Origin of the sequence: Paenibacillus sp. HW567 (genome assembly GCF_000374185.1) — a bacterium.
GTDB lineage: Bacteria > Bacillota > Bacilli > Paenibacillales > Paenibacillaceae > Paenibacillus_AQ.
Genome location: NZ_KB910518.1, coordinates 5,025,759 through 5,141,101, shown reverse-complemented (window position 1 = coordinate 5,141,101; position 115,343 = coordinate 5,025,759). Strand labels below are relative to the sequence as shown.

The following is a 115,343-nucleotide window of genomic DNA, read 5'->3' as shown; positions in this document are numbered from 1 at the left end:
GGCTGAGCAGAGGGCAATACAGGGACAAGGAACGGCCTATCCTGGTGAACAACTGGGAAGCGACCTATTTCAATTTCAACACCGAGAAGCTGGAGGCGATTGCCGCCGAAGGCGCAAAGCTCGGCATCGAGCTGTTCGTGCTGGACGATGGCTGGTTCGGCAAACGGGATGCAGATAACTCCTCGCTCGGCGACTGGACCGAGGATCTGCGTAAGCTGCCCGGCGGCCTGTCCGATCTGGCACAGCGGGTGAACGGCCACGGCCTGAAGTTCGGCCTGTGGGTCGAGCCGGAGATGATCTCGCCGGACAGCGACCTGTACCGCAGCCATCCGGACTGGTGTCTGCATGTTCCGGGCCGCCGCCGCAGCGAGTTTCGCTGGCAACTGGTGCTGGACTACACCAGGGAAGAGGTGCGGCAGTATATTTTTGAATCGCTCAGCCGCATTTTCTCTACCGTTCCGGTAGCCTATATCAAATGGGATATGAACCGCTGCCTGACAGAGATCGGTTCGGCGCAGCTTCCGGCAGAACGCCAGAGTGAAACGGCACACCGATATGTGCTGGGGCTGTACGAGCTGCTGGAGCGTCTGACCTCTGCGTTCCCGCATATTCTGTTCGAGAGCTGCTGCAGCGGCGGCGGGCGTTTCGATCCCGGCATGCTCTACTATATGCCGCAGACCTGGACCAGCGATGACACCGATGCGGTAGAGCGGTTGAAAATTCAGTACGGCACAAGTCTGGTCTATCCGGTTAGCGCGATGGGCGCGCATGTCTCCGCTGTGCCGAATCATCAGGTCGGGCGGATTACGCCGCTCTCCTTCCGCGGCGATGTCGCCATGTCCGGTAATTTCGGCTACGAGCTGGATCTGACCAAATTCACCCCGGAGGAGAAAGAGCTGGCCAAGGCGCAGGTGGCGAACTACAAGGAGATCCGCAGCCTGGTGCAGCAGGGCAATCTGTACCGTCTGCAAAGTCCGTTCGAAGGCAATGAGACGGCCTGGATGTTCGTCTCGGATGATCAGCGTGAGGCGCTGGTCTACTATTTCCGGGTGATGGCGGTGCCGCACCCGGCGCACCGTACGCTGCTGCTCAGCGGACTGAACCCGGATTTCGACTACCGCCTCGCGGATAGCGGCGAAGTCTACGGCGGCGACCGCCTGATGCAGGCGGGGCTGACGCTGCCGGACATCCAGCGGGATTATGTAAGCGGATGTTACCGGCTGGCGGCGCAAGGTTAAACAGCAGTCTGAAAAAAAGGGAGGCCGGGGCGACTTGGCTTCCTTTTTTTTGTAAGGGTGATTGCCCCCACGGTAATTGTATTTGCTACAGTTAAAAGGCTGCGTTACCGCCTGTTTTTAGAGATAATTGTATTTCGTACATTTAAAAGAGGCGTTTGGCCTTCCTTTGCCGAAAAGCGCTATATTTAGCTGTATGAAGTGCAATTAACTCCGTTTTAGCGTCAATTTCAGCCTTTTTAGTTGTACGAACTACAGTTACGCTTGGACCGGGTTTTGACACTCTATCACCTGGCAAGCAGAAACGCGGCGGGGGTGAAAGTTTTTTTGACAAACTATATTGTATATAATGGAAGTGTTGCTTGATTTCGGAGGAGGGGGGAAGGGCGGCTATGGTGGATCAGGGGAACGAAGCAGAGCAGACGGAAAATCGGGGTGAGCGGAAGAGGGTTGGGACATGGGGGAATCCGAGAATGTGGAAGAAGCCGACGCTGACGCAGATATTTCTGACGATTTTCCTGCTTGGAATGGTCGTGTACTGGGTGGGGACGCTCGTGCAGATGTTCAGCTCCTTTGAGGACCGGGTATCCGGGCGCATCCACTTGCAGGATATTACCTCTATTGCAGTTACCCGAACCGCGAAGGGGGCGGCCGATGGAGTCAAAGTCACTGTAACCGATAAAGCGAAAATCGCAGAAATCATGAGCGCTTTTGCCGATGTCAAATTAAGAAGCTCCGATGCTTCCCGCAATTATACCAATAGATACTCGATTCAAATTGATGTAAACAATTACTTAAGATTCAGCATTGAACTGGATGATCAAAAGTACATCTACATCTTTGATCATGACAGAAAGGATAAGTACAGCAGCGGGTCCTTTAAAATCATCAATCATTATGATATGCACTCGATCGAGGGCCTGTTCCCATAAGATTTCGGGTTACCGATTGACTTGCGTATGACCCGCCCCTATGATGATAAATAATATAAAGACTATATAAGCTGAACTTTATAATGAAATCAAAAAAAGGGCGAGGTCATGGAGGGGGAGCTTGGATACTTACGGAGCGAACGCGTCCGCCTTTATGTTTGGGTTTCTACCGCAAATAGCGGTTAAAATCAGGAAATCGAAACATAAACATAACAGCGGCCGGAAGTCCAAACATTCCCCGTAATTATGACCAGCCCCAATATGAAAAACCTAAGTTTAGCTTATATCACTGAAACACAGAGGAGAGACACAGCATGGGCATGGAGATTGAACGCAAATTCCTGCTGCCGGAATACCCGGAGGGGCTGATTGCGGAAGGTCAGGTGAAGGTGCTTACCCGGCACAGCATTGACCAGACCTATCTTGCGATGGAGGACGGGCAGGAGCTGAGAGTACGCAAGATCACCGATCTGGATTCGGGCGAGATTACATATACCCATACCTTCAAGGATGGCAAAGGCATCAGCCGCAAGGAGATCGAATATTACATCTCGGAGGGCTTGTACAATCAGATGATTGAGGCGGTAAAAGCGGTGCCGCTGGTGAAGACGCGCATTACAGGCCTATGGAACGGAACTACTATTGAGATTGACCTCTACACCCAGCTTGAGCTTACGGTGCTTGAGGTGGAGTTCGATTCTATGGAGGAAGCTGAGTCCTTCGCGGCCCCGGAATGGTTCGGCAAAGATATCAGCGTGGAGAAGAAGTACAGCAACAAAACCGTATGGAAAGATCTGCAGAACAAATAGTGAGTATGCGTGCTGATGGTGTTCGAGGTCAGTGTACGCCCGGCTGGCGGATGAATGGCGGCATACCCGTTAAAAGACACGCCCTATATTTTCCCGCAAAAGTTGACACAGAAGTAACGGACTTTAACGCTTAAACGTGTTACTATGTAGATTAAGCTTAAGCAGCGTGTATCAGCAGGTTAAATAAAGAGGGGTTCAGGAGGATGAGAGAGGTATGGAGTATATAAGCACAAGAGGCAATGTACAAGCTAAAGGCTTTATTGATACGGTTCTGATGGGGCTGGCGGATGACGGCGGGCTGATGGTGCCGGCTCAGATTCCGGTAATCTCCCCGGAGAAGCTGGAGGAATGGCGGAGCCTTAGCTACCAGGAGCTGTTTCTTGAAATTTTCTCATACTATACTAACGATGAAATTCCCTATGATGATCTCAAAAAAATGGCCGCTACCAGCTACGGCAATTTCCGCACACCGGAAGTAACGCCTCTGCACAAAGTCAATGATTCCTTGTATGTGCTGGAGCTGTTCCACGGGCCAACGTTTGCCTTTAAGGATGTGGCGCTGCAGTTCATGGGCGAGCTGTATTCCTATATTGCCAAGGTGCGGGGCGAAATTATCCATATCCTTGGAGCCACCTCGGGCGATACCGGAGCGGCGGCGATTCAGGGTGTGCGCGGCAAGGAAGGCATCAAAATCTGTATTCTTCACCCGCACGGCAAGGTCAGCAAGGTGCAGGAGCTGCAAATGACAACGGTAGACGACAGCAATGTGCTGAACCTGTCCGTGGAGGGCAACTTTGACGATTGCCAGAAGGTGATCAAGGAGCTGTTCGCCGATCTGGACTTCAAGGGACGGTATCATCTGCGGGCGATCAACTCAATCAACTTCGTGCGCATTTTGGCGCAGACGGTCTATTATTTCTATGCGTATCTGCAAATTGACGGCAGCGCGGAGAAGAAGATTAATTTCAGCGTGCCTTCGGGCAACTTCGGCAATATTTTCTCGGGGTATCTGGCTAAAAAGATGGGCCTGCCGATTAACAAGCTGATCATCGCCACCAACGAAAATAACATTCTCGAACGGTTCGTGCTGACCGGCGAATACAAGCCAGGCAGCTTCACCGGAACCTACAGCCCGTCGATGGATATCCAGGTGGCGAGCAATTTCGAGCGGTATCTCTATTATCTGGTAGACGAGGATGCGGAGAAGCTGTCCGCGTATATGGCTGAGCTGCAGACGGAGGGCAAAATTACGGTGGCCGGGGAAGCTTTTGCCCAGGTACAGCAGGATTTCGCCGCCCTGGGGGTTAAGAATCAGATGTGCCTTGATACTATCGGCAAATACGAGCGGGAATACGGCTATCTGCTTGACCCGCATACGGCCTGCGGTATCGCAGCCTATGAAGCGTTCAGCGGCCCGGACGAAACGGCCATCACTTTCGCGACAGCCCATCCGGCAAAATTCGACGAGGCCATTGCCCTGACCGGCATCAAGCAGGAGTTCCCGGCACCGATATCAGCCCTGTTCTCCATGCCGCAATTCATGACCGTAGTGGAGCATGACAAGGCGGAGATCGTACGCCAGTTGCAGAATTTCTACGAATAAAACATTACAAAGCAGCGCTTGCAGGTATCCCCTGCGGCACCTTAATACAACCTCTTGCGCAAGGCCCTGTTCTGATCGAGGACAGGGCTTTTTAGTGTCAGTTCATACTCCGTTCATATTGCCGTCACGAAGGGGACATCTTGCTTGATTACACTTTACATAGGTCGCCAAGGCGGCTCTACAGATATAAGGACAGGAGAAGATGAACGTGGCAAAAACGGTAGAGATAGAAAAAACGGGGACCAAAAACCGCAAGAAACGGCACTTATGGTTAAAAATCATTGGAGGTATTCTCGGGGCGCTTGTGCTGTTCATGGGCATCACGTTTGTTGTTAATGTCATCAGTAACGGGGTCGAGAAAAAGAAAATCGAATCGTATGGCCAGTATGTCAATGTGGATGGGAAAAAAATGAATGTGCTCATTCAGGGCAGTGGCGAACAGACTATCGTTCTCCTTCCGGGACAAGGAACCCCGTCGCCTGCGCTTGATTTCAAATTGTTGATTGATGAATTGTCTCCAGATTACAAGGTCGTAGCGATCGAGCCTTTCGGTTACGGGCTCAGCGACGAAACCAGGAAAGAAAGAACCACAGAGAATATCGTCAGCGAAGTGCACGAAGCTGTGCAGCAGCTTGGTATTGACCGTTACGTTCTGATGGGACATTCCATCACGGGACTATACGGAGTGTCCTATGTGAACACCTATCCAGATGAAGTAATTGCTTTTGTCGGCATTGATAGCAGCGTTCCTAATCAACCCGGCATGGATGTCAAATTGCCTTTGAAATCCATGCAGTTTCTTCAAGAATCAGGTCTGATGAGATTGATCAAAAAAGTGAGCGGAGATCCATATGAGTCGCTTGCGTTCGATGAGCATACCAAAGAACAGATGAATTTGATTTCGAATCAAGTCACGAGCAACAGAACGATGATAGATGAGCTCAAACACCTCGGTTCCAATTTCAAAAATGCAGAAAAGCTCACCTACCCCCATGATTTGCCGGTGCTTCTCTTCGTTCAATCGAATAACGAGGACAATAAGATGTGGATTCCGCTGCATGAGGAGCAAGTCAAACAATCCGCACAGGGCAAAATGATCCCGATGGAAGGTTCACATTACCTGCATCATACGAAATTCAAGGAAATCGCCGGGGAATTCAAAGCGTATATGAAGCAAATCCAATAGTATGCTCCCCTTGAAGGCCGCTAATTGTAGCGGCTTTTTTGCGCGGCTTCGCAGGTGCTTTTTTTCACATATATAATGTAGCGGAATTTGTCGGAATTTACGGCGGAAAAGTGGACAACCCTATCCCGGAATGAGAAAATAGCAGATAGGGATTAACATGACAGTGTGATATTAGAAAAAGGACGGGATCTTGATGACCATTCGTTTCGGAGTCGTAGGCACCAACTGGATTACAGACCGCTTCATTCAGGCGGGTCTTGAGAACGAGGAATTTATCCTGACTGCCGTATACTCCCGTACAGAGGAGAAGGGGCGCGATTTTGCCGCGAAATACGCAGGTGCTTCCATATATACCGACCTGGAGGAGATGGTTTCCAGCGGTGAGGTCGATGCTGTATATATTGCCAGCCCCAATTCCATGCATGCCGAGCAGGCGCTGGTCTGTCTGAATCACGGGAAGCATGTCATCTGTGAAAAGCCAGCGGCCTCCAACAGCGCAGAGCTGCGGAGGATGATAGAAGCGGCCCGGAGGAATGATGTGGTTTTTATGGAGGCGATGAAATCGACCTTCATGCCCAACTTCGGTGTGATCAAGGATAATCTGTACAAGCTGGGTCAGGTGCGGCGTTATTTCGCCAGCTATTGTCAATACTCTTCCAGATATGATGCTTACAGACAGGGGACGGTGCTGAACGCCTTCAATCCGGTCTACTCCAACGGCTCCCTGATGGATCTCGGCATTTATTGCCTGTACCCGATGGTGGCTTTGTTCGGCAAACCGGAATCCGTGCAGGCGGTGGGCTTGATGCTGGCTTCCGGCGTGGATGGCGAGGGCAGCATGATGATGCGTTATGCGGACATGGGTGCTGTTGTGATGCATTCCAAGATTTCCGACTCCTATCTGCCTGCCGAGATTCAGGGAGAGAACGGCACGATGGTCATCGACAAGATCAACCAGCCCTACCAGGTCAAAATCCAGTACCGCGACGGTACGGTTGAGGAGCTTACCGTGCCGCAGGTGTTCGAGGCGATGTATTATGAAATTGAGGAATTTATCAGCCTGATCCAAAGCGGACAACGCGAGAGCAGCATTAACAGCCACGCCAATTCGCTGGCCGTCGCTGAGCTGATGGAGGATGCCAGAGCACAGATCGGCCTTCGTTACGCCTCGGATCTGTAGCGGAGCCTTGGAATGAATATTTGAAATGGGGAGCGGAACTTGAAAACTTTTAAAAAGGTGTACATCGAGATTACAAGCGTCTGCAACCTGTCCTGCAGCTTCTGTCCGCCCACGGAACGGCAGAAAAATTTCATCAAGCTGGATACCTTTAATAAGATTCTCGACGAGATCAAGCCACACAGCAATCATATCTATTTGCATGTCAAAGGCGAGCCGCTGCTGCATCCGAAGCTTGGAGAGCTGCTGGATGCCGCCGACGCCAAAGGGTTCAAGGTCAACATTACGACCAACGGAACGCTGATTCACAAGGCGGGGCCGAAGCTGCTGGGCAAGCCGGCGCTGCGCCAGATGAACTTCTCCCTGCACAGCTTCGACGGTCACGCCGGGTCGGAGAACCGGGAGGGTTATGTGTCGGAGATTATTTCGTTTGTGCGGGAGGCTTCCGCACAGGGAGTGATTATCTCCTTGCGGCTGTGGAATCTGACCGAGGACAACCGGAGTAATCTGGAGAAGCAGCGCAACCGCGAGACGCTTGCGCTGCTGGAGGAAGCCTTCCATTTGGACTTCAAAATTGAAGAAAAGGTCGTGCCCGGCAGCGGGGTGAAGATCGCGCCAAGGGTATATCTGAACCAGGACCACGAGTTCAGATGGCCGGCCCTAAGCGAGCCGGAAGATGACGGCTCAGGCTTCTGCCACGCCCTGCGCAGCCAGGCGGCGGTGCTGGTGGACGGCACGGTCGTGCCGTGCTGTCTGGATGGCGAGGGCGTGATTAACCTCGGCAATATCCATGAGAAGCCGTTCTCCGAGATTGTCGAGGGCGAACGCGCGAACAATCTGTTCTACGGCTTCTCCCGCCGGGAAGCGGTGGAGGAGCTGTGCCGCAAATGCGGGTACAGACAGCGGTTTGGAACGTAATAAAGGTTAATATAGAAGCAGCGGCTGGTCAGGGAGCGATGAAGGGGGTACAGGCTTTCGGTCCAGAAATTCGTGCTCGTAAATCGTTTTAATGCTTTCCAGCACATTCCGCGCTTGATCTTCAAATTTCAATGCTGCAATCTGACCTTTCAGCAAAAACACGCCTGTCTCCTTCCGATGTTCTCCAAAAGCCCCCTCATACAGTTGGCTTGCGCCGTGGGTAGGGGGAGAGAAAAACAGCTTCATCAACGCTTTCACCACTACGGGCAGACCGGATTTTTTTCCTTTTCTTAACGTATTGTTGCCCCCCGGGTCCACACTGCGGACCTTGATGCCGTCCTTGGCAAGCTCCGGCGCGATGGCCTGAGTCCACAGCGAAAGCGCCAGCTTTGAGGCAGCATAAGGTCCAAGCAGCTTGCGGAAGGTTTTGGGGCGCTCCAGGATTTCGATGTTTAGCTCTTTCGTAAATTTGATCGCTGAAGATGAGGTGTTTATCACCGTTTTTAGGCGGCCCTTTTTTAGGAGCGCCTTCACTTCCATAAGCATGATATACGGCACGACCGTCATCAGCTCATAATGCTTCTCGCGCCCCTGCTTCGAATAGCTCAGCTCGTGAAAGCTCCCGCCGGCATTATTGAACAAAACATCAATCCGCCGCTCCTTGTCCTTGATCTCTTCCAAAGTCTCTCTTAGGCTGGCATAATCAGCGAGATCCGCTATTCTATAAATGCGAAGCCATCCGCGCTTCACAGCTTCCTGCATTGTCACATCGTCCTCCGGAAGGCCGGAACGGTTCACAGCGATTACCTGCCATCCCTCCGACAGCAATTTCCGGGTTAATTCCAGCCCGATGCCGGCGCTTGCCCCTGTAATAAGTGCGATATTGTCGCGTTGCTTCGTGTCCATCGTATCGTCTCCTCCAGATAAGATTTCTTTGATGCGCACATCGTATAACTTGGAGCCGGCTCCAAGTCAAGACGTGATAACCAAGCTTTTTCTGAAGGATAAGAGACTTGACTTGGAGTCAGCTCTAAGATATAAAATAGGCAAAAAGGCAATCCCCGGGAGGGAACCGCATGAAGGCAGAGCAAACCTTTACGATAAAGCAGACCGCAGAGCAAACTGGAATTTCCCAGGACACCATCCGTTATTACGAAAAGATCGCGCTGCTGCAACGGGCAGACCGGAAGGACAACGGGCACCGCGTCTACCGGCAGGAGGACGTCGATAGAATCCAACTGATATCCTGTCTGAAAAAAACAGGGATGCCGCTGGAGGAGATGCGGCCATTTTTAGCTGTCTCCGCTGACACCGATCCTGCGGAATTTCCCGAGCTGGTGGAGCTCTTAAGAAGCCACCGGGAAAATATCCTCAGCCAGATCGCCTCGCTGCAGCAGGTCGTCGATTTTATCGACATGAAATTGGAAGAGGGGAGCTACCGCCGGGACTGCTCGGATGAACGTCAGGACGGTGGCGTAGAGCAAACGATGGGAGAACCGAAACCCATGTCACCTATTGAGATGAGTTATTTTTCCGTATCCGCCAAAGCGGGCAAGTCACTGGCTCCGGAGAAACAATAGCAGAGCAAAACAGCGGCAATCCTGGACTTAATACTCTCGTCCATGACTGCCGCTGCTCTATAATATTCTGTCAGCGGGATATAACCTGGCCTTCCTTCATGACAAATTTAACCCTTGGCTTCTTCCGCACTTCCAACACCAACTCTTGCCCTCCATATCCCCCGGGGGTCGTAAATACTTTACCTGACGTGATCATTCTGGGAAAAGACAAACGATCCAGCCCATTCATATGTACTATAACATCGTCAATGGTTGCTGTTGCAGACACTCCTTCGTCGCGTATCGTGGTAATTCCCTCCCGAAGACATGCATTCAAATACTCTTTATGGTACCCGTGCAGAGGCTTATTCTGCAAAAATTTAAAACTGGTATGCGCATGAAATTAATCCCGGCAGGATGAAAAGCCCGTTCAGGTCTATTTCCTGTGCTTCTTCATTCTTTGTCGGGTTATCCCGATATTGTGTAATAGTACCAAAGCGGCCGTTAATAACTTCAATTGCTGCTTTTCTCATGGCAGAGCTACCCCTCCAGCAAAGATTGTATTGTCCAGGAGAAAGTATATTCCACATTAGTTACTGAACGAAGATATTCTTTCGTTTATAGAACCAGGAAAATTTAGGAGGCGAACCGCATGCTGAAATCCCTGCAAGCCATTGAAGCGTATCGTATGACGGGGATCGTACACGAAGAAAGCTGCTCTTGGCTACACTATATTGTTCAGGCCGAAGAAACGATTGTAAATCTTGAGCGCGTAGAGTCGCTTCAAGAGCTGGAGTACATAAATCCGGTACTGGATTACGTAGAGCGCAGTCTGCGCCTGCTGGATAGTCTATCGCTGTCCTATTGGATTAAAGAGCTGGTCGAAGAGACACTGGTCTGGTCGGAAACGGCAAAGGGCGGAACACGGCGCCAGCGGCGGCTGTGGGAGGCGGAAGGGATCAACATTTTTGTCCACAATATGGGTTCGGCCCAGTTGTACTGGCGTCAGGCGGGTGGAATCTCTACTGTTGATGAGGTAATACGGCTGCAGGCTGACCGGGGGACAGAAGCGGGGGAAGCCGAAGCGGAGAGAAAAGTGATCGTACACCGGCTGATCGAGACGCATGGTCTGATCGGGCAGCAGATTCGCGGTGAGGTTCCGCCATTTGTTCATCGTCCGCTGTCAGCGATGGTGGAGGAAGGGCTGCTGACCGCCGATGAGCTGGAGCGGCTGCTGTTCGCGCTGAATCACTGCATTATTTCTGCTGTGTCCCCTGAGCTGTGGCAAGAGGTGCGGACCGAGGTAATGAAGCTGATTGCAGCAATTTCTTCAGGGAATCTGAACGCCGGGGTACCGATGAAGGAGCGCTTGCGGAGAATGCGTGCAGGAGCGATTGCCGGGGGAGAGGACTTCGATGCAGAATGGGACAGTCTGGAGCAGGCAGGCTGGAGTGCCGCTGTACTGGAGCCTATGCAGCATATTACTTTCTGGTATGTGGAATCCGCACTGCAGACGTTTTCGCTGGAGCAATTCCTTAAGATCATGACTCTGGCGGCCTGCGGCGGCAAGCTGTCCACGCTGAACCACATCAGTTATGAGATGGTCATGAACGGCATCTATTATGACTACAAAGGCGCGAAGAAAATCAATGTGTACAAGAAACGGATCATTGAAAAGTATCTGTCCGGGCTGACATGGGAGAATATCCTGAACGGAGTGGAGCCTTCCGGCAACCCCCATTTGGTTCACCGGCTGCGGCGGGAGGAGCATCTGCCTGACACGTTGTTTGTTGATTTCGGATTCTCTCCGGCGGCTGAGAAGCTGATTGAATTCTGCATAGAGGCTGAAAAGTCTGCACTGTATGAGCGGGCGGTGCTGCTGCTGTTCGATTTGTTCGAGCTGCGCCGGGATGCCTTTGACCGGTTCCATAATGAGGATACCTATTTGAGCCAAATGAATGAGACAGCAGACTATAAATCGGTCATTCTGGAGTATGTCACTGGCCGGAAGGTACTGGACATTGGCCCCGGCGGCGGCGTGCTGCTGGATCTGATCGAAGAGCGGATGCCGGGAGTGGTTCCGGTTGGCATAGATATTTCCAGCAATGTTGTGGAAGCGCTGCGCCAGAAGAAGCAGCGGGAGGGCCGCCGCTGGGAGGTGCTGCAGGGCGATGCGCTGAACCTCAAGGATTTTGTCGAGGCAGGCACGGTGGACACAGTGATTTTCTCCTCAATTCTGCATGAGCTGTATTCGTACGTGCCGCTGAACGGCGCGAAGTTCAATCATGAGACGGTGGCTGCGGCACTGGTTAGCAGCTTTGAGGTGCTGGCAGACGGAGGGGTTATTATTATCCGTGACGGGATTATGAGCGAGCCGCTGGAAGAACGGCGCCGTGTACGTTTTTTGGAGGCGGACGGGATGGCTTCGCTGGAGCGCTATGCCAAGGATTTTGCCGGGAGAGTAATTCAGTACGAGCCGGTGGCTGAGCAGGAGGTGCTCATGCCGATGAACGATGCCATGGAGTTTCTGTACACCTACACGTGGGGAGAAGAAGCCTATATTCATGAGGTGCAGGAGCAGTTTGGTTACTTCACTCCTACACAGTATGAGGCTTTCATCCGGCAGACCCTGGGCGAGCGGGCGAAGCTTGAAGTCCTGCGCCACTATTTGCAGGAGGGCTATACGGAGGCGCTCCAGGGCCGGGTGGTTATCATGGACGAGAGCGGCCAGGACGTTCCGCTGCCGGACAGCACATGCTTTATTGTGATTCGGAAGGAAGCGTGACCGGCGGAGAGGCTGGGAGTCGGACTTGAATTAGACAGAACCCCGGCAATCTGTCATGAAATAAATGTAGCCGTCCTCCCCTTCTGTCATGGATACAACTGCGCCTGACCCGCCCCTAATCCCGCCCCTTTGCGGAACTCCGAGGGCGAGCATTTCATCGCCTTGCGGAACACCTTGATGAAATAGCTGACGTTGTCGAAGCCGACCTCCAGCGCGATGTCCGAGATTTTGCGTTCGCTCTGCTGCAGCAGGTCAGCGGCCTGGCGGATGCGGTACGAGTTGATGTAATCGACCGGCGTTTTGCGGGTCATTGCCTTGAAGAAGCGGCAGAACTGGCCTTCACTCATCGGAATCAGCTCGGACAGGTCGCGGGTGCGGATCGGTTCCTGATAGTTGTCCTGAATATAGAGAATGACCTTTTTGAGCCGGTTGATCTTGGTGGTATCGGCACCCTCGGACTGGCTGCGGTTCACCGCACGGTCTCCAATGGCGATCTCCGAGAGCATAATCAGCAAGGTTCCTTTCATAAACGCTTCAAAACCGGGCAACTTATGATCATATGTCTCCATGAGACGCTCCAGGTGGTGCAGCAGCTCTAGCTGCCAGGGAATTTCCGGCGACAGATGTCTGGGAAAGCTCTGGCGTTTCTCCTGCAGCGGCAGAATCACCGTCTGCTGGATGGCGTCATATTGGGCGCTGGCCAAGAGATCGGGGTGAAAGACCAGGGCGCAGAACCGGCAAGGGCCTTCCTTCAGCACGTAGGCGGCGTGGATATCCCCGGAGTCGATGAACACAGCTTCCCCTGCCCGGAGCGGAAAATAATCGGTGTCCACCTGAAACAGAATTTCGCCTTCCAGCAGCAAAAAAAACTCCGCTTCCTCATGCCAGTGTGTATCCAGGACATGGGTTCCGGCTGGTAGCTCGACCCAGTAGGCCGCCAGCGGGAACATAATGTCGCCATGTACACGGTCTTCTTTGAGCAATCGCTGCGATGTGCGGTCCATGTTCGCCCTCCTTTTCAATAAACATCAGGATAGTGTTATAAATAAGCTATATTTTATTAGTTTTGTATATTTATTATCGTTATAATGCAACTATAAACACCAAATTGAAGGGTGGCAAGTGCACACATGAAATTTACCGACGGTCTATGGCTGGTTCGCGACGGCATTACCATTAACGGCGCTGTCCAAAACTATGTAGTGGAAAAAACTCCAGAAGGATTGACAGCAGTTACCCAAACTACTCCAATTACAGGTCGTGCAGCAACGCTGAACTCGACACTGTTGACTGTGAAATTCCATTCCCCGCTTCCGGGCGTGGTTGGCATCAAAATTGTTCATCATGACGGTGTGCAGGAACGCGGTCCGGTTTTCGAGTTGACTAAGGGAACTGGCGATCATGTGCAAATTGAAGAAAACGAAACACAAACCGTGCTGATCAGCGGCGGACTCCGTGTAGTCATCAACAAAGGAACCCAGTGGTCTGTAGATTTCTACCGCGGCAATGAGCGCATTACCGGCAGCGGTTTCAAATCCATGGCTTACATCACCGATCAGGACGGCAACACGTTCATGCGTGAAGAGCTGGATATCGGCGTAGGGGAATTCGTCTATGGTCTGGGCGAGCGCTTCACCGCTTTTGTTAAGAATGGACAGGTAGTGGATCTCTGGAATAAAGACGGCGGTACAAGCTCTGAGCAGGCATACAAGAACATTCCGTTCTATGTAACCAGCAAAGGCTACGGCGTATTCGTGAACCATCCTGAGCTGGTTTCGTATGAAATCGCTTCGGAAAAAGTAAAGAAAGCCCAATTCAGCGTAGCTGGAGAGAGCCTGGAATATTTCGTAATTGAAGGACCTACGATCAAAGAGGTTATCAGCAAATACACATCGCTTACCGGCAAGCCTGCACTTCCACCGGCATGGACCTTCGGTCTGTGGCTGACTACTTCGTTCACTACCGACTACGATGAAGCAACGGTGAATTCCTTCGTAGAAGGCATGGCAGAGCGGGACCTGCCGCTGCATGTGTTCCATTTCGACTGCTTCTGGATGCGTGAATACCAATGGACCGATTTCCAGTGGGATGAGCGCGTATTCCCGGACCCGGTTGGCATGCTGAAACGTCTGAAGGCAAAAGGCCTCAAAATCTGCGTATGGATTAACTCCTATATCGGGCAGCGTTCACCGTTGTTTGAAGAAGGCAAGAAGAATGGCTATCTGATTAAAAAAGCAAACGGCGACGTTTACCAAACGGATCTGTGGCAAGCGGGCATGGGACTCGTGGACTTCACGAACCCTGCGGCTTGTGAATGGTATGCCGGTTATCTCCGCAAGCTGGTGGATATGGGCGTAGACAGCTTCAAGACCGACTTCGGCGAACGCATTCCAACCGATGTGGTGTACTTCGACGGCTCTGACCCGCAGAAAATGCACAATTACTATACTCAAATGTACAACAAGGTTGTTTTTGAAGTGCTGGAAGAGAAGCTTGGCAAAAATGAAGCGGCGGTATTCGCACGTTCAGCAACGGCTGGCGGACAGCAGTTCCCGGTTCACTGGGGCGGCGACTGCTATGCGGATTATGAGTCGATGGCAGAAAGCCTGCGCGGCGGCCTGTCCCTCGGTCTGTCCGGCTTCGGCTTCTGGAGCCATGATATCGGCGGCTTTGAAAATACGGCTCCGGCGCACGTCTTCAAACGCTGGCTGGCCTTCGGCCTGCTCTCCAGCCACAGCCGTCTGCACGGCAGCACCTCGTACCGGGTGCCTTGGGCGTACGACGATGAAGCTGTGGATGTTACCCGCTTCTTCACCAAGCTTAAATGCAGCCTGATGCCTTACCTGTATGATGTGGCGGGACAGGCGCATGAGCAGGGCTGGGCTTCGATGCGGGCGATGGTGATGGAATTCCCGGAAGATCCTACTTGCGAAGTGCTGGACCGTCAGTACATGCTGGGTGACTCCCTGCTGGTAGCTCCAATCTTCCAGGAAAACGGCGAAGTGAAATACTATCTGCCGGCTGGCCGCTGGACACATCTGCTTAGCGGTGAAACCGTACAGGGCGGATCATGGCGCAAAGAAACGCATGATTTCTTCAGCCTGCCGCTGTTCGTACGCCAGAACTCCCTGCTTGCCACAGGCAGCGTAGATAACCGTCCGGATTATGACTTTGCGGACGGCGTGAAGTTTGGCCTGTATTCGCTTGAAGACGGCGCAGCAACTGCTGCAACCGTACGCGATATCAAAGGCGCTCCTGAGCTGACCGTGAAGGCTGAACGCAAAGGCAATACCGTAACTGTTGCTGCAGAAGGCAGCGGCAAAGCCTTCACCCTGGCTGTGAAGGATCTGGGCGCTATCGCTTCTGTAGAAGGCGCTGAACTGGTAGATGAAACTACAGTGAAAGTGAACGCCGGAGCCAAATCGGCAGCGATCACGATTACGCTAAAGTAAGAACGGGAATTCTGCTGACATCCCGAATGAATAACCTCTCTGAACGGCAGGGCTGCGAAGGCATCCTTGCTCCAGGAGAGGTTTTTTGTTGTTTTGGAAATTATGATCTTCCTTCATTGTAGCCAAGTTGAAAAAATGGAAAATAAATCCGATATAAAATAGGTACTTATACATAATGCTCTATCGTTTGACTGCAGGTACTGTAACGCAAACGAATATGCTGAAAAGTCGGAGGGAATCAATGCCATTAAAAAAACTGGTGTTCAAAGAAGATGAAGCCCGGCGCCTCCAAACGAAAATAGGACAGGTGAGCCAGGATACCAACCAGCTATATCTACAGCTTAAAGGCCAGGCCAACAATTGGGACGGAATCCCGCTGGGACAAGATGTGGTACAGGCTCAGGTGCTTATTAACGAGTTGACGGCAGAAGCAGAAAAACTGGAGGATATCATTCGGGCCGCGATTAAGGGCGTTCAGGGGGTTCAAGACGAGAACAAGCGGCAGGCAGACAAGTTAGCTCAGCAGTTCAGCCTCCTTGCGGGCATGTTCGGAAGCTTTGGGGGGAGCGGTGGAACGGGGAGGTTCTCGATTCCGGCCTTTGCCCAGAAGGCGGCTACGAATCTGATCCGTTCAGTAATGACCTTGACAGGCCGCGATGAGCTGGATAGTGATCCCGTGGTTCAGAAGCTTCGGAATATCGTCCAAAAGTCAGGTTTTGGGTCAGTGGAGAGTATTGCAGCACAAAGCAAGCTCCAGGATATCCATGAAGCGCGGGATCAGATCGCGAAGGCGCAGACGGCTTATGGTGTATATCAGGCGTTTGGCAATAATGCTCAAATGAACGCTGTACACAAGTTGGCGGAAGAGGCACGCAAGAAAATGGAATCCCTGGGGGTAGATAAAGTACAGTACCAGGCAGGGAAGGATTTGAGCGCGTATTTCAGACAGCCCGCAGTTAAAGCGTGTGACTACGATCCGTCGATTACAACCAGCAGCGTACCAATGGTACAGGATGAATCGTATCATTTGCTACTGCGAATGGCGATAGAGCCGGGAGATAAAGGCAAGTGGGCCAAGAGCCAGCTAGACATAATTCATCAGGGAGGCCAGGGAATACTCCTTACGAATCCCAATTCAGAAGCCTGGCGGGAAATCGTGAATCAGGCGATGATGCGGGATATCAAAGACGGCCCCAGGGTGGAGAAGGTCACAGGAGATCAGGGCGATTGGCAAAGGCGACCGGCCAAGAAGGATTTTATCGACAAATATTTGGTGGACCCGCTCGATGAACTGATTACAGGTAAAAAACCAGGAATCAAGACACAGGGACAGCAAGCGATGGAAGCCCAGTTTTTTGCAATGCAAATGGAGCAGCAATCCGTGCTCAGCGAGTTCACAAGCGATTTCCAGGCCACATTGCGTGGTGCAGCGAGCGCAGACCGGATCACTGAAACATTGGGAATGGGGACCGTCAATCTGAAGAGTGGAACCAATAAGAATGGGCAAATTCAGGCCTCAAGTGGAATGGCAGGAAGTGGATTTGGTAAAATAAAAGAGTTGAATGACGTAGAGGCCATTGAAACGAAGTCCATAACTAAAACAAGTAATCTGGAGAGCTTGCAGGAACTGGATGATTTAGACCTTACGATTAAGGGGACGGGTAATCTTCATCCAAATGGGACGCCCAACCCAACACATAATGCTAAAGGTGAACGGATTGATAATGTAGATGTACCTAAAGTGACATTCACTTCTATACCTGAATATATGAAACAGGAAGATATGGCAATTAATATGTACACAAACTTTAGAACTATAAATAATGATATTAGTGATATTGCAAAGAATACAGGTTGGAAAGAAGCTGATATTCAGCAGATTAAGAATCATTTGTTCATAGAGAAACATAAATTTGACAATAGACAGGTAAAATCGTTTGACCCAAACTATCAACAAGCAACGGCATGGGATCGAATGATGCAAGGAAACTACAATAAGAATGACATCTTATTGCTCAATCACGAATTGTTTGAATCTAATTACATGAAAAAGCATGGGGCTACCTATGAACAAGGACATGCAGAAGCTCAAAAGTATTATAATTGGTCAGATAGCGTATTTGAAGATTGAGGAGGAGATAGGTTTGGCTACGTACGTTTTGCTGGTGAAAGAAGAAGAAACTGAAGAGTTTGTAGTGTATAAATTTGGCCCTGATAAAGATAAATTGGGGAGATTACGGCTAAACAAAATTAGTGCAGAACCTGAGGAGATTGAAAAAGTGCCGGGCACGACTAGTAATTTCTATTATTTTACTGCAGCATCAAAACTAATTAGAATACTCAAAGAAGGAGATGGAGTTTTTCCTGACACAACGTCATACGCTTCTTAAGCCGTTACATCAAACAGGTCGATTACGGTCAGATACTACCATAGTTGGCCTGTTGTTCGCTGAAATAGTAGTGAGATTTAGGTAAAGGAAAGGCTAAGCGCCTAGCCCAAGATCAGAATTGTGTTATATGTTAGCGGTTTCGTATTAGTTTTATACTAATATTGCCCTTATACTTTGGTTGTTTACAGATTCGATTTGTATGAAGGAGCACTGAACTTATGCGTAGTCCAAAAGACCAAGCCGGAGTGTTCAGCCAGTCTGAGTATTCTTCGGCCACGGCGGTGTCAACGGCCGCCAATTATATTATGAATTCGCCGGAGCCGTTCACCCATACCTACCGGGCGTATATCCGGTTGCGGGAGAACGGGAATCTGAACCTGAAGTTCTGGCACAGCAATGCGGTGGATTCGACCTGGGATCTGGGAGCGGAAGCGTCGGGGAGTGAGCCGGGCGGAGAGTGGAGCATTGAATCGGCTTTTATTGCCGATGGAGGGCTGGCACCGGATGGCACAGTAGCGCCAGGTACACAGATTCCTGTGACCTTCACGGGAGAGGCGTCGAAGCAGGTGGCTCCCGGAGAAGCCTTCTGGAGTGATGAAGCGGAGCTTTCGCTGCCGGAGGGGCATTATTTGGCTTTTACCTGGACGATTAGAACGATTGCACCCGGCAAAACGCTCCCGTATAACGTGGAGGACGTTCTGGTATCCGCTTATGATGGTCCGGGCCATCTTGCAGGGCAGGAATCCGCAGATTCCTTCAGTGAATCGGGTAAGCTGCTGGTGCTGCCAAGCTATATCGGCTACAAGAAAAAAGTGGACAAAAAGCTGGTATTCCTCGGGGATTCCATCACCCAGGGAGTGCGGACCGGGAAGGATGAATATTCCTACTGGGCGGCGCGGATCGCCGAAGAACTTGGAACATCCTATGGGCTGTGGAATATCGGCTCCGGCTGGGGCAGAGCCTATGATGCCGCCGCTGATGGCCCTTGGCTGAACAAGGCCAAGCAGGGCGATGAAGTGCTGATTGTGCTGGGCGTGAACGATCTTGATATCGGCAAACGCTCGGCTGAAGAGCTTCTTGAAGACCTCTCGCATATCGTTTCTCTGATCAAAGGGGCCAACCCGGATATAAATGTCATCCTGAGCACGGTGCCGACATTTAATTTCCAGGACGAACGGGAAGCCGCCTGGCGCAGCGTAAATAAGCAGATTCTCACCGCTCCGCCTGCCGGGGTCAACCGTGTATTTGACATTGCGGCTGTATTGTCCATGCCAGCTCCGGCGGACCATAGAGTTCGTGCGGAGTATATGAGTAACAGCGAGGACCCGCATCCGAACGGTACCGCCGGCAGAGCGGTGGCGGATGCTTTTCTGGCATGGTACAGGGAACAGCCGGTTAGGTAAGGCTAAGCACGGATAGGATTGATCGGACGGTTCGAACACCTACAGCACACTAGGCATACTATGTAGTACTTTTAACAGGAAGGTAGTGTGCCTAGCGTGGGACTCCAAATGGGATCGCAGCAAAGTGTGCTGTATCAAGCGGATGGGAATTATATCCACAATATGCAATCTGTCAGAAATCACTTGCATAGCATATGTAGACAACATATGAATCAGCTTGTTCAAGTGAAGACATTGGACGGCCAAGTGGTTGTTGGAAGAATACGAATTGCTTGTCCTAACTCTGTTGTCCTAACTCTGCTGTACATTATCAAAAAGAGGAGAGCCTACATGACTGTAGACTCTCTTTTTTTTCGAAACGGAACCGTCCTTGTAAGGACGGCGTAGCCGTTTCCACTTGGCTTATCATGGTTAGAAAGTTTTAAGAATAATCACCAACAGAATGTACAGCACCAGGATTGTAGTAGTGGAAGTAAAAAGACCTCCAACATTTCCATAACCGCCCATGGCTTTACCTCCTTCGCATTATCATCTTACAGACCCATGATATGCATTTTCCCTAAAGGTTGTATGGACGATTGACCAGATTCTCATATTTGACTGATCCATTTATCAGGGGGTAATCCGGCTTCGGTAGTCCTTCGGAGAACTGCCAACCTGCTTCTTGAACACCTTGCTGAAATATTTGACATCGTGGAAACCGACCATTTCCGAAATTTGCGACAGCTTCAGGTTAGGATTCTGCAGCAGCAGCTTGGCTTTGTCGATGCGGACGCTGCCGATGTAATCGGAGAAATTGATGCCGTATTCCTGCTTGAATTTGCGTGAAATGTACTCGCGGCTGACGTAGAATTTGCCGGCCACCTCCTGCAGCGACAGGTCGGATTGGTAATTCTGCTCGATATATTTAACGATGTCCGTAATCGGGTTCCGTTCCTTCGCCGCTCTGTCCGCAATCTCGCGTGATACGCGCTGCATCAGTCCAAAGGACCAGTCGCGCCAGGCGAATAACGAGAAGGAGTAACCGCCAGGCAGCGGAGGCGGATTCAGCAGATCTGTACGCTCCAGCTCTGCCAAGGCGCTGTCCGCTTGAGTGCCCAGCGCCTCGCGCACCAGCCGGGAGCGGAACAGCAGGGCGTCGGCCTTCCAGGAATTCAGCAGCTCCGGCGTGATCACTCCCCGGCGGCTAAGCTCGTGGGTCCAATGCTGCGCTGCCGCCGACAAAACCTCGGGACTGCCGCTGATCACGGCGAGGCGCCATTCCTCCTGCACATCGGCAAACATAATCGGCGGCTCGCCCCCTGTATTTACCGGTTCAGCAGGAGGGTGGAAATGGAAATAATCTTCATGTCTTAATAGGTTCCGCCGGAGCAGTGCTTCGGCGGCTTCTGCGCGTTCTGCCGGCAGTCCTCCGGGCAAGGCTCCTATGGAGCTGATGCCGAAATGCATCCTGAACTGCAGCGTCAAAAAAATCCCCTCATTGATCCGGTTGATCAGCTCGGTCACTGATTCCTGAACATCCCACAGGATAATTGCAATTTCCGGCGGTCCCCCCCAATACCGGAAGGCAATGCCCTTGCGCGGAAGCTGCAAAAACTCATTGCAGATGTTGACGATGGCGTAATACAGCAGCTCGCTGTCTCCACCGAACCGCTTGAGGAGCTGATTGTTGCCGGGGTCCGTCTGGACCAGAATCAGCCTGGAGCTGCCTGCGCTTTGCGGGATTACCCCCTCATCCAAAAGCCTGCGCAGCGAAGCTTCGGCATTGATCGGGTCGTCGATCAGCGCCGACAGCAGCTTCTCCCCATAGATCGGCTTGATTTCGTTCAGCCGGATGCTTTGGCGCTGCCGGTGGCTGCGCTCCTCTTCCTCGGACCGCCAGGCAGCGACGGCCTTGGATACGGCACCATTGATCATTTCCGCCTCTATTGGCTTAAGAATATAGTCAATCCCGCCATGACGGACGGTCTGGCGGACAAAATCAAAATCATTATGGCCGCTGACCACAATAAACTTGGTGTTGCCGGCGAATTCATTGACCCAGGTCATCAGCTCGACTCCATTGCCTGATTCCATCATCATATCCATGATGACCAGCGCGGGCTTCTCCTTGCGGATCAGCTCGATGGCTTCATTGCCGTTTCCGGCCTCCAGAATATCTCCGATTTGATGGGCTTCCCAGTCAACGAGGAGCCGGACCGCCTTGCGGACCCTGGCTTCGTCGTCTACAATCAGTGCCTTCATATAGCTTCACTCTCCACTACAATTTCAAATTGCAGGCTGACAATTACGCCGCCTGCCTTCAGATTATCCACAGTCAGCGTCGCGCTGTCCCCGCAGACGAGCCGCAGCCGGGCCAGCACATTCGGCAGGCCGATCCGTACGCCCGGGGCGTCGCGTTTGCTGTCTATATCCTTTAAGGGGTCGATATCCACCCGGACGGGATGCTGAAGCTCCTGCTGCAAGGCTTCCAGCCTGGAAGCGGGAATGGAGCTGCCGTTGTTGCGGATAAGGATCTCCATCCGGCCGGAAGGCAGCCGGGCTGCCATAATTTCAACCAGCCCGTCCGTGCGGGCGAGATTGAAGCCGTGCTTGAAATAATTTTCCACAATCGGCTGGAGGATCATCTTGGGCATGAGCGCGTTCAGCAGCGATTCCTCCATATCGTAGCGGAAAGTGAACTTATTTTCAAAACGTTCCTTCTGCAGCTCGATATAAGCTTTCACATGGTCCAGCTCATCCTGTATCGTAACAATCTTCTCATGATTGTACATACTGTAGCGCATCATTTTGGCCAGAGCCGAGAGCAGGGCATAGATTTGCGGGACCTTAAGCTCCAGGGCCAGCGTGCCGATAATCTGCAGCGTGTTATTCAGAAAATGCGGATTGATCTGCGCCTGCAGCGCCCGTAGCTCATTGGTTTTATTGGACAGCTCCAGCCGGTATTCCCGCAAAATCAGGTTGTTGATCGTATTCATCATGCTGCGGAAGCGCTCGGTTACCAGCCCGATTTCATCCTTGCCCGCAGGCTTGATATCAATCTCCAGATTACCGGTCTGGACCTGGTTCATGTATCTTGCCAACTGCTTGATCGGGGCGGTGATCCGAAAGGAGATCAGAATTGTCAGCGCGACGATCATGATCATCAGCAGCACCAGCAGCAGCATATTGATTCCGGCGGCTTCCTTCGCTTCACGGTACAGATAGGAGACGGGAATTTGCTTCACCAGCGTCCAGTTCAGGCCCGGGCTTTCAATCTTTTGATAAATAAACACCGCCCCATCCTCTTCAAAATAACCGTGGGGCTGTCCGCTTGCGGCAATTTGCTTGTCATACCAGGAGGCATTCAGCGGTTTGCCCAGGTCCGCCTCGTCATGGCTGTACACCAGCTTACCTTTGCCGTCCACCAGGTAGATGTTTTCTTTTCCCTGCTCATAGAGCTGATTCATGATATCGGTAAAGGCGGTCAGCTTCACATCAATCGACAGATAGCCAAGTGCAGCGGTAGACGGGATTTGCTCGATCCGCCGGTGCAGCGTAAATACCGGCTCCGGAGTCATTGGTGTATTGGGTGTATTCAGCCCGTAGCTGTTGCTGATGTGGGTGCTCTGAACAGATACAGGGTTATCCCCAGTGATCCGGGATTCGCTGTAGGGCGGAATTCCCTGCCAGCGCGTTGGCATGGTGCTATGCGATAAGAGCGTAGCTTTGCTGTCCTTGACGCCGTACAAATAGACCTGTGAGATGTCAGTCATAGAGGTCAATATATAATTCAGCGAGGAGTAAATCTGGATATTGGCCGACATATCGTCGTATCCGGCTTCCAGCAGCCTGTAAGAGTCTGAATCGGAGTAGAAAACAAGGGACAGCCGATTGACCTCCTGAATGAGGTTGTTGATATTTTTGTAGCCCTGGTACAGCAGATTTGTATTCTCATCCACAGCCCGGGTCCTAAGAGATTTCGTCGTGTAAGAATAGCTGATATACATCGTAGCGATAATACAAATTAAGGTCGGCAGGAGTAAAAAAACGATCAGCTTGGTGCGAATACTGTTCCATTTCATCGATTTATGTCACATCCGATCAATATTTTACACCTGAAAGATCACCTGAGTAGGTGTAAGCGGTTCTTCAAAAAACAGATAATATGTTTAGATCATAAACAAGTAAGTGAGTAAAAGAAAGGGGGGACGGGTGAATGCGCGGTTCGAAGTTGTCCCAATTCGGTCAACAGACTTTTTTCGTTGGCCCGGCAGTATTGTTTTTTACCCTGATTACGATTATTCCATTTCTGATGGGGATGTATTATTCCTTCACGGACTGGAACGGGGTATCGGGAAATGTAAGCTGGGTTGGCATTGATAACTTTAAAGCGATATTTACAAACGATCCGGATTTCTGGTCATCCTTCTGGTTCACCGTCAGATTTACTTTGCTAGGGGTGGTTCTGACCAATATAGTGGGCTTTTTCCTGGCCTATCTGCTGACCAAACCTTTAAAAACACGCAATATGCTCCGGACCATTTTTTTCATGCCGAATGTTATCGGGGGATTGTTGCTTGGTTTCATATGGCAGTTCATCTTCATCAAAGGGTTCGCCACGATGGGCGATATTACCGGCTGGTCCTTCTTTAATCTTCCTTGGCTCGGCGATGCGACAACCGGCTTCTGGGCAATTGTTATGGTGTTCGTCTGGCAGTCCTCCGGTTATCTGATGGTCATCTACATCGCTTCGCTCAGCAATGTGTCCAAAGAGGTACTGGAAGCGGCTGAAATCGACGGGGCTTCCCGGATGCAGGTGCTTCGCAGTATTATCGTTCCTTTGATTATGCCTGCGGTAACGATTGGTTTGTTCCTGGCAATTTCCTGGTCCTTCAAAATGTTCGACCTGAACCTTTCCCTGACGAAAGGCGGACCGTTCAAATCAACGGAATCCGTAGCCATGAACATTTACAATGAAGCCTTCCTGAACAACCGTTACGGTCTGGGTACGGCCAAAGCGCTGCTGTTCTTCCTGATTGTAGCGATTATCACCGTGATTCAGGTCCGTGTCACGAAGAGCAAGGAGGTAGAGGCTTAATGAATGCAAAGTCAAAAGGCAGATGGAATATCGGCGTTGAAGTGCTTATGATCCTTCTGGCCCTGCTGTTTCTCTCGCCGTTCTATTTCCTGATTGCGAACTCGGTGAAATCCTTTGGTGAGATTCTAAGCAACGCGGCAAGCTGGCCGCAGGAAATCATGTGGTCGAACTATTCGAACGCCTGGAAATTGGCCCGCTTCTCCGAAGCTTTCCGCAATTCGCTGATTATTACCATCATCTCTGTCATTCTGATCTCGCTGTTCAGCGCAATGGCCGCCTACCGGATGGTTCGCGCCGACACACGGTTCAATCGGGTGCTGCTGCTGTTGTTCGTAGCGGCGATGGTGGTTCCGTTCCAGACTATAATGATTCCTATCTTGAAGGTCGTTAATGTATTGGGGATCAATAACTCCTTTGCGGGTCTGATCACCACCAACCTGGGACTCAGCGTTCCGATGGCGATCTTCCTGTTCCACGGCTTCATCAAGTCGGTTCCTCTTGAGATTGAAGAGGCGGCAACGGTTGACGGCTGCAATCCGATCTCGGCGTTTTTCCGGATTGTGCTTCCTTTGCTGAAGCCGATGCTTATGACCATTATCGTGCTTAATGCTCTTGGGATTTGGAATGACTATCTGCTCCCGTCCCTGATTCTTCAGGCGCCTGAGCTGCGTACCATTCCGCTGGCTACCTTCTCGTTCTTCGGACAATATACGAAGCAATGGGATATGGCGCTTCCGGCGCTGACACTCGGGGTTGCTCCCATCGTCATTTTCTATCTGTTCATGCAGCGTTACATTGTTGAGGGAATAGCGGCTGGCTCGGTGAAAGGTTAATGACCCGAGCCCCCGTTCCACATAAATTTCAGCAGTTAAATTATTCAAGGGGGAAATTAGAATGATGAAGAAACGTTCTGCACTGATGCTGTCTTCCGTAATGCTTATGACAGTCGTGCTTGCGGCTTGTGGCGGAAATTCCAATAATAAAGCTGCTTCTAATGCATCAAATGGAAGCGCTGGCAACACATCCGGCGAAGTGAAAACGGTTAAAATCTTTCAGTTCAAAACCGAAATTGTTGAAGGGCTGAATGAGCTGAAGGTTGAATTTGAAAAAGAGCATCCAAACATTAAGCTGGACATTCAAACTGTTGGCGGCGGCGCAGACTATGCGGCAGCCCTGAAAACAAAATTTGCTTCCGGCGATGCGCCTGATATTTTCTCCAATGGCGGATACGCCGAAATGGACCTGTGGGCAGACAAGCTGGAAGACCTGTCCGATCAGCCTTGGGTGAAGGATCTGATTCCTATGGCGGCAGAGCCAATGACCAAGGACGGTAAAACCTACGGGATGCCAATGAACCTTGAAGGTATCGGTTATATATACAACAAGGATCTGTTCGCCAAAGCCGGTATCACCGAAACGCCTAAAACGATCACCGAGCTTGAGGAAGACGCGAAGAAGCTTCAGGCCATCAATGTAATTCCTTTCGGCAACGCTTATCAGGAATGGTGGCTGCTGGGCAACCAGGGCATCAGCGTAGCTTTTGCACAGCAGGATAATGTAGATGAATTCATCAAGGGACTCAACGGAGGCACAGCTTCTATCGTAGGCAACCCGATATTCAAGGACTGGAGCAACCTGCTTCAATTGACTGTAAAGTACGGCCAGAAAAATCCTCTGACTACAGACGCCAACACTCACCTGGCCATGTTCGCCAATGGTGAAACGGCTATGATGCAGGAAGGCAACTGGGCACAAACGCTGGTAGACAACATTAAGCCCGGCATGAACATCGGTATGTTCCCTATGCCAATCAGTGATGATGCCGCCAAGAACGACAAAATGACTGTAGGTATCCCTGCCAACCTGGTAGTCAACAAGGATTCCGCATCCAAAGAAGAAGCCAAGACCTTCCTCAACTGGCTCGTTACTTCCGACATGGGTAAAGAATATATCACTAAAAAATGGAAATTCATCCCTGCTTTGAAAACCCTCGAGGTTGCTCCTGATGTGATTGGGGGACTGGGTACGGATGTATGGAACTATGTAAAGGAAGACAAGGTATACGGTTTGCAATCCTCCAAATTCCCTGATGGCGTTACTCAGGAATTCGCCAGTGTGATCCAGCAGTTGATCGCTGGTAAATCGGATGAAGCCGGCTGGGAGAAGAACATGCAGGCCGCTTGGGATAAGCTGAAGAAATAAGGCTTGAAACATATAAGTTGAACTTGAAAGAAGAATAAAAAGGGCAGAAGTAACGGAGGGGAAGTTTGGAACTGGAAGAGCGGTAGCGTCCGCCTTTGCCTGCGGATTTCCACCGCGAAGAGCGGTACAAATCAAGAAATCTGCAGGCAACAGCGGCTGGAAGTCCAAACATTCCCCGCAGTTACAACTAGGCCCGAATATGAAAAACTAAAGTTCAACTTATATTGACAACATACAGAGAGGTCCAATAGGGATCAAGCTTGTTTTTGGAAAAAGTGGATTTGCAAAGGACACTCCGTCTTCCCATCATTGATGTGAGGCGGGGTGTCTTTTTGATAAAATCGAATGGTAAAAGCATGACGCCTATGAAGGGGGAATGGATGAGTGGCTAGAGACAGCTATATGAATGTTCAGGTAGGGGTTGATTACTATCCTGAGCACTGGGATGAATCGTTGTGGGAGCCGGATGTTAAGCTAATGAAGGAAAGCGGCGTCCGGGTGGTCCGGGTGGCGGAGTTTGCCTGGAGCCGGCTGGAGCCTTCGGAGGGAGATTTCCAGTTCGGCTGGCTGGATCGTGCAATTGGCCTGTTCCATAAGTACGGCCTGCTGGTCGTTATCGGGACCCCCACGGCTACGCCGCCGCGCTGGCTGACGCATGATTATCCCGATGTGCTGCCGGTGTTTGCGGACGGGCGGATTTTTCATGAAGGGGTGCGCGGGCACCGGTGTTATAACAGTGCCTCGCTCCGTAAATACGGAAACCGTATGATAGACCGTCTCGCGCGGCATTACAGCAGCCATCCGGCTGTGATCGGCTGGCAGACCGACAACGAATTCGGCATGCTAGATTGTCACTGCGATTCTTGCAACAACGCCTTTCGTACCTGGGTGAAGGGGAAATACGGATCTCTGGAGAACGTTAATGAGGCTTGGGGGACGGTGGTCTGGAGCGGGGAGTATAGCGTTTGGGAGCAACTGACGGTTCCGTACGGCGGTTCGCCCCATCAGAATCCGTCGCTTTTGCTTGATTTTCAGCGTTTTCAGTGGGAAGCGGTGGCCGATTTCCAGAAAGCGCAGATAGATATTCTGCGAACCGTATGTCCTGAGCATTTCATCACCCATAACTTCCACAGCTATCCGCAGCGCTTGAATCTGTATCCGGTGGGGGAGGAACTGGATGTGGCGGCTTTTGACTATTATCCGAACACCTCTCCGGCCAAGCAGTCTACCACTCCTTACAGCGGAGCGTTGTCTCTGGATCTGACCCGCGGCATTAAGCGGCAAAATTTCTGGATCATGGAGCAGCTAAGCGGGTCACCGGTCTGCTGGATGCCGATGTGGCGCACACCATATCCCGGATTCATCCGTGCATATGCCTGGCAGGCCATCGCCAGAGGCGCGGATACCGTGGTGCATTTCCGCTGGAGAAGCGCAGCAGCCGGAGCGGAGCAGTTCTGGCATGGGCTGATCGACCACAGCAATGTACCGGGACGCCGGTTCGCGGAGTTCACCCAGTTCGCGGGGGAGGTCAATCAGTTGTCGGATCTGCTGAAGGGAACGGTGCTGAAGAATGAGGCCGCAATCCTGAATTCCCACGAGCAGCTAGTCGCGCTGGACATCCAGCCGCAGGTGGAGAACATGGATTATTACGAGAATATCAAGCAATATCACCGTGTGCTTACGAAGCTCGGCATCGGCTGTGATGTCATCAACTGGAGAGAAGCGCTGGATGGCTACAAAGTGGTCATTGCCCCAAGTCTTTATCTGATGGATGAGGAGGCTGCTGCGGGTTTTGAGGCTTTTGCAGCGGAAGGCGGCACGCTGATCCTTACGAACCGCAGCGGGGTGAAGCACATGAACAATGTAGCGGTGATGCAGCAATTGCCCGGCCTGCTGAGCCATGCTGCCGGGGTGCGTGTGGATGAGTATGATCCAATCGGCACAGAGCCGCACAGCATTGTGGATGAAGAGGGCACTGCCTATGCATGCAGCCAGTGGAATGATCTGCTCACGCCGGTTACGGCTGAGCCTATCGCCTGGTATGGCGATGATTTCTATGCCGGCATCCCGGCTGTTACCGTCAACCGTTTCGGTAAGGGACAGGTTTATTACTTCGGCACCCATGCCGAAGAGAGCTACTGGTCCGGCCTGCTGGAAGGAGTGGCGGAGAAGGAGGGTCTGCTGCGCTTCGCGGGCCTGCCGGAAGGCGTTCAGGCTAGTGTCCGCAGCGGGGAGAGCGGCAGCTTCCTGTTCCTGCTGAACCTGAGCCGGCAGCCTCAGGCTGTTCCGCTGTCGCGCCGCTATTCCAGCGTGCTCGACGGCGGGGAGCGCTCTGGCGAGCTGGCGCTTGCGCCTTACGGGGTGGAGATATTGAAGCTGTAGCGGGGGAAAGTGAGCGGGGGGCGGGCCTGCGGTGCTTCATTGTTGTGTGAGCAGAGAGTGAGTGGAATTCCGAAGGGGTTCTTCATGCAAATGGAATTTGTACCACTAATTTAAGCGTATGGACTCCCGGAACAGCCGTAGTCCATTAAGCGTATGGGCTCCCCAAACAGCCGTAGTCCGGCATCAGAGCTAAATCTGTGGGTGAGGTCATACACACAGGGGTGGGTGAAAAGAAACCGCAGCAGCCGTGTCGGCTCCTTACGGACTTGAGAGGCGTTATTCGCAAGAAAACGTCAATTTTTGCGGCTTAACGGACCGACGGGCGCTTATGGTCTCCCAAAGGAACGTTTAGGAGCGGAATATTCGATCATAAAGCCCGTGGTGTCCGTAACTTCCCCAAGCCGTGACTCTCATCGGAATTAAGCGCACCACAGTCCGTAACGCCGAGCCAAACGCAAATTCAAGAACGAACCCCGTCTGGGAAGGGGGATGCCTGAGGGAGGAGCGCTCCACGCCTTCTGTCCTTCGGGCATCCCACGCCCTACTCCTCCATTGTAAATCTGACGCTCTACTAGTGGGGAAACAGTACCACTAATTCGCCCCCTGCGGGCTTTGAAGCTGGTTTTCGGCAAAAATTAAGTGGACAAATTCCCGCTGGCGCCACTAAAATCGGGATTTCGACAAAGTTAAGCGGACAAATTCCCGCTGGCGATCCGGTTGGCTGTATGCCAAGGCTTATATGATGTAAGCAATTGAGGGGCTTCAGTGTTGAGCACTAATTTGCGCTGCGAGGGGCTTATACACGTCGAGCTTGCACTCTGGGTCTGTATGTATTGTATTGCTCGCTGCCCATAGCAGCCGAGTTTAGATTTTCATGTATTGCTGTGTTTGCGCGCTGTTCTTAACAGCCGCGCACGTCTGTACTGCTTTCCGCGCTGTGTTCTAATCAGCCGCGGAGCTTTAGGGTTTGAATGGTTTTGGGTGCAAGCCCAGGAGGAGAGGGGAGGAACGGAGAGAAATTTTGGAACTGTAGGAGCGATAGCGACCGCCTGAAAGCTTTCCAACGGAAAGCTCGCATCGGAAGCATATGCTATTCTCGGATTCCAACCACCTGGCGGTTCAAATCAGGAATCCGAGAATAACAGCGGCCGAAAGTCCAAACATTTCTCGCAGTGACGGAGATTCTCCTCCTCCCCTCTGCAGACACAACTTGTTCAAAGCCCTAACACCAACGCGCCCTTTAGTGCAGCCGCCTAAATTGCTCCGGCGTAATCGCCGACTGCTTGCGGAAGGTGGCCACGAAGTGGCTGACATCGCGGAAGCCGACCCGCTGCGAGATCGCTTTTACCGTGAGATCGGGCCGGCTGACCAGCAGCTCCTTGCTCTTGCGGATACGCAGACGGACGAAGTAGGCGTAAGGGGAGAGGCCGAAGGTCTGCATGAACAGGCTGTTGAGATAGCGCCCGGATACATCTAACTGCGCGGCCAGATCATGCAGTCCGATATCGGGATCGCCATAGTGGCTGTCCATCCATTTGAGCAGCGGCTGCAGCTTGTCCACATTGCGGGAAATGGGGGTATTGTTGTGAAGCTGCCCGTATTTGCTCAGGGTAATCAGGAAGCGGTAAGCATCCGTAGAAGCACCGAGGCTGAACATATCTTCAGCGGCATCATGGCGGTCGAGCATTTCCTTGAGCATCAGTGGCAGCGGAGCTTCACTCTCCCAGCGGTAGAACGAATTGGCGCTCATGCCGAGCGAATCGAGAATCTGCCGGGCAGAGCTTCCTTCGAAGGTCAGATAATACGTGCACCAAGGCTCAGCGGAGAGCGCCTCATAACGGTGGGGGGTACCCGGAAAGAGCAGCACACCGCTGCCTTCGGCGAGCGTAAGCTGTTTGTTCTCGCAATGAATCACGCCTTCGCCCTGTGAAGTCTGGAGCCAGTGGTAGGCATGGTAGCCGTCGGGGCGGGATACTTTTTCCTGATCAGGGTTGTACCCCATACTGTCTAGGGTAATTGGCAACGGGTGTCCGCCTTCCTGGGCAAACACAATTCTGCGGGGGGCTGTCACAAGCAAAACATTCATCTCCTGTTGAGTTCCATATTATTATATGGTGAGGCGCTATTATTATATTTAAAGCGATACAGTAAACGTTTACAATAAGGATATACTTATACTATAAAGGATGTGCGATTCGTGATCAACGATAAATTGCCGAAGATTTGGTATGGTGGAGATTACAATCCTGAGCAGTGGGACGCCCCGGTATGGGCAGAGGATGAACGGATGTTCAAGCTGGCGGGTATTGATGTTGCGACGATTAATGTATTTTCATGGGCACTCATTCAGCCGTCTGAAGACACATATGATTTCTCAGGACTTGATGAATTAATGGACCGCTTATATAAAAATGGAACCTATGTCTGCCTGGCCACAAGCACCGGCGCTCATCCGGCCTGGATGGCACACCGCTATCCCGAAGTTACCCGGGTGGATGTGCAGGGCAGAAAACGCAAATTCGGCGGACGCCACAACTCCAATCCGAACAGTCCGGTGTACCGTAAGTTTGCCGCCAAGCTTGCAGGCAAGCTCGCCGAGCGCTACAAGGACCATCCGGGGCTGGTGGCCTGGCATATCTCCAATGAATATGGCGGCTACGATTATTCCGAGCAATCCGAAGCGGCTTTCCGCGTCTGGCTGAAGGACCGTTACGGCTCGCTGGATGCCCTCAACAAAGCGTGGAATACCCGTTTCTGGGGACATACCTTCTATGATTGGGAGGAAATTGTCCTGCCGAGCGAGCTGAGTGAGGAGTGGAACGGCAACCGGACCAACTTCCAGGGCATCTCCCTTGATTTCCGCCGGTTCATGTCCCACAGTCTGCTCGAATGCTACAAAATCGAATATGACGCCATCAAGGAGCACAGCACGAATGTTCCGGTTACAACCAACCTGATGGGCTTCTATCCGGAGCTGAACTATTTTGAATGGGCCAAGCACATGGATGTGGTCTCCTGGGATAACTATCCGTCGCTGGATACCCCGGTCAGCCATACAGCAATGACCCATGACCTGATGCGCGGCCTCAAAAATGGACAGCCGTTCATGCTGATGGAGCAGACGCCAAGCCAGCAGAACTGGCAGCCGTACAACTCGCTGAAGCGCCCGGGCGTAATGCGTCTGTGGAGCTATCAGGCGGTAGCGCGCGGCGCGGATACGGTGCTGTTCTTCCAGCTCCGCCGTTCCATCGGCGCTTGCGAGAAGTACCATGGTGCGGTGATCGAGCATGTGGGACATGAGCACACACGGGTGTTCCGGGAATGCGCCGAGCTCGGCAAAGAGCTGGAGCAGCTTGGCGGCGAGTTGCTGGATGCGCGCAGCCAGGCGGAGATCGGGATCATTTACGATTGGGAAAACCGCTGGGCGCTTGATCTTTCAAGCGGACCTTCGGTAGCGCTGGATTACGTGAATGAAGTGCATAAATATTACGATGCGCTGTATCAGCAGAACATCGAAGCCGATATGATCGGTGTCGAAGAGGAGCTGTCCAAATACAAAATCGTCATTGCACCGGTGCTGTATATGATTAAGCCGGGTTTTGCCGAGAAGGTTGAAGCCTTCGTGAAGGCGGGCGGCACGTTCGTTACCACTTATTTCAGCGGAATCGTAAATGAAAATGATCTGGTTACCGTAGGCGGCTACCCTGGAGAGCTGCGCAAGGTGCTTGGCATCTGGGCCGAGGAAATTGACGCGCTGCTGCCGGGAATGAGCAATGAAATCGTCATGAACAAAGAATGGGGGGCGCTGAACCGCACGTACCCATGCGACCTGCTGTGCGATCTGATTCACGCCGAAGGCGCAGAAGTGCTGGCACAGTACGGCTCCGACTTCTACAAAGGCATGCCGGCATTGACGGTGAACAGCTTTGGCGAAGGTAAAGCCTATTATGTGGCGACCAGCCCGGATGCGGCATTCCTGCAAGGGTTCCTGTCGAACCTGTGCGCAGAGCAGGAGATTTCTCCGCTGGTAAGCGCACCGGAAGGCATCGAATCCGTACAACGCGTCAAGGACGGTGTATCCTACCTGTTCCTGCTGAATCACAAAGAAGGCGAGCTTAGCGCGGATATCGGCTCTACTGAACGCACCGATCTGCTGACCGGCAAGAAATTCAGCGGCACTGCCGTTGTCCCGGGCCGGGGAGTTCTGATTTTGTCGGATAAGCAATAGGTGCAGCTTGAAATGGTGCAAGGCAATAACCAGTGAGATATGACAAAAGAGGGCGATACTCCGGGCTTCGGTGCCTGGGGGTGTTGCCCTTTTTATGTTGCCCGAGGGAAGATACCCGATTAAGCTCATGTCTGTCTTCACACCTAAGCCCTAACTGTATTTGGTGCAATTAAAGAGTGCTATTTTTGTGTGGAAACTGTTCTAATTGCACTTTGTACACTTATATTTACAGCTATTTTGTAAAAAGAGGTTTTCCGTCATTTTTAACTGTACAGAATACAGCTATCACTAGAAAAAGGGGACTTTGCACCTTTTTAATTGCAGTAAATACAATTGGCCGGCGGGAATTCGACTGGCTGGTATGTGTTCAGCATTAAAAGTTGTTTACAGGTAAATAGGTCTGAGGAGCAACTCGCATCAAATCAGTATCAACGCTTTTCGTTGCGGTCCAATGGACAAGTGCTAAATTAATGGGTGTCAAGATGTTCAACGTTTCCTTATACTAAAAAAGGAGACTCCGCCGCGCCAACGGCAAAGTCTCCTTTAGGACCATGTGGATCACCACGGCGCGCATGAACAAAATAGCTAGCTCAAGCGAAACCCACCGTTAGGGTGCCAACCTATTACGCGGTGGGTTTTCGCTTGTTCCGAATTTACTTCCCCAAAGCAATTACAGCGGGAAATGTTATATAATGCAGAATATATAAGCTACGCAGTTACGATCAAAGTATAATAGCAGCACAGGAGAGAGGCAGCACATGACAACCTTATTGGTAACAGGGTACCGTGCGCATGAGCTCGGCATTTTTGACAGCAAGCATCAAGGAATACCCTATATTAAAAAAGCGCTGATGAACAGGCTGATTCCGCTCATTGAAGAGGGGGTGGACTGGATCATTACACCCGGACAATACGGTGTGGACCTATGGGCGTGCGAGGTTGTGCTGGAGCTGAAACAGCAGTATCCCGGTCTGAAGCTGGGCATTATTACAGCGCATGCTGCTCCTGAGGAGAAGTGGAAGGAAGAGAAGCAGAACGAATACCGGCGGGTTGTTGCCGGAGCGGATTACTACGGGGCTGTAAGCAATGCTCCGTATGACGGAAGCTGGCAGTTCCGGGCCAGGGATGATCTGCTGTTCCGCAAAAGCGACGGCATTCTCCTCTTCTATGATGAGGAAGCCGCCGAGGGAAGCTCGAAATTCATCAAGGAGCGGGCGCTGAAGCTGCATGCTGAGGGGGATTACAGCCTCTATGTGATACATGCCGAAGAAATTCAGAATATTGCAGATGAAGAGAGCCAGCGCGGCTATGAATGAGGGGGGTGCACCCATGAATTCCGGGATTATTGAAGAGGATATTTGTTATGTTATTTTGCTGAGTCCAACAGAGCAGGACAAAAGAGATATGGACATCATCCGGGCCCATGTCAAGCATTTGCAGGAGCTGGAACGCAGCGGCCAGCTTGTAATGCGCGGTCCCTTCGACGACAGTCCGGGCGGCATGGTGATCATTCGTGCGGAGTCCCGCGAAGAGGCTCAGCGGATTGCCGGGCGTGATCCATATATTCTGACAGGCGTCCGCAGCTATGAACTTCGCACCTGGAGCCTGTCGCATGCAGGCAACCGGCACATGGGGATAGCGGTGGAGGCGGAATAAGAAAGGGGCTGTTCCTTGTTGAAGGACAGCCCCTTTTTTTGGAAATATAAGCGATTTATAAGTTTCACGCCAGCAATCATTATAATTTTCCTCGCTGAAACCAATGCCGCTTCTTTCAGAGGACGGCAAAGCCGGTTCTGCTTACTTAATGAAGCTCTGCAGTGAGGGTGCTCTGCGGACTTTGTAATTCTGCTCGTAGGCATAGGCCAGCCGGATCAGTACCGGCTCCTGGTACGCTTGCGCCGCGAAGGTTACGCCGAAGGGAACCCCGGCGGAGGTGTAGCCGGAGGGGACGACGATGGACGGATAACCCGCCCTTGAGGTGATTCGCACACCGAAATCGGCCGGGAACAGCAGCGCGTCAAGCTGATGCTCCCTCATTGTGGCGTCCATGCCAAGCTCCTTGCAGAGTCTGAGATCAGTTGCCCGGTCACGCAAATATTGCGGCTCGGTGAGCGTGCCTGAGGTTGTGTATTCGGCATCCAGCAGGGTGGCTTGTCCGAATCTCAGCGTCTCCGTCGGATGGGCATGATTGAAGTCGATTATATCCTTCAGCGTCCGCATTGGCGCTCCCGGACCAAGCTGCGACAGGTAGGCGTTCAGAGAGGTTTTGAATTCGTTCAGCACTACGGAAGAGTATTTGATGTCCCGCGCCGTCCGGATGTCTGCCGGATCAATAATGGTAGCCCCGAGTTCGCGCATCCGATCCACCGAGGCGTTGAAGAGTGCAAGCTGCTCGTCAGTCAGCTCCTCAAAGTAATAATCCCGGGGAATGCCGATCCGTGCGCCTGGCAGTCCGTTCGGGTCAAGGAAGACGGTGTAGTCCCCGTGCAGCCTGCCTGCGCCTGTCCCCATGGCGGCATCGCTGCTATCCATCCCCAGCATCGCGTTCAGCAGCAGCACCGCATCGCGGACCGTCCGCGCCATAGGACCGGGCGTATCCTGTGTGTTCGAGAGCGGCAGAATGCCGGAGCGGCTGAGCAGGCCGACCGTTGGCTTGATGCCGATAACCGAGCCAAGGTTGCCGGGATTGAGAATCGAGCCGGAGGTTTCCGTACCGACAGACACGGCGCAGAAGCTGCAGGCTACGGCTACTGCCGACCCGGCGCTGGAGCCGCCAGTAGGTGTAGATATGTTGTAGGGGTTAAGCACCTGTCCCCCGCGCGAGCTGTAGCCGGACGGCATGCCGTTCGTCATGAAATTGGCGAATTCCGTCATATTAGCTTTTCCCATAATGACCGCCCCGGCTTCGCGCAGCTTGGTGACAAGGAAGGCATCCTCCCCGGCAAAAGAATTCGCCAGGGCCAGTGATCCCGCACTGGTATGCATTTTATCCCCGGTGTTAATATTGTCCTTCAGCAAGACAGGTATGCCGTGCAGCGGGCCCCGGGGACCTTGCAGGGAGCGTTCCACATCCAGAGATTCCGCGATGAACAGGGCATCCGGGTTAATCTCCAGGACGGAGTTAACCGTCAGCCCGTTTTTGTCATGCTCAGCGATGCGTTCCAGATACATGAGGACTAATTGTTTTGACGTGATTGTGCCGTTGTCCATTGCTGACTGAATCTCTGGAATGGTAGCCTCTACGATTTCAAAACTCATGCAGGTTCACGCTTCTTTCCCTGTAGGATAGGCGCGGGATCATTTGTCTGCCGGACTCCAAGGGAATTGGCCCGCTCCGGCAATAAAGGAAACTATGCAATCAGGTGATGTCTTGCGAGGGAGCAAACCCTTCCTCCGCCAAATACTCATGGGCTTCTTCAAGCGTTTCGAAGGCCATCTCCAGGTGAAGCCCGGCATAGAGGTACCACAGGTCATCCTCCAGCTTCAGGCTTAAGGCGTGCCCCTCTTTATTGGTCCACAGCGTATCGTTTCCGGCCGCCTTTTTTTTCTTTCGTTTGCCGGAAGCGGGAGGCTCCGGAATAAACATGGACAGGGAGGTGATGGATGCCTCAAGAAGGCTCCGCAGCTCAGCTTCCCCGTAGTCCCGGATGTTCACCATGCCTTTGTCATCCGTCTCATAGCCCCGCAGCAGCCCTGCATATACAAAACCGTTGCCGCTCGGATGCAAATGGAACGCTACGGTTTTCTTCTCATGACGGCTTTGCTCAAAGTGGTAGTTCACCCGTCCGAGCGATACATTTTTCCGTTCAAGCTGGGGGTAAGAATCGAGAATTTCCAATTTCTGTTCAAAAGTAAGCATATACATCCTCCGGTTCACGGTTTCTATTGATCAACTAGTGGAGCAATCGGATTGATTATACCATGCAGCCCCTGCAAGGACTATGAAATGCACGGCGTCCTGTCGCAGGACTAATCCCACAGCGGCAGGGTTACCACAAATGAGCAGCCTTGCTCCCTGTTGTCGCCAAGCTGCAGGCTTCCGCCCATCGCTTCCGCGAGCAGGCGGCTGAAGGTAAGGCCAAGACCCAGTCCGCGAAGGATGCTTTGCTTGTCGCTGCTGCGGAAGAAGGCCTCGAAGATTAGCTCGCGGTTGTCCGGCTCAATGCCTTTTCCGTTATCGGTAACGGTGATTTCGGCCTGGCCCTGCGGGGACTGGGCAAGACGGATATTCAACTGAAGCTGGTGCCCCTGCCGTCTGGCCTGCACGCTGTTATTAAGCAGATTGACGATAATCTGCTGGATGCGCAGCGGGTCTCCCCGCAGCAGCAGCGGTTTAGCAGGAAGCTGGAGATCAGGCTCCAGGACATCCCCGTTCTGCGTGAGCTTCCACTGGTAGACAATTTCCTCCAGCAGCGGTACGGCATCCAGCCGGTCATGACGGATGGCGACAATGCCTGCGGTCAGGGCATTGTAATCCAGAAGATCAGCAACCATGCGCTGCAGTCTTTCTGCCTCCAGCAAGGCGATATCGAGGAACTCGTCCGCCTCCTCGTCCTCGACGATGCCTTCGCGTACCGCATGGACCAGGCCCTTGATCGACGTGACCGGCGTCTTCAGCTCATGGGAGACTCCGGCCAGCATAACCGCCCTGGACTGCTCGAATTGCTGCAGCTTGCCGGCCATCTCCTGAAAGGATAACAGCAGCTCATGGATTTCCCGTTCCTTGGCTTCCGTCTCGAGAACGATATTATATTCGCCGCCGCTGATCTGCGAGGCAGCGGCGGCTACCCGCTGAATCGGCTGGGCCAGCTTGATGGACAAGAGATAGATGGTCAGCCAGCTTAAGATGATCAGGAAGATCACAATAATGAAGAAAAAGGTGATCTCCTCCCGGGGAATATACTTGAGCGTGCGTTTGGCCTGCAGCACCATCACATGTCCGAGTGTTTGGCTGTTTCCTTGGATCGTTGCAACCGCAGTTTTGAATTCTGGGCTGCGCGCTGCGTCCAGGCTGTCATTTAGCTCATAGCGCATCTGTTCTTCCGTCATCTGCGGCTGCGAGAACAGCAGCTCGCCCTTGGCCCCTGTAATGATGACGCACATTTCCGCTGTCAATTTGAAGAACCGCTTGCGGTCCTCAATCAGGGAATCCAGGGCCGGGGTGATATTCAGATTCCCGTCTGCACCGATGCTGCGGTCGGCAATCTCCTGGGCAAGCAGCCCGGTGGTCTGCATGCGGTTGTTCATCGCTTCCTGCTGAATCCACCAGAAGGTTACCAGTGCGGTGAGCAGCAGCCCGCTGCTGATGATCAGCAGATAACGGATCGTCCAGTAGGAGAGGATGGAGGTGTGTTTTCTCCGCTTCTTCAGGTGGTCCATAATTGGTACCCCGTTCCGCGCAGTGTGCGGATCTCCCCTTCAGCGGCAGGCCAGTGCGAAAGCGCCTGACGCAGCCTTTTGATCGACAGATCCACCGCCCGGTCGCTCCCCTCATAATCCATCTCCCATACATGCTCAAGCAACTGGTCCCTCGTGCAGATCTGATTCGGGCGCTCCGCCAGGAACAGCAGCACCGACATATCGAGCGGACTTAGGGACACTTCAGCTCCGTTCAGGAATACGCTGCGGGCGCCAAAATCAATAAACAGACTGCCGAAATGGCGTTTGCGGCTGCCGTCAGACCACTGGGACGGGCGGCGCAGCACCGCATTTACACGTGCCACCACCTCTTCAGGGATGAAGGGCTTGGACATATAATCATCGGCCCCGCCGTCCAGTCCGGCCAGGCGGTCCGCTATGCCGTCCTTGGCCGTCAGCATAATTACGGGACAACTGCTTTTCTCGCGGATAAGGCCAAGCAGCTCGAAGCCGTCCATATTCGGCAGCATGATGTCGAGCAGGATCAGGGAGGGCGGCGCAGCCTCGAAGGCTTCCAGCGCAGTGCGCCCGTCGGCGGCGCGGGTCACATGGAAGTCCGCTTTTTTCAGATAGGCGCTAAGCACCCGGGCAATCGCTTCTTCATCTTCAACAATCAGAATGGATTTCATCATATTACAGCAAGCCTCCTTAACAAGTCCGGCGGGATGGCAATCGTTCCCGGGACAGCGGCCTTGAATTTAGTAAAAATTAAGACAATTTTAACACAGGTGCAGGGTGATGCGCTTTGACTTATTCCCGACATATTGCTTTGTTAGAATGGGAGCCAAGCCATAGAGATCATATGAAAATTATGGATGGAGGAAAATAGGATGAAGAAAAAAACAATCGCCATAGTCGCCGCAGGAGTCGTTGTCATAGGAGCCATCACGGCTTTTACCTTATTAAGAAACAGCTTGGGCAATAATGTTGAAATCGAGTCCGTCATTCCGGCCCAGACGCAAGGAACAGCAAACGGAACCAGCTCTGCAAATGGAGCAGCATCGTCGGCGGGAGCAGCCGTTACAGCGGAACAATTGAACGGTGCATGGAAAATAGCAGACACTTCGAAAGTATACTGGTCGGTAACGACCTCGCAGGAAACAGTTAATTTCGTGGACCCTTCCGTTACAGGAACCTGGAACGTGAATCTGGACGATGCCAGTGCGATGACCGGTGAAGGTACGGTGGAGATGAGCGCGCTGGATTCCGGCAACGGCCAGAGAGATGAGCATGTGAAGAGTGCGGATTACCTGTCGGCAACAGAATTTCCACAGTCCACCTTTGTTGTGAAGTCGTTCTCCGAGCTGCCGGCTGAATGGACAGAGGGCACAGCGGTACCTGTACAATTGCAGGGAACAATGACCGTCAAAGGCATTGCGAAGGACGTTACCTTTGATTCTCAAGCGGTGTATAGCGGCGGACAGCTTATGCTGTCAGGCAAAACAACTGTAACCTTTGCAGATTTCGGTATGGCCAATCCCCATTCGATTGTACTGGACACGGAGAATAATCTTGAGGTTCGTCTGGAGCTTGTACTGGCGAAATAACAGGACCGTCCCACTGGATAAGCTAAAATAACTCTTCCCGGCTGCTGCGCCTGCGCGGTTTTCGGGAAGAGTTTTTTGCTTTGTGAACAAATTGCTGAAGCGGTCAAAGTAATCCCAGGCAGGATGACGATAGAGAATATATAATGGAAGGAGCTGCTTAAGTTGCCTGAGTACCTAAGCTTGTGCGTGACGGAATTCCGGAGAATGAAGAATACATACATGAGCTGGGAATGAAATTGCGTGAGTTATATAAATTGAACTAAAGAAAAAATAAAAAGGGCAGAAGTGACGGAGGGGAAGTTTGGAACTGTAGTAGCGGTCATAATCAAGAAATCTGCAGACGGGCAACGGCCGGAAGTCCAAACATTCCCCGCAGTTACGACCAGACCCCAATATGAAAATCTATAGTTCAATTTTATATAGCCGTCCCTTCGGTTGGCCTAAGTATAGGAGGATGATACTTCATGTTCAAAAGCAAGCAGACAATGATCATAAGCAGTATTGCTGCGATGATCCCTATATTGCTGTACATCTATCTCTACCCTAAGATGCCGGATTTTGTGCCGATTCATTATGATGGGGCGACGGCCGACCGGTTTGTGAATAAATGGAGTACGGAGTTGCTACTGATATGCCTGTTTGGCTGGTTCGGCTTTATTTTTATCCGGCTGCTTCACCTATTGCTGCGCAAATTGTTCCTGAAAAGCTACATCCAGGATCTTGCACTCATCAGCCGGATCTGGAATGCGGCAACGCTGCTTGTGACGGTGGGGTTTTCCGCAATCAGCGTATACGCGTTGCTCGCTATGGTGTGACAGCCTGCGGTGACGCTTGTATACGCTAATTATAGTTTGGTAGAATCAAGGGGATCAGGTCCAAACACAAGGAGGATTAACTTTTTATGATAAAAGATAACGCTTACAAAGTGAAGTGGGGAATTCTCAGCACCGGCTGGATCGCGCACCAGTTCGCGACAGATCTGGCTCATGCCAGCAATGGGATTGCTTATGCTGTCGGCTCGCGCAATCAGGAAAGCGCCGATGAATTCGCCAGCAATCACGGCATTCCCGTGGCCTATGCCACCTATGAGGATTTGGTAAATGACCCGGAGGTGGATGCAATCTATATCGGGACGCCGCATCCGTTCCATAAAGACAATGCGCTGCTCGCGCTGCGTGCCGGGAAGGCTGTTCTCTGCGAGAAGCCTTTTACCGTGAACAGCGGCGAGCTGGAAGAGGTTGTGTCTTATGCCCGTGAGCATAAGCTGTTCCTGATGGAAGCGATGTGGAGCCGCTATATTCCGGCCAATGCCAAGGTCAGAGAATGGATTGCCGCAGAGCGGATCGGAGAGGTCCGGCTGGTCCAGGCCGATCTCGGCTTCCGCGCAGAATGGAATCCGCAGAGCCGTCTGCTGAATCCGGCGCTGGGCGGCGGGGCGCTGCTGGATGTCGGCATTTATCCGATTTCTTTTGCCTCCATGATCTTCGGGCCGCATCCTGAGAGTATCGCCAGCACCGTGCATATGGGTGAAACGGGTGTAGATGAGCATTTCTCGCTGCTGCTGTCCTATGGCGGGGGCAAAACAGCGGCTTTGAGCGGCGGAGTCCGCCTCAATATGCTCCAGGAGGCCAAAGTGTTCGGAACGCAAGGCCACATCATTGTGAAGGGCTCCTTCGTGAATCCGAAATCGGCCGAATTATATGTCGATGGCGAGCTGGCTGAGACCTTTGAGGATGACCGGACATCTATCGGCTACGCCTTCGAAGCGGAGGAAGTAGGCCGCTGCCTGCAGGCGGGACTTACGGAGAGTCCGGTGCTGACGCTGGATGAATCCCTGGCAATCCTGAAGCTGCTCGATCAGGTCCGCGCCCAGTGGGGGCTTGCTTATCCCGGCGAATAAACGCTGAATAGATTCTTAGATGCCAAGGCGCTCATAAATGTTCAGATTACCCATACAGGAGGTGCGAAAAAATGACACTGAGCAGCGACCGGTATCAAGGCTGCCTGCAAGGGCTGGCGGCGGGCGATGCCTTAGGGACCACCGCCGAATTCAAGGCGCCCGGCACGTTTGCACCGCTTGTGGACATCACCGGTGGCGGTGTGTTCGAGCTCCAGCCGGGGCAGTGGACAGACGATACCTCAATGGCGTTGTGCCTTGCGGACAGCCTGCTTGCGGTCCGGGGCTTTGACCCCGCCGATCAGATGCGGCGGTATGTCAAATGGTTCCGCGAGGGCTACCTGGGCAGCACGGGCGAGTGCTTCGACATCGGGAATGCCACGCGCTCCGCATTGCTGCATTTCGAGGCCAGCGGCGAAGGCTACAGCGGCTCGGCAGACCCGCTTGCCGCCGGTAACGGCTCGATCATGCGTCTGGCACCCGTGGCCATGTATTACGCGGAGGACCCGGCAAACGCCATAGAGTATGCGGCGCGAAGCTCGCGCACGACACATGCGGCTACCGAATGCGTAGATGCCTGCCGCCTGATGGCGGCGTATATCCTCGCCGGGCTGCACGGCTGGAGCAAGCAGAAGATGCTTGCTCCCGAAGCCTTCGGGGGCTGGCTGCACGAGGAGAAGCTGACGCGCAGCATCCAGGACATTAAGCGCGGGTCCTACAAGCATAAAGAACCGCCGGACATTCAAGGCTCGGGTTATGTGGTGCAATCCCTGGAAGCCGCGCTTTGGGCCTTTCACAGATCCTCCAGCTTTGCTGAAGGCGCACTGCTCGCCGTCAATTTGGGCAATGATGCTGACACCACAGGCGCAGTTTACGGGCAGATTGCCGGTGCATACTACGGACTGGACGGCATTCCTGCCGAATGGTCCGCAAAGCTCGCCATGCAAGGGCTGATTAGCGATTATGCGGGACGGCTGTTTTCGGAGCGGGCCGGGAGGTAAGAGATTCTTGCAGGTCTAAGCGGATTTCTTCTATATGAATGGGGAGGAATCCGCTACAGGGCCAAAGATCAGCTTGACCTTGCAGTATACTTCAACGTTTATGATCTAAGCAGCTTCAATTCATAACGTGGAGGGACTGTATCATGAGAGTATTTGAGATCATTGTCATTTTGGTTATTGTGGGAGCAACGGCGGGCATCCTGTTCGTAAAAAGAAACCGGAAGCTGGATGCCGGCTTGCTGGTGTCTGTGGTGCTGGCAGCTCTGCTGCATGGAGTTATAGAGCATTACCGCATCCAGATGGTTCCGGCGTACGCGGCGGCGCTGGGGCTGATTATTGTGTTAATCCTTAGATGGGTTAAGCCTGAGGTGAAGAGCAGAACCGGGTCCTGGTCACGGGTTAAAAAGAGCCTGCAGCTCACCCTGGTATTGGCCCTCTCGGGCATGGCTGTATACCTGAGTCAACTGCTCCCCGTATTCACGATGCCTGAGCCTACCGGCAGCTACGCAATCGGCACGTTCTCCCGCCAGCTTACGGATGAATCCCGCGAGGAGACGCTGAGCGCTGACCCGGGGGACAAGCGGGAGCTGATGGTGAATGTCTGGTATCCCGTTGACCCAAAGACGGCTGAAGGCAGAGCGAAGGAGCATTATCCTTCGGAGCTTGGGGAAGCGATCAGTCTGGTGTTCGGTTTGCCGAAGCAGCTTTTCAGCCATGTTACTGAAATTCCTACGCATGTTGTTGCTGGAGCCGAGCTGTCCGCAGCGGAATCCGGCTATCCGGTGCTGCTGTTCTCGCCGGGTGTGCGTTCCACGCGTTTTCAGAGCATGACAGCCATCGAAGAGCTGGTCAGCCACGGCTATATTGTAGTGGGAATGGATCATCCGTATACTTCGGCCAAGGTTACTTTCCCGGATGGAAGCTCTATTTTCTATGAGCCTGAACCTAAGTTTGATACTTCGGCAGAGCTGTATGCCAATAATGTAAAAGGAGTCGCCATCCGTGCTGCCGATGCCAGCTTCGTGCTGGATACGCTCACAGCGTGGAACACGCAGGACCCGAACGGGCTGCTGCAAGGCAAGCTGGACCTGGACCGTGTTGGAATCTTCGGGCATTCCTATGGCGGGGCAACTACGGCAGAAGCGCTGGCCCAGGACAAGCGGTTCAAGGCGGGAGTGAGTCTGGAGGGCGGATTCTGGGGCAAGGTTGCCCATACCGGGCTGGAGCAGCCTTTTATGTATATGATGACCGGCGGTACGGCGCAAAGCCTTGACCCTGCGGCAACGAAGAAGGACAAGGTATTCTATGAGGAATTCGCTCCCGATCTGGAATCGGCCATGACCAATAGCACGGGTGACACCTACTATCTGACCGTCGAGCATTTCATCCATCAGAGCTTTACGGAGATCGCGCTGCTGTCGCCGTCTCTTTTTGCCAAAGACATTGACCCGGTGCATAATATTGACATCACCCGCTCCTATGTAAGAGCCTTTTTCGATCAATACTTGAAGGGTGAGCCGCAGAACCTGCTGGATGGCCCGTCGCCTGACTTCCCTGAAGTGAAGTTTGACCAGAAATATACGAAAAAGCGGATGTAGGAGGAACGCCCATGGAAGGGATGACGCGCGGAGAATTGGCGAAGCGGACAGGGCTGAGCACGGCGGCCATCCGCTATTACGAGGACAGCGGCATTCTGCCTGTTCCCGCACGGATTGCTAATGGTTACCGGAGCTACACGGCGGATTACCTGGTGAAGATCAAGTTCATCAAAGACGCCCAATCCCTGGGGTACTCGCTTAAGGAAATTCAGGAAGTGCTGCAGATGCTGGGCCAGGACATGGAGCCGGAGACGCTAAGAGAGCTGGTTCGGGGCAAAATCACGGAAATCGACGAGCGGGTAAAGATACTGCGTTCCATCCAGAATTTGCTTGCCGGTCTGCTTCAGACACCTGATGAAGAGGTTCACGATTATCTGGAATCGTTTCGCCCGCTGGAGCCAAACTGACTGAAAAAGAGGTCCAGGCAGCACTCATTGCTGCCTGGACCTCCTGTTTTTTATGGTGATTTATTGCTTATCCCCTCAGCATCCAATTATTTTGCAGAGACGGATTTGTACCAATCGTTAACTTCCTTCGTGATCTGGTCACCGCCGTTGGCTTTCCAGTTGGTGACGAATTCGTCGAACGCATCGGCCGGTAATTTGCCGTAGATGATTTTGTTGAAGGTTTCCATCTCGGACTGGCGCAGCAGGTTCCACTTGGAGACCATAGTCGGTGTTGCCGCACCGGTGAAATAGTTCTGCTTGCGGATGTCCTGCTGTGACATTACGATTTTGGCGGCAGCCCAGTTCTCCGGCTTGCGGAACTCAGCCATTTGCTTCTCATAAGGCGTTTCCGGTTTCTGGCCGTCTGCAAGCTTAACGAGAGTCTTCATGTACAGATCAGGAATACGGGCCGGACCGGTCAGGAACGGGAATTCATTGGAGAAGTCTTTAATCTTTTCTTTGTCGCTGGTAGGCTGACCGTCAATGATATCCCAGTCGTAGCCTTTGGCGAAGCCATATTCATACTTGCTGCCTGCGGCCGGATTAGCGACGTTATCAAGCAAATAGTTGTAGTACAGGAAGATGGCTTCCGGGTGCTTGGCATCTTTATTGATCATGATACTGGCGTTGACGCCGGAATTCTGCCATTTGGTGCCGATCTTGCCATCCGGTCCTGCCGGAATTGGATAAGCTTTGTATTTGGAGCCTTTAACATTCTTGAGCAGGTCGGGAGCAGGCCAGTCGGGAACCCAGTTGGCTCCCGGCAGAATGCCTGCGGTGCCTTTTGTCCAGCTCTCGGCGGATTTGCCTTCATCCCACAGAGCGGAGTCGGCATGAATATAACCTTTATCCATCCATTCCTTCAGCTTCGCAAGAGCCTGCTTTGCGCCCGGGTTAATGGAGCCATACTCCAGATTGCCGTTCGCATCCTTGTTCCATTGCTCCTCGATGGTGCCGTAAGCTCCAAACAGCCAGTCGAGCGAGCCCATCCAGGTGTTTGTGTTATTTTTGAGCGAAATGGCCAGCGGATACACATCTTTGGGAGCCAGACCATCAGGGTTCTGGTTCTTGAATTTGTCCATAATGTTCTCTAAATCGGCAATGGTCTTGGGAGCCTGAAGATTCAGCTTCTCCATCCAATCCTCGCGGAGCCAGAGCAGGGTATCGTCATTGTCGGTGTATTCCATGATCGGCACATTGTATTTCTTGCCGTCTCTCATGAACGGATACCAGAGCTCAGGGTGTGCTGCGGCATGGTCCTTCAGAGTCTTGTTGGCGTATTTGTCAAACAGCTCGTCAATTGCAATGAATTGGCCGGAATCAATCAATTGATTCGTTAATACCGGATTGGTAGGCACTGATACGAAATCAGGCAGCTTCTCGCCGGAGGAAATCGCAAGCTGAAGCTTTTGTCTATATTGGTCGTCATTGGCAGGGTACCAGGTATCTTTATGTTTGATTCCCAGGGTCTCAAGCATCCAACGGTCATGTACGTTATTTTCCTTCGTGTCGCCCTGCACATACTTCTTCGGCATCAATACGGCGCTGATCTCAATCGGCGGATCGTATTTGCCTTTGGCGAAGGCGGCATCGGCTTCAGAAGTAGTGGCGCTATTGGAAGCGGCATTGCCTTTTGCTGCGTTGTCAGCGGATGTTCCGCAGGCTGTGAGTGTGACGAGAGCCGTGACTACGAGAAGCGAGCCTAGCTTGTTGAACTTAATCATTCATCATGTCCCCCTACTGTGTATGATCCTTACATGTGTACTGTACCAACTTTTCAGGGAGGGCATCTATATGAGTTTCTTAGTTTCGATAGGACTCTATCATGTTATTTCTTCCCGTCTCTATATTCCTGCGGCGTGACCCCGAATTGGCGTTTGAATACTTTGATAAAATAGGCGGGGTCCATATATCCGATCTCCGTGCTGATTTCATACACCTTTTTGGCGGTATTCTTCAGCATATGGCAGGCGCGTTCCATGCGTAGTCGCGAGATGTAGTCGCTGATGCCTTCACCCGTCTCGATCTTATAAATTTTGGATAAATGCGTAGGATGCAGATTGACGTGGTCCGCCAGCACCCGCAGGGAAACATCGAGATGCAGATTTTTATCCATAAATTCTTGTATTTTCTTCACGTAAAGGGAACGGATGTCTTTGATTTCACTTGAGGTTCCTTCCTTCAGCTTGCTAAGGACACTAAGCGACCACATTCTGAGCTTGTTGATGGAGGAGAAGGCTTCCCCGCTCTGCAGCGCTTCAATGTCCGTACCCAGCAACTTCGCCAGCGTATGCCCATTGCGGTGAGCCAGATTGGAAAAAGCGGCGGAGATCAGGAATCCGGCCTCCATACAGTGCTCCCAGGATTCGGGCCATTTCTCATCCAGCTCCGCACAGACGGCGGTCAGCTTGGCTTCGGCGGCTTCCCAATGCCCGGACTCCAGCAGATTAATCAGGGAAGGCGGGGTGTACAGCGCGTCCAGCGGCCCTTGCTCTGTCTGCTCATGAGAGTCGCTGACCCGCATGACGAATTCCCGCTCATCCCCGACAATCTGGCGGAAATAGGCCGCAGCCTGGCGGAACCGGTCATGCAGTTGCCCGGGGAACTTGAACCACTCTGTAATGACGATGGACAGGGAGCCCTTCAGAAATTGCCGCACCTTGTACTGAAGCTGCACTGAGAGCTGCTCCAGAAGCTTTTCTCTCCCCAGGTCGGCGGCTTGCGCCTTAAGCTGTAGCAGAAATACCAGGTAGCCATGCTCTTCCTTGACGCCCCAGACCTCCATACATTCACCAAAGATTTCTTCGGCCATATTGATGACCGCATACTCAATGAGCGGCTGGCCGTTGTTCTTATATTGCCCGAATTCCTCCTCCAGCCTGACCAGCATCAGGGCGCAGTCTCCACTGCTGAACGGCAGACCGTAATTTCCAAGCTTGCGTTCCCACTCATCTGCGGGCATCCGGTGACCCTGCAAGGCATCCAGAAGCAGTTGGCCGCGCAGCAGCGGCAGGTTCTCCCGCAGGGTATATTGGGTCCGCTCCAGGGAGCTGATCAGCTCCCACTCCGCATTAATTTGTGCAATGGCGGTCTGGACGGCATCCAGCAATTCCTTGTCTGTCGGCGGCTTAAGCAGATAGTCTACAGCGCTGTGCTGGATGGCGCTTTTGGCGAACTCAAAGTCCGAATGCCCGGATAAAATAATGCATTTAATTTTCTTATCCCGTCTTCGTATCCGTTCGATCAGCTCCAGTCCCGTCATTTCCGGCATCTGAATATCAGAGATCACAATATCTATCGGGTTCGTTTCGATGATCTGAAGTGCCTCGGAGGCGGAATAGGCCTTGTGTACTTGTTCGATTCCCAGCGTGTGCCAGGGTTTGGTCATGGACAGGTTATCCACCCAGTGCGCTTCATCGTCAACTATGATCAATTGCATGCTGCAGGTCTCCTTGTAAGTTGGTATGGGGCTGATCATCTTCATCGGCCGGAATTTCCCAGATAATCTCTGTCCGAAATCCTCCCAGCGGCGATTCCTTGAAATGCAGAGAGGAGTTATTGCCGAATTGGTGCATAATCCGCTGATTCGTATTCCACAGGCCGCAGCCCATTTCTTCCCGCAGCGGCTCCCGCATCTTGCGGTTCAGCGCTTCCTGCTGCTCCGGGCTGAGGCCCGGACCGTCGTCATCAACATACACCCGGCAGCAGCCGCCGGAAATCTCGCCGCTGATCCTGATTTCACCTGAGCTATAAGACTTTCCAACCCCATGAATCACAGAGTTCTCCACAATGGGCTGCAGCAGGAGGCGAGGTATGGAATGCTTCAGCATCTCCTTCGGGATATCAATGTGATATTCAATTCGTCCGTTGCGCAGCTTCTGAATATCCAGATAGTTGACGAGCAGCTTGACTTCATCGTCCAAGGTGGCTGTATCCCGTTCCATCCGGGTTGTGTAGCGATAGTAAGCGCTTAAATTGTAGGCCATTGACACAACGGCTTCCTCATCCTTCATTTGAGCCATATTGATAATATAACCAAGGCAATTGTAGAGGAAATGCGGATTGATCTGCGCCTGAAGCTGCTTCAATGTAGCTTCCCGGGCGCGGATTTTTTCGTTGAAGACATTCTCGATCAGGTCCTGAATCTGATGGGACATATCATTGAACCGGTGGAAGAGAAACGAGAACTCGTTCTGATCCTGGGTGTGGAGGCGCACGGTATAGTCCCCCCGCTGTACACGCCGGAGTCCTTTGATCAGCTTCATGATTGGCCGCTGAACGTTCCGGTATAGCAGAATGGATGCGGAAATTCCAACGACAAACAGCAGCAGCATGGATACATAGAATAAATCCCGGCTGACCGAGATTGGCCCGAGAATACGTTCAAGTGGAACAATATCAACCAGATACCAATCCAGATTGGAGGATTTCACCGAGCTGACCAGATACTTTTTCCCCTCCAGAATGACCACATGCTGTGTGCTGCTGTCCGGTGAATGCTCATCCAGATAAGTGATCAATTCACCGGTTAGCTGCTGGTCGGCACTGCGGTTCAGAATTGGGGCATCGCCTTTGTGATAAAAGAACGGGTCGCCCTGTCCCCCTGCCTTGTACGTGTCCAGCATGTTCTGGATATTCTGATAGCTGAAGCTGGCTTCAACCACCAGATCGCTTCCCGTAAACGTTCCCTGCGGGGCAATAGAATCGGTATAGAACCAGTAAAAAGCCTTGGATTGTCCCGAAGCCCCGTTCCCGCCGTCGCTGTACGTCCATTTGCCGCTCATATTTTTTTTCAAATAGTTTTCATCGTACCCTGTCGGCTTGTCGTAATTGGAGATGACATCCTTGTTCTGCTGGGAATATACGGCGTATCTGGCCGGCCAGATATCCGTCACCCCGGACTGGAGCATCATTTTCTCTTGAATGACATAACGGGTCTGCATATGGTCATAGCGGTCTTCCCACATATTGAGGCCGTTGAATTTACGGACATTCGGATCTTTCGAGAATACCAGGCTGAAATCCATCATCTGGTTGATCCGCGAATCAATCTGACTGGACAAAAAAGTAAGCTGTTTCGTATTGGATTCCTGCAGCTCTTTACTTACGACATCAAAGGTAACGTCATTTGAATACGTATACACGATGATGATCGGCACGAACAGCACGATAATGAGACTGTTCATTTTGGCAAACAGACTAAACCTGCTCCACCTGGTCCAGGCCCTTTCTATGACGAACGTGTAAGCTTTTCTTAGACCCATCCTTATCCCCCCCCAGACGATGCCCCTAATAAATCCCTATGCGAGCCTAACAAAGTAATATATAAAACCTCAAAAATGCTTGCTACTATTTATAACAGAGATTGATACAACACACAAAATTTTTTTTTGAAAGCGGGAGAAGCGATGGAAGCTAACACTATACAGCAGGTGAATCCTGGGAAGAAGCCGCGTACATCGGGGAAAAAAGGGTATAAGCAGCCGTGGATGCTTCACTTTATGGTGCTGCCGGCGGCAGTTATGGTGTTTATATTTTCTTATATTCCTATGGGCGGAATTCTTATGGCCTTTCAGGATTATAAGCCGGCGCTCGGATTCGTAGATTCTCCTTGGGTGGGGCTCAAGCATTTCGAATATATGTGGCAAAATGATTATTTCCTGCAAATTACGTGGAATACGCTGTTCTTCGCCTGCTCCAAAATGGTGATGAACCTGATTATCCCGTTCTTCTTCGCTTTACTGCTGAATGAGGTCAGAAAAATGGCGCTCAAAAGAACGATTCAGACGCTTGTCTACCTGCCGCACTTCTTATCCTGGGTTACCCTTTCGGGAATCCTGATTGATATGCTTGCCCAGACAGGACTCATCAACCAGTTCATCTCCAGCGTGTTCGGCATTAAGCCGATTTTCTTCCTGGGCGACGGCAACTGGTTTCGGTTCACGATTATTGCGAGCGATGTCTGGAAGGAATTCGGCTTCAACATGATCATCTTCCTGGCGGCGCTTTCCGGCATTAATCCCGCGCTGTATGAGGCAGCCGAGGTGGATGGGGCGGGGCGCTGGAAGCAGACGCTCTACATTACCATTCCCGCCCTGATCCCGATTGCAATCGTGGTTGCAACGCTGGCGCTGGGCAACGTGCTGAACGCGAACTTTGACCAGGTGTTCAACCTGTACAGTCCTTTGATCTATCAGCAGGGCGATATTATTGACACATTCGTATACAGAGAGGGGCTTCTCAGCGGGCAGTTCAGCTTTGCCACTGCGGTAAATCTGTTCAAATCGGCGATAAGCCTAATCTTGATCGTGATCTCCTACCGGCTGGCTTACCGGTTTGCCGGCTATAGAATCTTTTAGAAGGGATGACCGCTTATGTATCACAAAACAGTGTCCTACCGCATATTCAGCGTTATCAATAATGTCTTCCTTACGGTGATTTCCGTGCTCTGTCTGCTTCCGCTGTATCATCTGTTGATGGTGTCGCTCAGTGCATCCGCTCCGGCCAATGCCGGGCTGGTGACCTTTTGGCCTATCGGGTTCACCTTTGAAGCTTATGCCAAGACGTTTGACAACGCTAACTTTCTCTCCGCCTTGTGGGTGTCCGTAGAACGGACTGTGCTGGGAACGGCAATGGCCTTGGTGGTAAATACCATTGCTGCCTATGCGCTCTCGAAGGAAACCCATGTATTTCGGGCACGCAATATTTATCTCTGGTATTTCGTTGTCACCATGCTGTTCAGCGGCGGTCTGATTCCCGGCTACCTTCTGATTCTGAAGCTTGGGCTGATGGATTCCCTGATGGCGCTGATCCTTCCGGGACTGGTGGCTGTCTTCAATATCATCCTGCTGCTCAATTTCTTCCGTACAGTGCCCAAAGACCTCGAAGAAGCGGCCTTTATTGACGGGGCGGGGCAGTTCCGCACCTTCTACAGCGTGTATTTGCCGGTGTCCTTACCGGTGCTGGCCACGGTGTCCTTGTTCATTATGGTAGGGCATTGGAATTCGTATTTCGACGGGATTATCTATATCAAGGATGCTTCAAGGCTCCCGCTGGCGACCTTTATGCAGACGATCATCGTGCAGGCAGATATGTCGAAGCTCGATCCGGCTGCCGTGGCGAATCTGTCGCAGCGCACCATCCGGGCGTCGCAGATTTTTATAAGCGCTTTGCCGATTTTGCTGGTCTATCCGTTCTTGCAGCGGTATTTTGTAACCGGGATTGTTGTCGGAGCGGTAAAAGAATAGCCGGTCTGCAGCGGTGTCTGCCGCTGAAGGCACACATAAAAGAGCCGATGTTCCCCTGTAAAGGAGGGCATCGGCTCTTTATTATACGGCCGGCATCGGCCGAAGGCGGGGAGTTGGGCCGGCAACAACGGCAGAAATGCCGTTGTTGGTTCTGCGCCGGGCAGTGGGCTCGGGAACAACGGCAGAAATGCCGTTGTAGGGTCCGCGCCGGGCAGTTGGCTCGGGAATAACGGCAGAAATGCCGTTGTAGGGTCCGCGCCGGGCAGTTGGCTCGGGAACAACGGCAGAAATGCCGCTGTAGGGTCCGCGCCGGGCAGTTAGCTCGGCAACAACGGCAGAAATGCCGTTGTTGGTTCCGCGCCGGGCAGTGGGCTCGGGAATAACGGCAGAAATGCCGTTGTAGGGTCCGTGCTGGGCAGTTTGTTTTTTGTTACTTAGGAGGACTTGCAGCAACGCCGTTGGCTGATACGCCTACGCCGTCTGTGTATATCATTTTGCCGCTGTAATATCCGGTTCCGAGCACAAGTCCGCAGGAGGCAAGGGCAACGGCCAAATACAGCACCAGTGGAGCTTTTACGAAAGCCCGTTTACCTTTCCGGCAGATCAACAATCTCCTTACAACTAGCAGGGAGACTGCTCAGGCGGTTAATGCCACGTTCTGGCTCCTGCGTGGCCGGACTCAGCCGTAGGCCGCTAACCGCGTACGTTTCCACATAACCCAGGGTCGTTATTTCAGGATAGAATCCGCATAGTTGCTTCCTCTGCAGCGCTTATATGGCTCATTATAGCCAGCCCGTAAAAATGAAAAAATAATGAAATCACTACAGCAGACAAAAAAAGGCAGCGGGTGCATCACTCCGCTGCCTTATCCTATTGCTGCTTGGTGTTAAGGGGTTAAACTCAGACTCTGACTCCCCAATGTCTCTACAACAAATACAGGTACATACTGCTCTCCGGCATCAGTCTCCGCGTAGTCGTAACTATTCTGGAACTGGCCGCTGGCCAGCACCGGGCCAGTAATCTGGCCGACGTTGCCTTGAAGCACAATATACCGCCCGCCTGAACCGGCTACGGTTCTGCCGGCAGAGTCGATATAAATATCGAGATGTAAGGATACTTTCTCAAAGGGGTGAAGCTCCAGATCAGCGGCTTCAATCACCGGATACTCCTGATAGATTTCGGAGAACTGGTAGCTGCCATTTGTCTGGCGGTACACGGCTGTCTGTCCGCTCACGCCATCTCCGGTATCGGCATTCATTACGCGGATAGAGCCGTCATCCGGCTTCAGCTCGTAGCCGCTGCCGGCAAAGGAGAAGAGCAGGGAAATGCCTTCAGGCTTGATCGTATAGGCGTTAAAAGCGGTCCGTCCATCTTCGCGGCTGCCCCGGGCCACTACAACCGGAACCTTGGCATAGGCGGACAACGAGTCATCAAAAGCAAGGCTGCTAAGAGCTTCATAGCCTGAAATCATATCTCCGGTCCGTGTGGAGACCGTACCATCACCCTTCATATCCGCATAATACAGGCGTCCGCTGCTGTCAGTTCCGGCAACAGCAAGCTTCACGCCGTAACGCCCAGTGACAGTGACCACATGCGCGTATTTGCCCGGCTCCTCACCGCCGGGTAACAGACGAACCGGCTCGGCGGCGTTCCAGGCGACCTGTGCCGCGGCTATCTCCGCCGCTGTATACTGAAGCGGGGACAGGTCGCCGTAGAGCCGGATCGCTTCCGCGTATTGTCCGCCCCGGACCATTCGCGCAGCGCTTCGGAGCAGCTTTGCGGTGCTGCTGTCAATCAGGGTCAGCACCTTGGAGGAGGCCAGGCCAGCCGACGCGGCGTATTTGCGGTAAGCCGCGGCATGCCCGGAGAAGGCGGCAATACGTTCACCATCGACATCCTTGCGGAGAATTGTCTTCGCGCTGTCCTCTGTCTGCTGTCCCACCCAAGGCGCATTGTAGCTGTGGCTGCTGTACGCTTCCGTCAGAGACAAGGCGTTGTCCAGCAGAAGACTGAAGCTGCCGGCTGCCGCCAGAGCTTTCAGCCTGGCGGTATCGTGGGCCTTGAACTTTGCGGCGAGAAGTTCTTCCTTATTCTTGGCACTTCCATAATATGTATCTGGAATCTGCAGCAGGCTCCACTTGAAGCTGTCACTATCGGCACCGGTGCTGTTGCCGCTGGTTACGCTGCTCTGGCCCGCCGCAAGCCCGGCAAGAAACTGTGCCTTGAACTGCTGGAATCCTGCGGTCAGCTTATCTGAAATGCCTGAATCAGCCGATAGGCGGCGATAATAAGACTCATAGGGTCCGCCTGATATCATATATTGGCTTTTCAGGCTGAACAGGGAGGCGTAGCTCTCCATAAATCCGGTGAAATTTGCGGTAGTCAACTGATCCTCTATCATCAATGCCAAGGTATTCAGTCCGCTGCGGATCGTTGTGATCGGAGCCAGCTCCTGCAGCCTTGAGGCAATCAGCTCTTCCTTGTACATAATGGAAGAATTCTTGCCTGCCAGGCGGAACTGTTGCTCGGCGGCAATCAGGTCTCCAGCGGCGTACAGCCGCTCAGCCTCCCGGACAGCCGTTATCTTGCTGTCAAGCCGCAGAACCTTCTGTCCCAGAAGCACCAGCATCAACGTACACAGAATGATCATAATATTGCGCAGGGATATGGCTTGTTTGAACGTCATATTATAGAAGTCCCTTCGTTCAATATAAGGCTGCTTTTCATACAATAATTAAAAATCCGGGTCCCAGCGGTATTTGGCTTCCCGGACCTCCGCCACCCTAAGATCAAGTCCGTTCCAGGCCTCGTAGGGACTGGCGGCGATCATTTTGGATAAGCGCAGAAAACGGTCCCTGGGCAGGTCCTCCAGGTACCTTCCGAGCATGCCGGAGTAGAGCAGCGCGTAACGCTTCAGACGTACAGCCGCTCCGGCGACGCCGGTCAATATGGCGACACCATTATTCATCTCGAGAATCTGTACCTCGTAGGCTTTGACATAGCGCAGCGTGCGGTCCTTAATAAGGTCGGGCCGCACCTTGGCAATCTCGCCTATATATTCAGCGAGCAGCGGTTCGAAATCCTTGAGCAGCAACTGCTCAAGCTCCAGGTACATATCCTTGCGGAGCTGGAAGCCGTGCAAGAGGGCGACGCGCTGGCGGGCGATCCGGTCCCCGCGCAGCAGGATAGAGATTTCGCGCAGCTTCTCGTAAGCCAGCACATCATTTTCACGGAGCACGGAAACTGCCTCCTGACGGTTGATTTCCAGCCCATCCCAGACCTTGTCGATGCTCTTGCCAAGCAGCGCGTTCAGCGCATACAGATTTTCGTTCTGCCGCACTTTGCGCTGCGTATAGTAGAACAGTCCGGCCAGCACGATGCCGCCGGCGCCGCACAGCACCATCTGCTCCAGGCTTTGGCCGAAATAGACCGAGCCCAGGGTGAGCAGAAGGAGGAACAGGAGCCGGGTGTGCATTTTACGTCCGGCAAGGGCTGTGGCCTGCTTCTCTACCGGAATCAGCGAGGCGCTGCCGCATTTGCCGCACCGTTCCTCACCGAGCGCGGTATAACGGCCGCAGCGCCGGCAGATGCGCAGCTTGTCAGTGACGTAACGCGGGGCCTTGAAGGACCGGAAGGTAACGGGCTTTTTCTTATTTACGGGCATGGTCTCCTCCATTCAGTGCGGCCAGCAGCCGCTCGTCGATGTCATCACGGGTAAGCGGCTTGCGCATGCGTGAAGCATAAATGAGAATCTGAATGACGGCATAAAGAAACGTAATCCCTAGAATGACGTATGAAATCATGGAACTCTTCCTTTCTTCTTGGAAGCATGGTAGTCCTAAAGTTGAAGTTTACAAGGTTTAATTATATCATAATGGCATGCTATTGACAGAATTTAGCTATGCTGCCGGCCGTGTCACCTGAGCCGAATTTAATACAAGAGGAGCCCTATTTATGCTTCGTACACAGCTTCGTATTTCAAGTACAACCAAGAACATGCTGCGGCGTATTCTGCCACTGCTGCTGATGCTTTGCATCACCGCCGCCCCGTTTGCGGCCGGAAGAGCCAGCGCCGCATCACCGGCGCCATCCCACATTGATGCTGTACTGCTGATTGATGTCAGCAACTCCATGAATAAGAGTGATAAGAATAAGATCGCGAATGAAGCGATGAAAATGTTCATAGATATGCTATCCGCGCAAGGAGATAAGGTCGGCATTGTTGCGTATACCGACAAGGTGCAGCGGGAGAAGGCGCTGCTGCAGATCGGCTCTGCGGGCGATAAGCAGGATTTGAAGGATTTCATTGACGGCCTTGACCGTGGGGCATATACGGACATTGCCGTCGGCATGGAAGAGGCCGTGAAGGTGCTGGAGAACGGAAGTGATAAGACCCATGAGCCGATGATTGTCATGCTGGCGGACGGCAACAATGACCTCAACGAAGCAAGCGGCCGCACCCAGAGCCAGTCCGATCAGGAACTGGACACTGCGGTGAACACCGCCAAGCAGAAGGGTTATCCGGTCTATACGATTGGGCTGAACGCCGACGGCAAGCTGAACAAGGAGATTCTGGCCGGGCTGTCAGACAAGACCGGCGGCAAGACCTTTGTAACAGATTCAGCGGATGATCTGCCGCAGATCCTCAGCGAGATTTTTGCCGCACACTTGAAGCTAAAGGTTGTACCTGTACAGTCTATTACGGCGAACGGAAGCTATCAGGACGTTACGGTCAATGTTCCCAACAGCAGTGTGCTGGAGGCTAATATTTCGATCATGTCCGCAAAGCCTGTTACCGCCAAGCTGACAGATCCTTCCGGCAAGGAAGTGACCATTCCATCAAGCAATGTCCTGCTCTCCAAATCCAGCACGTACAGCCTGATCAAGCTGCTGTCGCCGGCGCAGGGGAACTGGAAGCTTCAGGTGAAGGGCGTGCCGAAAGACAAGATTGATATCAATCTCGTATTTAACTATGATCTGGAGCTTAAGCTTGATGCTTTACCGTCCAAGACCTACAAGAAGGGCGATACTATAGACATCTCTTCACATCTGTTCAGCAATGGAACTCAGGTAACGCTCAGCAATTTGTATCAAGATATGAAGGCGGTGCTGCTGGCTACAGATATTGATACGGGGAAGGTGCAGGAGCTTCCGATGGATAACTCCGGCGCGGAGTTCAAGGGCTCCTTCAAGATTGAAGAGAGCCACAATTATGAGCTGAAGGTGCGTGCGGAGGAGAGCAGCTTTTACCGCGAGAGCGACGTGCTCAAGATCAATGCCAAGACGGGAGCGGTAGCCACAAGCCCGGCTTCGGGAACAAGCGGCACTGAGCCTGCGCTAGAGCAGCCTGCCTCCAATACGCTCTACTATATTATTGGCGGTATCGTGCTGGTGCTGGCGGCGGGTGTGGTACTGTGGCTGCTGCGCCAGAAATCGAACCGCGGCTTTGTAGGGCAAATGGTGGTGGAGGTGCTTGACGGCAACACCGGCGAGAAAACCTATCCGCAGTACAAGAAGCTCTCGGCTTTCCGGGGCAAGTTCACGCTTCATCAACTGCTGCAGCTCGCGCCGGAGCTGAAGGAAAGCGAGAAGCTTGTATTCACTCCAGGCAACGGTGACCGGCTGCTGCTGCGCAGCGGCGAAGGACTCTCGGTTGAGAAATCGGGACGTACTGCCGATACCTCGCGCGGCCTGGAGCTGAAGAACGGCGACCGTATTTCCGTGGCGCTGGCAACCGTTGATAAGACGATTCTATTGGAGTATTTGATATAAGGGGGAGCACTTATGAAACCGGTAGTAAGAGAGCATATTCAACAGCTCGACGTATCGCTAGGCGGAGGAATCGTCAGCGACAAGATCAGAGTAGATACCATTGACAACCCGATTCTCATCATCGGCCTTGGCGGCACGGGGATCGACGCCCTGCTGCGTCTGAAATACCAGATTAACCGCCGCTTCAAGCTGCCGGAAGACCCGCTGTCCAAGAAGAAACGGGACAAGCCGGACAACGTGGAATTTCTGGCGTTCGAGACAAATGAACAGGACCGCGGCAAAAAATACAAAGGCATCGGCCTCGACCCGCAGAATGAATTCGTGCTGCTGGCCAATGCCGAGATCGGCGGACTGCTGCAGAACCGCAGCATTCTTGACCCTTATATCACGGAATGGCTGTCGCCGGAGCTGAGCATTACGGATGGTATGAACGGAGCCGCCGGGGTGCGCCAGGCCGGACGTCTGCTGCTGTTCACGAAGATCAACCAGGTTGTCTCAGCTATCAACAAGAAGATTAAGACGCTGTCCGTCGGAACCAGCAAAAAGCTGATGGTGTTCCTGCTTACCGGCCTGTCGGGCGGAACGGGCAGCGGTGCTTTTCTGGATATCGCGTATATTGTGCGCGGGATTATTGAACGCGACTACGGCTCAGCCGGTATCGACCGCGTGAACACGCTCGGCTATTTGTTCACGCCGGATGTGAATCTGGCGAACAAGAGCCTCAGCGAGCACACCCGCGAATATATCCGCAAGAACGGGTACGCAGCGCTGAAAGAGCTGGATTACTGGATGAATGTGGACAGCCGGGGCGAGCGATTCCGCCAGCAGTACGGGAATATTCTGACTGTCAATTCGCCGCTGCCTCCGTTCAATCTGTGTCATCTGATCTCCGCAACCAATACCGAAGGCAAGCTGCTGGAGAGCGCCTATGACTACTGCATGAATGTGACGGCAGAGAACATCACGAACTTCATGGCCAGCGAGGAAAAGCAGTCCGGCGAGGAATTCGCCATCCATGACTATATCAGCAACATCCGCACCAACATTGCGCAGATGAACAAGACATATCCTGCCAATTATGAGTACAACATTATCGGCGCTTCGTCGGCAGTGCTGCCGATTGAAGAGATGACGACTTATCTGGCATTCCGCCTGTTCGACAAGATGGATAAGATGTTCCGGCAGGCGCCGGGGCAGGAGGATGTGGAGAAGCTGGCGCGCAAGCTCGGCATTGATCTTGACAGCATGATCAAGACCTTCGAAGCCCGTGTGCCGGAGCCGCTGCCCGGCTATGAGAACAGCGAGCGCCTGAACCACAGCAATGTCATCAAGCATCAGGTGGTGGACATGGATACGGAGCTGGAGCAGAACTTTCTGGCCCGTGCGCGTGAGGAATACATCAAGTCCAAGAAGCAATTGCCCGGTGAGATTACCGGACGCTTCGGCGAGGAGCTGGAGCGCATCTTCCTTCATCCCGAGCAGGGGCCATTCTATGTGTCGCGGCTGCTCTATACCGAGAAAGGCTTCTGCATTCTGAAGCTGATCCAGTCTTACATTGAAGCGCTGCGCGAGAGTCTGCTGCGTCTGCCGCGCGACATCGAGGCGGCGCAGGATAGTGCGCAGGAGAAGCTGGGCGATGCGCGGAGCGCTTTTGTGTCCAAAGAGAAGAAGAAGAATGCCTATATTGACGCCAAAATTAATGAGTACTGGCTGCATGCCGATGTGGAACGCACAGAGCAGATGATCGAATTCTATGAGGATCTGTATGAGCTGCTGAATGAAGAGAACAGCCGGATTTACGGCGTATTTACGGAGATTCTCAGCGCGCTCAGCACGATTTTCGAGAAGAACGGCGACATTCTGATCAATGGCGAGGAGCAGGCTGACCATAAAGGAAACAAAACCTACTACTGGAACATTGTCAATGTGCCGGATATTGCTTCCACCATCTCCAAGGTGATGGACCAGAAGGACGGCGATGACCTGATCCGTGACTTCACACGGGAGATGCTGAAGCATTCCGGGCGCTGGGTCAGAGAGCAGGAGATTGACATTGTACGCTCGATCTCCGAATTCCTGAGCGACAAGTTCGGCGATCTGATTACCCGTTCCATGGAGGAGTTCCTGATCATGAAATACGGCCGTGAGGAGCCGCTGGACAAGTTCGTGGAGCGGATTATCGCCGGACGGCTGGATGAGGATGCAGTGCCGATTTTCCACTTAAGCAACAGCTCCGGCAGTCTGCACTTCCCGTCCTGGGGTTTCGTCTCCGTGCCGGTCAAAGCGCCGGGCATCCTGAAGGGAATCCGCAATTACCAGAACAACGCGCTGGGCAAATCCCAGTTCACGGTTAAGGAGAGTCAGGTGAAGAACCGGATTTTCTGGCTCAACACGCGCAACGGGGTGCCGCTGTTCGTGTACACGCCGCTTCGCGTGTTCGAGGAGAATTATGAACGGACGATTCTGGACAAGGAAGGGATTGGCCGCCATCTGGTGATGACCGACAAGGATAACTGGACATACCTGCCGTCTCCGATTCCTGAGAAATCCTGGGGCGATACCTATGTCAACCCCCGTGTCCGTGAGTACAATGCCAGAGTGCGGGCGGATTTTGCCAGAGCGCTGGAGAGCGGGGTTATTGTCGAGAAGGGTGTTGACGAAAATACGAGCAGCCGGTTCTCGGTTGTCTTCACGAAGCTGTTCGATGTAGATAAAATGCTCAGCGGCTATGATCTGCAGCTCGGCATGCCGCGTCCAAATCTTGGGGAAGTGAAAAAAGCCGCCGATGAGCTGAAGGCGCTGCGGACGAACGGGCTGGAGCGAGAAGGAGTTAAGGACATTTTTGGCAGTATTAACATGGAGCTGGCCCAGGAAAATCTGATCCGTTCGCCGCAGCTAATTACGCGCGTCCGCGAGGAGCTGGCTAAATACGATGCCCTGGCTGCCAAGGCCACTGAGCTTGAGGGACTTCTGCATCAATACCTGGACGAAGACAAGTGGCTCGATCAGTTTATTGAGGCGCTGTACACCGATACCATTACCAAAAAAGGTGCGCTCTACGTCTATGACCGTGACGAGGACGAGGATGCCTGGGAGCCTTTTGCCAATTTAATGAAGGAACGCAGCTATGTGGAGTTTGCCGTCTACCGTCATTTCCGGGGGCTGGATGAGAAAAGCCGCAGCCTCCTGCTGCGCAAGGCGGCCCGCCGGGCCGGGGAAATGACCGCTGCCGAGGATGTTACTCCGCTGCTGTATAAGCTGGAAGGACTGTATGTCTCCTTCCTGGAAGCGCGCGACAGTCTGGAATATGAGCGGGTAGAGCATGCGGACGGCGATGAAATGTACAGCTTCTACAAGAGCTTGACCGGCAAGCTCGGCAGTATCCGCAGAAAGCTGAAGTAATCCGATGATCAAGGCACAGGCGTTACTTTATGCAGAACAATTTGCGGTGCAGGAAGAAGCGCAGCGCAGCAAGGGTGATGGCCGCAGCAGCATCCATTACCCGGCGCTGTTTCTGTTCCTTGGGGAGAAGGTGGCCCCGGCCATTGGCCCGGTGCTGGAGCGCTGCGAGCGGAAATGGGATAACGCCGGCGGGGTGATGGCGCTGCATGCTGCCCCTCTCACTGGAACAGGCCATGTTGGGGGCGATAGCGAGACTCAGGCTGGCCATGCTGGCGGCTTGAGCCGGGTCCAGTCCGAAGGCCGAAGAGAGCGGGTCATGGGCATGGACCTGCCGGCCACTGCGGGGCGTGATCCGCGTACGGTCCGTCAGGAGGTCTACCGCGAGTTTCATGAGGACAGCCGTTTTCTGGCCGGAATGAACCGGAGCCTGCGGCGGCTCGGCAACAGCATAGCGGATTACGGACGGCTGTATTCCTCCTTCGATGTGATCCATCTCTCCATCATTACGCGGGTCGATGACCCGCTAAATGTGCTGCTGCCGGAGGTTGCCCTGCTTGCCCGCGCCGTGCTCAGCCAGTCATTCAAGTCGGTGCAGACCGACCTGTATGCGCTGATCAATGAGCGTGAGCAGGGGGATAACTTCGGGTATTCCAGCTCGGTCGGGCTGGCTTTTCTGCGTGAGCTGGACGGGATGCAGCAGGCGGAGTATACCTTCAGCGCCCCGCTGCTGGTGACGGAGGATGGACTGTCCATTCCGGTGTCGCATGGTCCTTCCACGCTGTTCGATCTTGTCTATCTGCTCTCCGACAAAAACGAACGGGGCATGATGTCCGTTCACGGCATGGACGATAACTATGAGATTATCGCCCACATCAGCCTGCTTAAGAACCGTGTCCGTCCGGTTACCGATACGGCTACGGGACATGGCGGCTATAACAATATGACCTTCAAAAGCGGCATCCGGGGCAGCACCGGAAGACAGGGCTATGCCTCCGCCGGATTCTCGGCGGTGCGCAGACCCAACCGGCAAATCGCGCTGGCGGTGCTGTATCATGCTTTTCATTATTTGGCCGCCGAGCTGCAAGCGGGCGGGGGAATCAGTCTGCGCGAACGGCAGGCACTGCTTGGCCTTGCGCCGGAGTCTCTGCGTGACCGGGCGGCGTCCCTGCTGCCGGATGAAACGGGGCTTGCGGAGATGACCGGGCTGATGAGCCACGGCCGTCCCTCCTTTAACGAGCTGAAGCCGCTGTCGCTGCGCGAAGCGGAGGAGCTGCTCTTCGGTGACGGCGGGCAGGCGTATTTCCGCAGCAATTTCGCGGATGTATCCGCCAGGCGGGCTGCGGAGGTTCATCCTGCCCGCGAATGGGCCGCTGATCTTGCGGCCCAGGAGAATGCGGTTCCGCCGCTGACGTTCTACCAGCTCGCGGAATGGACCGCCGAGCAGACAGGCGGGGGAAGTGTGCTGCATGCGCTGCGCCAGCATATGGCCGGGCTGCGCTCAGCCATTCTCTCCGCCCAGGAGGAGCTGGAGCAGCTCTACGCGGAGAGTGTGGAGCGGCAGCCGTTCCAGCGTGTGCCGCTGCTGGACAAACGGACAGTGCGTAATTTCATTCATTATTTATTCGAGGCTGTATATGGCAGGAAATACGAGCTGCTGCGCCTGGAGAGCGAGCTGGCCTTGTGCCAGCGCTACGACGCGGCGCTGGAGCAACTGCACTCAGAGAGCAAGGCCAAAGTGCAGATGATGGAGGAGCTGGAACAGGAGCTTCAGAGCCTGGCACTTGCCGGCATCGGGCGCGCAAGCGGGACGGTGGACCAGAATATTATGGAGTACTACCGGACCGTTACGGAAGAGGTCATGCGGGATATAGCAACGCGGCGCGGCCCCGGCATCTTCTTCAGCGACCGCTTCCTGGGCAGCGCTTCGGAGCTGCTGCGGCAGGGCGGCGCGGCGGCAGTCGAACGCCTGATTGACCTGTGCCGCCGCGAGCTGCTGACGGCGGAGGCATTCGCGCTGCCCTTCGAGGAGGAGCTGCTGCGGCGCGCCAATGTTGCGGCTGCTTACGAGAACCGCGAAATCCTCTCCAAGGAGGAGCTGTTCAAGCGGCTCTACCGCAGCCTGGAGGAGGAGGCGAGCATCAACGTCCGCCTGCTCGAATACACACAGGAGCACCGCCATGAGGAGAAATATTTCTTCGGCGACAGCAATTCCGAATTCCTGCGCTACGCCCTCGGCGCGGATGAGACAACGCGCATCTACCGGCTCGGCTTCGTGCACGAGCAGCGCAGAAGCGGGGTCGAGAAGCTGAACCTGATGGGAGGCTTCCATCTGGAGGATCTGCTCTATTACCGCAACGGCAAGGTCTACTATGAGACCTATGCCGCCAGCGGCTACCGGCTGCACGGTGTAGCCGAGGAGCAGTTGCCGGAGCTGGGATAGCCAGGGCAGTTGCTGAAGCTGGGGTAGTCGCAGAGCAATTGTCGAAGTTGGGATAGCCAGGGAGTTGCCGGAGCTGGGGTAGCCAGAGCAAATGCAGGAGCTGGGGTAGCCGCAAAGCAGTTGCCGGAGCTCGAATGCCGCGGAAGCTTCAAGCGGCTGTGGCTTCCCGCTGCTGCGACTGCGGTCCCCGATTGCCGCAAGCCGGCATTCTGCTGCAAAAAGTACAATAGTAGTGAGATAACATTGCTGCAAAATTACGTTCTGCTGTGAAAAGTACAACAGAATGAGACAATATTACTGCAAGCCGGCGATCTGCTGTAAAAAGTACAATAGAATGAGATAATTTTGCTTCTCCCCAGCAATCTGCTGTATTTCGTGCAACAGATTTCGGCAGATTGCCGGGAATGTGGCTTTTATGATTTATTTTGCTGCAGGAAGTGCAATAGAATAGAAATAGATCGTCTTTTTTGGCCAATCTAGTGCACGAAATACAACAGTTTGACATTAAGGTTGCGTTCCGTGTTGCCGTGCTGCTGTTAACACCGAAGCCACCGTGCCACTGTGCCAAAGCCGTAACTGCATTATATGCAACTGCACAGGCTGATTTTGGCGTGGAATTGGCGGCTGGGAGCACCTGGGCTTTTCAAGTTCAGCCTGTTTGAGTTAAGGATGCTGAGTGGATTCGATGATCCATAGACCGCCATATCAGAACTGCATTCAGCGGGCAGCTTCCCGCCAAATATCGGACTTAAGGTAACCCGGCAGCCATCACAATGGACTGCTCGCGCTGAACCTGCTGCCTGCCTTGGCCGACATGGAAAGAAGAATGGGTCATAACCGGCTGTGTGCTTTGGATAATAGGCCCATTTCAAATAAATTTCTCCCGGAAAGGATGAATACCAATGCAGCGAAAAATTAATCTGCTCCTGCTTTGCTTCAGTCTGCTGGGCGGCGGTATTGCTTTTGTTCTTGGCGAGCTGCTGCTGGACCAAAGGCCTTATAATCTGCCGTCGATTGTGCTGGTAGGCATTTATTTTGCCATTGTGGCGCTTGGAGTCGGGCTTGGCTGCCTGCTGGCGGAGATGATCTCCCCGAAACTCAACGGCTGGTCGTGGAAGCAGCGTTATCTGGGGTGGTCCTGGAAGCTGCTGCCCTTGATGGTGGTACTGCTGTTCGCGGTTGGCACACTGATGGAGTTCGTATATGAGCTTAATTTCGGCGGGGCCAAACCGGTAAAAGATGTTGTTATGGTCATTGATGACTCCGGCAGCATGAGTCAGAGCGATCCGGGCAACAGCCGCTATACGGCTGCGGAAGCGCTGGTCCAGCGGATGGATGAAGATAATCAGGCGGCTGTGGTTACTTTTAATCATGATGCAACAGTGGTCCAGCCGCTGGTGTCGCTCTCAAGCTCTGCTAACCGCGAGAAGGTGCTGTCTGTAATCCGTAACCTGAAGACCACCGAAGGCGGCACCAATATCAGCGGAGCGCTTACGGAAGCTATGGGTGTAATTAACAGTGACAATAAATCCGGCCGGGGAGCAATGGTAATTCTGCTGTCTGACGGCTTCAGTGAATTTGATACTTCAAAGGAACTGGCGGATTATGTGAACCGTGGGATTGCTGTGAACACCATCGGCCTTGCACTGGATGATCCGTCGGGCTCCACTTTACTGCGGGATATCGCGGCCGCAACCGGCGGACAGTATTACGATGTAACGGATGCGAACCGTCTTGGCGATGTGTTCCAGCAAATTTATGACCGTCTTGGCGACCGCAGCTTGCTTACTGTGCGCAGCGATGCAACGGCGGATAGTCCGTATTATGCGGGAGTGCGGATTTTGGCGCTGCTGCTGGTCGGTACTGCGCTTGGCATCGGGCTGGGCATTGTCTTTGACAACCGCCATCTGGCCCGGAGCTTTGGTATCGGCGGCGCGGTCTCCGGCCTGTTCGCCGGACTGATTCTCGAATTTGGCCTGGACGGCCATTCCTTCGGGGACGCCATGATCCGTCTGCTTGCGCTGCTTGTGCTGGCGGCCATTATCTCCTTGTTTACTTTTGTTGTGCCGGTGGGAGAAGGGCGTCTTTCCCGCAAAAGAGGAAGAAAAGCAGACGTGTCGTCTTCCGATGGATTTCCGTCCCAGCGCAGAAACCGGGGCAGCCAAGGATTTTGAAGCTGGATGGCTGTGAAGCTGTGCGGCTGGAATTAAGGCCAAAATGAAAGTGAAGCAGAAAGCGAAAGGAGCATACAGTCATGAGGTACGCCGAGGTTGATCCTTCCACACCGGCAATTACGGAGGTAGTCTCTCGGGTGGAGGACCGGTTCTGTACGCTGCGGTGGCGCTGGCCGGACGGCGTGCAGGCGGTATGCATTCACAAAGCCTCCGCAGAGACGCCGGATAGCGGAGAACTTCCGCCTTCCGGCATGAAGCTCTATACCCGCGAGGAGTACAAAGCGAATAACGGATACCGTGACCGGCTGGATGACATCGGTTTGGTCGAGTATACAGTATATGCCCGGCTTGCCGATAACGGGGAGACGGTGCTGGTGCGGCAGCCTGATGGTGCGAACCGGACGCTCGTGAGCGCGGGCAAGGCACGGATTTATTATTCGGTCCAGCAGAAAAAAGGGCTGTTCGGCAAGCAAAAAACAGTACATATGACGATCACGGCTGAAGTGCCGGTATCGAAGGAGGTACTGTGTTATGTGAAGAAACGGGGCGGCCATCCGGCGTCCAAGGAGGATGGCGTGCTGTTTCCGTTCGTGCAGGATTTTGCCGCCGGACGCAATGTCCTGCCGCCGATTGAAATCGGCAAGGAGGATTCGGTACGGATCTTTTTCACCGACGGCCGCAAGTACGGATTATATTATGAGCTGGTGCCGGAGTGAGCGGTCATGGGACGATGCTGCGCCGGGTTGACGGGGAACCTTAACGGTGGGCGTGCCGACTGGTTTAGTTAATGCACGCTGCCTGCTGAGGAGCAAACGGACTTAACTGCACTTCATACAGCTAAAAGTGGCCTATTTATTCAAAACAAACCTTTAATTGTACTTTGTACACCTATATTTTGGAATTTACCCCAAATCAGCCGTTTTGCCCATACTTAGCTGCAACAAATACAGTTAAGTGGGCAGCGGCAGGCAGGAGCGTTAATATAGCTGTACAAAGTGCAGTTATAGCTATGCAGCGGGCTGAACGCAGGAACAGGGCGGTAGCAGGCCGCCAGAGGGTTCAGCACAAGTATGGATTCGCAGAAACGGATCTTCCGCAACACTTAGCGAATGCTTCCGAAGCGAGTTTTGCTCGAAGCAAATTCAAGGGAGCAGACGCTCACAAAACTTAAGCAGATGCTTCCGAGGCGAGTTTTGCTGCACAGCATTTTCGAAGAAGCGGATCTTCCGCAACACTTAGCGAATGCTTCCGAAGCGAGTTTTGTTCGAAGCAAATTCAAGGGAGCAGACGCTCACAAAACTTAAGCAGATGCTTTCGAAGCGAGTTTTGTTGCACAGTATTCCCGAAGAAGCGGATCTTCCGCAACACTTAGCGAATGCTTCCGAAGCGAGTTTTGTTCGAAGCAAATTCAAGGGAGCAGACGCTCACAAAACTTTCAGGAGGACAAGAGATGTCTTTTTTTAGCCGGTTTATGAAGAAGAATCAGGCGCAGCCACGGCCGCTTTTTTACGATATTGTCTGTCCGTACTGCTTCACCCGGTTCGGGCCTGACGATGTGGTCTTTCGGGCCATGCACAGCCGTGAGGATGATGAGAATTATGCGCTGGGCGAAGATGACGCGCTGAACAAATACCGGGAGCGCTTCGGCCTCGATACGGTTGACGATATGGAAGCCATACTGAATCCGGCGGATATTCCCGAGGAATACCACCATTATACGGATCACGTGCTGACCGGACTAACCGACCGCTACGGTGTGCTTACGCGCAGACGGCTCTGTCCGTCCTGCCATAACGAGCTGCCCGTGACTGCGGGCAAGGTTCCGAGCAACATTATCTCGATCATCGGCGCTTCCCAAGTCGGGAAGTCGGTGTACATGACCTCGCTGATTCATACGCTGCAGCATACAACGGCGGGGAATTTCGACGCGGCCTGCATGCCGCTGAATCCCGAGATCAGCCGCAAGTTCCGCACTCTGTACGAAGAGCCGCTGTTCGAGCGGGGGGATCTGCTGGCCTCGACGCAGAAGGAGAAGATGCAGGAGCCGTTTATTTTTCAATTCGTGTTCAAGGATGAGTCCAAGCCGCCGCTGACACTGGTGTTCTTCGATGTGGCCGGTGAGGGAATGGTGGATCAGGACTATCTAGGGCTGCACGGCCAGCATATCCAGAATTCCGCCGGAATCCTGTTCATGGTCGATCCGCTGCAGATCCGCTCGATCCGCGAGAAGATCCGCATTAATATCGGTGACCGCCCGGGCGAATGGGTGTCGCAATATGACGAGCCGCGCGATGTGGTGCTGACCCTGTTCGGCGATTTCATCGCCTACCAGGAGAAGAGCAAAACCGAGATTCCAACGGCGGTTGTGCTGGCCAAAAGCGATATGCTGCATTCGCTCAAGGATGAGGACGGCGATTATATCAAGTCCAACAGCAATGTGTTCAACAACTATGTGCACCGAAAAACGCTGAATCTGGACGAATTCCATAATATTAACGGCGAAATCCGCCGTTTTATCGAGAAGGTGGACCGTCCGTTCAAGGATACGATGGATGTGTATTTTGCGAACACGGGTTATTTTGCCGTATCAGCGCTGGGCAGCAATCCGGTGAATCAGCGGATAGAGGGTGTAGTCAGCCCGATCCGCGTGGACGAGCCATTCATCTGGCTGCTGCATAAGCTGAGCTATATTGAGGGGAGCGACGGGCCGTGAACAGATTTTCAGGGTCCAGGATTACCCAGCAGATGTACACCCGGGAACGCCGCGGCGTGTATCGGGGGACAGAAGGCTTCGATACTGTAGCGAAGTCGGAAAGTCTGGACAATAATTTTGTCAAAAAAATTCTGCATCCGTTCTGTCTTTATGATGCTCCGGCAGAGCTTACGGCGCGCGGCGAGAAGAATGAGGAGATGTACCCTGCTGCGCTGCACTTGTTCCATACGGAATCGGGCGAGACCGTGCTCGGACAGAGCCGCTTCCAGGCAGTGGATTTCACCGGGCAGCGGAGTGCTTTTTTTGCCCATAACTTTGTAGTGCCGCCACTTCGTTCAGAGGAGATTCTGGAGAGCTACCGGACCTATCTGCATGCTGATTTTGCTGAAAACTATACTGGAGAGCTGGGCGGAGCTCTGCCTGAGTTAGCGGATATCCCTACAGCCCAGAAGGAGCAGAACGCTGATCCGCAAAGCACCTTGCGCGCTCTCGGATTTACGGAAGACTTGTTCAAAGCGCTGCTGCAGGCAGTGATGTCTTCGGTGGCAGGCAAGAAAAAAATATATGTAGCCCTGGATGTACCGGTAACTGATTTGTCCCGGCGTGCAGTGGAACTGACAGAGGTTCTTTTCGCAGCCTTGCCTTACGATTTCCGCCGCAGATTAGGTGTGATTACCTACGCTAATGAGCCGAAAAGCCGCAAATATATCCATCTGACCTTTGTTGAAAAAGGCTCAATTCGCCCTGGCGACCGTAGTATTGAGAAGGATTTTGTGTTCGATCTGGCTTCGGGTCGGATTCTCAATACGGACTTTGGCGACTCGGGTCAGCCGTACGCCGAGCTGGCCTGGAAGACACTCCAGCAGACGGGACGCGGACTTGAGGATTTCGCCAGATTCGCTGACTCGCTGCTGACCGGTGAAAGCCTGGAACGCAAGCTGTCGCTCGCGGTGTACAACGAGCTGGCGGTGTTCTATGAGATTGAGCAGGGCAATGAGAGTCTGTACACAGAGAACAAGCAGGCAGTGCTGGGCGGATTGCTGTCCTACCTGAAGCCGGAGGGTGCGCTTGAGTCACGTGTGCGGCTGAACGATATGTTCCTGGAGCGCTTCGACCGCGAATACGATCTGATCCGCCAGCAGGGCATTCCGGTGTCGGAGATTCTGGAGCGGTTTGAGGAGTATTTTAGGCTGAGGGGCCACAATTACCGGGTCAAAATCGTCGATTATTTCATCAACGGGATGCTGAATGCCCAGGCTGCGGGCCGTGAGGATGCGCTGTCGGGGGCTTACGGCATTATCGAGAGCAATGATGAGTTAAGCGCGTCCTTCTTCAAAAGAGTGCTGGCACAGCCATACTTCCGCAAAGCGCTGCTGGAGCCTTATATGGAGCTTCGGCTGTCGTCGGCGGCAAAATCGGCTGAGGTTCTGCGGTTTGTGGCCCATTGGGGCAGATTTCTGCCGGAAGCGCTGCAGCAGTCTTTTGTCCGTGATACGGTGAAGGATTATCTGCTGGAGAAGCTGCGGCAGGAGAGTGATCCGGTGGCGGCGGTGGCCGCGATCCACGAGTCGGTAGACAAGGCCGAAAAAGAGCGCCGCAGAGGCAGCGGACTCTATCCTGAAGCTATGCTGCTGCTCGAGGAGCTGGAAACGGCGGCGGACCGCTTCCTGCTAAGCCGGGTGTCTTTGGACGAGCTGACACAGGAGCAGTTGCTGGAGATTTCTTTTTTGCGCTACCGGGAAATGGCTGATTGGCAGCCGCCCCTGGACTCAATCACCCGGCAAAAGATGGGCGCTCTCCGGGCCGCTTACCGCTGGTTCGGGGAGGAGAATCCGACTGAGGAGATATTTGCCGGACTGTCGCCGCGGGAGCTGGATGATGTGCAGCTCCTTGGACGGCGCTGGCTGAAGGAGTCGCGCAGCATCGAGCCATTCGAACGGCTGCCGCTGGCCTTTTATCACAGCAGTGACCGTAAGGACGGGCCGCTGGATTATGACACGCTTTTGGAGCTGGTGAAGCGCAAGGCGGGGAATGACAAAGAGACGGTGTACCGTTTCCTGGCCTGGTCACAGGGCAATCCGCTATTTTCTATATCGAATAAGAAGCTATGGCCGGGCTACCGGCGGGCGATTCTGAAATATTTTGTCAGCAGTGACCGCGAGGCGTTCAAGAACCGGGATTTCCGCAAAAGCTATGTCTCGGCCGCAGGTCCGGCACTGCAAAATGTCTATAACGAAGCACGCTCCCAGCTCGCTTCGCCGCTGGCGCGGTGGGTCAGCCGCAGCCGATTTCAAATCCTGATCTCCGGCTGTATCCTGGGTGTTCTGCTGATAGCCGCGATCATCACAATCAGCATGCTCCGGCCGGACAGTTCGGACACTGCCCTGCCGGCGAACAGCGCGCTGCCAAGCGCCACGAACGGGGCCGGCGGGCTGCCTCCCGCCACCGTCCGGCTTGGCAGCGGGGCAAACTCCAGCAGCCTGGTGTTCACCTTCGCTGCTGTCGCCGACTGCTCCGCCTTCCATCCGGCGGAGATCAGCGTGGTGTCCTCCGGCGATGTGACGGAGGACTACACGGTCGAGGCGACGACCGGCAGTTGCCTCGTCGCCTCGCCGGAGGCGGCTGCTGGCGAGGCAGCCGCTGACCCTGGCGGCGCGTCTGCGAGCGCGCCTGCCGGGGGTGACGGCGCTGCCGCAGGAGCGGGCGCCGGGTCTAAGGGAGGCGCGAAAGCCAGCGCGCCCGCGGGGGATGGTGCGGATGCGGCTGCATCCGCAGGTGCTGACGGCGCGAACGAAGGCGCCGTGAACCAAGAGGCCGCGGGCGGGAACGCCGGCGCGGCCACGCCTTCCCCTGCGGCGGGTGACACCGCGCAGGGAAGCCCGGGAGCCTCGGGAGCGGTGCCGGAGGCATCCGCATACGAGGTGACCGTGCAACTGGAGGCCGGCGCGAAGCTGGCCTCGGGCGACGTGATCAAGGCAGGGGAGTATACACTGACCCTGCAGCCGGCATTGGGGGCTGTCACAGACAGCACCCCAAGTGCTGGGGCGGAGGCCTCTCCAGCCGCCGAACCTTCGCCTACGGCGAGTCCAAGTCCGGGCAAGAAGGCCAAATAAAGCACAGCAGCTTAGGTTAAGCCTGTGCACATGATCCTGAACCGCAACGATACGCTGATATATAGAAGGCGTATTGTGCGGTTCAGGATTTTTTTAGTTACTTGTCCTCCTGACCCAAGACCACGGCTTACACAGGCTTCAAGTACCGGGCCGCGAACCATAGCTCCGACCCACTCCAAGCCCCTTGCCCAAACGCCAGTAACAAATTAGAGCACTAATGGAATTTCTCCCGCTAATTCTAGTAACAACGAATATATTAAGAAATTAAGTGGTAAAAAGTATACTAATCCAGCCTATTCCGGCCTCAAGTAGGGGAGAAGCGATGTTTTAGTGATACTGTTCCACCTATTGTCCCCCTTGAGGAGCATCCGTTCTAAATCTGCGGCTTAGGATGGAGCCTTTGTGGTTTGGGGAGAGAGGGATTCGTTGTATCCATCCTCCTGTTCCTTGTGGACCGTACGGCCCTTATTTTCCCGAAAGGATACATTTGCCCGAGCTAGCGGACCGTAAAGTCCTTATCGCCTCTTCGGCAGGTATATTTGGGGTAAATGTCCGCTCATAACGGCGCTGGAGTCCGTTCACTTGCAGAAAAAGGACTTCCAGTAGTAATAAGAGCTGCTCGGTCCGTCCCAACGGGCAGACTCATCCGATCAGGAGATGATGCTGACCGCTGGCATTAGGAGGAAACCGCTGAACAGTCTGCAAATCACCAAATGAAGCAGCAAGTGGCCATGAACGAATCACCGCACGAAAGTAGCCAGCTACCCATGAACTAACGCCGCATGCCGCAGGCAGTTCCAAATGCACTAGTTACCGCCGTAGCACAATTGCCCATCCACTAACCACCTTGCGCAGCAGCCAACCACCTAACCACCACACACATTAGCCAGCCCACCTAACCACTAACCACCTTACGCAGTAGCCAGCTACCAATCCACTAACCACCACACGCATTAGCCAACCACCCATGAACTAACCACCAAACGCAGCAGCCAACCACCTAACCACCACACACATTAGCCAGCCCACCTAACCACTAACCACCTTACGCAGCAGCCAGCCACCTAACCACCACACACATTAGCCAGCCACCCATCCACTAACCACCAAACGCAGCAGCCAACCACCAATACACTAACCACCACACGCAGTAGCCCCCCCCCATCCACTAACCACCTTACGCAGCAGCTAACTCCCTATCCGTTAACTATCTTACTGCCCGGCCCGCAGCGGATGGAATAGCTTTTCTATAGACATACACGGAAATACTGGATATGATTAAGAATATTAAATTTTAATAAGCTATTGAAAAAGGTGCGGGTTCTATTTGTGAAAACAGTAGAATCAGCTTAAAAGGGAAGGCCGGTGCAAGTCCGGCGCGGTCCCGCCACTGTAAATGCGGAGCGGCTCTTAGAGCGGCCACTGTCCGGGTGAAGGATGGGAAGGCCAAGAGCCGCGATGAGGCATAAGCCAGGAGACCTGCCTTTTTCTTAACTGTTTCAATTCTTCGTGGGGTGAGAATGGGGAACATTGCAGATGGACTGCGTCCGGAGCTTGAGCACCGCAGCCTTAATTTGTATCTTCCCGGGCCGCCCTTCACGAGGGCGGTCTTTTAATGTTGCGGCAGTTTTTTTCTGCTGCGCGGTGCAATCCATTTCATAGAAAAGAGGTTGAAAATGAAGACAATTTTATCTGCCAAGTCCTTTATGCTTGGCCTGGTCTTATTGCTGGTGCTTTCGATTACAGGGAACGCTGTTGTCCCGGCGGGAGAGGCTTTTGCCGCAGCAGAGTCCTCCCAAGCTACGGGAGTTAGCAGTGTTACGGAAGCCGTATATGCAGCAGATGCTTCTGCAACTAAGGAATCCTTAGCTGTAGCTGGTGCGGCGGCATCTGGTGGAGAGGTTACTGTCTCGCAAGCTACATATACGGCTGCCGAGTATATTCTGGGCGGCGATGTGACATCCGAATGGCAGGCCATCGGTCTGGCCCAGGCGGGTTACCGTGTGCCGGAGAGCTATGCTCAGGCGCTCGCGCAGACGGTGCAGGCGGAAGGGGACAGCTTCCCGTACGTTACGGACTATGCGCGGATCGCGCTTGCAGTGCGGGCGATTGGCGGCGACCCGGCGAATTTTGCCGGCTATAATCTGCTGGAGCGCATCTATAACAGCGACAAAATCAGCGGTCAGACGCTGAATGCTCCGGTATACGCGCTGCTTGCGCTGGATTCGGGCAGCTATACACCTCCAGCCGATGCCAAATGGAATCAGGCAAAATTGCTGAGCGAAATTCTGTCCAAGCAGAACAGCGACGGCGGCTTTGCACTGTCGCCGGGAGCGAGTACCCCGGATATGACGGCAATGACGCTGACGGCTCTGGCCGCGCATAAAAATGATCCCGCTGCACTGACAGCAGGGCAGAAAGCTGTAGCTTGGCTGTCTGCCAAGCAGGACAGCAACGGCGGCTATGGCGACAGCAGCGAAAGCGTGGCCCAAGCCATTATCGGCCTGTCTTCTTACGGTGCGGACCCTGCCGGTGCAGAGTTTACCAAGAATGGGACGGAGCTTGTTGGCCGGCTGCTAAGCTTCCGTCTTGCAAGTGGGGCCTTTGCCCATGCACAGGGCGGCAGCGCTAACGAGAAGGCTACCGAGCAGGCCTTTCAGGCGCTGGTGGCTTATAACCTGTTCAGCGGAGGCAAGAACGGCAAGCTGTACGACTTTTCCACTCCGGTGGTGCCGAATCCGCTAGTCTTTGTACCGCTGGTGATCGAAGGACCGGAAGGAACACTGGGCGAAGGCAAAGCCTATGCCAGCAATGCCCTCGACGCGCTTGAGCAGGTAGCTTTGGCGAAGGGGCTCAAGCTTACGAATCCTTCCGGCAGTTATGTTACAGGCATCGGCGGCATTTCAGCCGGAACCTATGGCGGCTATGACGGCTGGATGTACGCGGTATCCCGCGGCGGCGAATGGGTGAATCCAGATGTCGGAATGAAAGACTTCAAGCTGAAGGACTCAGACCGGCTGCTGGTCTATTATGCAGGCAGCGATACACAGTTGGTAGATAAGGTTACCCTTTCCAAGGCACAGCCAAGAGAAGGGGAAGCTTTTTCCGTCAATGTTACCAAAAAAACATGGGTATGGGACAACGACACCTCCACCTCCAGTCCGGTAACGGCAAATGCCGCCGGTGTGCAGGTAACGATTGGGAACAAGGCAGTAACCACGGACAAGGACGGCAAGGCTGTTTTTGCAGAGGGGCTTCCGGAGGGAGATTACACACTGAGTGTGACCGGCTACATTCCGGGGAATGCTCCGAGTGTCGCCAAATATTCGCAAGACTTAAAGGTTACCGCACGAAATGTAACAGCCACTCTGTCGGTTGAAGGACCGCAAGGTCCGGTTATTGACGGTACACTGAAGGCGTACACTGCGCTGGAAGCATTGAAGAATCTTGCTGCATCCGGCAATATTCCATTGAAGATTACGGAGTCCTCTTTTGGCAGCTATGTATCAGGGATTAATGGAATAGAGAGCGGAAAGTACAACGGCTATTGGAGCTTTGCAGTACAGCGCGGCGGCGAATGGATTTACCCGTCTGTCGGGATGGGTGATTTTGTCCTGGAAGCCTCTGACCGGGTGCTGGTCTATTATGCCGGCGGGGATACCCAGGTGGTCAATACGGTGCAGGTTGCTCCAGCGCAGCCCAAGCCGGGAGAAGCTTTTACTGTTACAGTTACGCAAAAAAAATGGGTGTGGAATAACACAACATTCAGCAATGATCCGGTGACTTCCCCGGCAGCAGGGGTACAGGTAACGATTGGCGGCACAACTGTAACTACGGATGGTCAAGGTACAGCTAGCTTTAAGGATGGTCTGGCCGCCAAAATATACACGCTTGCGGTGACCGGCTATGTTCCGGACAGCACGCCGAAGATTGCCCGTTATACGCAATCCCTCAAAGTAGCCCAGACCAATGTCACAGCCTACCTATCCATTGAAGGACCGCAGGGTCCGGTCGCAAGCGGCGCACTGGATGCGTACAACGCGTTTGATGCATTGCAGCAGTTGACCACGTCCGGCAATATTCCGCTGAAGTTTACGGAATCCTCCTTTGGCATCTTTGTATCGGGCATTGACGGAATAGAGAATGGAACCTATGGCAAGCAAGCTTATTGGAGTTTTGCAGTCTCTCGCGGCGGGGAGTGGATCTATCCCGAGGTGGGGCTGAATGATTTTGTATTGCAGCAGTCTGACCATGTACTGGTTTACTACACAGGTGACAACACCAATGTTGTGAATTCGCTCAAGGTTGCTCCAGCCCAGCCGAAGTCTGGTGAAAAGATCACCGTTACGGTTGAGCAAAAAAAATGGGTATTTAATGAAAACACGTTTACCTCTGACCCGGTGATTACACCGGCAGCGGGAGTACAAGTAACCATTGGCGGCACAACCGCAACTACAGATAAGCAAGGCATAGCAACCTTTGAAAAAGGTGTGCCCGCGGGTGCATATACGCTCGCCGTAACCGGATATATTGCGGACAGTACGCCGAGCATTGCCCGTTATACGCAGCCGCTCACAGTAACCGATCCGGTAGTGGTGCCTCAGCCGGCAGCGGCAACGATTTCGGTTATTGGCGACAGCGCCAAGGGAACGATTCTGTCCAGCACTCAAGTAGTCCTGAATGCTGGCGAGACGGCATACAGCCTGCTGGTCCGCCAATTGGGGAGCAGAGTGGCAAGCACAACCTCCGGCGGAAGCCCCTATGTCACTTCAATCGACGGCCTGAAGGAGTTCGACCGGGGGCCAAACAGTGGATGGAAGTACTCTGTAAATGGCATAGAGCCAGGCTACAGTGCCGGCGACTACAAATTAAGCAATGGCGATGCCCTGGTCTGGTTCTACACGATAGATTACACGGTTGACCCAGCCGCAGGCGGCCTTCCGGGAAGCATTGGAACCGTAGATATTACGGCAGACAACACTCTTCCGCTGAATCAGGTGGGGCAGACAACAGCCGTTACGAACGGCAGCACTCCAATGACGGCGGCAGAAGCAGCGGCGCTGGGTCAGAAATTAAGCGCGAACACTGCTGTCTTCGAGCAGGAGGTAACTCCGGGTTCGGCAGCCACCCTGAAGGATGGCGGCGGCGAAGTAGGGCTGCTGGTTCCGGCCGGGGCGGTATCCGGTACGGTGAAGATCAGCATGCGGGAAACAAGCTCCAGCCGCAAGGAGCTGGTGTCCGGATTGTATACGTTCGGCCCGGATGGCACGAAGTTCGTGAAGCCGGTTGATTTGTCCGTTACTGTGCCAGTAGCGGTGTACAACCCTGCTAATCTGGCCTTGGCTTGGCTGAATCCGGCTACAGGAGACTGGATTCCGGTTCCTTCCGTACTGGATGTCAAGACTGGAGTCATTACCGGTAAGATCAGCCATTTCACGGATTATGCCGTGGTTGACCGCAGCAAGTGGGAGCCGCAGCAGGAGAAGCTCAAGACTGATATTGCAGCTACTGCCAAGGGAGTTGCAGCCAACGCAGAGCTTAGCGATTGGCAGGCGGTGGGTCTGGCCCGTTCCGGGAATATAGTGCCTGCGGCTTACCTTGCTGGAGTGAAGGCACAGCTAGCGGACAGCAACGGACAGTTCCGCAAGGTTACAGATTATGAGCGTCTGGTGCTGGGCCTTGCGGCTGCGGGTGCAGATCCGCAGAAGTTCGGCGGCTACAACCTGATTGAGAAAATCTACAACAACAGCAATATGTTGAACCAGGGCAGCAACGGCCTGATTTTTGCCCTGATTGCGCTGGACAGCGGGAACTACAATGTGCCGTCTGGTGCGCAGTGGACCAAAGAGCGGCTGATCGAGTCTCTTCTGGCCATGCAAAGCAAGGAAGGCGGCTTCCCGCTGACGGCAGGCGGAGCCGCTGATCCGGATATTACTGCAATGGCAGTTACTGCGCTTTCGTCTCACACGAACCAGACGGCGGCAGCAGCGGCAATGAACCAAGCGATCACCTGGCTGTCGCAGCAGCAGCAGGAAGACGGCGGCTACAAGCAGGCTGGTGTAGAGAACAGCGAGAGCACGGCGCAGGTCATCATTGCTTTGAGCGCAGCGGGTATCGGTCCGAATGATTCTAGGTTTGTAAAAGCCAAAGGCGGACTGCTCAGCCATCTGGCTTCCTTCCGCCAGGCGGACGGCGGATATGCCCACACGGCGGGTCAACCCGCGAACAGTGTGGCTACGGAGCAGGCTTTGCTTGCACTGACCGCCTATGAGCGTTATTTAACAGGAGAAGCCAAGCTGTTCAGCATTTCACCGTCTGGTGTATCTGCCGGCGCAGTCTTTGCCGATGAGAGCCGGATTTCAGCCTGGGCGCTGGATGCGGTGCGCAAGGCCTACGATAAGAAGCTGATGGAAGGCGTCAGCGCGGACAGTCTGATTTTTGCGCCGAAGCAGAAAATTACCCGCGCGGAATTTGCCGCCCTGCTGCTGAGACTTACCGGCAATGAACCGGCCGCGGCGGGTACAGCTTCGGTATTCAGCGACGTGAAGCCCGGCGCATGGTATTATGGAGTAGTGGCCAAAGCGAAGGCGCTGGGCATTGTTGATGGGGTTACGGGCACAACCTTTAACCCTGGCGGGACCATTTCCCGCCAGGATATGGCGGTTATGATATCCAGAGCGTTCAAGCTGGAGAGTGCAGCCTCAGGAGCAGCGGCTAAATCCAGTAAGTTCTCGGATGAAGGCCGGATCAGCAGCTATGCTGTATCTGCTGTCCGTTCCGTAACGGAGCAGGGCTACATGACCGGCTTCGGCGGAGCCTTTGATCCCGCAGCGGCTGTGACCCGGGAGATGGCTGCGGTTGTAGCTGTAAGATTGCCTTAATTTACAAGATCAGCACATAATATAATGTTAAAAGAAACGGAACGGGGAAGCAGGCTGACTGCCCCCGTTCCTTTCCCTTTTTTATCGGAGGTGTCCTTATTCATGTCAAAGATCATCCAGCGATGGCTGTCCGCTCCGCTGCTGCTTCTGGCCGCCGCGCTGCTGCTCGGCGGCTGCGCTTCCGGCTCCGGCGGGGAGCAGCGCCCCGCCGCCAACGTGGCTGCGGTGCAGAGCCCGCAGCCCACAAGCACAGCGTCCCCGGCACCCGGGGACGCTGCAGGCAGCCCCGTGCCTTCCGCCACAGCGGACGGCACGGCTGCTTCACTGCCCGGCGGCGAAGCATCCGCCGGGACGCCTGCCCGGGCGGCTGCTTCTGCGCCGCCCGCTTCCGCCGTAACGGAGCAGGCTCCCGTTACGGGCGGGACTGCCGCGCCTGAGGCATCTGGCGCGGCAACAACGGGCGCGGCCTCCGCAAGCGCGGCGCCCGCCACAGCCGCCGCGGCGAAGCCGTCCGCCGCGACGCAGCCGAAGGCAACGTCCAAGGCCGCTGCCTCGGCAAGCCCTACAGCGGCTCCGAAGCCTTTGGCCGCTCCAACAGCAGCTCCGGCAAAGCCTGCCGAAGCTGTCAACACCGTCACGCTCTCTATTGCCGGAGACAGCGAGCACGGGACGATTTTACCGGCAGCCGCCGTTGAAATCCGTAAGGGGGAGAGTGTGCTTGACCTGCTGAAGCGCATCACCCGCAGCCAAAAAATCCAAATGGAATACAAGGGAGTCAAAAGCTTCGCTTATGTAGAGGGAATTGACAATCTGTATGAATTTGACCACGGCCCGGAGAGCGGCTGGATCTACAAGGTCAACGGCAAAGTCCCGGGCAAAGGCGCGGGCAGCTATACGCTGAACCCCGGCGATACTGTCGAATGGCTGTATACGCTTGATCTCGGCAAGGATGTGGGGGCTGACGTTCAATGAACAGCGGCTTCCGCTCCATGCATCCTTCGGTAGCGCTGGTGTATTACGCAGGACTGCTGCTGTTCGCCGTTCTGGTGTTTCATCCGCTTTTCCTGGCAACGGAGATTGCCGGGCTGGCGGTCCTGCTGCTATTGCAGGGACAGGGGCGTCAGCTTCTGCGCAGCCTGCCTTTTTATCTGCTGATGGCCGGCTCGGTGACTGTGCTGAATCCGTTATTCTCACACCGGGGCGCGCATATCCTGTTTTATTTTATGGATCAGCCGATTACGCTGGAGGCCGTTTTGTACGGGCTGATGATGGCGGCTGTGCTGCTGACCCTCTTTATCCTGTTTATCTCCTACAACTACACGGTGACGGCGGATAAATTCATGTACCTGTTCGCAGCGGCTGCGCCCCGGACGACACTGCTGACGCTGATGGCGCTGCGGTTTGTGCCCTTGTTTCAGCGGCGGCTGCGGCAGATTACCCTGATTCAGCGGACCCGGGGAGTAGACATTCGTACAGGCGGTCTGCGCAAAAGAATGAAAGACGGCATGACGCTGCTCAAAGTACTGCTCACCTGGTCGCTGGAGGAGGCGCTGCAAACGGCTGATTCCATGAAAGCGCGCGGCTATGGCGTCCGTAAACGCAGCGTATATGGAGCTTACAGGCTGGACCTGCTGGATAAAACCGTATTGCTGCTGCTGGCGGTCAGCGGACTAATTCCGCTGTTGTTCTGGATGCAGGGCTATGGATTGCTGGAAATTTATCCGCGTATGAAGCCGCTGCATTTGGGCTGGGGCGATGGCGCAATGTATGCAAGCTTCTGCTTGTTCGTGCTGACGCCGCCGGCTCTGGAAGGAAAGGAGAAATGGTTATGGAGATCCTCGCGGCGGAACGTTTATCCTTCAGCTATCCCGGGGAAGACAGAGACTCGCTTCATGAGCTCTCATTTACGGTAGAGGAAGGCGAGTTTGTTGTGCTCTGCGGCCCATCCGGCTGCGGCAAAACAACGCTCCTCCGCCATCTGAAGCGCGAGCTAACGCCAGTGGGCAAGGTTAGCGGGACTATTGCGTACAAGGGCCAGCCTTTGGCGGATCTGCCCGCCGACCTTGCTGCCGGAGAGATTGGAATGGTGTTCCAGAACCCTGACGCGCAGATCGTAATGGATACCGTATGGCATGAGCTGGCCTTTTCCATGGAAAATATGGGCTTTCCGCCCGCCGTCATGCGCAGCAGGCTTGCCGAGATCAGCGGCCTGTTCGGGCTGGAGCCGCTGCTCTACAAACCGGTGCATGAGCTGTCCGGCGGGCAAAAGCAACTGCTCAACCTGGCCTCCGTCCTGCTGCTTCAGCCGAAGCTGCTGCTGCTGGACGAGCCGACCTCGCAGCTTGATCCGGTCGCGGCGCGGGAGTTCATCCAGACGCTGCACCGGCTGAATGAGGAAATGTCCGTGACGGTGATCATCAGCGAGCACCGTCTGGAAGAGGTCCTGCCGCTGGCGGACCGGGTGCTGCTGCTGGAAGAAGGCGGGCTGCGCTTCCAGGGGCCGCCCCGCGATTTGGTGCGCGAGGCCGGCAAGGAGCCGCAGTCTGCGCACCAGGCGTATTTGCCAACCGCCTCGCGCCTGTACCTTGCGCTTGCGACGGATCTTGTGCCGGATGTTGTGTCCGCCCCCCTGGAGACCACTCCCCTGACCGTGCGGGAAGGGAAGCGCTGGCTGCACTCTGTGGCCGGGAGGGCAAGCGCGGCTGGCTTCACCCGAAAGCCACAGCCTCCTGTTTCTTTGAATACTGCGTCAACAGCTTCGCAGCCCGCCATAGATTGTCACGGCTCCGTTCCAGCAGCCTCATCCGAGCCGCTGCTAAGCTGCCGGGAGGTTACCTTCCGCTACGAAAAGGACGGAGCGGAGGTTCTGAAGAAGCTGTCGCTATCGCTATACCGGGGAGAACTGCTGGCGGTTATGGGTGGAAACGGCGCGGGGAAATCCACCCTGCTGCATGTTCTGAACGGGCTGCTTAAGCCCCAGCGCGGCAAAGTAGCGCTGGCCAAAGGCATCGCAACCGGATTCCTGGCCCAGAACCCGCTGCTCTATTTCAGCTACGACACGGTTCAGGAGGAGCTGCGGCACATGGCGGAGTATGCCGGATTGTCCAAGGAGGACGCCGGGCAGGAAATTGCCAAGCTGGTGGAGAGCTTTCAATTGCAGGACATTCTGGCAAGCCATCCCCAGGATATCAGCGGCGGACAGCAGCAGAAGCTGGCGCTTGCGATGGTAATGCTGCTCGCCCCCGGCATTCTGCTGCTGGATGAGCCGACCAAGGGTCTCGACCCCGGAGCCAAAGAAAGGCTGGCCGCTCTGCTCCAGCATTTGCGCGGGCAGGGGGTCAGCATCATTCTTGTGACGCATGATATCGAGTTTGCGGCGAGATATGCCTCCCGCTGCGCTATGCTGTTTGACGGCGGCATCACGTCGGAGGGGACTCCGGCGGAATTTTTCAGCAGCAACTATTTCTATACGACAGTGGTCAACCGGATGGTGCGGGACCTGCTGCCGCAAGCCTTGACGATAGAGGATGTGATGAATACATGGCCCGCTTTCGCTTCCCGCTGCTGATTGCTATAGGTTTGTTTGTGGCTGGCCTGGCGCTCACGGCAGCGCTGAAAGACCGCCATTATATGCTGCTTAGTCTGGTGCTGCTGATCGTGACGCTGCTGCCGCTGTTCATCCGTCTGGAGCGGCGTCCGCTTGAATCGCGGGAGCTGGTGCTGCTGGCGGTGCTGTCCGCTCTCGCGGCGGTCAGCCGGATTCCTTTTGCCGCCTTGCCCAGTGTGAAGCCTGTTTCTGCCATTGTGATACTTTCGGCTTATGTCTTCGGGGCGGAGGCGGGCTTCATTATCGGAGCGGTAGCTGCCCTAGTGTCGAATATCTATTTCGGACAGGGTCCCTGGACACCCTGGCAAATGTTCGCCTGGGGCATGGTGGGTCTGACTGCCGGCTGGCTGCGGAATACCTGGTGGATGAAAAAAAGGGGCGGAATGCTTCTGTTCGGCTTCGTCTGGGGTTTTCTGTTCGGCTGGATCATGAATATCTGGTATCTGATCAGTCTGCCCGATGCGTTCAGTTGGGGACTTGTGGCTGCCGCCTATGCTTCGAGCTTTTATCTGGATCTGGCGCATGCCCTGTCCAATGTCTTTTTCCTGTCAATTCTGGCCGGAGGCTGGACCAAAGTCCTGATGCGGTTCCGTAAAAAGTACGGGCTGCTGCAGGAGTGAGATCACTGTTTTACTGTATTCCCATCCTTTTATTTCTACTTTTTTAGTCAATAAGTCACAAAATATACTATGATTTTATCTTTTTCGACATTATTTTCACTCTACATATCATACTTTCGACCTTTTTCGCCGATGAATATAGGTACAGCAGGATATGAAAGAGGCGGGAACAGGGAATGAGAAATCTCAAGATAAGAAATAAAATGATATTGCTGGTGACGATTTTTGTGTGCATGCTGCTTGCTATCGGAGTAGCTGGCATTATCACCACCAGGCAAATGGCAGCCAGATCCAAGGAAACCTATAACCAGAATCTGCAGCCGATTTATCTTGTAACGGAAATACGCGGGAACAACCGCGCGATTGAGTCTTTCCTCCTGGAGGATCTGATTACTAGGGATGAAGCCAAGAGCAAGGAGCTTACGCTGGCTATCAAGGACAATATCGGGAAAAACAATGATCTCCTGGCCAGGCTAAAGGCTATTCCATTCAGCAATAAAGCGATTGTGAACAAGATTAATGAATACTTGTCGTTGCTGCCGGATTACCGGTCTCAGCGTGATAACATCATCCAGCTTGCGGATAAAAATCTCAGCAGCGAAGGCTATCAGATCTTCTCTGCAAGCGGCTTCAGTGAAGCGCGCAATACGATGGTGAATCTGCTTGAGGATACAGCCGCCCTGATGGTTAAGGATGCCGAGGAGCATCACAAGGCCACGCTGGACAGCGCCAAAAGCTCCACCACCACAAGTGTTCTGCTCATAATTACCGCCTGGCTGCTTTCCGTAAGCATCGGCTTCCTCATCGCCAGATTAATTGCGAATCCGCTGAGAGATTTGCAGAAGCTTATGAAACGCGCAGAAGCAGGTGATCTTACTGCAATGGCCTCCTATGCATCCGGAGATGAGATTGGTCAGATCAACAATTCCTACAATACAATGCTGGGCAGTCTGAAGAGCATGATGCAGGGAGTATCGGAAAGCTCCGAGATGCTGTCAGCCTCCTCGCAGGAGATGAGCGCCAGTGCGGAACAGACGGCACGCGCTTCGCAAATGATCGCAGATACCTCCTCCGAGATCGCTGCTTCCTTCGGTGTGCAGGCGGAGATCATTGACCGCACAGCCCAATCTGTGCAGGGGATGGCGGAGGATATTGCCGCTGTCGAACGCAGCAGTAATGAGATGTCCGGGCGGATGGAGCAGGCTGCCGTTTCAACAGATAACGGCGCTGGCGCTGTCGGGGTTATCTTAACGCAGATGCAGGAAATTAACTCCAGTGTGTTATCCAGCCGGGAGATTGTCAGCAAGCTGGGCAGCTTATCGGGTGAGATCAATACGATTATTACAACGATCAACGAGATTGCCACCCAGACGAATCTGCTGTCCCTGAATGCTTCCATTGAAGCGGCCAGAGCCGGGGAGCATGGGCAGGGTTTTGCGGTTGTCGCCGAAGAAATCCGCAAGCTGGCGGAAGCGACAGGGAGAAGCTCGCTCCGGGTTACAGACATCATTACGCATATTCAGCGGGAGACTGGAAGCGCAGTGCAGTCGATGGAATTGGGATCGGAGCTGGTCGCTCATGGTGTGGCCCAGAGTGAGGTTGTCGCCCGGGCATTTTCGGAGATACAAACCTCCATCCAAATTGCCGCGCGGCAGACGGAAGAGATCAGATTGGCTGTCCGGAATGTCTCAATGGAAGCATTAAGTGTATCTCAGGCGATGGAGCAGGCAAGCGAAGTCTCGCGCAAAGGCGCGGAGGATGTGCAGAGCACCAGCGCAGCCAGCGGGGAGCAATTGACCGCGATGGGGGAAATGTCACTGTCGGCCCAGTACCTGGCGACCCTTGCCGAGAGCTTGCAGAAGGAGCTGGCCCGGTTCAAGCTCTAGACCGCTGCTTCTGTGTCTCTATCTCTGCAACTCTGTCTTATCCGTACTCTCTCCCAGCAGATTAGGCGGAAAAAAGTCACTTAATATGCCACGAATTTTTGAATTTTGGCTGGTAGTGGGAATTTGTCCGCTTAATTTTGTTATATATGCTGTTTTTGATCTCTGGACTCCAAATTAGTGGGACGAATTCCGCTTAACACGTAAACGGAGGCATGGAGGGGCCAATTAGTGGTACAAATTCCACTTTAATTGCGACCACTCCTCTGGTTATCTGAACAGGAACAGAGTTAGCTGCAAAAAATGCAAAATCAACCCAAAATCAACAACCAACAAGCCCCCGAAGCTCATAGAAGCTCCGGGGGCTTGTTGGTTGCAACTATAGTTTTGCAACTAAGCGCTTATATCAGTTGAACTAAAGAAAACATTAAAAAGGGCAGAAGTGAGGGGAAGTTTGGATACTTACGGAGCGGTAGCGACCCGCCTGAGAGCTTTCCGTAGGAAAGCTGGCATCGTAAGCAAAGGCTGTCTGCGCATTTCTACCGCGAAGAGCGGTAATAATCAAGAAATTTGCAGGCGGGCAGCAGCCGGAAGTCCAAACATTCCCCGCAGTTACGACCAGACCACAGTATGAAATCTATAGCTCAACTTTTATAGCTTACGCTGGCAGTGGACCATAAATTCTACACCCAAGCCCTCAGCTTGCCGGTGTCAGCATGCCGCCGCCGCTAAGGTAGATGGTTTTGCCGTTCAGCCAGTTATTGGCACTGGCAGTAGCATCATAATAGATCGTATGGCCGTTGTCCGTGATATTGCTGAAGGTAGTATTGCTGTCCGTGAAGGTGCTTAAGTAGGAGTCGCCGGTGACATTCCATGAGCTGCTGGCATCCAGGCTAAGCGATGCTGTCTTGGCTGTATTGGCATTATCTATAGCTCCGCTTAGCGAGCTGCCATTGCTCAGAACAAGCGCAACGGAGCTGATGGCGTCAGCGGTTACTTCTCCTCGCAGGGTCTGACTGTCGGCGTTCAGCGTTACGCTCGCGCCATTTGCGCCTGACGTGCCCCACTTATCGGCAGCGGCTTTAAGCAGGATGCCGGAGGAGGAAGTTAATCCCGCTTCCTTCAGATTAATGACGGCATTTGTATTGGTGGAGTAGAACAACGGACCGGCATAGGCGGTAAGCGCTCCGCCGTTCATCGTGAAGGTGCTGGTGCCGACCTCGGCGTCACCGGAGAAGCTCTGGTAGAGCATCACACCGCTTTTTGCGGCGCCGGACAGGTAGGTGTTGTTCAAGGTGATGGAGTTTTTGCCTTCAATCACGGCAGCTTCGGAGCCGCTTGCGGTAAGGGTAGCTCCAATGACGTTAATACTTCCTGTCGAGTAGATTCCCGGCGAATCGGTACCGGAGGTATTCATTGTGCCCCCGCTGACATTTACAGTTCCGTTGCCACGGTCTGTAGCGATGCTGGCCGAATGGGTGCCTGCCGTTGTGATATTAACATTGGTCGCGTTCACAGTGCCTGTGTAGGTGGCATCCAAGCCGCGTGAGGAATTGGCGGTGGTGTTGATCGTAACGCCGGATACATTAATGGTCGAGCCTGCGCCGGTGGCAAAAACGGCATTGGCACCGTCCGCGTCAGTCGTAACCGTTGAATCCTTCAGCGTTACTGTGCTGCCTGCTGTCGCTGCCAAAGCGGCATTAAGGCCATAGAAGTTGCTGTTGTCCTCGGAGGAGGTAGCGCCGGTTTTGCCAAGCGTTACGCCGGTGAGCGTAAGCACGCCGCCATTCGTAACTTTGACTGCCGAAGCATCGGCTGCAGTTGCGGTAAAAGTCTCCAGCGTTTTGCTGGCTGTGCCGCCGCTTAGCGAGTAGGTAGCGCTGCCGAGTGTGCTGGCGTCCACGGTGCTGCCCGTACCGCCGCCAGTTCCTTCAGGAGGGGTTCCGGTTGGCGGCGTGCCCTCAGGCGGTGTACCTGTTTTTCCATCACCCGCACTTGCAGTCCCTGCTGTCCCCGCTGCACCAGAGGTGCTGTCCGTTGATGTCAGGCTGACCGTCTTTGTGGTTTTGTCGTAGTTTGCCGTCAGGCCGACCGCTTCCGAGATGGCTCTTGCCGGGAGATAGACAGTGCCATTATAGATAAATGGCTTTACCGTTGCGCCGGTAGCGTCCTTAAGCGCGGCTTCCTGCCCGTTCAGCTTCACAATAATGTTGTCATAGGTGACGGCGATTTGTTTTTGAATCGAGTCGGCATAAGCTGAGACGGACATTGCTACCGAAGCGGTTACGGCAACGCCGGCTACAAAACCCTTCATTGCGTTTCTTTTGCCCATGGTTATCCCATCCTTTTCAAGTAAGATTGATCCTGCTTATGTAGAGCATGTTGCTCTGTGCTGCTGCATGTCTATATTGTAGGACCGCTAACTGAAAGCTATATGAGATTGCGCTGAAGGTTTGTTGAAGGTGCGCTGAAGGTTTGTTGAAAATCATGGGCACGCAAAAAAGCGGCCCGCCCCGGCATTAACCCGGAGAGGACCGCTTATCATGCAAATCCGAAGTATGCAGTTCATCCGTTTCTTAAGCGTACCAGCCCCATACGAAGATGTACAAGGTGCCGAAAATGGTAACCAGACCGACAAACAAGGCGTAGGCGATATTAATGTACAGCTCTTTTTTGTTATCCGCCGATTCCCCGATATGCATGAACACGAACAACTGCAGGGAAGCTTGGATAATAGCTGTGACCAGCAATATGGCCATATTGGCGCCCTTGGACAGATCACCATAGATCACGATTAACGCTGCGGCAGAAAGGACCAGAGAGGCCAGATAACCCATCACATGGCGAATTGGAAACAGTTGCTTCATCATGTCACATCAGTCCTTTCAGGTAGACGAAGCTGAAGATAAAGATCCAGACAACGTCCAGGAAATGCCAGAACAGTGAGAAGATAAATGTCTTGTTGGCGGTAGCGGGATTAATGCCTTGACGCCACAATTGAATCATAATGGCCGTTCCCCACAGGAAGCCGAAGCTGACGTGAGCGCCGTGCGTGCCCAGCAGGACGAAGAGGCTGGAGAGGAAGCCGCTGGTCTGCAGCGTCGCGCCTTCATGCACATAGGTGAAGAACTCCGTGATTTCAATCCCGATAAAGCCCAGACCCATCAGCAGCGTGAGGGCCATGAAGACCATCATCGCTTTCTTATAGCCAAGACGCATGGCATGAACGGCAAGACCAATTGTGAACGAGCTGGTCAGGAGCAGGAAGGTTTCGATCAGCACCGGGCCGATTTCGAACAGCTCGCTCCCGCTAGGGCCGCTGGCAAAACGGTTCACCATTACAAAATATACGGTGAACAAGGTGGCGAACAACGGAATTTCAGCGCCGAGAAACACCCAAAACCCGAAAATTTTGTTGCTGTTCTCTTCTGTAGAGTATTCCAGCGGCTTAGACGCATCTATTTTCATACAGTCTCACCCCGCATTAGTTTCTTTTCTGTAGCCATAACCTCTTCAGCGGAAATATAGTAGCCGTGATCCCGGTCAAAGGACATGGCAGCCAGCATAATCAGCACACCGGCTCCAGCGACAATCGCAGGAATCCACATGCTGAAGACCAGGAAGAAGCCGAGGAAGAAGAAGATAACACCCAGGATGAACGGTTTGCCGGTATTGCTTGGCATGTGAATCTTGGTGATTTTATCCTCGAACAGCGGCATGTTCTTGTTCTGCTTGGCAGCCCAGAAGGCATCCAGCGTCTGAACCTTCGGCACAACCGCGAAGTTATAGACCGGCATCGGACTATGCGTAGCCCATTCCAGTGTGCGTCCATCCCAAGGATCGCTGGTAGTGTCTCTCGGCATGTAGCGTGTGCTCCAGTAGATGTTGTAGACCAGAAGCAGGAAGCCGATAGCCAGACCCACCGCGCCTACGAAGCTCAGCATATTGAGCGGACCGAAGCCTGTTTCCTTGGAATAGGTGTACATCCGCCGGGTCATCCCCATCAGACCGAGGAAGAACAGCGGGAAGAAGGTGACGTTAAAGGAAATCACGATCCACCAGAAGGAATGCTTGCCCAGCCGTTCGTTCAGGCGGAAGCCGAATACTTTCGGGAACCAGTAATGGAACCCGGCAATAACCGCGAAGACGGCGCCCGGAATCAGCACGTAGTGGAAATGCGCGACCAGGAACATGGTGTTGTGGTACTGGTAGTCGGCACTGGCCATTGCCAGCATGACGCCGGTAACCCCGCCGATGGTGAAGATCGGGATAAAGGCCAGCGTGTAGAGCATCGGTGTAGTAAAGGTGATCCGCCCTTTGCGCAGGGTGAACAGCCAGTTGAATATTTTAACCCCTGTCGGTACGGCAATAGCCATTGTGGTAATCGAGAAGAAGCTGTTGACCATCGCGCCTTGACCCATTGTGTAGAAATGGTGAGCCCATACCAGGAAGGACAAGAGCGAGATAATCACCATACTGAATACCATTGATTTATAGCCGTACAAGTTCTTTTTGGAGAAGGTGGCGATAATTTCGCTATAAATACCGAAGGCCGGCAAAATAACGATATAGACCTCCGGATGGCCCCATACCCAGAACAGGTTGGCCCAGAGCATATCCATCCCGCCGTTCGCCATCGTGAAGAACTGTGAGCCGAACAGGCGGTCGAACATCATCAGCGCCAGCGCCACGGTCAGCACCGGGAAGGCGAAGACGATAATGATGTTGGTAATCAGCACGGACCAGGTGAACATCGGCATCTTCATCAGCTTCATGCCTGGTGCGCGCATTTTGAGAATCGTTACGATAAAGTTGACGCCTGTGATCAGAGTCCCGATACCGGAAATCTGCAGCGCCAGAGAGTAGTAGTTGTTACCGACCGTAGGACTGAACTCCAGACCCGCCAGCGGGAAATAAGCCGACCAACCGGCATCCGGCGATCCTCCGATGACGAAGGAAATGTTCAGCAGCATGGCCCCGAAGAAGAAGAGCCAGAAGCTGACGGCGTTGAGGCGGGGGAAAGCCACGTCCCTTGCGCCGATCTGCAGCGGTACGATAACGTTCATCAGACCGATGATAAACGGCATAGCCATGAAGAGAATCATGATCAGGCCGTGAGTGGTGAATACCTCATTGTAATGCTGCGCGTTGAGGAATTTCATTTCCGGCGCTGCCGTTTGCAGACGCATCATCATTGCGTCGACACCGCCGCGGAACAGCATGAGCAGCGCGGCCAGGATATACATGACGCCGATTTTCTTATGGTCAACCGTGGTCAGCCATTCGCGCCAGAGGTAGCCCCATTTTTTAAAATAGGTTAGCCCGACGATTATCCCTATGGTAGCAAGTGCGATACTGGCCATGGCTCCATAGATTAAGGGTTCGCCTGGAACCTTAAATTTTTCTAAATCCATTAGGGTGGCTCCTTTCAGGTTGTTTCATCGAGCGGGTTATTACAAGCTGCTATTTGTGCGTATGTTCGTCTACGGGTGAGCTAGGCACAGGCTGCTCCAGTTCCGGGTCCGTTTTAGTGTTGAACTCGGTTTCCTCAGTCGTTGCCGGTGAAGGGTGGATGTCCTTGTTGTCCTGATGCTCCATACTGCCGTTGCCCATATCCATCTCTTTGCCGTCGCCGCTCATATGCTGGCCGTGGTCTCCGGGAGGAGGACTGAACTCCAGATGGGTGGAGGAATAGGTTTTACGTCCGATAAAATCGGCGGCAAGCAGGCCCTTGAATTCCTTCTCCGTCAGTATGGGAGCGGTTTCTTTAACCTCTTTCACCCATTTGTCGTAATCCTTGCTGCTCATGACGAGAGTTTCAAACTCCATTTGGGCAAAGCCCTTGCCGTTGAAATTGGCATTTTTGCCGAGATATGAGCCTTCCGTATCAGCGGAAAGGTGGAGCGTTGTGAGCATGTCGCTCATGGCGTACTTTTGACCGGCGAGCTGCGGAATCCACAGACTGGTGATGGGGCCAAAAGAATACATCCGGAACTCTACCGCCCGGTGCACGGGGATATTGAGGTAGTTCACGGTTTCAATGCCTTCCTCCGGGTAGCTGAAATGCCATTTCCAGTTGGAAGAGGCTGCGTAGATGACCAGAGGCTTCTGATCTTTGTATTCTGCAGCGACATTCTCGACGGCATTGGTTGTCTTAACGGTTACGACGGACAGGAAGGCTACGATAATGATCGGGATGATAATCCAGATCGCTTCGAGTACCTTGTTGCCCTCCTCATGCTCAGGAATGTAACCTTCATTGCTTTTCTTGGCCCGGTACTTCACCAGCACGAAGATATATAAGATGTAGACAACTGCCAGAACACCGAGCATCACTATAATAGAAAGGATGATGGTGTCAGATAAAGTTCGTGCAGAAGGCCCCTTCGGATTCAGAACGGTGAGTGAACTGCATCCCGGCAGGAGGAGGATAAGGCTGAGAAACAAAGCGTATAACGGTCCCTTTTTTGTCATATAGAACTCCTTCCTTCAATAGTTCTTGTCATTCGCCGAACATTGCGGGCAAACATTAACCTGTATCTATAGTAAGAACTACTTACCCATAATGCAAAATACATATTCTGGATAAAAAGCTACAATCGTCCTCAAAAATGTCCATTTAGTTAAATATATGTGATCAAATTGTTACAAATATCTTTATGTATGATAAAGATCACTGTAACGGTGCGTCTTAAGGTTATTTTAAGGAAGTTCAAATTTTGTTCACAATTTCATAAAAGTTACTATTTTCGTCACATATAATTTAAGTGAAAACAGCGCTGTTTTGGTGATTTTTTCTTGATGCGACAGCGTTCAACCATTTTCGATTTCTTTCTGAAAAAGAATGCGATATGTCATTTATCACAATGAAAGTGTTACAGTTTTTTCTGCATCTGGTTACAATCTCTCAAATAACGCTATATGAATCTATGATAAAGTAATAGATAAATATACATAGATTGGAGACTGCAACTGGTGACTATTAAAAAAGCAATGCTGTTATTCTTTTCATTTTTACTATGTCTTGGTGTCGTGCAGACGACGGCAAGCGCTACAGGCGCGAACGCTGAACTGAAGCTTGGGGTGAACGATAAACTGAGCGGCATTACAGCCGTTTCCGTAAAAGGCAGCTATTATGTCCCGCTCCGCGCTTTGGCAGCAGAATTGAAATGGACGATTACCGGCCTTCCTGACGGAATTCAGGTGGACGGCGGAGGGCGCAAGCTGCTGCTGCTCAAGGGTAATGGCGGTGCTCAGCTTCAAGATAGAACTACCGCGCCGATGAACACGTTTGTGAAGAATGGTACCTTGATGGTTCAACTCAAGATCAGCGCCTACCTTGGGTATATCATATCCTTTGAGCCTGATAAATATTTACTGAGAGTCCGGGATGCTTCGGCGGCGCTGGATGATGCGGCGTTCCTGAGCCAATATAAGAGTGAACTGCATCCGTCGACCACTCCGGCGAAACCTTCGCAGACACCTGCCGGCAAGCCGGGCAAGACCCTGTATATGACCTTTGATGACGGGCCTTCCGCGACGACCTCGGAGCTGCTGGACATTCTGGACAAGTATGGGGTGAAAGCTACATTCTTCATGCTCGGACCCAATATGAACCGTTACCCTGCTGAGGTGAAGCGTATTGTAAAAGAGGGGAACGGACTGGGGCTCCACGGCATGACGCACCGCAAAGACAAATTTTATGCTTCCCCATCCGCCGCACTGGCGGAAATGAGCGGAGATAACGCAGTGCTGCAAAAGATTGCCGGCACAGGCACAACGCTGATCCGTCCGCCTTACGGCAGCAAGCCTTATTTTACCAAGAGCTTCAGAGACAAGGTGCTGGTCCAGGGCTACCATCTGTGGGACTGGAATGTGGACTCGGATGACTGGAAGTACAAGGAGAACAGTGCCAAAATCTATAACACGGTAATGAACCAGGTGCACGGGCTGCAAAAATCCAAAACCAACCCGGTTGTTCTGATGCATGATCAGAAAGCCACCCTCAAAGTTCTTCCACGCCTCCTTGAGTCGCTGAAGAAAGAGGGCTACACTTTCGAAATCATTACGAAGGATCTTCAGCCGCTGAACTTCTGGAAAGACCACCGCTGACGTTTGATCATCACCGGGGCATCCTGTGGGGAATATGATTTGTATTTGTATAAAAAAGAGTAAGCTTCAAGGCCTTCTGATATGCTCCCCATATAGTAGACAGGTGAAATAATAAAAAACCTGTTACTGTATGGAGGCCTTGATCAGTCTTTTAATACTGCTATTGAATCGACTGTCTATATCGCGACCGTTTGTAGGCTAAAAAAATAAATTATATTTTAGCCTGGGCTTGACATATGGGTGCCGAAGATCGTGAAATCGAATATGCCGTAAATTATTTTTCTTAAGTACAAGGGCAAAATGCTGTGAAATATAGTTAGGTTTTATAAGATGTCCCATCTCATTAACGTTAAGATAGTCCAGATAATCAGTACAGTATGAATCACCACATATCCGACGGTTTATCTCTTGTTGCTTTTTAAGGCATACAAGGAGGCCATAGAAGGCGTCTACAATAGGGGGGGGTGCCGACGGCTGGCTTTATTCTTTATACGGTCTTTAGCGATGGTAATAAGCCGACCATTGAGTGGTTTCCCCCATCTGCATACCCGATCCAGAAGCACATGTTATGCCTGACGGGAGAGTATACGTGTACGGAAGCTGGGATCAATTCGATGACAATACTTTTTGCAGCAAGGAGTATAGAGTAGTATTCGATTGGCTGTTGGACAATGATAAAGTGAAATATCCGAAGGTTGACTGGGATTGGGACAATCCGACCCCATTTATGCAGCGAAGTAGACAGAAACGTATAAATAAGAAGGATAGTAAAGATTCTGATTTGAAGAATGTACATGATTTTGGAAATTTATCGCAGGATCTACTATATGCACCGGATGCAATCTATAGGGATGGTAAGTACTATCTTTATTTCTGTGCTCTGGATGATAGCGAAGGTGTAGCGTTGCAGACAGACCTTACATTATCAGCTAAAGGTAGCGGAGAAATAAAGATTTATTTAGATGGAGGAATAAAAGAGAGCGGGCATGTAATTGTGAGTGAAGGAATTATTGTGACTTCTACCTTCAGTGGTCCTTCTGGAAAGTATGAAATCAAGTTGGAATTCGATAAATCAAAAAATCTAGAGTTGCATTCAATTCAATTTAGCTAAAGGGAAAGGCTCATTTACTTTTAAAATTCAATGGTGAAACTGGGCTTTAAAACGCACGAGCCCAAATGCCCAATTCACTAAACCGAACAGAAAGGGGTTTTCTTACCAGATAGGTTAGTCATCTCAATTCTATTTATAAAAGCAAGCTGAGAAGCGAATCACTATTTTTTAGATTCGTTTTCTCAGCTTTTTTTGTGGACTCAGCAGAGGGAATTCTTGAGTCTTTGTGTCTACTATAATCTAAATACTCTGTCTAAGCGGTTATGCTGCATGTCTTGTTCAAGGAGTACTATACCCTGAAGGGTTACGACATTTAACTCAATCTACCGTCGGTACTAATACAATTCGCTGCGATGGATCAGTCTGGGCAGTCCACGCCTGTTCGACTTGAAGAAGTGGAACGGTTTTTACTGTTATACCCAGTTGACCGTTTGCTATAGCTTCAATAAGTGTGGGAAATTCAGCCAAGTATCCAGCAGGAGTGGCCGATCCTTGTCCGCTACCTATCAGGTGAAGATTTGCTGAACGGAGCGCAGCGGAAGGAATAGCAGCTAAAGAACCAGCCATGGAACCAATTTCGATCCAGTATAGCGCGCGACTTCGATCAGAGCGCTTGTAAGCAGCGAAGGGATAACTAGTTCCGCAGTCTTCCCCCATAGGTAATCAATTACTACGTCAACTTCGGAGGCTACCTCAGCGACTCGATCAGCAGCTTCTTTTGGGTCTCCATTCAGCGATACGATCTCATCTGCTCCCAGAGCGTAAAGTTCGTTCAGACGCTGCGGATCGCGACCCGCACCAATGACTCGGCTCGCACCAAGCAACTTGGCAATGCGAACTGCCATCTGCCCGGAATTGCCGGTTGCGCCCAACACAAGTACCTGTTGTCCTGGTTGGAAATTGATTCTGCGACGCAGAGCCACCCAAGAAGACATTGCCGGATTCATTGCCGCAGCAATCTGTATCGGATCAGCTCCTTCAGGTATAGGTAAACTGTGGCGTAGGTCGATTACAGTCTTTTCAGCCATTGAGCCAAAAGCTGTTTCTGGGACCGCGAAGTATACCAAGCTACCGTTTGGTAATCTACCGACGCCATCAATACCGGGAATCAATGGTAATTCGCCTGTACTGGTATAGTGGGAACCGTCCGCTTGAGAGCGAACGCGGGGATGAAGCCCTGCAGCTAGAACAGTAATTAGCTCCTCATGCTCACCAGTTGGTTGCGGGATTTCGACACTTTCACATTTTGGTACAGTATCAAATGAACGTACAACTGCTGCATGCATAAAATATCCTCCATTCGCGTTTTCGCGTTAAATTTGTTTGTGATACAAACAATATAGTTTGTATTACAAACTAAGTCAAGATTTATGTTATAATGATATAGAAAATAAACGATGTCAGTTCCGATCACGCTGATTTATGTTTGTTTCAATACTATTTAGTCTGGAGCGAGTTTGAATGAATACTGATATATCAATGGCGGATAACTTAATACAATTTTCTTATATGATTCAGTCAGTGCTAGCTAATGCCGGAGCTCCTTACGAGCTCTCCCTTATTCAAATACGTCTGTTGGGCATCCTGCGCGACCGCGAACCGAGTATGCAGCAGCTTGCCCAGCATTTGGAACTAGATAAATCCAGTATTACCGGACTCATTGACCGTGCAGAGCGTCGGGGATTAGTCGAGCGTGTTCCCTCGCTAGAAGACCGCCGCAGGTTTAACGTTAGACTGACACTCACTGGCCGACAAATTACCGATGAGGTCGGCGGAGAAATTATACTTAAAATTCATGGCCTAACAGAGATCCTTTCCAACAATGAGCACTCCCAACTCTCAGAGTTAGCAGCAAAAATAATTGAAACCGCTTCTAAGTTTTTAGACTAAAGAATTTCTTAACTAGTTGATGGGATTTTTTTGTTTTAGCTAATTCATGCTTAAAATCTTAAATTTGACCTAGATAAAACAAAAAAATGCCGTTGTTAGGCGCACTATGGGTGATGTTGAAGGGAACAACGGCAGAACTGCCGTTAATTCCGCGCCTCGACGCGGGATCGGCCAAAACAACGGCAAAACTGCCGTTGTTAGGTGCACTATGTACGATACTGGTGGGAACAACGGCAAAACTGCCGTTAATTCCACGGCAGTGCCCGGGATCGGTCAAAACAACGGCAAAACTGCCGTTGTTAGGCGTACTATGGGCGGGGCTGGAGGGAACAACGGCAGGAATGCCGTTAATTCTACGCCTCGACGTGAGATCGGCCAAAACAACGGCAAAACTGCCGTTGTTAGGCGTACTATGGGCGGGGCTGGAGGGAACAACGGCAGGAATGCCGTTAATTCCACGGCTCGGCCTGGGATCAGCCAAAACAACGGCAAAACTGCCGTTGTTAGGCGTACTATGGGCGGGGCTGGAGGGAACAACGGCAGGAATGCCGTTAATTCCACGGCTCGGCCTGGGATCAGCCAAAACAACGGCAAAACTGCCGTTATTTCCGCGCCCCGCAAACGCAGCCCACTCACCCCGGCGCAGCCCAACGCAGCCCCGCGCACACGACGCAGCCCCCGCACAGCCTCAACGCAGCCCCCGCGCAGCCCCAACGCAGCCCCCGCACAGCCTCAACGCAGCCCCCGCACAGCCTCAACGCAGCCCCCGCACAGCCTCAACACAGTCCCCCTATGCCGGACTACGCCCTCCCGGCCATGCCGGCCGCTTTTTATGCTAACCAGAAGCAGTTCGCGCTATCACTTGTACAAATAATTGATGATCATATTGACCAGCTCCGACTTCAGCCGCTCGGTGGAGATCCTCTGCGGGGAGAAGGAGATAACGTCAACGATGGTGCTCATAGATTCGAATACGATAATGGAGGCAGCCTCCAGGTCTTCGGTTTTAAGCTCATCCTGTCCCATCTGCAGATACTGCAGGGTTCTGCGCCGGCCCACCTCATACTGTGCATCCATCAGTTGTTTGATCTCTTCATCGCTATGGTACATCATGGTCAGATCATTTTGGTAGCCGACGAAATCTTTATGGGAGAGCAGCAGGCTGTCTACCAGATGGCTTATCAACTCGGCCGGGTCGAGCGTTTTGAAGTCGAACTCTGACATCGAAGCGTCGATCCGGGCCAGAAGCTGTTCGCCGTAGACATGAAGAACGTCAATGAATACGGCTCTTTTATCGGCAAAATAGGAGTAGAAGCTGCCGGTCGATACCCCGGCGGCAGCCGCGATTTGCTTGGTATTGGTCTGATGGAAGCCTTTGTCTGAGAACAGCTTCATGGCTGCATGCACGATGGCTTCTTTGGTTTTGATGCTGCGGTCCTGCCTTGGTGTTCTGATCTTGTCTCCAATGTCACTCATGTCCGAAGCTCCCCCTTGTATTACCGATTGTAGAGGAGCGGCTTGGGGCTGTCAACAAAACATGAACTAAAGTTCAATTATTTTCATTGACAAATATGAACTTTAGTTCATATAATCTAAACGTGAACTATAGTTCATATTTGGAGGAGTGAGAGAGATGAGTATTAGAACACGCAGAGCTTTATCTTTTACGGCAATTGTATTGGGGTTTTTCATGGCGCTGCTGGATACGACGATTATTAATATCGCTCTGCCGGAAATGACACGCCATTTCGGCGGAAGTGTGTCGCAAATTTCATGGGTGATGAACGGGTATAACCTGGCGTTTGCCGTATTTATTCTGACGGCTTCACGGCTGGCGGATCAGTTTGGCCGCAAGAAGGTATTCATAATCGGTGTTGCTTTGTTTACCTTAACCTCGCTGCTGGCCGGGTTTGCTACCTCACTTGGGGTGCTGATCCTGCTGCGGGTGATTCAGGGCCTCGCGGGAGCAATCATTGTTCCTGTTACAATCCCGCTGACTACAACCACCTTTCCAAAAGAAATGCATGGCCTGATCATCGGCATATGGGGAGCCGTGTCGGGTGTGGCGGCAGCGAGCGGTCCCGCTTTGGGCGGGATTATTACGCAGAAGCTGAGCTGGGAGTGGATCTTTTTTGTCAATGTGCCGCTTGGTGTGCTTAGTATTGTGCTAACGGCCATTTTCATCAAGGAATCCCGGGACAACTCGGCAGGCAGGTCGATTGATTACGGCGGAACACTTGGAATCACCGGCGCTATGTTCTGTATTACATATGCGCTGATTAAGGTGCAGGACTATGGCTGGAATTCGGGGGTTGTGCTCGCGCTGCTGGGCACAGGTCTGGTGCTGCTGGCAGTGTTCTTCCTGACACAGTGGAAAGGAAAAGAACCGATGCTGCCCCTGTCGCTGCTGCGGATACGGACATTTAACGGCGCTTCCCTGACCTTGCTGTTCGTCGGCGCGGCACTGATGAATCTCTCGCTGCTGACCTCCTTTTTCCTGACGCGGATGATGGGGATGACCGAGCTTAAGGCTGGGCTTGTGCTCTCGATGGTTGCGGTAGGCTCGATTATAAGCTCGGCGATTTCCGGGCCGCTCTCAGCAAAATATGGCAGCCACCTGTTCGCCGCCGCCGGCATTCTAGTGACGGGAGGAGCGATGTATACCCTGAGCGGACTGCATGCTGACTCGGCGGTTAGCGAAGTGGTGATTCGTCTGTTTGTGGCCGGTGTCGGCGTGGGACTTACGATGGCTCCGGTGATGTCTTCTGCCGTCCGCAATGTGCCGGAGGACAAAGTGGGCATCTCTTCAGGGGTCACAAATATGGCTAAGGCGCTCGGAAGTGTCATCGGGGTGGCTATCATCGTGACCGTGCTGCAGCACAACACGGACAGCGAGCTGCACAAGGCGAATCAGCGTGCGGCCCAGGCCATTCAGGAGGATACGGTGCTGCAGCCGTTCGTCAAAAATGTCCTTGCCGAAGCCGTAGGCTCGCTCGGCAAGGGAGCGGGTTCATCAGCGGGTGGAAGCGCTGGAGGAGCCGGGGGAGCGGACACCGCCGCCGCTGTGGTTCATGCGGTGGAGCTTGCCGCCGCCAAGCTGCCGCCTGCGGAGCAGAAGGCTTTTGCGGCAGACAGCGGCAACCAGTACCGCGAAGCGAAGCTGGTGCTGTCGGGGGCGGGAGGCGGTATGCGGGAGACAGCGGTGCAGGCGTTCAGCCGTACCTTTGTTTTTGCCAGTCTGCTGCTGCTTCCGGGCTTGCTGTTCGCGCTCTTAAGCGACAAACGCCCAAAACCGCAAAAATCGGAGGTGCTTGCCGAGCCTGCTGCGCTGGAGCAGTAACAGAGGTCTATCGAGGCGAAGCCTCATAGGTGAGGCGTATTCTTGCCGCTGCAAGTCCGCAGAGGAAGGGAAGCGGCTATATAAATGATGCTCAAGCGGTCCTGCGAGGACCGCTTTTTGCATTGACATCAATTTCAAACTGTATTAATAATAGTAGTACAATTAATACACTTATATGAAATATTCAGTCAATATCGTCATCGTCTGAATGCAGCACGGGAAAGGAGGACGGTCATGTTCGAATTGGATGTCCGCAGCCGCAAGCCGATTTACGAGCAGTTGACCGATAAGGTCAAGGAGCTGATTATGCACGGGATTTTGGTAGCCGATGAGCAGCTTCCGTCAGTAAGAATCTTATCCTCTCAGCTTACAGTGAACCCTAATACGATCCAGAAAGCCTACCGGGAGCTGGAGCGGGAAGGTTATATTTATTCCTTGCAGGGCAAGGGGAGCTTTGTGGCTTCACTTCAGCAGGGGCAGAGTGAGAGTCAAAGAGCGGAGCTTCGTGAGGAACTGCTGCGCCTGATGGCCGAAGCGGTGTACCTTGGATTTACCGAGAGCGAAATAGGCGCACTGTACCGTCAGGTACTGGAGCAGCGAGAGAAAGGGGCGAAACCATGATTGAAATTCGCGGAGTCAGCAAAAGCTTTCAGGGCGAGAAGGCTGTAGACAGCCTGTCCCTCACGGTACATAAAGGGGCCATTTACGGCCTGCTGGGCTCAAACGGCGCAGGGAAAACAACACTGCTGAAGACACTCGCCGGCATTTACCGGCCCGAAGAAGGAACGGTGAAGGTTGGCGGAGAGACTGTTTTCGAGAGTCCTTCGGTGAAGATGAGGCTTATCTTCATGCCTGACAGTCCTTACTTCTTTCCGCAGGCGACCCTCAAAAGTATGGCGGCCTTCTATCGTTCGATGTATCCGGGCTGGAGCGGGAAACGCTTCGAGGAGCTGGGGGCAATATTTCGGCTGGATAGAGGCCGCAAGCTGAGCCGTTTCTCCAAAGGGATGCAGCGCCAGGCGGCCTTCTGGCTTGCGCTCAGTTGTACGCCGGATGTGCTTATTATGGATGAGCCGATTGACGGGCTTGATCCGGTCATGCGGAAGCAGATCAAAAACCTGCTGTTCCAGGAGGTGGCGGAGCGTGGGCTTACCGTACTTATTTCCTCACATAACCTGCGGGAGATTGAGGATCTGTGCGATCATGTCGGAATAATGCATGGCGGCCGGATGCTGGTGGAGAAGGATCTGGATGATCTGAAGGCGGACACGCACAAAATTCAGGTGGCCTTCCGGGATGAACGGCATGCGTCAGCCTTGACAGCGAAGCTGCAGATTCTGCATCAGGAGCAGCGGGGGAGCGTGAATCTGTATATCGTAAAAGGTGACCGCGAGCGGATTTCGCAAGCTTTTCATGTCTACGAGCCGTATGTATTTGATCTGCTTCCCTTGACGCTGGAGGAAATCTTTATTTATGAAATGGGGGATGCCGGATATGATGCGCAGCCGATTCTTCTTTAACAGCGGCATTATCCGCCAGAATGTGCGCCAGCACGGCTGGATTGGAATCATATATACACTGGGGCTCTTGTTCTCGCTACCGCTGCAGCTATTTATGAACAACAGCTATCCCGGTGCGCAGCCTCAAAAAATCGAGAATCTGTTCCGTGTTGGCGGGAGCATTCAGGCACTGTTCATCATCTCGCTTCCGGTTGCTGCCGGGCTGTTCCTGTTCCGTTATTTACAGTCCAAAATGCCCTCGGATCTGTGGCACAGTCTTCCGCTCCGCCGGGAGCATTTACTTACAGCCCATATGGCGAGCGGTATCGGCCTGCTGCTGATTCCGGTCTGGCTAACGGCGGGGGTTACCGCAATCGTAACGCCGCTTAGCGGCAATATGTATATCTACCCGGGAGCAGATATTTGGCAATGGGGACTTATCGTTAGTATTCTTACGTTGTTTTTATTTGTTTTCAGTGTGTTTGTCGGCATATGTACGGGACAAACAATTCTTCAGGGAATTGTTATCTATATTCTCTTAATTCTGCCTGCTGTTCTGCTGCAGGTTGTTAATCAGCACTTCAGCACGTACCTCTACGGATACCCTGATTGGTATGTGATAAGCAACCGCTTGGAAGGCTGGTCGCCGCTGCTGCGGTTGATGAATGTTTCGGTTAATCCTTACAGCAGGGGAGAGCTATGGATTTACGCCGGTTTATCCGCGGTCTTTCTGGCATTATCCTTTGTGCTGTACCGCAAACGTCAAAGTGAAAAGGCAGGACAGGCGATTGCCTTCACCTATTTCAACCCGCTGTTCAAAGCAGGGGTTATGCTCTGCGCCATGCTGCTGTCGGGAACTTATTTTTCCTCGGTAAAGCCTCATCAGCTTGGCTGGATCATTTGCAGCCACATTGCCGGGGCGCTGTTAGGCTATATCGCAGCGGAGATGATCATCCGCAAAACCTGGCAGATTATAACCCGCAAGACGCCACTGGAATTTGCCGTGTACGGAATACTTCTGGGTCTGCTGGTCTACATTCCGGTGTCGGGGCTCACAGGTTATGAGAGCCGTGTTCCGTCCGGTGATCGCATCAGCAGTGTGTATGCGGGAAGCAACTTCCGGATGTTTAAAGATAATTCGTTTCCCGTGGCTGAAGATGATATCTTTTCAAAGGATAAATCCTACATTGAGGCGGTACGTAAGCTGCATCAGGCGCTTGTCATTGCACGTCCGGAGAAGACTCAGTCTTCGTCCGGCCGCTATCCAATCAGCAAAACGTTCACTTTAGTTTATCAACTGGAGAATGGGCGGAAGCTGGTGCGTGAGTACGTAATCCCCGGTCAAGGGTTCGAGCCTGAACTGAAGACTGTCATGGAGAATCGGGATTTCAAGCGTAGAGAGTATAATCTTCAGGGGCTGGATAAGGGACTTGAAAGCTTCAGATTGGCAAGCCGGAATCGGACGGTAAGCATTACGGAGCCGGAGGATGTACAGGAATTCAAAGCTATTCTGGTAAAAGAAATTCTGGGCATGTCCTATGACGATCAGACTGGCGGTCAATTGTCGCGCGCGAATATCCAGCCGGTCCTCACACCGGAGGAGACCAGGCAAGGGAGCGTGTACTACATTCACAGCTACAGTTGGCTGCCCTCTTATAAGGAGCTGGGGAACTGGCTGGAGCAAAAAGGTTATGCAGACAAGGTGGGGACCCGTCCCGAGGATGTTAAATCTGCCGAAATGTTCAAGGATGATTACAGGGGCAAGCTTCCCCCTGAGGACGTCTATAACCTGGAAAAGCATATATCTCTGGCCCGCAGCGACAACCGTTCAGTGGTTACCCGGGACATGGCGCGGATTGCGGAAATTCTGAAATGCCAGCGTGATTATACGGGGAAAAACGGAGCTTATGTAGTTAAGGTGGAGTACAAAGATGGAGACATAAATTATATTTCTCTTCCTGAGCAGGACATGCCGCCAGCGCTGAAATCGCTGCTTCCGTAGCGTGGAGGGAATCGCCTTAATGAAAGATACAGGTTGACAGAACCTGGAATAGTGGCTTATGCTTTTGGAAATTAAATGAAGGAGGTCAGGACAGATGATGGAACAAGGAAATAATCTACGCTCGAATAATGTCTACATGCTTCGATTCCATCTGTCCGCCTCGTTCGGCAGGTCAGCCTCTGCAGCGGCTCGTTTATTTCCGGCAGCAAGCAATGTTGTGTACCGGCAATAATATGCCTGAATTTGCATTAGGCGGCAACCTGGCCATGGACGATGGAGTCCATGGCCTTTTTGTATTCTTTTTAGCTAAGAAAGGGGAATTATCCTATGACTGAAATACACGAATCAATAAGGCGCCAGCTCCGTGCCATTGAATCGGAGGAGAATGTCCGTATCCTCTATGCCTGCGAATCCGGCAGCCGGGCCTGGGGATTTCCGTCCAAAGACAGTGACTATGATGTCCGGTTCCTGCTCGTGCGCCGCCCGGAAGCTTATCTGTCGATCTTCGAGCAGAGGGATGTTATCGAGCGGCCGATCAGCGACATGCTGGATATCAACGGCTGGGATCTGAAGAAAGGGCTTCAACTGTTCCGCAAATCTAATCCGCCGCTCCTGGAGTGGCTGCAATCACCGATCCGGTATGAAGAGAACTATACAGTGGCTGAGCGTATCCGCAGCTTATCGCCGCTTGGCTTCTCGCCCAAATCCTGTGTCTATCACTATCTCTATATGGCCCGGGGGAACTACCGTACTTATCTGCAGGGGAGCGAGGTGAAGATCAAGAAGTACTTTTACGTCCTCCGGCCCCTGCTGGCCTGCGCCTGGATTGAGAAATATCAAGAGGTGCCGCCGCTGGAATTCACCACGCTGGTATCCGACCTGATTCCGGAGGGCACAGAGCTGAGAGAGACGGTCGAAAGGCTGCTGGTCCGCAAAATGTCAGGCGATGAGCTGAACCTGGAGCCGCGTCTTGAGATCATTAACAGTTACCTGGAACAGAGAATTAGCCATTTTGAAACGGTGGCCGCCCAGTTTAACCAGGGAAGCGGCTCACCGGATGAAGCGCTGGATGAGCTTTTCCGCTCCGCGCTGATAGAGGTATGGGGCGGAGATCGCCGCTGGAATTCGTGAGGGGACAATTAAGTAACGTTAAGGAGAGATAGACTCTATGCATTTGAACATTAGAGCGACTGGAGCGGGTGCAGGCATGCTGTCCCACCTGCTGGCCAAGAATCCTAATAACCTGTATGACCGCATGGAAAAAGAAGCCCGGGTGCGCATCGTCTTCACCGCCTCCTCCGAGGAAGAGGCCGAAGCGGTCATATATGTCACGCCCGATCCGATTGAACTCGTAAAAGGTACATCTTCCGCGCACATTGATATCACACAGTATATTAATGACCGTGAATTTGTGGTGAGCAGCCTGTTTTGTACCTATATCCGTTCTGCACTGGGTACTGCGCTGAATGGTAAACCGAAAGAAGCCTATTTACAATGGGTTGACCAGCCGCTTGCTTTGGAGCTGGAATTTGGGCCTGTAGCGTCTAATTTGCCGGACCGGTCTCTGGAGGAGCTGTTCACGGCTCTCGGCTATAAAGTGCAGTTGGAGCGGGGAGATGCGGAATACAGCTTTGATCTAAAGAGCCGCAGCTCCGTCCGGTACATAAGGCTAAAGGGCAAGCAGACATTGCAGACCGCGCTGCGGCAGCTATTCGTGCTGATTCCTGCACTGGATGACTATAAGCATTACTATATCAGCGACGATGAGGTAGACAAGATCAGGCGCTACGGGGAAGGCTGGCTGGAGAACCATCCGCAGCGCGGACTGATCCTGAAGCGGACCCTGCGTTTTGCCGGTGCGATCAAGCAATATGAGGAGCTGACGGCCCGGGAGGACAATATGCAGGAGAGCCTGACTCTGGACAGCGCACCGATGGAGGAAATTGAAGAGGAACCTGTTACTCTAGCTGAGGCTACTGCGGCAATGGAAGCCGCCGAAGCGCCCAAAGTCAGGCTGAATGATCTGCGTTATGCCGCAATTGCGGATGTGGTGGATGGACTTGCGGCCAAACGCAGTATTGTCGATTTTGGGTCCGGGGAAGGGAAGCTTTCTGTCAGATTAAGCAGTGTGCCGGGGGTGTCTGAGATCAAGGCGGTGGAGCCCTCCGCCACGGCGCAAATGCGGGCGCTGGACCGATTTGCCAAGCTTGTGGGAAGGCCTGGCGTTACAGCCCCTGAACCAGTGACGGGATCGCTGTTCTATTACGATGAATCGCTGCGGAGCAAGGATGTGATGATTCTCTGCGAGGTTATCGAGCATATTGATGAATACCGGCTTGGCCGGGTGATGGACACCATTTTTCACGAATATGCCCCGGGCACGTTGATTATTACTACACCGAACAAGGAATACAACGCAGTATATGAGTTGGATCAGGAGGAAATGCGGCATGGAGATCACCGCTTTGAGTGGAGCCGGGAGGCGTTTGCCGTCTGGTGTTCCCGCTGGACCTCGGCCTACAAGTATTCCGTCCAACTAAGCGGCATTGGCGAGTTCACGCAGGAGTATGGATACCCGACGCAGATGGCCATATTTACGAAGGAGGATTTGTTGTAATGACTGACAGACAAGAAGGGCAGCGGGTGATCCCTTTTCCGCATGGAGGCATAATTGTACTCGTCGGGCCTTCTAACAGCGGCAAAACCACTCTGCTCCGCAGACTTGTACAAGAAGGTACACTGCTGCAGACAGAGATCGTTTCTTCGGACGATTACCGGACACTTGTGGGTGATGTTGAGTATATCGACTGGAAGGGCCGCACCCGGGAAGAAGCCGACATTCTGTATAGCGATTACCAGAGGCTGTCGAGTTTGGCTTTTGAGGCGATGAATACGGTTGTGTCCATGCGCAGCCGGCTGGGCAAGCTGACAGTGGTGGATGCCACGCATCTGCAGCCTGAATACCGCAGGAAATATATTGATTTGGCTGCAAAATATGATCTTCCCTGCGCCGCCTGGATTCTGGATCTGCCGGAGCAGACACTGCTTGAGCGCGACAAAAGCCGGGAGCAGCCGCGCGGCAGACAACGTGTGAAGCAACAATTTGTCCAGTTCAAACGTTCGCTGCGTGGACTGCGCGATGAAGGGTTTGACTTCACTTATATGCTCAAGGAGACGGAAACCGTACAGTTCATACGGAAAAAGAACGCACTGCTGGCCGAGATTGGCGCTGGAGTGGATGTGGTCGGCGATATTCACGGCTGTTACGATGAAATGCTGGAATTGCTGGGACAACTGGGCTACGCACCGGATGGCGCCGGACTGTACAGACATCCTGAAGGCAGGACTCTGATCTCCGTCGGTGATGTGATGAGCCGTGGCCCGAAATCGCTCGACACCATGCGATTCTGGAAACAGCACTGCGCTGCCGGAATTGCCCGCATGATCGACAGTAATCACGGCTGGAAGATCGCCCGATATCTTAACGGGCGCAACGTTACTTTGAGTCATGGCGATGAGAACATAGCTGCCGAGCTGGCACAGTATGCCCGTGAAGCGGGTGAAGGTGCGGCAAGTGAACTCAAAGAAGAACTGAAGCAGTTTCTGCTGTCCGCGCCAAGCCATCTGGTGTTGTGCCGCGAGGGGGTGCGGCGTGTAGTCGTCGCCCATGCCGGAATCCGTGACGAATATATCGGCAAGCAGTCGAAACGGATACAGGATTTCTGCCGCTACGGCGATACGGACGGCATAGACGACAATGGTGCTCCCGTCCGCAAGGAATGGTATTTAGGGCACGAATCAGGAGAGCTTATCGTCTGGGGGCATGATCCCAGACCTTACCCGACAGTGGTAAAGAACACGATCAACATAGACCAGGGTGCGGTGTTTGGAGGCTCCTTGACAGCTTACCGCTACCCTGAACAGCAGTTTGTCAGTGTCAAAGCATACAAGGACTACGCTGAGGACCCTGACAGTCCGCTGATCCGCTGGGAGCGGGGGCGATTCTCGCCGCCTAACCTGCGCAAGTTCGTGGAAGGGTACTCCGTCATGACGGATACCTATGGCGAAATTTCTGTGCGCGGCGAATTTGTGAAGGCAGCGATAGACAGCGTATCCCACTACACCATTCCGATGGAGGAGCTTATCTACATTCCGCCGACCATGAGCCCGGCGCCGATGGTTTCCGCGAATGAAGATTATCTTGAACACCCGCGTGAAGCAATAGCCTACTTCCGTTCCCAGGGTGTCGAGACAATGGTCGCTGAGAAAAAGCATATGGGCAGCCGCGCGACTCTGTTGCTGTTCCGTGACGAGCAGGCGGCCGTAGCTTATGTCGGCCGTCCGACGCTGGGCACTATTTATACCCGTACCGGCCGGGCCTTCTTCGATAAGGAGACCGAACGCAATGTGTTGTCCCGTCTGAATACGGATCTGCATAGAGCAGATTATTTCACCCGCTATAATACGGAATTGCTGCTGCTTGACGCAGAGATTATTCCGTGGAACCTGAAGGCGCGTGAACTGATCGCTACCCAGTATGCCCATGTTGCCGAAGCCGCCGAGCTGGACCGCGGGCATCTCCTGAAGAAGCTGCGCGAAGCCGGGAATGCCGGACGCGATGTGTCGGGCTGGGTACAGGAGATGGAGGGCAAGCTGAAGAGCGCCCGTATATTCCGCGAAGCTTTTCAGCAGTATTGCTGGGATACAAGCGGACTTGATGGCGTCCGGATCGCTCCGTTTCATACGCTGGCACATAGCGGACAGACCTTCTTCGATCATACTCATCTCTGGCATATGGAGCATGGACGCGAGCTGGCAAAGCTGTCGCCGCTTTTTATGGAGACGGAATACCGGGTTATTACCTGCGGGGCTGACGATGCGGATGTTATCCGCTGGTGGGAGGAACTGACAGAGGACGGGCATGAAGGCATCGTCATCAAGCCGGAAACCTTCATTGCCCGCAGCGGCAAATCAATGATACAGCCAGCCATCAAGATCAGGGGCCGCAAATATTTGCACATTATTTATGGTATTGATTATCTGCTGCCGGACAATCTGGCCCGGCTCAAGCAGCGCAAAACCGGCAAAAAAGAGCGCCACGCCCTTATGGAATGCGCGCTAAGCGTCGAATCCGTGGAGCGGTTTATCCGCAAGGAGCCGCTGGAGCGTGTGCATGAATGCGTACTTGCCGCATTGTCGCTCGAATCCGATCCGGTCGATCCGCGGCTGTAGTATCAAAATATATAAAAGAGAATGTAATTGAGGTGCAATAAATGTTGAATCAAGCTGCTGAGGTTTCACTCAGCAAATTTATGACCAAGCTGCTCCGGCATACCCCGGAGGCGTACGGCTTGATCCTGGACCCTGAGGACGGTTCTTGTCTGCTGGAGGATCTGCTGGATGTTATCCGCAAGACTCCAAGATGGTCGGGGATCACTGAGGCGGACATCCGTCAGGTTGTTGCCAATTGTGAGAAGCAGCGCTTCGCCATCCAGGGAGAACGCATTAAAGCACGGTATGGGCACAGTCACGCCAAGCTTGAATATGAGCCGGGGACACCGCCGCTTGTACTGTATCATGGAACCCATCAAAATGCGTTGCCGGCCATTCTGAAAGAGGGGCTTCAGCCAATGGGACGGCAATATGTGCATTTGTCGGAAGGACTTCATTTCGCCAGCTTGGCCGGGAGCCGCAGAGGCAAGCTGGTGCTGCTGACGGTCGATACGGTTAAAGCTGCGCAGCACGGTGTAACCTTCTATTATGCGGGTAATGAAGTGTGGCTGGCGGAGCCGGTTCCGCCTGCTTGTATTGCACGTCGGGAGGAGCCGTAGATCAGAACTGTTCCATTAGGAGGAATTCCCATGAATGAAGTGCCGGATCATCTGGACCACGGCCTGCAGATTGTCTTCATCGGCTTCAACCCCAGTCTCCGCTCCGGGGAGCTGGGGCATCACTATGCGAATCCGCGCAATAACTTCTGGCGCATTCTGGAGCGCTCCGGTCTGACGCCGCGCCTCTACGATGCTTCGGAGGATGGGGAGCTGCTCCGGCTTGGGCTGGGCTTCACGAATATCGTGGCCCGCCCGACGCGCGGGGCAGAGGATATAACGCGGGAGGAATACGCCGGGGGGCGGGAGCTTCTCCGCGGCAAGCTGGTCCGCTACCGCCCGGAGATCGCCTGCTTTGTAGGCAAGGGGGTCTACACGGAATTCAGCCGCAGACCCAAGGCGGACTGGGGCTTTCAGGACGAACAGCTCCCCGTTGTAGACGGTGTGCGCGAGTTCGTCGCTCCCTCATCCAGCGGCCTGGTCCGCATGCCGATGCCGGAGATCGTGGGCATTTACCGCAAGCTCCACGAATACATGCAGGAAAGCCGCTGACGAATGTTGCTGAATCGGTCTAACTGGCCGGAATCGAGCGGATCAAGGATAAAAGTGCACCTGAATGGCCGCTCTGTCCTTATGCTCACTATATTTGCCCCGTGGATTTTGCGGACATACGCTCCAGCCGGGTAGATGTATTTGCTGCAGTTAAAAAGGTCGCGTTATGCCGTATTACTAGCGATAAATGTATTTGGTACCATTAAAAATCGCGAAATGACTACTTTTTCTGATATGACAGCTATTTAAGTGTACAGACTGCATTTAAAGCTGTATTGACCTCCAAACGGCACTGTTTAATTGTACGAAATGCAGCTACGTTTCCCAGCGCAAGTGTGCAGCCGGAATGTTCTGGGCAACGCGGCTCACCGCAGGCCGGAGCGCAGCAAAAAACACCCTTGAAGCAAGGGTGTTTTTTGCGCTGCTAAGGTTGTCTGCTGCCACAACGCGCGGTCAGATCTCGATCAGCAGCAGAATAATCGAGGACAGCGACAGACAGATGCTGATTAGATACAGGACAGCAACGACCTGCTTCTGGTTCAGGCCGGCCTTGAGCAGGCGGTAATGCACCTGGGTGGCATCGGCCTGATAAATGGATTTGCCTTGAAGGAAACGTTTGGTGATGACGAACAGATTGTCGAAGATCGGCAAGCCGAGCGCCAGAATCGGGATGAACAGCGACAGCACCGTCGCCTGCTTGAAAGCACCATCCAGCGCGATCACGGCGAGAATATAGCCCAGAAAGGTGGCGCCGGCATCGCCCATGAAGATTTTAGCCGGAGCCTTGTTGTAGCGCAGATAGGCTATGGTGACACCCACCAGCGTGATAGCCATAATAGCAGAGGTCGATTGCCCCTTGGCCAAAGCAACCACGAACAGCGTAATTGCCGAAATCGCCGTCAGCCCGCCGGCCAGGCCGTCCATGCCGTCAGAGAAATTGATCACTGTCGTTACGCCGAAAATCCAAAGGATCGTAAGCACAAATTGCAGGATCACCGGCAGCGAGATATAATCGCCGGAGAAAGGGTTAATGAAGCCGGTGAAGGCATTGCCCGACAGAAAGACCAGAATCGCCGCCGCAATCTGAACGATAAACTTCGGCAGCGCCGGGAAGTCCTTGCCTTTGGTTTTGTACCAGTCATCAATGGTGCCTATGGTCAGCAGGAGCACGCCGCCAATGAACAGGGCGAGGGTCTCCAGCGAGAATTCATGGGTAAACAGCAGATAGGTGATGAAAAATCCGATGAATATAGCATAACTGGCTGTCAGCGGAATGGGCTCCCTGTGTATTTTGCGTTCCACATCCTGCCTTGGCTTGTCCACAAAATCGAGCCGGAAAGCGAGCCTGCCAAGCGGAGGAATCAGCAAGTAGACGATGGAGAAGGAGACCAGAAACGCTAGAACGTAAAAAATGACAATCACCGCCGTAAATTATTTTTAATAAGCCTGTCTGAATTATATCGCAGAAAGTAAGCTCTTGTCGACGAGACATGAAACTTGAGGGGGATTTTGGAGAATGAAGTATGAAGTCATTTTATTCGATGCCGATGATACACTGTTTGATTATGGAATGGCGGAGAGCAGAGCGTTGTACAATGCGTTTGCTCATTTTGGACTGCCGACCGGCGCGGAGGAGTATGCGGCCAGCTATCAGGAAATCAACCGGGCGCTGTGGAAGGATCTGGAGCAAGGGCGCATTTCCTCGGCTGATCTGCGGGTTGAACGGTTCAACCGGCTGTTTGCCGCACACAAGCTTGAACTGAGCCCGGAAGCATTCAGTGAAGCCTATTTGCGTTTTTTGGGCGAAGGGACCTTCCTGATTGAGGGGGCCGTGGAGCTGTGCGGAGAGCTGTCAGGCTGCAGGCTGGCGATCATCACCAATGGAATCAAGGATGTGCAGCGGTCCAGAATCCAGGGTTCGCCGCTGAGCGGTGTTTTTGAGCAGATCATTATTTCCGAGGAGGCAGGCTGTCAGAAGCCGGAGCCGGGAATTTTTGATTATGCTTTTGCCAAACTGGGGATTTCCGATAAAAGCAAGGTGCTGATTGTAGGCGATTCGCTGACCTCCGATATCCAGGGGGGCATAGGCTACGGCATCGACACCTGCTGGTTCAATCCGCTGGGAAAAAAGGGCGATCCGGGCACCCGGCCAACCTATGAGATTCGGGCGCTGTCAGAGCTTCCGGCAATTGCCTTACTAGGGCGCTGAGCTTGGAAATAACTTATTTGGAAAATAAAAAGAGTTGAACAGGGTGGAAATGTCGGTTTTTGTTGGAATAAATTAGTAGACACTCTAAAAAATATGTTTTAGAATGGGCTTGTCTTTAGAGTGAGATGGATTTATAGATTTTGGTGACTTTAAGGAGTTGAGAACATGGTCCGGATTTTCAGCGTCAAAATTCCCAAAGCCTCCACTGTGAATTATGAGGAAGTGCTGGATCTTTTGTCGGAAGAACGGAGACTGAGGACACTTCGGTACCGGAGAAAAGAGGACCGCATCCGCAGCGTGCTCGGGGAAACTCTGATTCGCACACTGCTGATCAGGGAGCACCACTTGGACAACCGTTCTCTCCGCTTTGCCGTCAACCGTTACGGGAAGCCTTATCTTGCCGATTTGCCAGATTGTCAATTCAATCTCTCCCATGCGGGAGACTACGTAATGTGCGCTATCGACCAGAAGCCGCTGGGCATTGATGTGGAAGAAATCAAGCCTATGGATCTGTCAATTGCCAGCCGCTTCTTTGCCCCCTGTGAGAATCAAGAGATTCTGCGCATGCCGGAAGACAGGCGCTTGGATCATTTCTATCAATTGTGGACCGCCAAGGAGAGTTATATCAAGTTCAAAGGGAGCGGGCTGTCCATGCCACTCAATTCTTTCTGCCTGCAAATTTCCGATGGGTGTATAGAGCTTGTTGAGCAGGAGGGTTCTCCGGCAGCTCAGGCGGAGTGCTACTTCAAGCCATTCCATATTTCCGTTGACTATAAAGTCACACTTTGCTCGGAAAGTCCCAATCATCCGAAGGAGATTCAGAACATAGATTGCCACGAATTGCTCAGAGAGTTCAGAGAAAGATCAGGACCCGCTATATCCAGAAAATAGGTAAAATTGTAGTGTGTTATGGTCATGCCGGCGGAGAACCTGTCTCTGCTTATCATTCAAAAATCCCCTTCAAGCATCAAGCATGAAGGGGATTTTTGAAGTTACTCTTGCCAGTAGTGGCGGAGATCGTTAAGCTCAAGCCTGCTGGTGTGTATCCAGCGGCTTCAGATGAGCCTCGATCTGCTCGCGTTTTTCTTCGAGGAAAGGCGGCAGGGCGAGGGATTCACCGAGATGATCGGTATGCTCGTCAGTGGCAAAGCCGGGACCGTCCGTCGCCAGCTCGAACAGGATTCCGTTCGGTTCACGGAAATACAGTGAACGGAAGTAGAAGCGGTCAACGAAACCTGAGTTGGGACGTCCGGCGCTGCGGATTTGCTCGATCCACAGCTTCAGCTCTTCTTCGTTATCGACACGGAAAGCCACATGATGCACACCGCCGCGTCCGAGCCGCTCCTGCGGGAGGTCATTTCGTTCCTCCAGGTGAATCTCCGTGCCGGAGCCGCCTTCGCCGGTCTCGAACACGATGACATCCGGCTGTCCGGCAACCGGGGATGGATAGCTGCCTTTACGGCGGAAGCCAAGCAGATCCACAAGCACCTGTACCGTATGCTCTGCCGTCTCAACGGTTAAATGAACCGGTCCAAGTCCGACAATGCCGTATTCCGCCGGAACCGGGCTTTTATCCCAAGGCTTGCCGCCGGCAACCCCTTGATTGTGCTCATCCGAGACAAGAATCAGCCGTTGGCCCTCATGGTCCCGGAAGGCTAAGGTTTTACGGCCGCCGCGATCTGTAATTTCATCGTGGTCCACCTGGAATTCCGTAAATCGGTTTGCCCAGTAGTCCAGCGCCTTGTCGTCCGGTACCCGCAGCGACAGCGCAGAAATGCTGTTATTGCCGTCACGGTTGCGCCCTGCGTTCGGAATCTCGAAGAAAGTAACCTCAGTTCCGGGGTTGCCCACCTCGTCGCCGTAGAACAAATGATAGACGGAGACATCATCCTGGTTCACTGTTTTTTTGATCAGCCGGAGTCCGAGCACCTGGGTATAGAATTTGAAGTTTTCCGGGGCTTTGGCCGTAAGGGATGATACGTGGTGAAGTCCTTTTAATGTTAAACTCATGGTAGTCCCTCCTAAAGTGTGTATTATAAATGGTTTGTTTTAATGAATATTTTTAAGTTACTTACATTTTAATAGTAAACCTCGAAATTTGCAAGTATGAACTTCATTTTCCACAAAGGAGAGCGATATGATACATACACCGGCAAGCTTAATGGAGCAGCTCCTAGCTCTGGGGATTGATCCGCAGGGAACGCTGCTCGTCCATTCGTCGTTAAAAAGCATCGGAGAAGTTCAGGGAGGCGCGGATACGGTGCTGGACGTTCTGTCCGGGTATATGAAGGAGGGGCTGCTTGTTCTGCCTACGCATACCTGGTCGTATATCAACGCAGACAATCCGCGGTTCTCGGTGCTGGAGTCGCCTTCCTGTGTCGGGATTCTGCCGGAATTGTTCCGAAAGCGCCCGGGTGTAATCCGCTCCTGGCATCCAACCCATTCCGTGGCTGCGCTGGGGGATGATGCGGCTGAGTTCACTTCCGGCGGCGGGCGGTGGGATACGCCCTGTGCCCGGGGATCGGTATATGGCAAGCTGCTGGACCGCAGGGCGGATATTATGCTGCTCGGGGTAGATTTGCGCCGGAACACATTCATTCACGGGATTGAGGAATGGCTGGACATCCCCGGCAGAATGACGGATGACCATGAACAGTTGTACACCTTAACGCCCGAAGGGGAGGAACTGCTTGTGCCTTCGCGCAGGCATTCCGGGCTCTCCTGGTCACAGCATTTCTGGAAGGTTGAGAAGGTGCTTGAAGAGGGCGGCGCTTTGCGCAGGGGCAGCTTCGGTGATGCCGCTGTCATGCTCTGTGGAACAGTAGAAACGACTGAGATGCTAAGCCGGATGCTGACCGCTGATCCTGATTTGTTCTCGGACAACGAGCCGCTGGACGGAGGAGAGAAGCCTGAACCGCTGCCCAAGACGAAACGGGCAATCCCGGAGTGAATTCCAGAATAAGGTTGACAGCTTCTGGAATATCATGTTAAGCTGACAGCAAATTTACGGGCCGCAAGGCGATGGAGGTGTAGGAGCAATGATGACGGTGAATGGTTATGATTCAATAGGCAAGCAAGACATAAGTGAGCAAGAGCTATTTCATAACGAGCCGGCAGTTGATTCCTATATTGACGAGACAATAGTATTGCGCAGCCTCCCATGCAGGATGAACCTGCACCCGTAAGCAATAATTCCGGGAACCAGGGCTGCGCATCCGCAGCCTTTTTCTTTTGGCCTTTTACAGGGCTGGGGAAGGAGGCGGCGGGCGCAGCCCTTTTTTTTGTAAAGCCAATTCCCTCGAAAGGAGAGTATTCCATGAACGCAGAGCGCATCGAGATCCAAGAAATACTGGAGCAGGAGTTATTTATAGCCTTCAAGCAAACCCCGCGACAAGAGCAGCTATATGCTATCCGTCCGGTGTATTCCACATATCGTGATGAGCTGCCGAGCTTGGGTCCGGCTCTTTCATTCACCCGGGTATCTCTCCTGACGGGAAGAGGTCAAGGGAATTCTGTTGCCAGCTTACAGCTTCTTAAGAAGCTGTAGCTCCAAGGGATGATGGATGAGGCTGCCGGATCACGAAAGCTTGCGTTGCATTTGTATAAGATGCAGCGTCAGACCTGTGAACCGGCGGCCTTTTTCTGTTGAGCTGAGCTTCGGGTTTGCCCGGCAGAAGATTACTTATGACAACAATCAGGA

At 53.1% G+C, this 115,343-nt stretch carries 86 protein-coding genes and 1 riboswitch (1 of these 87 only partly in view); of the genes, 57 read left to right on the top strand and 29 right to left on the bottom strand.

The window, feature by feature from the left end; all coding sequences use genetic code 11:
• The 7 genes from B212_RS0122750 to B212_RS0122720 form a co-directional block, all read left to right on the top strand.
• Positions 1 to 1,238: the 3' portion of an alpha-galactosidase gene (locus B212_RS0122750; RefSeq protein WP_019913446.1), read on the top strand. Its footprint begins 916 nt before the window's first position; the window shows 1,238 of its 2,154 coding nt (coding positions 917-2,154); its start codon lies off the left edge, out of view; its stop codon occupies positions 1,236 to 1,238.
• Positions 1,239 to 1,627: 389 nt separating this feature from the next.
• Positions 1,628 to 2,167: a hypothetical protein gene (locus B212_RS0122745; RefSeq protein WP_019913445.1), complete on the top strand. Its 540-nt coding sequence runs from the start codon at positions 1,628 to 1,630 to the stop codon at positions 2,165 to 2,167.
• Positions 2,168 to 2,481: 314 nt separating this feature from the next.
• Positions 2,482 to 2,976, top strand: coding sequence for a CYTH domain-containing protein (locus B212_RS0122740; RefSeq protein ID WP_019913444.1), 495 nt, complete (start codon positions 2,482 to 2,484; stop codon positions 2,974 to 2,976).
• 214 nt (positions 2,977 to 3,190) lie between these two features.
• Positions 3,191 to 4,579: a threonine synthase gene (gene thrC, locus B212_RS0122735; protein WP_019913443.1), complete on the top strand. Its 1,389-nt coding sequence runs from the start codon at positions 3,191 to 3,193 to the stop codon at positions 4,577 to 4,579.
• Between the two features lie 202 nt (positions 4,580 to 4,781).
• Entirely contained in the window at positions 4,782 to 5,765 is a 984-nt protein-coding gene (locus B212_RS0122730; RefSeq protein ID WP_198015882.1) for an alpha/beta hydrolase, read from the top strand.
• A 193-nt stretch (positions 5,766 to 5,958) separates the two neighbouring features.
• Positions 5,959 to 6,945, top strand: coding sequence for a Gfo/Idh/MocA family protein (locus B212_RS0122725; RefSeq protein WP_019913441.1), 987 nt, complete (start codon positions 5,959 to 5,961; stop codon positions 6,943 to 6,945).
• Positions 6,946 to 6,984: 39 nt separating this feature from the next.
• On the top strand, positions 6,985 to 7,860 hold the full coding sequence (locus B212_RS0122720) for a radical SAM/SPASM domain-containing protein (RefSeq protein ID WP_019913440.1): 876 nt from the start codon (positions 6,985 to 6,987) through the stop codon (positions 7,858 to 7,860).
• 6 nt (positions 7,861 to 7,866) lie between these two features.
• Here B212_RS0122720 and B212_RS0122715 read toward each other — a convergent pair whose 3' ends face one another.
• A complete protein-coding gene (locus B212_RS0122715) occupies positions 7,867 to 8,766 on the bottom strand; it encodes an SDR family NAD(P)-dependent oxidoreductase (protein WP_019913439.1) in 900 nt (299 codons plus the stop codon).
• Positions 8,767 to 8,936: 170 nt separating this feature from the next.
• On the opposite strand from B212_RS0122715, the gene B212_RS0122710 reads away from it, so the two are divergent.
• On the top strand, positions 8,937 to 9,440 hold the full coding sequence (locus B212_RS0122710; protein WP_019913436.1) for a MerR family transcriptional regulator: 504 nt from the start codon (positions 8,937 to 8,939) through the stop codon (positions 9,438 to 9,440).
• Between the two features lie 359 nt (positions 9,441 to 9,799).
• On the opposite strand, the gene B212_RS34700 is transcribed toward B212_RS0122710, so the two are convergent.
• The gene (locus B212_RS34700; protein ID WP_019913434.1) at positions 9,800 to 9,952 is read right to left on the bottom strand and encodes a hypothetical protein; all 153 of its coding nucleotides are present in this window, start codon (positions 9,950 to 9,952) and stop codon (positions 9,800 to 9,802) included.
• A 119-nt stretch (positions 9,953 to 10,071) separates the two neighbouring features.
• Here B212_RS34700 and B212_RS0122695 point away from each other — a divergent pair, with 119 nt between their 5' ends.
• Positions 10,072 to 12,204: a class I SAM-dependent methyltransferase gene (locus tag B212_RS0122695; protein ID WP_019913432.1), complete on the top strand. Its 2,133-nt coding sequence runs from the start codon at positions 10,072 to 10,074 to the stop codon at positions 12,202 to 12,204.
• An 86-nt stretch (positions 12,205 to 12,290) separates the two neighbouring features.
• On the opposite strand, the gene B212_RS0122690 is transcribed toward B212_RS0122695, so the two are convergent.
• On the bottom strand, positions 12,291 to 13,208 hold the full coding sequence (locus B212_RS0122690) for an AraC family transcriptional regulator (protein ID WP_019913430.1): 918 nt from the start codon (positions 13,206 to 13,208) through the stop codon (positions 12,291 to 12,293).
• A 126-nt stretch (positions 13,209 to 13,334) separates the two neighbouring features.
• Between B212_RS0122690 and yicI the strand changes: the two genes are divergently transcribed.
• The 4 genes from yicI to B212_RS0122670 all read left to right on the top strand — a co-directional run bounded on the left by yicI (position 13,335) and on the right by B212_RS0122670 (position 19,449).
• Positions 13,335 to 15,656, top strand: coding sequence for an alpha-xylosidase (gene yicI / locus B212_RS0122685; protein ID WP_019913429.1), 2,322 nt, complete (start codon positions 13,335 to 13,337; stop codon positions 15,654 to 15,656).
• A 241-nt stretch (positions 15,657 to 15,897) separates the two neighbouring features.
• A complete protein-coding gene (locus B212_RS35530) occupies positions 15,898 to 17,787 on the top strand; it encodes a hypothetical protein (RefSeq protein ID WP_019913428.1) in 1,890 nt (629 codons plus the stop codon).
• A 13-nt stretch (positions 17,788 to 17,800) separates the two neighbouring features.
• On the top strand, positions 17,801 to 18,046 hold the full coding sequence (locus B212_RS0122675) for a hypothetical protein (protein WP_019913427.1): 246 nt from the start codon (positions 17,801 to 17,803) through the stop codon (positions 18,044 to 18,046).
• 218 nt (positions 18,047 to 18,264) lie between these two features.
• Complete coding sequence (locus tag B212_RS0122670; RefSeq protein WP_019913426.1) at positions 18,265 to 19,449, top strand: SGNH/GDSL hydrolase family protein; 1,185 nt, start codon at positions 18,265 to 18,267, stop codon at positions 19,447 to 19,449.
• A gap of 411 nt (positions 19,450 to 19,860) precedes the next feature.
• On the opposite strand, the gene B212_RS35525 is transcribed toward B212_RS0122670, so the two are convergent.
• The 3 genes from B212_RS35525 to B212_RS0122655 form a co-directional block, all read right to left on the bottom strand.
• A complete protein-coding gene (locus tag B212_RS35525; RefSeq protein WP_019913425.1) occupies positions 19,861 to 19,956 on the bottom strand; it encodes a hypothetical protein in 96 nt (31 codons plus the stop codon).
• A gap of 105 nt (positions 19,957 to 20,061) precedes the next feature.
• The gene (locus B212_RS0122660) at positions 20,062 to 21,693 is read right to left on the bottom strand and encodes a helix-turn-helix domain-containing protein (RefSeq protein ID WP_019913424.1); all 1,632 of its coding nucleotides are present in this window, start codon (positions 21,691 to 21,693) and stop codon (positions 20,062 to 20,064) included.
• A complete protein-coding gene (locus B212_RS0122655) occupies positions 21,690 to 23,513 on the bottom strand; it encodes a cache domain-containing sensor histidine kinase (RefSeq protein ID WP_019913423.1) in 1,824 nt (607 codons plus the stop codon). The genes B212_RS0122660 and B212_RS0122655 overlap by 4 nt, the downstream gene beginning before the upstream one ends.
• A gap of 134 nt (positions 23,514 to 23,647) precedes the next feature.
• Between B212_RS0122655 and B212_RS0122650 the strand changes: the two genes are divergently transcribed.
• The 4 genes from B212_RS0122650 (at position 23,648) to B212_RS0122635 (ending at position 29,113) form a co-directional block, all read left to right on the top strand.
• Entirely contained in the window at positions 23,648 to 24,529 is an 882-nt protein-coding gene (locus tag B212_RS0122650; RefSeq protein WP_019913422.1) for a carbohydrate ABC transporter permease, read from the top strand.
• Positions 24,529 to 25,362 (top strand): carbohydrate ABC transporter permease, encoded by an 834-nt coding sequence (locus B212_RS0122645; protein WP_019913421.1) that lies wholly within the window; start codon positions 24,529 to 24,531, stop codon positions 25,360 to 25,362. Before B212_RS0122650 ends, B212_RS0122645 begins: the two co-directional genes overlap by 1 nt.
• A gap of 61 nt (positions 25,363 to 25,423) precedes the next feature.
• Entirely contained in the window at positions 25,424 to 26,731 is a 1,308-nt protein-coding gene (locus B212_RS0122640) for an extracellular solute-binding protein (RefSeq protein WP_019913419.1), read from the top strand.
• A gap of 384 nt (positions 26,732 to 27,115) precedes the next feature.
• Positions 27,116 to 29,113, top strand: coding sequence for a beta-galactosidase (locus tag B212_RS0122635; RefSeq protein ID WP_019913418.1), 1,998 nt, complete (start codon positions 27,116 to 27,118; stop codon positions 29,111 to 29,113).
• Positions 29,114 to 30,353: 1,240 nt separating this feature from the next.
• On the opposite strand, the gene B212_RS0122630 is transcribed toward B212_RS0122635, so the two are convergent.
• Positions 30,354 to 31,199: an AraC family transcriptional regulator gene (locus tag B212_RS0122630; protein ID WP_156830189.1), complete on the bottom strand. Its 846-nt coding sequence runs from the start codon at positions 31,197 to 31,199 to the stop codon at positions 30,354 to 30,356.
• A gap of 111 nt (positions 31,200 to 31,310) precedes the next feature.
• Here B212_RS0122630 and B212_RS0122625 point away from each other — a divergent pair, with 111 nt between their 5' ends.
• The 3 genes from B212_RS0122625 (at position 31,311) to B212_RS0122615 (ending at position 34,997) form a co-directional block, all read left to right on the top strand.
• A complete protein-coding gene (locus B212_RS0122625) occupies positions 31,311 to 33,341 on the top strand; it encodes a beta-galactosidase (RefSeq protein ID WP_019913416.1) in 2,031 nt (676 codons plus the stop codon).
• Positions 33,342 to 34,099: 758 nt separating this feature from the next.
• Complete coding sequence (locus B212_RS0122620) at positions 34,100 to 34,657, top strand: DUF1273 domain-containing protein (RefSeq protein WP_019913415.1); 558 nt, start codon at positions 34,100 to 34,102, stop codon at positions 34,655 to 34,657.
• 13 nt (positions 34,658 to 34,670) lie between these two features.
• Positions 34,671 to 34,997: a YciI family protein gene (locus B212_RS0122615; RefSeq protein WP_019913414.1), complete on the top strand. Its 327-nt coding sequence runs from the start codon at positions 34,671 to 34,673 to the stop codon at positions 34,995 to 34,997.
• A 141-nt stretch (positions 34,998 to 35,138) separates the two neighbouring features.
• Here B212_RS0122615 and B212_RS0122610 read toward each other — a convergent pair whose 3' ends face one another.
• The 4 genes from B212_RS0122610 to B212_RS0122595 all read right to left on the bottom strand — a co-directional run bounded on the left by B212_RS0122610 (position 35,139) and on the right by B212_RS0122595 (position 39,388).
• On the bottom strand, positions 35,139 to 36,599 hold the full coding sequence (locus B212_RS0122610; RefSeq protein ID WP_019913413.1) for an amidase family protein: 1,461 nt from the start codon (positions 36,597 to 36,599) through the stop codon (positions 35,139 to 35,141).
• A gap of 100 nt (positions 36,600 to 36,699) precedes the next feature.
• Positions 36,700 to 37,200 carry a hypothetical protein gene (locus B212_RS0122605; RefSeq protein WP_019913412.1) on the bottom strand — a complete coding sequence of 167 codons (501 nt, stop codon included), beginning with the start codon at positions 37,198 to 37,200 and terminating at the stop codon, positions 36,700 to 36,702.
• 110 nt (positions 37,201 to 37,310) lie between these two features.
• Complete coding sequence (locus B212_RS0122600) at positions 37,311 to 38,720, bottom strand: HAMP domain-containing sensor histidine kinase (RefSeq protein ID WP_019913411.1); 1,410 nt, start codon at positions 38,718 to 38,720, stop codon at positions 37,311 to 37,313.
• Positions 38,708 to 39,388 (bottom strand): response regulator transcription factor, encoded by a 681-nt coding sequence (locus B212_RS0122595; protein ID WP_028531003.1) that lies wholly within the window; start codon positions 39,386 to 39,388, stop codon positions 38,708 to 38,710. The genes B212_RS0122600 and B212_RS0122595 overlap by 13 nt, the downstream gene beginning before the upstream one ends.
• 201 nt (positions 39,389 to 39,589) lie before the next feature.
• On the opposite strand from B212_RS0122595, the gene B212_RS0122590 reads away from it, so the two are divergent.
• From B212_RS0122590 to B212_RS0122565, 6 genes are all read left to right on the top strand, one after another.
• Entirely contained in the window at positions 39,590 to 40,306 is a 717-nt protein-coding gene (locus B212_RS0122590; protein ID WP_019913409.1) for a YceI family protein, read from the top strand.
• 464 nt (positions 40,307 to 40,770) lie between these two features.
• Positions 40,771 to 41,121: a DUF1648 domain-containing protein gene (locus B212_RS0122585; RefSeq protein ID WP_019913408.1), complete on the top strand. Its 351-nt coding sequence runs from the start codon at positions 40,771 to 40,773 to the stop codon at positions 41,119 to 41,121.
• Positions 41,122 to 41,207: 86 nt separating this feature from the next.
• Positions 41,208 to 42,206, top strand: a complete 999-nt coding sequence (locus B212_RS0122580) for a Gfo/Idh/MocA family protein (protein WP_019913407.1) — start codon at positions 41,208 to 41,210, stop codon at positions 42,204 to 42,206.
• A 71-nt stretch (positions 42,207 to 42,277) separates the two neighbouring features.
• Complete coding sequence (locus B212_RS0122575; RefSeq protein WP_019913405.1) at positions 42,278 to 43,204, top strand: ADP-ribosylglycohydrolase family protein; 927 nt, start codon at positions 42,278 to 42,280, stop codon at positions 43,202 to 43,204.
• 143 nt (positions 43,205 to 43,347) lie between these two features.
• Positions 43,348 to 44,802 (top strand): alpha/beta hydrolase family protein, encoded by a 1,455-nt coding sequence (locus B212_RS0122570; RefSeq protein WP_019913403.1) that lies wholly within the window; start codon positions 43,348 to 43,350, stop codon positions 44,800 to 44,802.
• 11 nt (positions 44,803 to 44,813) lie between these two features.
• Positions 44,814 to 45,209, top strand: coding sequence for a MerR family transcriptional regulator (locus B212_RS0122565; protein ID WP_019913401.1), 396 nt, complete (start codon positions 44,814 to 44,816; stop codon positions 45,207 to 45,209).
• Positions 45,210 to 45,295: 86 nt separating this feature from the next.
• On the opposite strand, the gene B212_RS0122560 is transcribed toward B212_RS0122565, so the two are convergent.
• The 3 genes from B212_RS0122560 to B212_RS0122550 form a co-directional block, all read right to left on the bottom strand.
• A complete protein-coding gene (locus B212_RS0122560; protein ID WP_019913400.1) occupies positions 45,296 to 46,972 on the bottom strand; it encodes an ABC transporter substrate-binding protein in 1,677 nt (558 codons plus the stop codon).
• A 104-nt stretch (positions 46,973 to 47,076) separates the two neighbouring features.
• On the bottom strand, positions 47,077 to 48,687 hold the full coding sequence (locus B212_RS0122555) for a response regulator (RefSeq protein WP_019913399.1): 1,611 nt from the start codon (positions 48,685 to 48,687) through the stop codon (positions 47,077 to 47,079).
• Positions 48,668 to 50,512, bottom strand: coding sequence for a sensor histidine kinase (locus tag B212_RS0122550; protein WP_051128185.1), 1,845 nt, complete (start codon positions 50,510 to 50,512; stop codon positions 48,668 to 48,670). Before B212_RS0122550 ends, B212_RS0122555 begins: the two co-directional genes overlap by 20 nt.
• Before the next feature lie 144 nt (positions 50,513 to 50,656).
• On the opposite strand from B212_RS0122550, the gene B212_RS0122545 reads away from it, so the two are divergent.
• Together B212_RS0122545 and B212_RS0122540 are read left to right on the top strand one after the other, a co-directional pair.
• Positions 50,657 to 51,607: an ABC transporter permease gene (locus tag B212_RS0122545; protein WP_019913397.1), complete on the top strand. Its 951-nt coding sequence runs from the start codon at positions 50,657 to 50,659 to the stop codon at positions 51,605 to 51,607.
• 15 nt (positions 51,608 to 51,622) lie between these two features.
• The gene (locus B212_RS0122540) at positions 51,623 to 52,495 is read left to right on the top strand and encodes a carbohydrate ABC transporter permease (protein ID WP_019913396.1); all 873 of its coding nucleotides are present in this window, start codon (positions 51,623 to 51,625) and stop codon (positions 52,493 to 52,495) included.
• Between the two features lie 81 nt (positions 52,496 to 52,576).
• On the opposite strand, the gene B212_RS0122535 is transcribed toward B212_RS0122540, so the two are convergent.
• From B212_RS0122535 to B212_RS34690, 5 genes are all read right to left on the bottom strand, one after another.
• Entirely contained in the window at positions 52,577 to 52,948 is a 372-nt protein-coding gene (locus B212_RS0122535) for a hypothetical protein (protein ID WP_019913395.1), read from the bottom strand.
• Positions 52,926 to 53,105 carry a hypothetical protein gene (locus B212_RS34695; protein ID WP_156830187.1) on the bottom strand — a complete coding sequence of 60 codons (180 nt, stop codon included), beginning with the start codon at positions 53,103 to 53,105 and terminating at the stop codon, positions 52,926 to 52,928. Before B212_RS34695 ends, B212_RS0122535 begins: the two co-directional genes overlap by 23 nt.
• Before the next feature lie 276 nt (positions 53,106 to 53,381).
• A complete protein-coding gene (locus tag B212_RS0122525; RefSeq protein WP_019913393.1) occupies positions 53,382 to 55,181 on the bottom strand; it encodes a hypothetical protein in 1,800 nt (599 codons plus the stop codon).
• 48 nt (positions 55,182 to 55,229) lie between these two features.
• Positions 55,230 to 56,159: a hypothetical protein gene (locus tag B212_RS0122520; protein WP_019913392.1), complete on the bottom strand. Its 930-nt coding sequence runs from the start codon at positions 56,157 to 56,159 to the stop codon at positions 55,230 to 55,232.
• Positions 56,146 to 56,298: a hypothetical protein gene (locus B212_RS34690; protein ID WP_019913391.1), complete on the bottom strand. Its 153-nt coding sequence runs from the start codon at positions 56,296 to 56,298 to the stop codon at positions 56,146 to 56,148. Before B212_RS34690 ends, B212_RS0122520 begins: the two co-directional genes overlap by 14 nt.
• Before the next feature lie 193 nt (positions 56,299 to 56,491).
• Here B212_RS34690 and B212_RS0122510 point away from each other — a divergent pair, with 193 nt between their 5' ends.
• From B212_RS0122510 to B212_RS0122440, 13 genes are all read left to right on the top strand, one after another.
• Positions 56,492 to 58,267 carry a vWA domain-containing protein gene (locus B212_RS0122510; RefSeq protein WP_028531000.1) on the top strand — a complete coding sequence of 592 codons (1,776 nt, stop codon included), beginning with the start codon at positions 56,492 to 56,494 and terminating at the stop codon, positions 58,265 to 58,267.
• Between the two features lie 12 nt (positions 58,268 to 58,279).
• Entirely contained in the window at positions 58,280 to 61,669 is a 3,390-nt protein-coding gene (locus tag B212_RS0122505; protein WP_019913387.1) for a tubulin-like doman-containing protein, read from the top strand.
• A gap of 4 nt (positions 61,670 to 61,673) precedes the next feature.
• The gene (locus B212_RS0122500) at positions 61,674 to 64,109 is read left to right on the top strand and encodes a hypothetical protein (protein ID WP_019913386.1); all 2,436 of its coding nucleotides are present in this window, start codon (positions 61,674 to 61,676) and stop codon (positions 64,107 to 64,109) included.
• Positions 64,110 to 65,011: 902 nt separating this feature from the next.
• Positions 65,012 to 66,283 carry a vWA domain-containing protein gene (locus B212_RS0122495; RefSeq protein WP_019913385.1) on the top strand — a complete coding sequence of 424 codons (1,272 nt, stop codon included), beginning with the start codon at positions 65,012 to 65,014 and terminating at the stop codon, positions 66,281 to 66,283.
• A gap of 80 nt (positions 66,284 to 66,363) precedes the next feature.
• Positions 66,364 to 66,999: a hypothetical protein gene (locus tag B212_RS0122490; protein ID WP_019913384.1), complete on the top strand. Its 636-nt coding sequence runs from the start codon at positions 66,364 to 66,366 to the stop codon at positions 66,997 to 66,999.
• Positions 67,000 to 67,733: 734 nt separating this feature from the next.
• A complete protein-coding gene (locus B212_RS0122480; protein WP_019913382.1) occupies positions 67,734 to 68,996 on the top strand; it encodes a hypothetical protein in 1,263 nt (420 codons plus the stop codon).
• Positions 68,993 to 72,109, top strand: coding sequence for a GAP1-N2 domain-containing protein (locus B212_RS32240; RefSeq protein WP_019913381.1), 3,117 nt, complete (start codon positions 68,993 to 68,995; stop codon positions 72,107 to 72,109). Before B212_RS0122480 ends, B212_RS32240 begins: the two co-directional genes overlap by 4 nt.
• Before the next feature lie 1,295 nt (positions 72,110 to 73,404).
• Positions 73,405 to 73,610, top strand: a riboswitch (cobalamin riboswitch).
• A gap of 175 nt (positions 73,611 to 73,785) precedes the next feature.
• Positions 73,786 to 78,990 (top strand): DUF4430 domain-containing protein, encoded by a 5,205-nt coding sequence (locus B212_RS32235; protein WP_019913380.1) that lies wholly within the window; start codon positions 73,786 to 73,788, stop codon positions 78,988 to 78,990.
• A gap of 102 nt (positions 78,991 to 79,092) precedes the next feature.
• The gene (locus B212_RS34015) at positions 79,093 to 79,962 is read left to right on the top strand and encodes a DUF4430 domain-containing protein (RefSeq protein ID WP_084673337.1); all 870 of its coding nucleotides are present in this window, start codon (positions 79,093 to 79,095) and stop codon (positions 79,960 to 79,962) included.
• The gene (locus tag B212_RS32225; protein WP_019913376.1) at positions 79,959 to 80,903 is read left to right on the top strand and encodes an energy-coupling factor transporter transmembrane component T; all 945 of its coding nucleotides are present in this window, start codon (positions 79,959 to 79,961) and stop codon (positions 80,901 to 80,903) included. The genes B212_RS34015 and B212_RS32225 overlap by 4 nt, the downstream gene beginning before the upstream one ends.
• Positions 80,819 to 82,558 (top strand): ABC transporter ATP-binding protein, encoded by a 1,740-nt coding sequence (locus B212_RS0122450; protein WP_019913375.1) that lies wholly within the window; start codon positions 80,819 to 80,821, stop codon positions 82,556 to 82,558. The genes B212_RS32225 and B212_RS0122450 overlap by 85 nt, the downstream gene beginning before the upstream one ends.
• On the top strand, positions 82,531 to 83,217 hold the full coding sequence (locus tag B212_RS0122445; RefSeq protein ID WP_019913374.1) for an ECF transporter S component: 687 nt from the start codon (positions 82,531 to 82,533) through the stop codon (positions 83,215 to 83,217). Before B212_RS0122450 ends, B212_RS0122445 begins: the two co-directional genes overlap by 28 nt.
• Before the next feature lie 176 nt (positions 83,218 to 83,393).
• Positions 83,394 to 85,103 carry a methyl-accepting chemotaxis protein gene (locus B212_RS0122440; RefSeq protein ID WP_019913373.1) on the top strand — a complete coding sequence of 570 codons (1,710 nt, stop codon included), beginning with the start codon at positions 83,394 to 83,396 and terminating at the stop codon, positions 85,101 to 85,103.
• A 694-nt stretch (positions 85,104 to 85,797) separates the two neighbouring features.
• On the opposite strand, the gene B212_RS0122435 is transcribed toward B212_RS0122440, so the two are convergent.
• From B212_RS0122435 to qoxA, 5 genes are all read right to left on the bottom strand, one after another.
• Complete coding sequence (locus B212_RS0122435) at positions 85,798 to 87,432, bottom strand: stalk domain-containing protein (protein WP_019913372.1); 1,635 nt, start codon at positions 87,430 to 87,432, stop codon at positions 85,798 to 85,800.
• Positions 87,433 to 87,676: 244 nt separating this feature from the next.
• Positions 87,677 to 87,970 (bottom strand): cytochrome aa3 quinol oxidase subunit IV, encoded by a 294-nt coding sequence (gene qoxD / locus B212_RS0122430; RefSeq protein WP_019913371.1) that lies wholly within the window; start codon positions 87,968 to 87,970, stop codon positions 87,677 to 87,679.
• Between the two features lies 1 nt (position 87,971).
• Positions 87,972 to 88,568 (bottom strand): cytochrome (ubi)quinol oxidase subunit III, encoded by a 597-nt coding sequence (locus B212_RS0122425; protein ID WP_019913370.1) that lies wholly within the window; start codon positions 88,566 to 88,568, stop codon positions 87,972 to 87,974.
• The gene (qoxB, locus tag B212_RS0122420) at positions 88,565 to 90,514 is read right to left on the bottom strand and encodes a cytochrome aa3 quinol oxidase subunit I (RefSeq protein WP_019913368.1); all 1,950 of its coding nucleotides are present in this window, start codon (positions 90,512 to 90,514) and stop codon (positions 88,565 to 88,567) included. The genes B212_RS0122425 and qoxB overlap by 4 nt, the downstream gene beginning before the upstream one ends.
• A 49-nt stretch (positions 90,515 to 90,563) precedes the next feature.
• Positions 90,564 to 91,574, bottom strand: a complete 1,011-nt coding sequence (gene qoxA, locus B212_RS0122415; protein ID WP_019913367.1) for a cytochrome aa3 quinol oxidase subunit II — start codon at positions 91,572 to 91,574, stop codon at positions 90,564 to 90,566.
• 501 nt (positions 91,575 to 92,075) lie between these two features.
• On the opposite strand from qoxA, the gene B212_RS33350 reads away from it, so the two are divergent.
• Both B212_RS33350 and B212_RS0122405 read left to right on the top strand, forming a co-directional pair.
• Entirely contained in the window at positions 92,076 to 93,212 is a 1,137-nt protein-coding gene (locus B212_RS33350; RefSeq protein ID WP_019913365.1) for a polysaccharide deacetylase family protein, read from the top strand.
• A gap of 589 nt (positions 93,213 to 93,801) precedes the next feature.
• Positions 93,802 to 94,323: a hypothetical protein gene (locus B212_RS0122405; RefSeq protein ID WP_019913363.1), complete on the top strand. Its 522-nt coding sequence runs from the start codon at positions 93,802 to 93,804 to the stop codon at positions 94,321 to 94,323.
• A gap of 551 nt (positions 94,324 to 94,874) precedes the next feature.
• On the opposite strand, the gene B212_RS32220 is transcribed toward B212_RS0122405, so the two are convergent.
• Entirely contained in the window at positions 94,875 to 95,609 is a 735-nt protein-coding gene (locus B212_RS32220) for a quinone oxidoreductase family protein (RefSeq protein ID WP_198015881.1), read from the bottom strand.
• A 175-nt stretch (positions 95,610 to 95,784) separates the two neighbouring features.
• Here B212_RS32220 and B212_RS0122395 point away from each other — a divergent pair, with 175 nt between their 5' ends.
• Positions 95,785 to 96,213 (top strand): MarR family winged helix-turn-helix transcriptional regulator, encoded by a 429-nt coding sequence (locus B212_RS0122395; RefSeq protein ID WP_019913360.1) that lies wholly within the window; start codon positions 95,785 to 95,787, stop codon positions 96,211 to 96,213.
• A gap of 58 nt (positions 96,214 to 96,271) precedes the next feature.
• Here the strand turns inward: B212_RS0122395 and B212_RS34675 are convergent, their stop codons facing one another.
• The gene (locus B212_RS34675) at positions 96,272 to 96,796 is read right to left on the bottom strand and encodes a hypothetical protein (RefSeq protein WP_156830184.1); all 525 of its coding nucleotides are present in this window, start codon (positions 96,794 to 96,796) and stop codon (positions 96,272 to 96,274) included.
• Positions 96,797 to 97,071: 275 nt separating this feature from the next.
• Positions 97,072 to 97,689 (bottom strand): TetR/AcrR family transcriptional regulator, encoded by a 618-nt coding sequence (locus B212_RS0122390; protein WP_019913359.1) that lies wholly within the window; start codon positions 97,687 to 97,689, stop codon positions 97,072 to 97,074.
• Positions 97,690 to 97,846: 157 nt separating this feature from the next.
• On the opposite strand from B212_RS0122390, the gene B212_RS0122385 reads away from it, so the two are divergent.
• The 9 genes from B212_RS0122385 to B212_RS0122340 all read left to right on the top strand — a co-directional run bounded on the left by B212_RS0122385 (position 97,847) and on the right by B212_RS0122340 (position 109,434).
• Positions 97,847 to 99,553 (top strand): MFS transporter, encoded by a 1,707-nt coding sequence (locus tag B212_RS0122385; protein WP_019913358.1) that lies wholly within the window; start codon positions 97,847 to 97,849, stop codon positions 99,551 to 99,553.
• Positions 99,554 to 99,787: 234 nt separating this feature from the next.
• Positions 99,788 to 100,174: a GntR family transcriptional regulator gene (locus tag B212_RS0122380; RefSeq protein WP_019913357.1), complete on the top strand. Its 387-nt coding sequence runs from the start codon at positions 99,788 to 99,790 to the stop codon at positions 100,172 to 100,174.
• Positions 100,171 to 101,073 carry an ABC transporter ATP-binding protein gene (locus B212_RS0122375; protein WP_019913356.1) on the top strand — a complete coding sequence of 301 codons (903 nt, stop codon included), beginning with the start codon at positions 100,171 to 100,173 and terminating at the stop codon, positions 101,071 to 101,073. The genes B212_RS0122380 and B212_RS0122375 overlap by 4 nt, the downstream gene beginning before the upstream one ends.
• Positions 101,027 to 103,054: an ABC transporter permease gene (locus tag B212_RS32215; protein ID WP_019913355.1), complete on the top strand. Its 2,028-nt coding sequence runs from the start codon at positions 101,027 to 101,029 to the stop codon at positions 103,052 to 103,054. Before B212_RS0122375 ends, B212_RS32215 begins: the two co-directional genes overlap by 47 nt.
• Before the next feature lie 327 nt (positions 103,055 to 103,381).
• Positions 103,382 to 104,185 carry a nucleotidyltransferase domain-containing protein gene (locus tag B212_RS0122360; RefSeq protein ID WP_019913352.1) on the top strand — a complete coding sequence of 268 codons (804 nt, stop codon included), beginning with the start codon at positions 103,382 to 103,384 and terminating at the stop codon, positions 104,183 to 104,185.
• Positions 104,186 to 104,222: 37 nt separating this feature from the next.
• Positions 104,223 to 105,671, top strand: coding sequence for a 3' terminal RNA ribose 2'-O-methyltransferase Hen1 (locus B212_RS0122355; RefSeq protein WP_019913351.1), 1,449 nt, complete (start codon positions 104,223 to 104,225; stop codon positions 105,669 to 105,671).
• Complete coding sequence (locus B212_RS0122350) at positions 105,671 to 108,286, top strand: polynucleotide kinase-phosphatase (RefSeq protein WP_019913350.1); 2,616 nt, start codon at positions 105,671 to 105,673, stop codon at positions 108,284 to 108,286. The genes B212_RS0122355 and B212_RS0122350 overlap by 1 nt, the downstream gene beginning before the upstream one ends.
• A 41-nt stretch (positions 108,287 to 108,327) precedes the next feature.
• Positions 108,328 to 108,885: an RNA 2'-phosphotransferase gene (locus tag B212_RS32210; RefSeq protein WP_019913349.1), complete on the top strand. Its 558-nt coding sequence runs from the start codon at positions 108,328 to 108,330 to the stop codon at positions 108,883 to 108,885.
• Positions 108,886 to 108,915: 30 nt separating this feature from the next.
• Complete coding sequence (locus tag B212_RS0122340) at positions 108,916 to 109,434, top strand: mismatch-specific DNA-glycosylase (RefSeq protein ID WP_019913348.1); 519 nt, start codon at positions 108,916 to 108,918, stop codon at positions 109,432 to 109,434.
• Between the two features lie 453 nt (positions 109,435 to 109,887).
• On the opposite strand, the gene B212_RS0122335 is transcribed toward B212_RS0122340, so the two are convergent.
• Positions 109,888 to 110,847, bottom strand: coding sequence for an MraY family glycosyltransferase (locus B212_RS0122335; protein WP_198015945.1), 960 nt, complete (start codon positions 110,845 to 110,847; stop codon positions 109,888 to 109,890).
• A gap of 103 nt (positions 110,848 to 110,950) precedes the next feature.
• Between B212_RS0122335 and B212_RS0122330 the strand changes: the two genes are divergently transcribed.
• Positions 110,951 to 111,643, top strand: coding sequence for a YjjG family noncanonical pyrimidine nucleotidase (locus B212_RS0122330; protein WP_019913346.1), 693 nt, complete (start codon positions 110,951 to 110,953; stop codon positions 111,641 to 111,643).
• 165 nt (positions 111,644 to 111,808) lie between these two features.
• Positions 111,809 to 112,534: a 4'-phosphopantetheinyl transferase family protein gene (locus tag B212_RS32205; protein WP_019913345.1), complete on the top strand. Its 726-nt coding sequence runs from the start codon at positions 111,809 to 111,811 to the stop codon at positions 112,532 to 112,534.
• A 135-nt stretch (positions 112,535 to 112,669) separates the two neighbouring features.
• On the opposite strand, the gene B212_RS0122320 is transcribed toward B212_RS32205, so the two are convergent.
• A complete protein-coding gene (locus B212_RS0122320; RefSeq protein ID WP_019913344.1) occupies positions 112,670 to 113,653 on the bottom strand; it encodes a ring-cleaving dioxygenase in 984 nt (327 codons plus the stop codon).
• Between the two features lie 127 nt (positions 113,654 to 113,780).
• On the opposite strand from B212_RS0122320, the gene B212_RS0122315 reads away from it, so the two are divergent.
• Positions 113,781 to 114,593: an AAC(3) family N-acetyltransferase gene (locus tag B212_RS0122315; RefSeq protein ID WP_019913343.1), complete on the top strand. Its 813-nt coding sequence runs from the start codon at positions 113,781 to 113,783 to the stop codon at positions 114,591 to 114,593.
• 366 nt (positions 114,594 to 114,959) lie between these two features.
• Positions 114,960 to 115,190: a hypothetical protein gene (locus tag B212_RS0122305; RefSeq protein ID WP_019913341.1), complete on the top strand. Its 231-nt coding sequence runs from the start codon at positions 114,960 to 114,962 to the stop codon at positions 115,188 to 115,190.
• Positions 115,191 to 115,343 lie beyond the last annotated feature (153 nt).

Coding starts and splice junctions, on each gene's coding strand:
- B212_RS0122745 (WP_019913445.1), top strand. CDS start 1,628: ATGGTGGATCAGGGGAACGAAGCAGAGCAGACGGAAAATCGGGGTGAG.
- B212_RS0122740 (WP_019913444.1), top strand. CDS start 2,482: ATGGGCATGGAGATTGAACGCAAATTCCTGCTGCCGGAATACCCGGAG.
- thrC (WP_019913443.1), top strand. CDS start 3,191: ATGGAGTATATAAGCACAAGAGGCAATGTACAAGCTAAAGGCTTTATT.
- B212_RS0122730 (WP_198015882.1), top strand. CDS start 4,782: ATGAACGTGGCAAAAACGGTAGAGATAGAAAAAACGGGGACCAAAAAC.
- B212_RS0122725 (WP_019913441.1), top strand. CDS start 5,959: ATGACCATTCGTTTCGGAGTCGTAGGCACCAACTGGATTACAGACCGC.
- B212_RS0122715 (WP_019913439.1), bottom strand. CDS start 8,766: ATGGACACGAAGCAACGCGACAATATCGCACTTATTACAGGGGCAAGC.
- B212_RS0122710 (WP_019913436.1), top strand. CDS start 8,937: ATGAAGGCAGAGCAAACCTTTACGATAAAGCAGACCGCAGAGCAAACT.
- B212_RS34700 (WP_019913434.1), bottom strand. CDS start 9,952: ATGAGAAAAGCAGCAATTGAAGTTATTAACGGCCGCTTTGGTACTATT.
- B212_RS0122695 (WP_019913432.1), top strand. CDS start 10,072: ATGCTGAAATCCCTGCAAGCCATTGAAGCGTATCGTATGACGGGGATC.
- B212_RS0122690 (WP_019913430.1), bottom strand. CDS start 13,208: ATGGACCGCACATCGCAGCGATTGCTCAAAGAAGACCGTGTACATGGC.
- yicI (WP_019913429.1), top strand. CDS start 13,335: ATGAAATTTACCGACGGTCTATGGCTGGTTCGCGACGGCATTACCATT.
- B212_RS35530 (WP_019913428.1), top strand. CDS start 15,898: ATGCCATTAAAAAAACTGGTGTTCAAAGAAGATGAAGCCCGGCGCCTC.
- B212_RS0122670 (WP_019913426.1), top strand. CDS start 18,265: ATGCGTAGTCCAAAAGACCAAGCCGGAGTGTTCAGCCAGTCTGAGTAT.
- B212_RS35525 (WP_019913425.1), bottom strand. CDS start 19,956: ATGGGCGGTTATGGAAATGTTGGAGGTCTTTTTACTTCCACTACTACA.
- B212_RS0122660 (WP_019913424.1), bottom strand. CDS start 21,693: ATGAAGGCACTGATTGTAGACGACGAAGCCAGGGTCCGCAAGGCGGTC.
- B212_RS0122655 (WP_019913423.1), bottom strand. CDS start 23,513: ATGAAATGGAACAGTATTCGCACCAAGCTGATCGTTTTTTTACTCCTG.
- B212_RS0122650 (WP_019913422.1), top strand. CDS start 23,648: ATGCGCGGTTCGAAGTTGTCCCAATTCGGTCAACAGACTTTTTTCGTT.
- B212_RS0122645 (WP_019913421.1), top strand. CDS start 24,529: ATGAATGCAAAGTCAAAAGGCAGATGGAATATCGGCGTTGAAGTGCTT.
- B212_RS0122640 (WP_019913419.1), top strand. CDS start 25,424: ATGATGAAGAAACGTTCTGCACTGATGCTGTCTTCCGTAATGCTTATG.
- B212_RS0122630 (WP_156830189.1), bottom strand. CDS start 31,199: ATGAATGTTTTGCTTGTGACAGCCCCCCGCAGAATTGTGTTTGCCCAG.
- B212_RS0122620 (WP_019913415.1), top strand. CDS start 34,100: ATGACAACCTTATTGGTAACAGGGTACCGTGCGCATGAGCTCGGCATT.
- B212_RS0122615 (WP_019913414.1), top strand. CDS start 34,671: ATGAATTCCGGGATTATTGAAGAGGATATTTGTTATGTTATTTTGCTG.
- B212_RS0122610 (WP_019913413.1), bottom strand. CDS start 36,599: ATGAGTTTTGAAATCGTAGAGGCTACCATTCCAGAGATTCAGTCAGCA.
- B212_RS0122605 (WP_019913412.1), bottom strand. CDS start 37,200: ATGCTTACTTTTGAACAGAAATTGGAAATTCTCGATTCTTACCCCCAG.
- B212_RS0122600 (WP_019913411.1), bottom strand. CDS start 38,720: ATGGACCACCTGAAGAAGCGGAGAAAACACACCTCCATCCTCTCCTAC.
- B212_RS0122595 (WP_028531003.1), bottom strand. CDS start 39,388: ATGAAATCCATTCTGATTGTTGAAGATGAAGAAGCGATTGCCCGGGTG.
- B212_RS0122590 (WP_019913409.1), top strand. CDS start 39,590: ATGAAGAAAAAAACAATCGCCATAGTCGCCGCAGGAGTCGTTGTCATA.
- B212_RS0122585 (WP_019913408.1), top strand. CDS start 40,771: ATGTTCAAAAGCAAGCAGACAATGATCATAAGCAGTATTGCTGCGATG.
- B212_RS0122580 (WP_019913407.1), top strand. CDS start 41,208: ATGATAAAAGATAACGCTTACAAAGTGAAGTGGGGAATTCTCAGCACC.
- B212_RS0122575 (WP_019913405.1), top strand. CDS start 42,278: ATGACACTGAGCAGCGACCGGTATCAAGGCTGCCTGCAAGGGCTGGCG.
- B212_RS0122570 (WP_019913403.1), top strand. CDS start 43,348: ATGAGAGTATTTGAGATCATTGTCATTTTGGTTATTGTGGGAGCAACG.
- B212_RS0122565 (WP_019913401.1), top strand. CDS start 44,814: ATGGAAGGGATGACGCGCGGAGAATTGGCGAAGCGGACAGGGCTGAGC.
- B212_RS0122560 (WP_019913400.1), bottom strand. CDS start 46,972: ATGATTAAGTTCAACAAGCTAGGCTCGCTTCTCGTAGTCACGGCTCTC.
- B212_RS0122555 (WP_019913399.1), bottom strand. CDS start 48,687: ATGCAATTGATCATAGTTGACGATGAAGCGCACTGGGTGGATAACCTG.
- B212_RS0122550 (WP_051128185.1), bottom strand. CDS start 50,512: ATGGGTCTAAGAAAAGCTTACACGTTCGTCATAGAAAGGGCCTGGACC.
- B212_RS0122545 (WP_019913397.1), top strand. CDS start 50,657: ATGGAAGCTAACACTATACAGCAGGTGAATCCTGGGAAGAAGCCGCGT.
- B212_RS0122540 (WP_019913396.1), top strand. CDS start 51,623: ATGTATCACAAAACAGTGTCCTACCGCATATTCAGCGTTATCAATAAT.
- B212_RS0122525 (WP_019913393.1), bottom strand. CDS start 55,181: ATGACGTTCAAACAAGCCATATCCCTGCGCAATATTATGATCATTCTG.
- B212_RS0122520 (WP_019913392.1), bottom strand. CDS start 56,159: ATGCCCGTAAATAAGAAAAAGCCCGTTACCTTCCGGTCCTTCAAGGCC.
- B212_RS34690 (WP_019913391.1), bottom strand. CDS start 56,298: ATGATTTCATACGTCATTCTAGGGATTACGTTTCTTTATGCCGTCATT.
- B212_RS0122510 (WP_028531000.1), top strand. CDS start 56,492: ATGCTGCGGCGTATTCTGCCACTGCTGCTGATGCTTTGCATCACCGCC.
- B212_RS0122505 (WP_019913387.1), top strand. CDS start 58,280: ATGAAACCGGTAGTAAGAGAGCATATTCAACAGCTCGACGTATCGCTA.
- B212_RS0122500 (WP_019913386.1), top strand. CDS start 61,674: ATGATCAAGGCACAGGCGTTACTTTATGCAGAACAATTTGCGGTGCAG.
- B212_RS0122495 (WP_019913385.1), top strand. CDS start 65,012: ATGCAGCGAAAAATTAATCTGCTCCTGCTTTGCTTCAGTCTGCTGGGC.
- B212_RS0122490 (WP_019913384.1), top strand. CDS start 66,364: ATGAGGTACGCCGAGGTTGATCCTTCCACACCGGCAATTACGGAGGTA.
- B212_RS0122480 (WP_019913382.1), top strand. CDS start 67,734: ATGTCTTTTTTTAGCCGGTTTATGAAGAAGAATCAGGCGCAGCCACGG.
- B212_RS32235 (WP_019913380.1), top strand. CDS start 73,786: ATGAAGACAATTTTATCTGCCAAGTCCTTTATGCTTGGCCTGGTCTTA.
- B212_RS34015 (WP_084673337.1), top strand. CDS start 79,093: ATGTCAAAGATCATCCAGCGATGGCTGTCCGCTCCGCTGCTGCTTCTG.
- B212_RS32225 (WP_019913376.1), top strand. CDS start 79,959: ATGAACAGCGGCTTCCGCTCCATGCATCCTTCGGTAGCGCTGGTGTAT.
- B212_RS0122450 (WP_019913375.1), top strand. CDS start 80,819: ATGGAGATCCTCGCGGCGGAACGTTTATCCTTCAGCTATCCCGGGGAA.
- B212_RS0122445 (WP_019913374.1), top strand. CDS start 82,531: ATGGCCCGCTTTCGCTTCCCGCTGCTGATTGCTATAGGTTTGTTTGTG.
- B212_RS0122440 (WP_019913373.1), top strand. CDS start 83,394: ATGAGAAATCTCAAGATAAGAAATAAAATGATATTGCTGGTGACGATT.
- B212_RS0122435 (WP_019913372.1), bottom strand. CDS start 87,432: ATGGGCAAAAGAAACGCAATGAAGGGTTTTGTAGCCGGCGTTGCCGTA.
- qoxD (WP_019913371.1), bottom strand. CDS start 87,970: ATGATGAAGCAACTGTTTCCAATTCGCCATGTGATGGGTTATCTGGCC.
- B212_RS0122425 (WP_019913370.1), bottom strand. CDS start 88,568: ATGAAAATAGATGCGTCTAAGCCGCTGGAATACTCTACAGAAGAGAAC.
- qoxB (WP_019913368.1), bottom strand. CDS start 90,514: ATGGATTTAGAAAAATTTAAGGTTCCAGGCGAACCCTTAATCTATGGA.
- qoxA (WP_019913367.1), bottom strand. CDS start 91,574: ATGACAAAAAAGGGACCGTTATACGCTTTGTTTCTCAGCCTTATCCTC.
- B212_RS32220 (WP_198015881.1), bottom strand. CDS start 95,609: ATGCATGCAGCAGTTGTACGTTCATTTGATACTGTACCAAAATGTGAA.
- B212_RS0122395 (WP_019913360.1), top strand. CDS start 95,785: ATGAATACTGATATATCAATGGCGGATAACTTAATACAATTTTCTTAT.
- B212_RS0122390 (WP_019913359.1), bottom strand. CDS start 97,689: ATGAGTGACATTGGAGACAAGATCAGAACACCAAGGCAGGACCGCAGC.
- B212_RS0122385 (WP_019913358.1), top strand. CDS start 97,847: ATGAGTATTAGAACACGCAGAGCTTTATCTTTTACGGCAATTGTATTG.
- B212_RS0122380 (WP_019913357.1), top strand. CDS start 99,788: ATGTTCGAATTGGATGTCCGCAGCCGCAAGCCGATTTACGAGCAGTTG.
- B212_RS0122375 (WP_019913356.1), top strand. CDS start 100,171: ATGATTGAAATTCGCGGAGTCAGCAAAAGCTTTCAGGGCGAGAAGGCT.
- B212_RS32215 (WP_019913355.1), top strand. CDS start 101,027: ATGAAATGGGGGATGCCGGATATGATGCGCAGCCGATTCTTCTTTAAC.
- B212_RS0122360 (WP_019913352.1), top strand. CDS start 103,382: ATGACTGAAATACACGAATCAATAAGGCGCCAGCTCCGTGCCATTGAA.
- B212_RS0122355 (WP_019913351.1), top strand. CDS start 104,223: ATGCATTTGAACATTAGAGCGACTGGAGCGGGTGCAGGCATGCTGTCC.
- B212_RS0122350 (WP_019913350.1), top strand. CDS start 105,671: ATGACTGACAGACAAGAAGGGCAGCGGGTGATCCCTTTTCCGCATGGA.
- B212_RS32210 (WP_019913349.1), top strand. CDS start 108,328: ATGTTGAATCAAGCTGCTGAGGTTTCACTCAGCAAATTTATGACCAAG.
- B212_RS0122340 (WP_019913348.1), top strand. CDS start 108,916: ATGAATGAAGTGCCGGATCATCTGGACCACGGCCTGCAGATTGTCTTC.
- B212_RS0122330 (WP_019913346.1), top strand. CDS start 110,951: ATGAAGTATGAAGTCATTTTATTCGATGCCGATGATACACTGTTTGAT.
- B212_RS32205 (WP_019913345.1), top strand. CDS start 111,809: ATGGTCCGGATTTTCAGCGTCAAAATTCCCAAAGCCTCCACTGTGAAT.
- B212_RS0122320 (WP_019913344.1), bottom strand. CDS start 113,653: ATGAGTTTAACATTAAAAGGACTTCACCACGTATCATCCCTTACGGCC.
- B212_RS0122315 (WP_019913343.1), top strand. CDS start 113,781: ATGATACATACACCGGCAAGCTTAATGGAGCAGCTCCTAGCTCTGGGG.
- B212_RS0122305 (WP_019913341.1), top strand. CDS start 114,960: ATGAACGCAGAGCGCATCGAGATCCAAGAAATACTGGAGCAGGAGTTA.